The organism is Streptomyces sp. NPDC031132 (assembly GCF_055570595.1).
In genome coordinates, this window is sequence record NZ_JBVIGX010000001.1 from 196749 (window position 1) to 302959 (window position 106211).

The window sequence follows — 106211 nt, forward strand, 5'->3', positions numbered from 1 at the left end:
CTGGTATGCCCACCCCCCCCTCGTGTGTGTGGGCCCCCCCCCCCCCCCCCACCCCCCCCCCCCCCCCCCCCCCCCCCCCCCCCCCCCCCCCCCCCCCCCCCCTCTTCCGTGCTGCTGCCAGGTCAGACCAGGCGGGCCACGCCGTCGGCCTTGGCCGCCGCGGCGACCGCGGCCGCGACGGCCTCGGCGACGCGCGCGTCGAACGGCGACGGGATCACGTAGTCGGCGGCGAGCTCGTCACCCACGACACCGGCGATGGCGTCGGCGGCGGCGATCTTCATGCCCTCGGTGATCCGGCTGGCGCGGACCTTCAGGGCACCCGCGAAGATGCCCGGGAACGCCAGCACGTTGTTGATCTGGTTCGGGAAGTCCGAGCGGCCCGTGGCCACGACCGCCGCGTACTTGTGCGCGACGTCCGGGTGGACCTCCGGGTTCGGGTTGGCCATGGCGAAGACGAAGGCGTCCTTCGCCATCGAGGCCACCGCCTCCTCCGGCACCGTGCCGCCGGAGACGCCGATGAACACGTCCGCGCCGTTCAGCGCCGCTTCCAGGGAGCCGGTCTGGCCGGTCTTGTTCGTCAGGCCCGCGATCTCCGCCTTGACGTCCGTCAGGTCGGAGCGGTCCGCGGAGACGACGCCCTTGCGGTCGGTGACGCAGACGTCGCCGATGCCCGCGTCCACGAGGATCTTGGCGATGGCGATGCCCGCCGCGCCCGCACCCGAGATCACGGCGCGCAGGTCGCCGAGCGTGCGCCCGGTCAGCTTCGCGGCGTTGCGCAGGGCGGCCAGCGTCACGATCGCCGTGCCGTGCTGGTCGTCGTGGAAGATCGGGATGTCCAGGGCTTCCTGGAGCCGGCGCTCGATCTCGAAGCAGCGGGGGGCGGAGATGTCCTCCAGGTTGACCCCGCCGAAGGACGGTGCGAGGCGGATGACCGTCTCGATGATCTCGTCCGTGTCCTTGGTGGCGAGCGCGATCGGCACCGCGTCCACACCACCGAACTGCTTGAACAGGATGGCCTTGCCCTCCATCACGGGGAGGGAGGCCTCGGGACCGATGTCACCGAGTCCGAGCACCGCCGTGCCGTCGGTGACGACGGCGACCACGTTGGACTTCCAGGTGTACTCGTTCACCAGCTCGGGCTGCTCCGCGATGGCGCTGCAGACCTTCGCCACGCCGGGCGTGTACGCGAGGGACAGGTCGTCCTTGTTCTGGACCGGCACCGTGGCCTGGATGGCCATCTTGCCGCCCCGGTGCAGCGCGAACACCGCGTCCGGGTTGTTGTCCGTCGCGCTGTCGCTGCGAGGATTGACGATCTCCGCTGCCACTTTCTTGGCCCCTTAAGTCTTTGAATCGTTGAGGGTGACCACACCTGGTTAAGGGGTGGGCGGGCACCGCGTCCGTACTCCGCATCGACGGTTGGCCCGTCTCCGCGAAGGGGAGGTTCGTACGCGCGGGCGCGCCGCACGCGCGCCCTGAGCCCCGGATGAGGGGTGTAAGGATCCGTTGTACCCGAAGAACGCTCACCCAGACGAGTCGATTCCGACTCGACGGTAGACCTCTTGTCCTGTTTTTGGCGAAAGGTCCAAACACCTCGGTCCAATGGGCGAGACGGACCGCAAATAGTCCGTCAAAAGGGCCAGGTCACAGCGGTTTCTGCGGCTCTGAAGCCCACATTCCGCAGTCCTGTTGGGTACCCCCACCCACCCGTTATCCGATTTTGACCTGACGAACTGCCTGAATGCGTCAGTCCGAATGGCAAGATGCCGTAATCACACGAGGTCGCGACACTCGAAGGTGCGTGCCCGACCGCTCTCGGATGCTCCACCAGCCAGCCGGAGGAACCAGCTCATGACCGCAAGCACCACCCGTCGTACGACCGCCGCCCGGTCCCGGATCGCCGCGGTCGGCGCGATCGCGGTCGCCGGCGCCCTGATCCTCACCGGCTGTGGTGACCAGACGGACAAGGCGTCCACCAGCCCGTCGGGTGCGGCGAACAGCAGCGCGCCGCTCTTCTCGAAGCTTCCGAAGAAGATCCAGGACGCCGGTGTCATCAAGGTCGGCACGGACGCGACCTACGCGCCGATGGAGTTCACCGAGGGCGGCAAGATCGTCGGCGTCGACCCCGACGTGGCGGCGGCCCTGGGCAAGCAGCTCGGCGTGCAGTTCAAGTTCGAGTCCGGCACCTTCGACACGCTGATCGGCAGCATGCAGACGGGCCGCAGCGACCTGGTCATGTCCTCGCTGACCGACACCAAGGCCCGTCAGGAGGGCCTGGACGACAAGGGCGCCAAGACCGGTGCCGGTGTCGACTTCGTCGACTACTTCTCCGCCTCGACCGGCATCCTGGTCAAGAAGGGCAACCCCCAGGGCATCAAGACCCTGGACGACCTGTGCGGCAAGACGGTCGCCGTGCAGCGCGGCACCACGTACGAGGAGTCCGCCAAGACCCAGGCCGAGAAGTGCAAGACGGACGGCAAGGGCGAGCTCAAGATCGAGTCCTTCCCGACCGATGCCGAGGCCCAGACCCGCGTGAAGGCCGGTGGCGCCGCCGCCGACCTGAACGACTCCCCGGTCGCCGCGTACATCGCGCAGACCGCCGGCGGTGGCAACGACTTCGAGGCCATCGCCAACCCGACCGACGCCGGCCTCTTCGGCATCGCGGTGGACAAGAAGAACACCGAGCTGCGCGACGCGCTCAAGGAAGCCCTCGACGCGGTCATCAAGGACGGCACCTACAAGGCCGCCCTGGACAAGTGGAACGCGGGCTCCGGCGCCGTGACCGAGGCCAAGATCAACGCCGGTTCCTGACCTCCGCGTACCACCGCAGCACACTGAAGGGCAGTCACTGTGACTGACAAGCTCGACAAGGTCCCGGACCCGGCGGACACCCCGCCGGCCGGGTCCGTCCCCCCCGAGGCGATCCGTGCCATCCCGGTCCGCCATTACGGTCGCTGGATCAGCGCCGTGGTCGTCATCGGCCTGGTCGTGGCGCTCGCCGTCGCGTTCTCGCAGGGCAACGTGCGCTGGGCGACCGTGCCGGAGAAGCTGTTCGACCCCACCATCCTCCGTGGTGTCGGCAACACGATCTGGATCAGCATCACCTCGATGGCCCTGGGTCTGGTGCTCGGTGTCCTCTTCGCGGTGATGCGGCTCTCGAAGAACCCGGTCACCAGCACCATCGCCTGGTTCTACATCTGGCTGTTCCGCGGCACCCCGGTGTACGTGCAGCTGCTCATCTGGTTCAACCTCGCCCTGATCTTCCCGATCCTGAACCTCGGGTTCTACAAGGACGAGATGACCCAGGTCATGACGCCCTTCCTGGCCGCCCTGCTGGGTCTCGGCCTCAACGAGGGCGCGTACATGGCGGAGATCGTCCGCGCCGGCATCCAGTCGGTCGACGAGGGCCAGACCGAGGCCTCGCACGCGCTCGGCATGACCCGTACGCAGACCATGCGCCGGGTCGTGCTGCCGCAGGCCATGCGGGTGATCGTGCCGCCGTCGGGCAACGAGTTCATCAACATGCTCAAGACCTCGTCGCTCGTCGTGGCCGTGCAGTACTTCGACCTGCTGCGCGCCGCCCAGGACATCGCCTCGACCTCGTTCGCGGTGATGGAGATGTTCTTCGTCGCCTCGATCTGGTACCTCGCCCTGACCTCGGTGTTCAGCGTCGGCCAGTACTACCTGGAGCGCCGCTACGCCCGCGGTGCCCTCCGCTCCCTGCCGCCCACGCCGTTGCAGAAGATCAAGGCGAAACTGTCCAGCTTCTCGAACCGCAAGGCGGTGGCCTGATGACGACTGCCATGGTGAAGGCCGAGGGCGTCCACAAGTCCTACGGCGCGGCGCACATCCTCAAGGGCATCGACCTCGAGGTCGCCCCGCGTGAGGTCTTCTGTCTGGTCGGCCCGTCCGGCTCCGGCAAGTCGACCTTCCTGCGGTGCATCAACCACCTGGAGCAGGTGAACGCCGGACGGCTGTACGTCGACGGGCACCTCGTGGGCTACCGCCAGAAGGGCGACAAGCTCTACGAGCTGAAGGACAGCGAGGTCGCGGCCCAGCGCCGGGACATCGGCATGGTCTTCCAGCGCTTCAACCTCTTCCCGCACATGACGGCCATAGAGAACGTCATGGAAGCCCCGGTCATGGTCAAGGGCGAGTCCAAGGCCGTGGCGCGCGAGCGCGCCGTACGCCTCCTCGACCGTGTGGGCCTCGGCGACAAGGGCGGGAACTACCCCACCCAGCTCTCCGGCGGCCAGCAGCAGCGCGTGGCGATCGCCCGCGCGCTGGCCATGGAGCCGAAGCTGATGCTCTTCGACGAGCCCACCTCGGCGCTCGACCCGGAGCTCGTCGGCGACGTCCTCGACGTCATGCGGGACCTGGCCGAGTCGGGCATGACCATGATCGTGGTGACCCACGAGATGGGCTTCGCCCGCGAGGTCGGCGACAACCTCGTCTTCATGGACGGCGGCGTCGTGGTCGAGTCCGGCCACCCGCGCGAGGTGCTGGGCAACCCGCAGCACGAGCGGACGAAGGCGTTCCTGTCCAAGGTGCTGTAGCGGCTCCTCATGCGCGAGAGGGGCGGTACGGGATTCCCGTACCGCCCCTCTCACGTGTCACGGCATGCCGCGGAAGTTCTCACTTTCCTACAAGCGCCCTACTTCAGTCCCAGGACCAGCCCGTCGGAGGGCGAGCGCCAGATCGTCCGGGCCTCCGCGAAACCCGCCTCGCGCAGGGTGCGGGCGTGCCAGGCGTCGTCGGGAGTGTCCCCGTCGGCGTGCTCGCCGTAGATCTCGAACCGGCGCTTCGTCGGCTCCGCGAGCACCGGGTCGGCGGCCGCGAGGGCCCACCAGTCGGCCCAGTCCACCGCGCCGGCCTCGCGGGCCCGGTCCATCCCGGCGTGCCGGTGGGCGCGCTCGGCGGCGTTGATCCGCGGGGTCGCCGGGTCGGGCATGTGGTCGGCGTTCATGAAGACCCCGCCCGGCCGCACCAGCGGGGCGAGCTGCCCGTAGAGCACCGCGAGTTCCGGGCTGTGCAGCCAGTGCAGCGCGGTGGCCGTGAGGACGGCGTCGTACGTGTCGTACGGGAGCGCCGAGGTCCAGGCGGGGTCCTTGAGGTCGGCGGTGACGAACGTGACGCGCCGGTCGCCGTCGAAGTGGCCCCGGGCGATGGTCAACAGGGCCGGGTCGAGATCGACGCCCGTAGTGGTGGATTCCGGGAACCGCTTGAGGACGCGGTCCGTAATACTTCCCGTACCGCACGCCAGATCGAGCACCCGGGGGGTGGGGCCCACGAGTGCCTCGACCATGTCCAGCATCACCCGGAACCGCTCCTCGCGGTCGGGCATGTACCACTCCTGCTGCCGGTCCCAGCTCTCCTGCCAGGCCTGCCAGTCGGTCGTGGTCTCCGCCATCGCTGACCCCTCCAGTCGTAATACCCTCGAATACGTCTCAGCTGTTACCCGAGACACTAATCCGCAGCCGTAAGGACTACAAGTGGAACTGGCCCATTACTCGGACTATGCCGTGCGCCTGGTCAACACCGAGGAGCCGGCCCGTAACAAGGATTCGCTCACCTCGGTGGATGCCGTCCGGGGCCTCTTCGGCACCGGGGTCCAGGCCGCCCGCCGGGTCACCGACGCCGACGTCACCCGATTCCGCAACGTCCGCGGCCGGCTGCGCGCCGTCTTCGAGGCCGCCGACGGCGGCGACCACGTCCTCGCGGTCGACCTGCTGAACTCCCTGCTCATGGAGTTCCCGGTCAGCCCGCAGGTCTCCGGCCACGAGTACCTCGACGACGAGGGCCGCCCGAACTGGCACATCCACCTCGCCGACCACCCCTCGAACGCCTCCGCCGGCTTCGCCGCGCTCGCGTCCTTCGGCCTGGCCTTCCACCTCACCGAGCACGGCCCCGACCGCCTCGGCCTGTGCCAGGCCGCGCCCTGCCGCAACGCCTACCTCGACACCTCCACCAACCGCTCCCGGCGCTACTGCTCCGACCGCTGCGCCACCCGGGCCAACGTCGCCGCCTACCGGGCCCGCAAACGGCTGGAAGCCGAGGCGTCCGGCCAGAGCGGCCGCAGCGCCGACACCGCCCAGGACAGCCGCGCCCTCAGCGAACTCTGATCCGCCGCCCGCGGCCGGAAGCGCAGCACCGCCGTCGCCAGCACCAGCTCCTCGGGCACCGTCCCGTAGTCGTTGCTGTCGCCGGTCTCGTTGTACGGGTTGTCGCCGAGCACCCACCAGCCGCCCGGGCGCCGCTCCACCGCCCGCTTGACCACCAGCAGGTCCTGCTGGAACGGGTGCCGCAGCACCACCACGTCACCCGGGCGCACGGCGGCCCCGTACCGGACCACCAGACGGTCGCCGTGCAGCAGCGTCGGCACCATCGAGGGCCCCGCCACCTCCAGCACCTCGAACGCCGCCCGCGAGCGCCTTCTCTCCACCGTGCCCGACCTCCTCGCCCGCTCTCGCCTCACTGCGCATGCTGCCGCACAGTCCCGTACGTTCGCTCACCGGTCCGCACGCCACCCTGGACTTTTGTCCTAAGCCCACGGGGCCGCTCGCGAAATCCCCTTCCCCACGGAGTAATCTCCCCTCTTGAGAAGACGATCACGAGGAGGACAAACTCCATGCTTTCCCGCCTCTTCGCCCCCAAGGCGAAGGTCTCCGCCCACTGCGATCTTCCGTGCGGCGTGTACGACCCTGCCCAGGCCCGCATCGAGGCCGAGTCCGTCAAGGCCGTACAGGAGAAGTACCAGGCCAACGAGGACGCCGACTTCCGCGCGCGCGCCATCACCATCAAGGAGCAGCGCGCCGAGCTCGCCAAGCACCACGTCTCGGTGCTGTGGAGCGACTACTTCAAGCCCCCGCACTTCGAGAAGTACCCGCAGCTGCACACCCTGGTCAACGACACCCTGAAGGCCCTCTCGGCCGCCAAGGCGTCGAACGACCCGGCGACCGGCCAGAAGGCCCTCGAGCTCATCGCCGAGATCGACCGCATCTTCTGGGAGACCAAGGCCGCCTGATCCGGGCCTGCTCTCCGGCACGAAGGGGCCCGACCGTCACCGGTCGGGCCCCTTCGCCGTGCGGGGACTGCTCGTGGACCACGCGTCCACTCGTGGGACTACTCCACTGGTGGGACTACTCGTCCTCGTCGTCCTCGTCGTCCAGCCGAGCCAGCCACGTGGCCAGGCGTTCCACCGGGACCTCGAAGTCCGGGTTCAGGTCGACGAAGGTGCGCAGCTGCTCGGCGAGCCACTCGAAGGTGACCTCCTCCTCGCCGCGCCGCTTCTCCAGCTCCTCGATGCCGCGATCGGTGAAGTACAAGTCGGGCTCCGTGCCGTGATGAAAGTGTGCAGGGGATGTTTCCCGCCAGGATAATCCGCATGCCCGGCGACACCTCCCGCCCTACCGGACCCGGCGCTAGCCTGGACTGCCAGACACCTGAGGGGGCAGGGGATGCAGGACGGGCGCACGGGCGGCACCGCGCGCGCCTACGAGCTCCTCGAACCCCTCGTCCAGGCGGCCACCGTGCGCGTCCACGCGGCCCCGGACGGGTATGCACCCCATGGGACCGGACCCACCTGGGGGAGTGGCTTCTTCGTCGCCCCGGGCTGGGTCCTGACGTGCGCGCACGTCGTCGGTGAAGGGGGTGCAGCGGTGCGTCTCGTGGGGCGTGAGCTCGGCATCACCTTCTCCTCCGGCACCGACGGCGCCACCGGTACCGTGACCGGCCGCGTCGAGTGCGTCCTGCCCGAGCGGCTCGAGGAGCGCCGCCCCGCCCGGCACGCCCTGTGGGACCTGCCCGACCTGGCGCTGGTCCGGGTCCTCGCACCGATCACGCACGCCTGCGTACGGCTCACCGACCGCGCCAGACCCCGCCTCGACGAGGTCGCGTACTTCGGCTGCACCGAGGACCTCGGCACCCCCGAGATCACCGGCCGCACCACCCGGCTGCGCGGCACCGCCGCCGGCGGCGCCGCCCTGCGCCTCGGCGCCGACGACGAGATCGAGCCCGGCATGTCCGGAGGTCCGGTCGTGGACCTGGCCCGCGGCGAGGTCGTCGGCGTGGTCAAGGCCCGCCGGCACACCGGGGGCGGCGGACTCGCCGTGTCCGTCGTGCAGTTACGCACCCTGCCGCTGGCCGCCACCGGCCAGGTCGGGCTCTACCGCCGCGTCATGCAGGCCCACGACCTCTACCACTACGACCAGCACCTGAGCGACCTGGGCAGCCGCCGCACCTGGACCGACGTGCATGACGAACTCCCGGCCCCCGGCGACCCGTACGAGGGCCGCAGACGACTCACCGCCGCCGAACGCACCACCCTGTGCGGGCTGCTCGCCGAACTGCCCCCGCCGCGCTCCTCGGAGGCCGTCCGCGCCCTGGTCGAGGCCGCCCGCGGCGAGGAACCGGACCCGGGCCTGCCGGCCCCGCTCAGCTGGCGCGACGGGCTCGGCATGCTGCACGACCCGCCGGGCGGCTCCGGCGAGGCCGCCGCGATGCTCCGCTACGCGACCGACGTCAGCGTGGCCGACCACCGCGAGCCGCCCTCCCCGGGCTCCGACGAGGAACTGTGGGACTGGGTACGGGCCACCGCCGAACGGCTGTGGCGGCCCCTGCGGCGGGAGCTGGGCGAGCGCCACGAACAGGGCCTGGCGCAGCGGGACGGGCACCGGCGCGCCCGGGCCGCCGGGCACGCGAACGGACACGCCCGCCCCGCCGACGGGCTGACCCGCGGGCCGTCGGTGCTGGTGGAGGCGTGGGCGCACGGCTGGGAGGACGTCTACGACTGGCGCGTCTCGGTACTGGCCGGGCCCGCCCACCCGGGGCGGCTGACCCCGGTGGACTCCGGCGTACGGGTCACCCGCGCGGGCCTCGCGGAGGCGCTGCGGGTCCCGCTCGCCGAGGCCTTCCGCCGATGCGACACCCACGAGGCGGCAGCCCTCCTCGAAGTCGCCGTGGCGCCCGAGCTGTTCGGCCTGCCCGTGGACACCTGGACGGTGGCGGGCCGGGTGCCGCTGGGCGTCCAGCGGCCGGTGGTGTTCCGCCACCCGGCCGGAAGCGGCGACACCCCGCCCGACGGCGAGGCCGTCCACCGCCGGGCCGACCGCTGGGCGCGCGTCCAGGCCGGGCCGCTGGCCGACGAGCGGGCCGACTGCGCGCGCGGACGCCCCCGGACCCCGGCGCCGGAATGGCTCGACGCCCTGCCGGACAACACCGTGCCCGTGCACTGCCGAGCCGCCGACGTGGAGCCCACCCGCGGCTCCCTCCACGCGGTCCACGACGCCGGATACGGGGTCGCCGTCACCCGGCGGCCCCCGGCCGATCCGGCGGCCGACTGCGCGCCGTTCCACCGCGGACTGCGCGAGGAGCTGACCGAGGCGGGGCGGGGAGCGCCGCTGCCGGTCCGGCTCCAGGCACTACGGGCCCGCGCGCACGGGGCCGACCCCGACGCGTACTGGGCGGACGGGATGGCCCTCGTATGGGACGACCCGGCCCGCGCGCTGCCCGAAGACGAGCCGCTGCAGGGCGACCTGTGACGGGCGGGAGGGGGAGGGAGCAGCCGTGAACGAGGAATGGCTCATCTACCGGGGGGTCGGTGAACCCCACGACGGGATCGAGGCCCTGCCCGATCCGCCGCCGTGGCGGGACTTCGACGGCGGCCCCGTCGGCGAGCCCGGGGGACTGGCGGACACGGCCGACGGGAACGTGGCGCGCCGGCTCGGGGCGCACCGGCAGGCCGCCGAGCTGCACCGGCCCGAGCCCGAGGAGCTGGAGGCCATCAACGCGGCCCTGTACCTGAGGCGGCCGCTGCTCGTGACCGGCTACCCCGGCACCGGGAAGTCCACCCTCGCCCACGCCGTCGCCCACGAGTTGAAACTCGGCCGGGTGCTGCGCTGGCCCGTGGTCTCGCGGACCGTCCTCCAGGAGGGCCTGTACCGCTACGACGCCATCGCCCGGCTCCAGGACGTCCAGATCGCCGCGAGCGGGGGCTTCCCCGGCGCCGCCCCCGGAACCGGCGCCGCCCCCGGAACCGGCGCCGCCCCCGGAACCGGCGCGGCCCCCGGAACCGGCGCCGGCACGCCGCCCGGCACCGGCAAGGCCCCCGGCATCGGAAAGTACATCCGGCTCGGACCGCTGGGGACGGCCCTGCTGCCCACCGAACGCCCCCGCGTGCTGCTCATCGACGAGCTCGACAAGAGCGACATCGACCTGCCCAACGACCTCCTGAACGTCCTGGAGGAGGGCGAGTTCGCCCTGCCCGAGCTGGAACGGGTCGCCGACACCGAGCCCGAGGTGCAGGTGCTCACCGACGACGGGGCGAAGGTCACCGTCCAGGGCGGCCGGGTGCGCTGCCGGGCCTTCCCCTTCATCATCCTGACCAGCAACGGCGAACGGGACTTCCCGGCCGCCCTGCTGCGCCGCTGCATCCAGCTCAAGCTCGGGCAGCCCGGCGAGAAACGGCTCGCCACCATGGTCCGCGCGCACCTCGGCGAGGAGGCCGCCCAGCTCGGGGCCGACCTGATCCGGGAGTTCCTCAGCCGCTCCCAGTCCGAACTCGTCGCCGCCGACCAGCTGCTGAACGCCATCTACCTCACGCACTACGCCGCCCCGCCCACCCGGGAGGACCTCGCCGACCTGCTCATCCAGCGCCTCGACCGCCCGAGGTGAGCGCCCGTGCCCCCCGACCGGCCGGCCGTCCCCGAGCAGCCTGCGGTGCCTGACCGCCCGTCCGTTCCCGGCGCCAAGGGCGGCCCCCTCGACCCCCTTCCCGGCTCCTGCGACCCGCCGCCCGTCCCCGCCGCCCTCCGCGACCTCGCCGGGCTGCTGCGCGCCGCCGGGCTCGATCCCACGGCCGAGGAGCTCGCCGACGCGCTGTGGCTGGCCGGGCGGATCGGCCCGCCCGGCCCCGCCGCCCCGGACCGGGACCGGACGGCCCCGCCCCGGCGGCCGCGGACCGCGGGCGATGCGCCGTCGCCCGAGGAGGAGCCCGTACGGGCCGAGCCCGAACCCGAGGACCCGGTCCGGCTCTACGCGTCCCGGGTCCTCGGGGCCGTCGCGGAGGAGGCGGCCGAGTTCCCGGCCGGCGCCGGAGTGCCCGTCCGGGTCCCCGGAGCGGCCGCGCTGCCCCGGATCCTGGAGATCCAGCGGGCCCTGCGCGCCCTCCAGCGGCACCGGCCGCCCGGCCCGCCCACCCGCCTGGTCCTCGACGAGCCGGCCACCGCCGAGGCCAGCGCCCGCGCCCTCGGGCTGGTCATCCCGGTGCTGCGGCCCGAGAGCCGGCGCGAGGCGACCGTACGGCTGGTGATGGACGCCTCGCCGTCGATGGCCGTGTGGCACGACATGTTCGAGGAGCTGCGGTCCGTCTGCGAGCGCCTCGGCGCCTTCCGGGACGTACAGGTGCACTACCTGCACCGGCTCGGCGACGGGCGGGCCGCCGTCGGACGCGGCCCCGGCCCCGGCACCCGCCTGCGCTCCGGGGACCAGCTGCGGGACCCGACCGGACGGGCCCTGACCATGGTCGTCTCCGACTGCGCCGGACCGCTCTGGCGCGAGGGCGAGGCCCAGCGGCTGCTGCACCGGTGGGCCGAGTGCACCCCCTGCGTCGTCGTCCAGCCGCTGCCGCAGCGGCTGTGGAGCCGCAGCTGGCTGCCGACCGAGCGGGGCGCCCTCACCCGCGCCGAGGGCGGCTCCGGGAAGCTGCGGTTCCGGCCCGACCGGCCGGCCCGCCAAGGGCGGCCCACCGGCGGGCTGACCGTTCCCGTCCTGCCGCCCAGCGCCACCGCGCTCGGCGCCTGGGCCCGCCTCGTCGCCGGGCTCGGCACCGGGCCCGTCCCCGCCGAGGTGGGCCGGGTGCTCGCCGACCACCCCGCGGCGCCCGTCCCGCCGCCGCGCGCCGTCCGCCCGCCGCGCGAGCTGGTGCGCCGCTTCCGTGCCTCCGCCTCGCCCCGCGCCGTACAGCTCGCGGTGTACCTGTCGGCGGCGCCGCTGACCCTGCCCGTGATGAGCCTGGTGCAGCGCACGATGCTGCCGGACTCCGAGCCCTCGGACCTGGCCGAGGTGCTGCTGAGCGGGCTGCTGCGGCGCGGCCGGTCCGCCGGGCAGTGGTACGAGTTCGTGCCCGGCGTCCAGGACGTCCTGCTCGGTCCGCTCGGCCGGGACGAGGCCGCGCTGGTGCTCAAGCACTGCTCGGAGTACGTGCTCGCGCACTTCGGGCGGGGCGTACGGAACTTCCCCGCCCTGGCCGTCTCCCAGCTCACCGGGGCCCCCGTGGTCGAGGAGGGCGGCGAGGAGCGGGTCCCCGCCGGGCGGCTCCCGCAGGCCTTCGCCGAGGTCTCGGCGCGCGTCGTACGGCGCTACCTGCCCGGGCCGCCCGCCGAGGGCCCGGCCGTCGTCGAGCCCGTCGCACCCCCGCCCGGGCGGGCCTGGGCGGTGCGCACGGCCCGCGACCGGCTCGCCGCCCAGGACCGTCAGGGGGGCGACGGCGGGCAGCGCGGGCTGTACGAGGCCCTCGCCGTACTGCGCAGGGCCGTCGCCGCACCCGCCGGGCCCGAGGACCCGCCGGGCGAGGCGGAGTACGAGCTGGCCGCCGTCCTGCTGCGGCTGTGGGCCGGGCAGCGGGACCCGGAACTGCTCGCGGAGGCCGAGCGGGCGGTCGCCGGGATCGGAACGCCGCCGGCCCGGGCGATGCTCGGCCGGATCCTGTACGAGCGGGCCCTGGCCGCCGAGCCGGACACGGAGCTGCTGGCCGCGGCGGAACGGGAGTTCGCGGCCGTCGGCGGCGACCCCGACCCGGACGTGGACCCGCGGCTGCGCCTCGACTGCGTGGTGCGGCGGGCGCAGACCCTGGTCCGCCTCGGCGAGCTCCGCGAGGACACGGGCGCGCTGCGCGAGGCGCGTTCCGCGCTGGAGGCGGTGACCGGCGGCCCGGCCACCGACCCGGCGGTGCGGCCGGCCCTCGGCCGGGTCCTGCTGGCCCTGCTGCCCCGCACCCCCGACCCGGCGGAGCGCACGGCCCTGGCCGGGCAGGCCGCCGAGCACCTGGCGGCCGGGCTGGCCACCGAGCTGTCGGGAGCGGGCGCCGCCCGCGTACGGGTGGAGCTGGCCACGGCCCTGCGGTACCTGCCCGGGCGGCTGGAGGAGGCCGCCGGGCAGCTGGAGGAGGCGCTGGCCGGGGCCACCGGCGACGCGGAGCTGCGGCTGGCGGGCCTGGTCTGCCTGGCGCGGGTGCACCGGGCCCGGTACGCGCGGGACGCGGACCCGGCGGCGCTGGAGGACGCGGCCGAGGCGTACGGCAGGGCCCGCCGGCTGATCCCGCGCGACGGGGAGGCCTACGGGGAGCTGCTGCCCGAGTGGGGCGACGTACTGCTGGACCGGGCGCGGGCCGCCGACGGGCGGCGGTTCACCTCGACGGCCGTACGGGTGCTGCGCGACAGCCGGGCGGCGGTCCCGCAGTCCGACCCCCGCTCCGCGCAGCGGCTGATCCGGCTCGCGGCGGGGCTGCGGCTGCGGCACGCGTACGAGGGCGACGTGGTGGACCTGCGGGAGGCGGAGTACCTGCTGGAGCTGGCCGTCCGGCAGAGCCGCAGCCCCCTGGAGCAGGCCGGCGCCTGGCGCGAGCACGGCGACGTGCAGCAGGAGATCCACGCACACACCCGGGCGCCGGACCGGCTCGACCGGGCGGCGGACTCCTACCGCCGGGCCTGGCGGTCCGCGCTGGCCGCCGACCGGGAGGAGCGGCGGGAGGTGGCGGTGGAACTCGCGGCGCGGGTGCAGGAGTTGCGGGGGGAGGTGCTGGAGCGCTTGGCGCGGCCTCGGGCTGCCCTCGATGCCTACCGCTCGGCGGTGGAGTTGTGGATCCGGCTCGGGGAGTCCGCCGTGGACCGGCGAGACGCCCTGCAGTCACGGGTCCGCACCCTGGAGGCGGGGCTGTGAGCCTTTGCGTGCGGCGCCGTTGCGCCGGCGGCCCCGGGCTGCACCAGGGCTTCCGGGGCTCCGCCCCGGGCCCCGCGCCTCGAACGCCGACGGGGCCGGAGGGTGCGGTGGGGCCGGGTCGGGGTTTCGGGGCCGGGGAAAGGGCAGTGGATCGTCGACATGCGACTCGACAGGGGGACGGGCAGCCCATGGTGACTCGGCAGCAGGAAGCGGAAACGGCGGGCACCGCCTGTTCCGGGCAGTTACCGGACCTCTCCGGGTTCGACCTGGCCGCACTGCGCGGGATCGACCATCCCGTGCTCGCCCGGGTCATCGAAGGCATGGTGCAGCGGGTCACCCACCCCGCCGAGATCCTCAACGCGTTCGACTCCGGAGTGGCCTGACGCGGCTCCCTCACGCACCGCATTCCCAAGGACACGCAGAGCAGCCACAGTTGTCCCGTTTCCGCCGTTAGCCGGTGCCGTCCGCCGGGCAGGGATGCACCGTCCGCGGCGCGGGAGGTACGAACGATGAGGCAGACCAACACGAGCGATGTCGTGCTGCCCTCCCATCGGATCCACGCGCCGTGGCCCTACGCCGCGCTCGACGTGCCGGCGCTGCGCGCCGCAGGCCACCGCCCGCACCCGATACGGCAGTTCGTGCTCAAGACCCGCAGCCGCTGCAACCTCGCCTGCACCTACTGCTACGTGTACGAGATGGCCGACCAGGGCTGGCGCGGCCAGCCGGCCGCGATGTCCCCGGCCACCACCGCCCGCGCCGCCGACCGCATCGCCGAGCACGCCGCCACCCACGACCTGGCCCGCGTCGACCTCGTCCTGCACGGCGGGGAACCCCTGCTCACCGCCCCCGCCGAACTGGCCGCCCCCGTCGACGCCGTACGCGCCGCCCTCGCCCGGACCTCCCCGCGGACCCTGGTCACAGCCACCGTCCAGACCAACGGCACCCTGCTCACCCGCAGCCGGCTCGCGGCGCTCGCCGCCGCCGGGATACGCATCGGCATCAGCCTCGACGGCGGTCTGCCCGCGCACAACGCGCGCCGCGTGGACCACGCCGGACGCCCCGGATTCGCCGCCGCCGCCCGGGGCCTGCGCCTCCTGGCCCGGCACCCCGAGAACTACGCCGGGGTGCTCTGCGTCGTCGACCTCGACCAAGACCCGGTGGAGACGTACGAGTCCCTGCTCGCCTTCGCCCCGCCGGTCGTCGGACTGCTGCTGCCGCTGGCCAACTGGAGCACCCCGCCACCCGGCCACCACCCGCCCGGCACCCCGTACGCCGACTGGCTCCTCGCCGTCTTCGAACGCTGGTGGCACGACGCGGTGCTGCGGACCCGGATCCGGATCTTCGAGGAGATCATCGCCCTGCTGCTCGGACTGCCCGCAGCCACCGAGACCCTCGGCCTCGCCCCCGCCACCACCGCCGTGATCGAGACCGACGGCGCCATCGAGCAGGCCGACTCGCTCAAATCCGCCTACGAGGGCGCCGCCGCCACCGGGATGACCCTGGAGCACCACAGCTTCGACGCGTTCCTCGACCACCCCGGGCTCGCCGCCCGCCAGCTCGGCCGGGAGGCGCTCGCCGACGGCTGCCGCTCCTGCGAGCTCGTCGAGGTCTGCGGCGGCGGCCACTACCCGCACCGCTACCGCGCCGGCGAGGGCTTCCGCCGGCCCACCGTGTACTGCGCCGATCTCCAGGTCGTCATCCGGCACATCGCCGCCGCCCTCCACCGGGCCGCGGCGGCCCCCCGGGCGGCCGCCTCATGACCGCCCCCCTGACCGGGTTCGCCGTCACCTCGGCCACCCTGAGCGCCCTCGCCTCCACCGAGCCCTCCGCCGAGGGCACCCGCCTGGTCCGAGACATCCGCCGCTCCAAGCGGCTCGTCCTGCTGCGCGGGGTGCTCGACGCCGCCCCCGGGGGACGGGCCGGGGAGGCCGCCGACCACTGGGCCCTGCTGGAGGAGGCCGAACGGCACGCCCCCGAGACGGTCCGCGACGTGCTGCACTACCCGGCCACCGGGGTGTGGGCCGAGGAGACCTTGCGCCGGCTGCACGCCCCGTACGGCCCCCCGGCCGACCTCGGCCACCTCGGGGCCCTCGCCGTCGCCGCGGCCCTGCGCTCCGGGATCGCCTTCAAGGCCACCCTGCGGCCCGTCCACGGCCGGCTCGTCCTGCCCACGCTCGGCCTGCTGCGCCCCGCCCGGCCCGGCCCGCTCGCCCTCACCGAAGGCTGCTGGGACCCCGACGACCCCGCCACCCTCGCCCTGCACACCCTGCCCGGCGGCCGCACCGCCCTCGACGACCTCGACCCCTACCGGGCCCCCGGCCCCGCCCACCCGGCGCCCGTGCGCCCCGCCCGCCGGCTCACCCCCAAGGGACACAAGCGCTGGGACACCCAGTGGTCCGGCGCACTCACCCTGCTCGACCGGTACGACACCGCCCGCGCCGAGGAGATCGGCCTGCTGCTGCGCTCCGTCGTCCCGCTCGGCGGCGGCTCCCGCTCCAGCGGCGCCACCCTCCCCGCGGCCGCCGGATCCGTGCTCGCCCGCACCCAGGCGCCGCCCGCGCTCGCCGCGACCCTCGTCCACGAGGTCCAGCACGGCAAGCTCACCGCCCTCGCCGACGTCCTGACCCTGCACACCGCCGACCGCACGCCCCGGCACTGGGCCCCCTGGCGCAGCGACCCCCGCCCGCTCGAGGGACTCCTGCACGGCGCGTACGCCCACCTGGCCCTGGCCGGGTACTGGCAGCGCGCCGCCCTCTACGGCGCCCGCGGCGCCTGGGCCCAGCACGCCCGGATCCGCGCCCAGGTCGCCGCCGTCCTGCCCACGCTCCACCGCCACCCGCAACTCACCACGGCCGGGCGGGAGTTCACCTCCGCCATGGCCGCAGCCGAACGGGCCATGGACGACCTGCCGCCGCCGGGGGACCAGCACGCCGTCGCCCGCCGCACCGTCGACCGGGAACGCCGCGCCTGGTGCGCCGAGCACCCCGAACTCGCCCCGTTCGCACAGGGGTGACGGACCGTCCGCTGCGCTACCGTTTCAACCCCGTCCACCGCCCGGATGCCAGGGAGACGGCCGCATGACCACCGGACTTCGGCAGGACCGAGACCGCGACGGAGCCGCGCAGCCGCAGCGCTTCGTCATCAGCTTCGCGGGGTTCAACCGGCCCTGGGCCGTGTGGATCGCCCACCGCCTGGAGGAGCACGGCCACCGGGTCGCCCTCGCCCGCTGGGACCCGCAGTCCAGCCCCGGCCTCGCCCCCGCCCTCGACGACCTGGCCCGCAGCGGCAGCCGGGTCCTGCTCATCCTCAGCGAGCGCTACTTCTCCGCAGGCACCCACACCGACGAGGAGTGGAACACCGCCCTGCGCACCGTCACCGACCACCACCCCGACCGGTTCGCGGCCGTCAGCCTCACCGACGCGCCGCTGCCCAGCGCCGTCGCCGTACTGGAGAAGACCGACCTGTGGGGGCTCGACGCGTACGAGGCGGAGTACCGGGTGCTGCGCCGGCTCGAGCTGCCCACCGACCGGATCGGCACCGAGACCGGCCGCCGCGGCCCCCGCTTCCCCAACGACCCGCCCGAGATCTGGGGCCGGGTCCCGCGCCGCAACCCGCGCTTCACCGGCCGCAACGACGTCATCGGCCGGCTGCGCGCCGCCCTCGCCGACGCCCCGCCCGGCGCCTCGACCGTCACCCTGCTGGGGCTGTCCGGGGTGGGCAAGACGCAGGTCGCCACCGAATACGCGTACCGCTTCGCCTCCGAGTACGACGTGGTGTGGTGGGTCCCCGCCGAGGACCGGCCCACCCTGCGCGAGCGGCTCGCCGACCTGGCCCCCGCGATGGGCCTGCCGCGCGGCGCCGGCAGCTACGGCGAGCAGATCCGGTCCGTCCTCGAGGCGCTGCGCCGCGGATCCCCGTACAGCCGCTGGCTGGTGGTCTTCGACGGCTGCGACAACCCCGACGACCTCACCGATCTGCTGCCCTCGGGCGCCGGCGACGTCATCATCACCTCCCGCAACCGCGAATGGGCCTCCCGGCACACCAGCCTCCTCGAAGTCCCGCTGTACGCCCGGCCCGAGTCCATCACCTTCATCCGCCGCCGGGCCCGCCGGCTCACCGGCGAGGAGGCCGACCAGCTCGCCGAGGCCCTGGAGGACTACCCCCTCGCCCTCGACCAGACCGCCGGCTGGCTCGCCGACTCCCCGCTGACCGTGGGCGACTACCTGGCCCTGCTCCAGCGCAGACTGGACTCCCGGGAGGCCGTCACCGTCTCCGACGACTACCCGCTGCCCTTCCCGACCGCCCTCGCGATACTGCTGAACAACGTCCGGGAGAACTTCCCCGACGCGCTCGCCCTGCTGCGGCTGTTCGTGTTCTTCGCCCCCGGGCCGGTGCCGCTGCGGCTGCTGCGCGAGTTCCCCGCCGACGACGTGCCCGAGCAGCTCGCCGGGCTGATCAACGACCAGATCCGGTGGAACGCCGCCCTCAACAAGCTCGTCCAGTTCTCCGTGGTCCGCCTCGAGTACTCCGACCTGTCCGTGGAGGAGGGCGGCGGCGGGCTGGAGACCGTACAGCTGCACCGCATGGTGCACGGGATCGTCCGCGAGAACCTCTCCGAGGACGAGGCCGAACCGCTCTCCCGCGCCGTCCGGCAGGTCCTCGCGGGCGCCGACCCGGGCCGGCCCTCCGACTCCCGGCTGTGGCCCCGCTACGCCGAGCTGATCCCGCACCTGGAGACCGCCGGCGTGCTGACCAGCAGCAACCCGCGGATCCAGACCTTCCTGCTGCACTGCCTGCGCTACCTGATCCTCGCCGGGGAGTACCGCACCTGCCTGCGGCTCGCCGAGCAGACCGACGCGGTGTGGCGCACGATGCTCGGCGACGACCACGACCAGGTCCGCGAGCTCAGCTACCACTACGGCGGCGCCCTGCGGATGCTCGGGCACTTCAAGCGCGCCGAGACCCTCGCCAAGTCGGTCGCCGACCGGCTGCTGGCCGAGCGGGGCGACCGGGACCTGGAGACCCTGCGCGCGACGAGCACGTACGCCGGGGTGCTGCTCAGCACGGCCAAGTTCGAGCGTGCCCGCGAGCTCCTGGAGCACGCCTTCGCGCGCTACCGCGAGCTGCTCGGCGAAGACGACTCCACGACGTTGAACGCCGAGAACAACGTCGCCGTCGCGCTGCGGCTGCTGGGCCGCTACCAGGAGGCGTACGACGCCGACCTCGACACCCTGCGGCGGCGCGAACGGGTACTGCGCGTACGGCACATCGCGACGCTCTCCTCCGGCATCGGCTGCGCGATGGGACTGCGGCTGATGGGCCGCTACCGCGAGGCCCTCGCCCGGCAGGAACAGGGCCTCAAACTCAACTCCCAGGTGCTGGGCCCCAACCACCCCCAGACCCTGCGCGCCGAGCACAACCTCGGCATGTGCCTGCGCCGCTCCGGGGACATCCCCGGCGCCGGGGCGCGCCTGCGCAGCGTCCTGGAGCGCTCGACCCGAGTCTTCGGCGCGGAATTCCCCTGGACGCTGATGGTCGCCTCGGACTACGCGACGTACCTGCGGGAGTACGGGGACATCGGCGAGGCCCGCCGGATCTCGGAGGAGGTCGTCCGGGGCTACCAGACGCAGCTGGGGCTCGCCCACCCGTACAGCATCGGCACGGTCGGCAACCTCGGGCTGGTGCTGCGCGCGCAGGGCGAACGGGTCGAGGCGCTGAGCCTGGCGGAGCAGGCCCTGGTCGGCATGCGCGGCGCGGTCGGGGACCGCCACCCGTGGACCCTGGGCTGCGCCCTGAACGCCACCGGCCACCGCAACATCACGGGCCGGCTCGCGGATGCCCTGGACCTGAGCCGGGAGACCCTGCGGGGCTGCGAGCAGGTCCTGGGCCCGGACCACCCGATGACCCTGAGCGCCCAGATCGCCCTGGCGGCGGACCTCCGCTCCGTCCGCGAGGACGCGGAGGCCCAGAAGCACGAGGACGCGGGCCTCAAGGCCCTGACCCGCACCCTGGGCCCCCAACACGTCCACACGGTCTCGGCCCGCCAGCAGAACCGCCCGTACTGGGACTTCGAGCCTCAGCCGTAGGGGTGGGGGTGGGGGTGGGGTCGGGAGCCGACTGAGCGGAATCAGGGAGGGTTTGGGGGTTTCCCGTCAGTCCCATAGTCCTTCCGGTGCGGGCCGCCCCGTCAAGGGCGCTCCCTGCGGTCGCGTCGCTACGCGATGGCCTGCGGCCACCCTTGACCGACCGTCCCACCCCGGAAAGACAAGGACTGTCGGGAAGCCCCCAAAAGAACGGTCACCTGGGACAGATCGACATGCGGGCCCGTCAGCGATGCAGGGCCCCGGTCCGGGGTGTCCGGATCCCCCCACGGGGCCCATGAGCAGACCTGTTCCGTGTCGGGGCCCGGTCTACCCGCACCAGACAGCGGCCAGACCATGGTCGGGGGCCGGGGCGCGTCAGATCGCTACGCGCTCCTCATTTCTCGGCGTCCGACGGCCGCCCTCGGCCGGACACAGACGTCCACGATCGCCAGTGGCCGGTTTGCCCCGATTTGGCGACGGGTTGGAGGCTGTGGGGCGTCTTGATGGAGTGAGAGGTTGAAAAATCCGGCACCAGACTCCGTCAGCCCGTCTGCACGCCGAAAAGAGCCCCTGTCGCCCGACACACGGCCACAGACGGCGGTCGGGCGCCGTCGTGGAGAAGCGCGTAGCGATCGTGGGCGGTCTATGCCCAGCCCTGGACGGCCGTCGGACGCCTGATCGAGGAGCGCGTAGCGATCTGATGCGTCTGCCCTCTCCCGGTGTGCTTCTCGCCGCTGTCTGGTGCGGGTGGACCGGGCCCCGACACGGAACAGGTCTGCTCATGGGCCCCGTGGGGGGATCCGGACACCCGGGGACCGGGGCCCTGCATCACTGATGGCCCGGGCCCGAAGCAGGAAGCAAGGTGACCGTTCTTTTGGGGGCTTCCCGACAGTCCTCGTCTTTCCGGGGTGGGACGGTCGGTCAAGGGTGGCCGCAGGCCATCGCGTAGCGACGCGACGAAGGAGCGCCCTTGACGGGGCGGCCCGCACCGGAAGGACTATGGGACTGGCGGGAAACCCCCAAACCCTCCCTGATCCCGCTCAGTTGGACGCCGCCCCGAAGCCCCCGACCCGCCCCGCCGGCCCCGGCCGACGGAACCCCGCTCCTCGGCCCCCCCCCACAGCCGGAAGGCCCGGCCCCCGAGAGGGGCCGGGCCTTCCGTTGGTACAGCTGGTACGGCGAGGCTTAGGCCTCGAAGACCTCGTTCAGCAGCAGCTGCTGCTCCGCCTGGTGGCGCTTCGCCGAGCCCACCGCGGGGGAGGAGCCGTGCGGGCGCGAGATGCGGCGCAGGCGCTCGCCGGCCGGGACCTCCGCGCCGACGGCCAGGTCGAGGTGGTCGATCAGGTTCAGCGCGATGAACGGCCACGCACCCTGGTTCGCCGGCTCCTCCTGGGCCCAGATGTACTTCGCCGCGTTCGGGAACTTGGCGATCTCCGCCTGGAGCTCGGCGCCGGCCAGGGGGTACAGCCGCTCGATGCGGATGATCGCCGTGTCGGTGATGCCGCGCTTCTCCCGCTCGGCCTCCAGGTCGTAGTAGACCTTGCCCGCGCAGAAGACGACCTTGCGGACCGCGGCCGGGTCCACGGTCGAGTCACCGATGACCGGACGGAACGAGCCGCTCGTGAACTCCTCCGCCTTCGACGCCGCCGCCTTCAGACGCAGCATCGACTTCGGGGTGAAGACGATGAGCGGCTTGTGGTGCGGGTTGTGGACCTGCCAGCGCAGCAGGTGGAAGTAGTTCGACGGCAGGGTCGGCATCGCGACCGTCATGTTGTCCTGCGCGCACATTTGGAGGAAGCGCTCAGGACGCGCGGACGAGTGGTCCGGGCCCTGGCCCTCGTAGCCGTGCGGCAGCAGCAGCGTGACGCCGGAGGTCTGGCCCCACTTCTGCTCGGCCGAGGAGATGAACTCGTCGACGACGGTCTGCGCGCCGTTGACGAAGTCACCGAACTGGGCCTCCCAGAGGACCAGCGCGTCCGGACGGGCCAGCGAGTAGCCGTACTCGAAGCCCATGGCCGCGTACTCGGAGAGCAGCGAGTCGTAGACGTTGTAGCGGGCCTGGTCGTCCGAGAGGTACTGGAGCGGGGTGTAGTCCTCGCCCGTCTCCCGGTCGATGAGGACCGCGTGGCGCTGGCCGAACGTGCCGCGGCGGGAGTCCTGGCCCGACAGGCGGACCGGGGTGCCCTCCATCAGCAGCGAGCCGAAGGCCAGGGTCTCGCCCATGCCCCAGTCGATCGTGCCCTCGTCGATCATCGCCGCGCGGCGCTGCAGCTGCGGCAGCAGACGCGGGTGCACGGTGACGTGGTCCGGGACGTTGACCTGGGACTCGGCGATCCGCTTCACCACGTCCTGCGAGATCGCGGTGTTCACCGGGACCGGGAACTCCTGCGCGGTCTGCGCGGGCGTCACCGGGGCGCCGGCGGCGGGAGACGTGGCGGCCTCGCGGACCTCCGCGAAGACCTTCTCCAGCTGGCCCTGGAAGTCCTGGAGCGCCTGCTCCGCCTCTTCCAGCGTGATGTCGCCGCGACCGATGAGGGACTCGGTGTACAGCTTGCGCACCGAGCGCTTCTTGTCGATCAGGTCGTACATCAGCGGCTGCGTGAACGCCGGGTTGTCCGACTCGTTGTGACCGCGGCGGCGGTAGCAGATGAGGTCGATGACGACGTCCTTGTTGAACGCCTGGCGGAACTCGAAGGCGAGCCGCGCGATGCGGACCACGGCCTCCGGGTCGTCACCGTTCACGTGGAAGATCGGCGCCTCGATCATGCGGGCCACGTCGGTCGCGTACATCGAGGAACGCGAGGACTCCGGGGCGGCGGTGAAGCCGACCTGGTTGTTGATCACGACGTGGACGGTGCCGCCGGTGCGGTAGCCGCGCAGCTGCGACATGTTCAGCGTCTCGGCGACGACGCCCTGGCCGGCGAAGGCCGCGTCACCGTGCAGGGCGACGGGCAGGACGGTGAAGTCCGTGCCGCCCTTGTTGATGACGTCCTGCTTGGCGCGGACCACGCCCTCCAGGACCGGGTCCACCGCCTCCAGGTGCGAGGGGTTGGCGACGAGCGAGACCTTGATCTGCTCCCCGTCCAGGCCCGTGAAGGTTCCCTCGGCGCCCAGGTGGTACTTGACATCGCCGGAGCCGTGCATGGACTTCGGGTCGAGGTTGCCCTCGAACTCGCGGAAGATCTGCGCGTACGACTTGCCGACGATGTTGGCGAGCACGTTCAGGCGGCCGCGGTGGGCCATGCCGATCGCGACCTCGTCGAGGCGGGCCTCGGCGGCCGAGTCGATGACGGCGTCGAGCAGCGGGATGACGGACTCGCCGCCCTCCAGGGAGAAGCGCTTCTGGCCGACGTACTTCGTCTGCAGGAAGGTCTCGAAGGCCTCCGCCGCGTTCAGGCGGCGCAGGATGCGCAGCTGCTCCTCGCGCTCCGGCTTGGAGTGCGGGCGCTCGATGCGGTCCTGGATCCAGCGGCGCTGCTTCGGGTCCTGGATGTGCATGAACTCGACGCCGGTGGTGCGGCAGTACGAGTCGCGCAGCACGCCGAGGATGTCGCGGAGCTTCATCATCGACTTGCCGGAGAAGCCGCCGACCGCGAACTCGCGCTCCAGGTCCCACAGGGTGAGGCCGTGCTCGGTGATGTCGAGGTCGGGGTGCTTGCGCTGCTTGTACTCCAGCGGGTCGGTGTCGGCCATGACGTGGCCGCGGACCCGGTAGGAGTGGATCAGCTCGAAGACGCGGGCGGCCTTCGTGACGTCGTCGTCGTGCGAGGCGTCGATGTCGCGGTTCCAGCGGACCGGCTCGTACGGGATGCGCAGCGCCTCGAAGACGTCGTCGTAGAAGCCGCTCTCGCCGAGCAGCAGGTTCGAGACGATGCGCAGGAACTCGCCGGAGGCCGCGCCCTGGATGACCCGGTGGTCGTAGGTCGAGGTCAGGGTCATGACCTTGGAGATGCCCAGCTTGTTCAGGGTGTCCTGCGAGGTGCCCTGGAACTCGGCGGGGTAGTCCATGGAGCCGACGCCCATGATGACCGACTGTCCGGGCATCAGGCGGGGCACGGAGTGGACGGTGCCCAGGCCGCCGGGGTTGGTCAGCGAGACGGTGACGCCGGTGAAGTCGTCCATCGTCAGCTTGCCCACGCGGGCGCGGCGGACGATGTCCTCGTAGGCCATCCAGAACTCGAAGAAGTTGAGGGTCTCGGCCTTCTTGATGCCGGCGACGACGAGCTGGCGGTCGCCGTTCGGCTTCACCAGGTCGATCGCGAGGCCGAAGTTCACGTGCTCCGGCTTGACCAGGGTGGGCTTGCCGTCCTTCTCCGCGAAGGAGTAGTTCATCGACGGCATGGCCTTGATGGCCTGCACCATCGCGTAGCCGATGAGGTGGGTGAAGGAGATCTTCCCGCCCCGGGCGCGCTTCAGGTGGTTGTTGATGACGATGCGGTTGTCGAACAGCAGCTTCACCGGGACGGCGCGGACGGACGTGGCCGTCGGGACGTCGAGGGAGGCGTTCATGTTCTTGGCGACCGCGGCGGCCGGGCCGCGGAGCGTCACCAGCTCGGGGCCCGCAGGGGCCTCGGCGGCGGGCGCGGCAGCGGGCGCGGGCTTCTGGGCGGCGACGGGGGCGGCGGCGGCCGGAGCCGGGGCCTGAGGGGCGGCGGCGGCCGGTGCGGCGGCCTGGGCCTGGGAGGTGACAGTCACAGCAGGGGCACCAGAGGGGGTGGCAGGAGCAGGGGCAGGAGCTGACACAGGCGTGGGCGCGGCGGCAGGAGAGGGCGCGGCGGCGCTCGCCGCCCCCGTGGCGGCGGCGTCGGAGACCTGCGGGGCGACGGCAGGGGCGGCCTGTGCGGAGGCGCCGTCCGTCGTCGGGGACTTCTTGGGCTCGTCCGGCTTCACCGGAGACGCAGTGCCCCCCGGCTTGTAGTCGGCGAAGAAGTCCCACCAGGCCCGATCGACCGAGTTCGGGTCCTGGAGGTACTGCTGATAGATCTCGTCGACGAGCCACTCATTGGCGCCGAAGCCTGAGGCAGGGGTCTTCCCGCCCTCTGCTTCGGTCGTGGTGCTCGAGTTACTGGGGGACTGTGGCGACACGGCGGCAACCGCCCTCTTCCGCTTCACAAGGTATGGACAGCGGGAATAAAGGCTACGCCTCCCTGGCCGCTGGATGCAGACCGGGCGGGACTTACGTCATGTAGGTCACATCGAACGGCGGGTTTCGCCGCCCTGAATGGCGGGAAACCAGCCTGGTTCGGGTAGGGGGCACCGTGGTTGCGGCCCCCATGGCTTCGCACCCCTGACGGACCCCGGGCACGTGTGGCCGAGATCATGTCCTACCCACTCGAACCCTACGTCAATGTGACGCCTGCGAGCTGCCCGGAAGCGTGACGAGGATCCGGCAGCCGCGTGACGATTCGGCCACCCCGATGTGCCCTCCGTGCAGGCCGACGGCCCAGCGGGCGATGGCCAGGCCCAGTCCGGTACCGCCGTCGCCGCCGTTCGCGCTGCCCCGGTTGAACCGCTCGAAGACCCGGTGCCGCTCCGCCTCGGGGATGCCGGGGCCTTCGTCCCGTACCTCCAGCGCGAGACTGCCGGGTGCGTCGCCGGCCCGGGCACGGACGGTGACCCGGCCGTGCGGCGGGCTGTGCTTGACCGCGTTGTCGATCAGGTTCGCCACCACCTGGTGCAGGCGCTCGGCGTCCGCGTACGCCGTGAGCTCGGGCGGGAACACGTCCAGGTGCAGGTGCACGTCGTTGCGGGTGTGCCCGCCGGAGCCGGAGAGCAGGCCCGGCCGGCCGGCGGCCGCGAGGCCCGATTCCTTCAGGACCCCCGACAGGTACGGCCACACCTCGAAGCGGCGGGCCTTCAGCGGGACCACCCCGTTGTCCACCCGGGACAGGTCCAGCAGGGTCTCCACGAGCCGGCCGAGGCGCTCGGTCTGCTTCAGCATCGTCCGCATGGTCTCCGGATCGGCCTCGGAGACCCCGTCCACCACGTTCTCCAGCACCGCCCGCAGCGCCGCGATCGGCGTGCGCAGCTCGTGCGAGACGTTGGCGACCAGCTCCTTGCGGTGCCGGTCGACGGCCTCGAGGTCGTCCGCCATCAGGTTGATCGTGGACGCCAGGTCGCCCAGCTCGTCGCGGCGCCCCGCCCCGCGCACCCGGCGCGTGTAGTCCCCGTGGGATATCGCCCGGGCCACCCGGGTCATGTCGTCGAGCGGCGCCGTCAGGCTGTGCGCCACGAACTGCGTGATCAGCATCGAGGCGATCACCGAGAACACCGTGATGAACCGCAGCTCGGTGTCCGTGCGCAGGGCCACCATCAGCAGCCCCGTCGTGATGAAGACCGAGACCACGACGAGCGTGCCCAGCTTGGTCTTGATCGAGAACGGGGAGAACGGCCTCAGCCCTCCCGCCGGGCGCCCGCCGCTCATGTCTGGGCCGGTGTCTCCAGGGCGTACCCGACGCCGTGGACCGTACGGATCCGCTCCGCCCCGATCTTGCGGCGCAGGGCCTTGATGTGGCTGTCGACCGTACGGGTCCCGGACGCGTCGGCCCAGTCCCACACCTCGGCGAGCAGCTGCTCCCGGGAGAGCACCGCCCGCGGGGTGCCGGCCAGGCACACCAGCAGGTCGAACTCGGTCGGCGTCAGGTGCACGTCCTCGGCCTGCACCCGGACCCGGCGCTGCGCGTGGTCGATCTCCAGATCGCCCAGGCGCAGGGTGGCCCCGCGCGGGGCGGTGGCGGCCAGGGTGGCCCGCTCCACGCGCCGCAGCAGGACGTGGACCCGCGCCGCGAGCTCGCGCATCGAGAACGGCTTCGTCATGTAGTCGTCCGCGCCGACCCCGAGCCCGACCAGCATGTCGGTCTCGTCGTCGCGCGCGGTGAGCATCAGCACCGGCACCGGCCGCTGCGCCTGAACCCGGCGGCAGACCTCGAGGCCGTCGAAGCCGGGCAGCATCACGTCGAGTACCAGCAGCTCGGGCTGCCAGCTCTCGGCCGCGGCGACGGCGGCCGGACCGTCGAAGGCGGCCTGCACCTGGAAGCCCTCGGCGCGCAGCCGGGCAGCGATGGCGTCGGCGATCGTGCGATCGTCCTCGACCACGAGCACGCGCCGCTGAGCGCCTGGGGTGGCCGCGGCGCCGCTGTGGGTGGTGTGTGTCTGTTCCATTTCCCGCCCCTGAAGATCCGCGTGGTAGGGGTGCAGCGTAGAGGAGCCACCGGCCTGCGGCTATGCGGGGTTCAGACAGGGAAAGCAGCGGAAGTAACGGTTCCGATTATGGCGGGAATGGGGATATGGGCGGTGATGCCGGGTGGCCGTCCCCCCACGGCACGGCCACCCGGTGCGCGGTGATCGTCGGCCACCGCGCGCTTTTGTCGACCCCCTACAGAGCCAGCCCGTGTCCGTGCTCGAACACGGGGTCGAGGGTGTCGTTCGGCACATCGGGCCGCGAGGCCTCCACCGCCGCCATCGACCGCGGCAGCTCGAAGGGGAGCCGCCCCTCGGGCACGGCCCGGCCGAACGCCACGTCCAGCAGCGCGGCGTCCTCGGCGCCGTAGTCCGCGATCAGCGCCGCCGCCCGCTCGGCGATCTCCGGGATGACGGCCGCCCGCTCCAGGTTGATGCAGACCAGCGTCGGTACGGCGTCCAGGAGCGCGAGGATCCGGGACAGCTCCGGCTCGGCGAACGCCAGCGAGCCCGAGTGGAAGTACGACTCGAAGATGTTCTCCCTCGGCTCGTACGGGGTGCGCAGCCGCAGCACGGCCAGATCCGCCGCGTCCGGGTCGGACACCACCTCGCCGTACCCCGCAGCGACGGCCTCGTCCACGCCCTGCACGTACAGCTTCGGCCGCACGGAGACCGGCAGCAGCCCGCCGGGGTTGGTCAGCACCGTGAGCGAGCGGCGCTGGGCCGCCGCCCCCGCCGCCGCGAAATCGGCCCGGCCCACGGTCTCCGGCGCCGCGTCGGGGTCCACGTACGGGTTCTCGAACAGACCCAGCACGAACTTCTCCCGCAGCAGCCGGGCCACCGACACGTCGATCCGGGACTCCGCGATCCGGCCCGAGCGCACCAGGTCCACGATCACCTCCGGGCACTGCTCCCCGCCGAACTGGTCGGCCCCGGCGTCCAGTGCACGGGCCGCCCGCTCGGCGACCGTCAGGTGCTCCAGGCCCCAGGCCCGTGCCGGGTGGACCTGGCCGAAGATCGACGCGTCGTTGAGCAGTCCCCAGTCGGTGCAGACGATCCCCTCGAAGCCCAGCTCCTCCCGGAGCAGACCCGTGACCACGCCCTTGTTGAAGCCGAAGCCGACCTCCTCCCAGTCCGTGCCGATCGGCTGGCCGTAATACGGCATCATCTGCGCGCAGCCCGCCGCGACGGCCGCCCGGAACGGCTCCAGGTGGTGCTCGCGCATCCCGCCCGGGTAGACCTGCTCCTTGCCGTGCGCGAAGTGCGGGTCCTCGCCGTCCTTCTGGGGGCCGCCGCCCGGGAAGTGCTTGACCATCGCCGAGACCGACTCCGGGCCGAGCTCCGGGCCCTGGAGTCCGCGGACGTACGCCTGCACCAGCTCGCCGGTCAGTTGCGCGTCCGAGCCGAACGTGCCCGTCTGGCGGGCCCAGCGCGGCTCGGTCGCCAGGTCGATCTGCGGGTGCAGGGCGACCCGGAAGCCGACGGCCAGGTACTCGCGGCGGACGGTGTCCGCGAAGCGGAAGACCAGCTCCGGGTCGCCGATCGCGGCCAGGCCCAGCGCCTCCGGCCAGGCGGAGAACGCGCCGGCGTTGAAGGAGGCGCCGACGTTGTCGGTGAAGGCGTGCCGCGGGTCGGTCGAGAGCGTGACCGGGATGCCGAGCCGGGTGGCGGCCGCCATCTCCTGCACCGCGTTCTGCCACTGCGCCATCTCGCGGGCGCCGTACGTGCCGAGCAGGTTGAAGTGGCTGACGAAGCGGCCCCCCACCAGCTCGGGCGTGGTGAACGGGAGCATCGAGCCGTCGGTCTCGGTGACCGGGGTGCCGTCCGGATTCATCATCAGCATGGAGTGGAAGAGCTGGCCGGCCTTCTCCTCCAGCGTCATCCGGGAGAGCAGGTCCGCCACGCGCAGGTCCACCGGGAGAGCGGCGTCCTTGTACGGGGGGATGGCGTCGGGCGTGGCGTTCATCGGCGTACGGCTCCTGGGTGCGGTCCGGCGGAGGGTGCTCACCGTAAGCGCGAAAACCGTGTACACACTAGGTTTTGGAAAAGTGACCTGAATCACGCGCTCGCGAGGCCGGAAACGGCAGCGCCTAGGGTGGGCTGCATGGCACAGGACAAGGAGCGGACCGCCCCGAAGGCCGCCGGCCGCGGGACCTACGCGGTGGGCGACGCCCGCCGCGCGAAGATCCTCGACACCGCGGTGGAGCACTTCGCGCAGTGGGGCTTCCACGCCTCCTCGCTCGCCCGCATCGCCAACGACTGCGGGATCACCCAGGGCGGGCTGCTGCACCACTTCCACAGCAAGGAGGACCTGCTCCTGTCGGTGCTGGCACAGAGCGAGCAGCACGACGTGGAGCGCCTGTTCAGCGGGCCGGAGTCGTCCGTCGCCGCGTACTACGCCACCGTCGTCGCCCTGGCCGCGGACAACGCCCGCCGACCCGGGCTCGTACGGATGTACAACACGCTGGTCGGCGAGTCCGGCAACCCCGGCCACCCCGCGCACGAGTACTTCACGCAGCGCTACGCCCGGGTGCTCGCCCACAACGTCCGGCTGCTGGAGGCGGGCGTCGCGCGGGGTGAGCTCCGGCCCGGCACCGACTGCGAGGCCGTGGCCCGCGAGACCCTCGCCGTCATGGACGGCCTGCAGATCCAGTGGGTCCTGGCCCCCGAGGCCGTGGACATGCCGGCCCGGCTGCACGGATACCTCGACCGGCAGCTGCGCGGGATCTCGACGTCGGGAACGGGCCTGCCGGCAGCCGTCCCACCGGGCTAGGGGGTGTCGTCTAAGTAGCGTCGTCCGCCCGTGAGGGCGGGGCCGGCGGGGTCTGGTGCGTGTGATCGCAAGGCGGAGGAGGGAGGCGACGCTCGCGTCGTCGACCGACGACAACGCGGCGAGCGCGCGTGCCGGGCCCCGCCGGCCAGACGGGACTTCGACGACACCCCCTAGGGCTGCTCGGTCATCGGAAGTGATGGTGTGCTCGTGTGCCCGGCGGCACCTGCGGAGCCGGCGGGTCATCGGGGATCGGCCGGAGCGGAGGACAACCCTGGCGGTGTCCCTTGCGGCAGTCCTGCCCCTGAGGGTCGTCACCGGCGGGGCAGGTGAAATCCGGAGCAGCTGCCACCGCGGCCTTGGCCGCAGGCGGTGAGGGTGAGGCCTGGGCGGTGAATCCCCCCACGGCGAGGACCTGGGACAACGCGAGCGCGGCCAGAACGGAGGCCGTGCGCGCAACCACATGCGAACGTCTGCGACACATGGGCCGCGACCTTTCTCGCGGGGCGTCCCGGCGGACCTCTGCTGCCGTGGTCGCTCTTCCTTCAGTCAACGGCGGGGCCCGGGCAAAGTCAAAGCACTCGGGGCCGGATCACCCCGCCTCGAACGGGGGCAGCTGGTCCAGCACGCCCTGCAGGCCCGGCGTCAGCGACCCCTGCTCGGCGGCCACCTCGTAGGCGCCGTGCACGAAGGCGTAGGAGAACCCGTCGAAGATCGTCGCCCCGCCCTTCGGGACCCGGGGCAGGTGCGCGAAGTCCGCCTGCCGGAGCGCGGCGCGCAGCTTCTCGAGCCGGTCCGCCGACAGCTTCCCGGTGCCGGCCGGCCGGGCCTGCCCGTCCAGGCGGGTCCACGACCCGTCGCCCTTGACCAGCAGACTGCTCGTCCTCCCGGCGAACCCACCGCTCCGCGTGACCGAGACCAGACGCTCCAACGCCGAGGACGGAGCGGGGGGAACGGGCACGGACGAGGCCGTCGGCGTGCTCGGCGGCTTCTGCCCCGGAGGCTCGGCGCTCCCGCTCGCACCGGGTTCCGGAGACGGCTGCGCCGAAGCGGACGCAGCACCGCTGCTGCCCGCGCCACGGGACGAGAGACTCGCAGCCGGCTTGTCGTCCGACCCGCCACCCCCCGAACCGCACCCGCTCAGGGCCACCGCACTCAGCAGCACCGCTGCCACCGCTCGTAACGCGCGCACACCCCACCTCCGCAGGTTTTCGCACCGACCCCGAGTATGGAGTCGGCACCACCCCTACAGATAGCACCAGGAGGACGTCATCCGCCGCATCGCCGCCTGGCGCTGGCTGCCGCCGCTGCTCGCCGTCCTCCTCGGCCTCTGGGGCCTGGAGCGGGCCGGCGCGGGTGGCCGCGGCAGCATGTGGCGCGACGAGTCCGTCACCTGGCAGGTCGCGCACCGGCCGCTCGGCGGGATCGGGGAGCTCCTCGGGCAGGTAGACGCCGTGCACGGGCTCTACTACCTGCTGATGCACGCCGTGTTCCAGGTCTGGGACGGCGGCGGGCCGGCGACCGGCGGCCTGTGGGCGCTGCGCCTGCCCTCCGTCGCCGCCACCGCCCTCGCGGCCGCCGGGGTGGCCGCCGTCGCCCACCGCCTCGCGGGGGAGCGGGCCGCAGTGTTCTCGGGCGTGGCCTACGCCGTGCTGCCGCCGGTGCAGATGTACGCCCAGGAGGGCCGCTCGTACGCGCTCGTCGCGGCGGCCGTGGTCTGGGCGACGCACCTGATGCTGCGCGAGCGGTGGGTCGCCTACGCCGTGGTCCTGCTGATCGGCTGCTGGCTGCACGAGTTCGCCGTCCTGGCCCTGCTCGCGCACGGGGTCAGCGCCTGGCGCTCGCGCGGCTGGCGGTGGAGCGCCGCGGCGGTGGTGGTCCTGCTGCTGCCACTGGCCGTGGTGAGCGCCCGCCAGGCGGAGCAGCAGCTGGGCTGGCTCGGGCGGCCGAGCGGGCAGGACTGGGCGGCGTTCGGGGTCGTTGCGGTCGCGGTGCTGCTGCTCGCGCGGGGTCCGGCGGTGCCGCGGGAGCTGGTCCGTGTCGCGCTGCCGCTGGCCCTCCTCCCACCCGGGCTGCTCATGACGGTCTCCCTCGTCCACCCCTGGTACGTCGACCGGTACGTGCTCTACGCGCTGGCCGGGCTCGCCCTGCTCGCGGGGTCGCGGCTGGCGGCGGCGCGGGGGTGGTGGCCGTGGCTGCTGGTGGCGGCCCTGCTGGTGCCGTTCGGGTGGTGGTCGGTGTGGCTGCGGACCCCGGAGAGCCGCAAGGACGACGTGCTCGCGGTGGCGGCCGCGGTCCGGGAACGGGCCCGGCCGGGGGACGCGGTGCTGTTCATGCCGTCGCGGCGGCGCGAGTGGCTGCTGTCCTCGCCCCAGCTGTACGGGAGCCTGCACGACCTGGCCCTGGCCCGCACCCCGGCGGCTTCGCACAGCCTCCAGGGCGCGGAGCTCCCGACCGAGGAGATCTGGACCCGCCTGGTGGACGCCCCGCGGGTGGTGGCCCTGCTGGATCCCGCGGACCAGCCGCCGGACCCGTACCCCCGCGAGGCGGTCAAACGCCAGACGCTGGCCTCGCACTTCGACCTCTGCTCGACGGACGAGGTCCGGGGCGCCCGGATCGCGGTCTACGCGCAGCCGGGGCGCTGCCCGTAAGGGGACGCTTTTCCGTATTCGCCGACCCGGGGTGGCTGCACGGGTCTACCGTCTTTGCTGACCCTGAGCGGTGCCGCATCCGGTTGAGTGGGGAAGCTGCATGTCGAAGACGGCGAAGAACAAGGCCACGGCCGGCGGAGCGACCCGCCTGGTCTCCCACCTGGCGCGGGCATTGAGGCAGAGGGCGGGGCTGACCCAGACCGAACTGGGGCACAGGACGGGTTACACCGGCTCGGCGATCAGCGCGATGGAGACCTGCGCGCAGCCTCCGAGCGACGAGATGCTGGTCAAGCTGGAGGAGGAGATCGGGGAAGGGCTCGGTGTCTTCGAGCTGGCGAGGGAGTGCGTCCGCCTGGAGAAGTTCCCGCTGCACTTTCAGGACTTCGCTGTGCTGGAGCGGGAAGCCCTGGCGCTGTACTTGTTCGAGACCCAAGCGATCTACGGCCTGTTCCAGACAGAGGCATACGCACGCGCGCTGATGGCGGGCGGGTTCCCGGTGCTCTCGGACCAGCGAGTTGAGGAACTGGTCGAGGCTCGGATGGGGCGTAAGGCGGTCTTCGACCGGGAGCCGGTTGCGTTCATCGAGCTCATCTTGGACGAGTCTGCGCTGCGTCGGGACATCGGAAGCAAAGACGTCATGCGCGATCAGTACCGGCATCTGGCCGAACTGGCCCGGCGTCGCAACGTCAACGTGCAGGTGCTCCCCCTCGACTGCGGACTCGGCGGAGAACACTCAGGCATGCGTGGCGGGATGTATCTCGTCGAAACTCCTCGGCATGACCGGCTGGTCTATATGGAGATGCAGGACGAGAGTCTGACGATCAGCGACCAGACCAAGGTAAGTACCTACTCCCAACGGTATGCGAAGATCCGCGCACAGGCCCTTGGCCCACGTGAATCACTGGGCTTCATCGAGCAGTTGGCAGGAGAGAAGCAATGAGCGGCGCCCCGCAGTGGTTCAAATCCAGCTACAGCAACGACAGCGGCGGTCAGTGCATCGAGGTGGCCTACGACTGGCACAAGTCGAGCTATAGCAATGACAGCGGCGGCGCCTGCGTCGAGGTCGCCACCTGCGCCCACGCCGTCCACGTCCGGGACTCGAAGGACCTCGCCGTCCCCTCCCTGGCCGTGGCCCCCACCGCCTGGGCGGATTTCACGGCCTGGGCCGCGCGCTAGCCGCGCAGATCCTGCATGTGGAACACCTTGTCGTAGCGGCGGTCCCCGACGGCGACGAAGTCGCGCAGGCGCCCGTACTCGGTGAAGCCCAGTGAGCGGTAGAGCCCCAGGGCGTTGGTGTTGTCGCCCCGGGCGTCCAGGGTGAGGACCTCGATGCCCGCGGACCGGGCGTCCTCGATCAACGCGGCGGTCAGCGCCCGGCCGACGCCGCGCCCGTGGGCCGCGGCGTCCACCGCGAGCTTCTCCAGATCGGCGTGCGGGCGGTGCGTGGGCCGGGCGTAGCGCAGCCAGTAGCCCAGTCCGACGAGGCGGTCGCCCAGGTAGGCGACGCGCAGGGCCGCATCCCCGGACCGGGCAGCCTCCAGCACGTGGTCGAGCAGCTGCGCGACCTCGTCCGCGGAGGGCGGGTCGACCCAGCCGAGCGCGGCGCCGCCGGCGACCAGGTCCGCCAGGATCCGGTGGACCGGCTCCGGGTCGGGGGTCCACTCGCGGACGTCCAGGACAGTGATCGTTTCCGGCTCCATGGCCGCACCCTAGACGGATGCGGCGGTCCCCTACACGCCGGTGAGCGCCAGCACCCGGCGGACGGCCTCGGCCACCGGCACTCCGACCTCGCCGACCAGCAGGGCGACGCCGGAGATGCGCCCCAGCGCCCTGCGGAACGCCCCGCGCTCCACGTCGTCCTCGGTGAGGGTGTCCAGGGATTCGTCCAGGTCCGCGCGGTCGCCTTCCGGGACGCGCCCCCGCAGGACCTCGACCAGGCTGATCAGCTCCTGGAGGGCCGCCTGCGGGTTCTGCGGCGCATTGTTCTGCGTGCCGATCTTGCCGATGTTGTTCGTCCCGTAGACCCGGATGTCGTCGCCGATCCGCCCGATCCGGAAGTCCTCGTTGCCGGTCAATTGCCCACCTTCCCCGTGTTGTTCCTGCCGAACACGTTGATGCTGTCGCCGATCTGTCCGATGTAGTTGTTGACCTGCTGGTGGAAGCTGGCCTGTGGGTCGTCGATCGCTTCCATGATCATGCGGACGAGGTCGTGGACGAGCGCCAGGTCGTTGGTGACGAGTGCGGTGTTCGGCGTACCGGCGGTCTCGATCACCAGCGCGTAGTACGTCTTCGCCAGGATGACGCCGCCCAATTGCGCCACGAGGAGGCCGAGCAGCACGAGCGCGCCGAGCGCCGCCGCGTCCGAGTACCCGTTCGGGAGCACGACGAGGGCGACGACCGCCACGATGATCACGGTCACGACGGATTTCACGAAGCGTGCGATCGCCTGTCCGCGCGCGGGGTCGACCTTGACCGTGGTCGCCCGGGCGATGTTGTTCAGCGGATACGCCTCCGCGCCGATCCAGAGGACTCTTCGGCTGACGGTGACATCGGTTACGACACTCCTGGCCATACGGCTCCCCCCAAGCCTTGATGTAGGGCACAGGATCCCTGTCAACTCCCTTTCCGGCAAGCCGCTTTGCAAGAGCGAGCGGCCCTCGTAGGAGGATGTGCGTGACGGGGCCGCTTCGTCTTCGGGCCCGCGAACGCACTCGGAGGTGCCGTATGACCACGTCCCGCCCTGCCGACGCCGCTGCTGCCGACGCCGCCCTGCCCGGACCGCTGGTCGGAACCGACTGGCTGGCTGCCCGGCTGGGCGAGCCGGGGCTCGTCGTGTTCGACGCTTCCGTCGGCGCCCACCGCGGCGCGGACCGGCGGATCCCGGGCGCGCGGCCCTTCGACCTCGACGGCAACCTGTCCGACCACGACGCCCCGGCCCCGCACACCATGCCGTCCGCCGCCGCGTTCGAGGAGGCGATACGCGCGCTCGGCGTCGACGACACCGACGCCGTCGTCGTCTATGACGGCGCCGGCATCTACTCCAGCGCCCGGGCCTGGTGGATGCTGCGCGCCATGGGCTTCGACCGGGTCGCCGTCCTGGACGGCGGGCTGCCTGCGTGGACCGCCGCCGGGCTGCCCGTCGAGGCGTGCGGCCCGGCGTACGAGGGCCCGCGCGGCTCCTTCACGGCCCGGCCGCGGGCGGGGCTGCTGGTGGACGCCGATGCGGTCGGGGCGGCCCTCGCCGATCCGGCGGCGGTCGTCCTGGACGCCCGTACGCGCGAACGCTTCACCGCCGCCGCCCCGGAACCGCGGGCGGGGCTGCGCGGGGGCCACATGCCGGGGGCGGTGAACCTGCCGTTCGGGGACCTCCAGCGCGACGGCGGCCTGATGCGGCCCGCCGGGGAACTCCGCGAGGCCTTCACCGCGTTGACCGGAGACCGGGAGCGGCTGTACTTCAGCTGCGGTTCGGGAGTGACGGCGTGCGTCCTGGCCCTGGGAGCCACGCTGGCCGGCTACTCCTCCCTGGCGGTGTACGACGGCTCGTGGACGGACTGGGCCATGCGCCCGGAGCGGCCTGCGGTGACGGGCCGGCGGGGGCAGTTCTTCAAAGCCGCGGAGGACCGTTTCACAGGACCCGCGACGGGCGACGAGCGGTTCCTGCTCACGGACGTCCTGGGGGCGCAGCGCGCGACGCTGGAGCTGAAGTGCACCGGTCTGGAGTCGGAGCCCATGGCTTTGCGGTCCGTGGAGCCGTCCACGCTCTCGCTGCTCGGCCTGGTCCGCCACCTCGCGGACATGGAGCGCCGGTGGTTCCGTCAGGTCCTGGCCGGGCAGGAGGTGCCGGCCCTGTTCTCGTCGGAAGCGGACCCGGACGGCGACTTCGACGGTGCGGTGTCCGGCCCGGGGGCCGTCGCTGCGGCGTGGGAGGCCTGGCGGGAGGAGGTGGCGTTCGCGGAGTCGTTCACGGACGCCGCGCCCGACCTGGACGTGGAGGCCGAGGACGCGTGGCGCGGGAAGGTGTCGCTGCGCTGGGTGCTGATCCACATGATCGAGGAGTACGCCCGCCACAACGGCCACGCGGACCTGCTGCGCGAGCGGATCGACGGAGCGATCGGCATCTGAGTCCGGCCGAGGGGGGGCTACCCCCACCCCGGGGCCGGGTACGGCCCCCATCGGCAGCGGCCCGGCGACGCACCAGAGTGGTGCGCATGCCTTCCCACATCACGTCACTCCGCTTCAGCCGGACGGTGGTTGTCGCCCTCGCCGCCGGACTGCTGCTCTACGGCTGCACCTTCGAGGACACCGAGCAGAAGACGGCGACCGCCGACGCGACGGTCGCCGAGGCCGTCACGGCGGTCGAGGTGAAGGACGCCCGGCGCGGCTCCATCGAGGTGACCCCCGGCACCGGCCCGGGGGTCACCATCCACCGGACGGTCCACTACCGGGGTGACGAGGCGCCGGATCCGGCCCACCACCTCTCGGCGGGCTCCCTCACCCTCACGAACAACTGCCCTGACACCTGCTACGTCGACTACCGCCTCGAGGTCCCGGCCTCGGCGACGGTCCGGCTGGAGAGCAGCAGCGGCCGCATCACGGTGGCCGGGGTGGCCGCGGCGGACCTCTCGTCCTCCTCCGGCGACGTCACGGCGGACCGCATCACCGGCCCCCTGAAGGTCCGTACCTCGTCGGGCGCGGTCACCGCCACCGCCCTGACCGGCCCGACCGCGGAACTCCACGCCTCCTCGGGCGACGCCCGCCTGGCCTTCGCGAAGCCCCCGACGTCGGTGACGGCGAAGACCAGCTCGGGCGACGTCACGCTGACCGTCCCGCAGGCCCCGTACGAGATCACGACCGCCACCACGTCGGGCGAGCAGGACACCCTCCCCACCAACCCGAAGGCCCCGTCCCACCTCTCGGTCCACACCACCTCGGGCGACATCCGCATCACCCCCGCGGGCTGAGCCGTTCGGTGCCGCCGACGGTGCGGGCAGACACCGTCGGAATGCGTGTTCGCCCGGGGCGAACGGGGGTTGGGGAACATCGGGGGGCGCACATGCATTGAGTCGGCATAGCTCAACTTCACTGCCGGAGGGAAGATCATGGCTTCGACGTCCGTAACGCTCACCCTGCCCGTACTGCCGCTCGACGACGAGGTCGTGCTGCCTGGGATGGTCGTTCCGCTGGACCTGTCCGACGCCGAGGTGCGGGGGGCCGTCGAGGCCGCCCAGGCGGCGGTCCGGAGCGGGAAGCCCCGGGTGCTGCTCGTTCCGCGGGTCGACGGGAAGTACGCCGGCACCGGTGTGCTCGGGACCGTCGAGCAGGTGGGGCGGCTCTCCGACGGGGATCCCGGAGCGCTCATCCGCGGTGTCGGCCGCGTCAAGATCGGGGCCGGGACCACCGGGCCCGGGGCGGCGCTCTGGGTCGAGGGCGAGAGCGTCGACGAAAGACTGGCCGATCCGCTGCCCGGGTCCGTCACCGAGCTCGTCAAGGAGTACAAGGCGCTCGCCACCAGCTGGCTCAAGAAGCGCGGGGCCTGGCAGGTCGTGGACCGGGTCCAGCAGATCGAGGGCGTTTCGGCCCTCGCCGACAATTCCGGCTACTCGCCCTTCCTGACCGTCGCTCAGAAGGTCGAGCTGCTCGAGACCGCCGACCCCGTGGCACGTCTCAAGCTGGCCATCACCTGGCTCCGCGACCACCTCGCCGAGCAGGACGTCGCCGAGTCCATCGCCAAGGACGTCCAGGACGGCGTCGAGAAGCAGCAGCGTGAGTTCCTGCTGCGCCGCCAGCTGGAAGCCGTACGCAAGGAACTGCGCGAACTCAACGGCGAGAAGGACGGCGAGGAGTCCGACGACTACCGCACTCGCGTCGAGGGCGCCGACCTCCCCGAGAAGGTACGGGAGGCCGCGCTCAAGGAGGTCGACAAGCTGGAGCGGTCCAGCGACCAGTCCCCGGAAGGCTCCTGGATCCGCACCTGGCTCGACACCGTGCTGGAACTGCCCTGGAACGAGCGCACCGAGGACGAGTACGACATCCGCGGGGCCCGGGCCGTCCTCGACGCCGAACACGCCGGGCTGAGCGACGTGAAGGACCGCATCACCGAGTACCTCGCCGTGCGCAAGCGGCGTTCCGAGCGCGGCATGGGCGTCATCGGCGGCCGCCGCGGCGGGGCCGTGCTGGCGCTCGTCGGGCCGCCCGGCGTCGGCAAGACCTCCCTCGGGGAGTCCGTCGCGCACGCCATGGGGCGCAAGTTCGTCCGCGTGGCCCTCGGCGGCGTCCGCGACGAGGCCGAGATCCGCGGCCACCGGCGTACGTACGTCGGCGCGCTGCCCGGCCGGATCGTACGGGCCATCAAGGAAGCCGGGTCCATGAACCCCGTCGTCCTGCTCGACGAGATCGACAAGGTCGGGTCCGACTTCCGGGGCGACCCCGCGGCCGCCCTGCTGGAGGTCCTCGACCCCGCGCAGAACCACACCTTCCGGGACCACTACCTGGAGGTCGAGCTGGACCTGAGCGACGTCGTCTTCCTGGCCACCGCCAACGTCCTGGAAGCCATCCCCGAGGCGCTCGCCGACCGCATGGAGCTCGTCCGTCTCGACGGCTACACCGAGGACGAGAAGGTCGTCATCGCCCGCGACCACCTGCTGCCCCGCCAGCTGGAGCGGGCCGGCCTCGGCGCCGAGGAAGTCGTCCTGGAGGAGGACGCGCTGCGCAAGCTGGCCGGCGAGTACACCCGCGAGGCCGGCGTCCGCACCCTGGAGCGGTCCATCGCGCGGCTGCTGCGCAAGGTGGCCTCCCAGCACGAGCTGGGGGAGCGGGAGTTGCCGCTGAGCATCGGTGCCGACGACCTGCGGGCGCTCATCGGGCGCCCGCACCACGTCCCGGAGTCCGCGCAGGACCCCGCCGAGCGGCGCACCGCCGTCCCCGGCGTGGCCACCGGGCTCGCGGTGACCGGGGCGGGCGGCGACGTCCTGTTCGTCGAGGCCTCGCTGGCCGACCCCGAGACCGGGGCCGCCGGACTCACCCTGACGGGGCAGCTCGGCGACGTGATGAAGGAGTCCGCGCAGATCGCGCTCAGCTTCCTGCGCTCGCACGGCGCGGAGCTCGAGCTCCCGGTCGCCGACCTGAAGGACCGGGGCGTACACATCCACTTCCCGGCCGGCGCGGTGCCGAAGGACGGGCCGAGCGCGGGCATCACGATGACGACGGCGCTGGCCTCGCTGCTGTCGGGTCGGCAGGTCCGGACCGACGTCGCCATGACCGGCGAGGTCTCGCTGACCGGGCGGGTCCTGCCCATCGGCGGGGTCAAGCAGAAGCTGCTCGCCGCGCACCGGGCGGGTCTGACCACCGTGATCATCCCGAAGCGGAACGAGGCCGACCTGGACGACGTGCCGTCCGAGGTGCTGGAGGGGCTGGACGTGCACCCGGTGACGGACGTGCGCCAGGTCCTGGAACTCGCGCTCAGCCAGGCGGAGGCCGTGGTCACCGCGGCCGCCTGATCCCCGCCCCGCGCACGCGTGTACGGCCCGGGACCCCTCCCCCAGACTCCGTCCGGGGGGACCCCCAGGCGGGGTCCCGGGCCGTCGCCGTATCCGCTGCGAAATACTGGTGCCTCAGGACACCACCGATGGGAGCGGACGTGCACGGTAGTGAAGACCAGGAGTTCCTTGCGCTGGAGCGGGAGCTGTCCGTCTTCCTCCGGCGTGCCAGGGCCTCCTCCGGGGAGATGGCGCGTGCCCTGCACCCCGAGCTGGAGCCCGCCGCGTACGGGCTGCTCGTCCGGCTGGAGGCCGCGGGCCGCCAGCGGGCCACCGAGCTCGCCGCGTACTTCGGGGTCGGCAAGGCCACCATGAGCCGGCAGCTGCGGGCGCTGGAAGTGCTGGGGCTGGTTGCCCGCGAGCCGGACCCGGCCGACGGCCGGGCCTTCCTGGTCGGGCTGACGGACGAGGGGCGGGAGCGGTTCCTGCGGGTGCGGGGCGCTCGGCGCGAGCAGTACATGCGGAAGCTCGCCGACTGGGACCGGGGTGAAGTGGCCGAATTGGCGAGGCTCCTCAACCAGTTGAACCAGGGCGAGGAGTAGCCTCCGGCCGGGGCGCCCGATGGGCCGGAACGGGCGGGTCCTTGCTACAACTCCGCGTACGCCGCCGAGGCGTCGTCGTGGCGTTTGCCGCGGGCGAGGGGTCGGGTCGGGTCGGATTCCAGGGTGCGGACCCGGGCGATCAGGCCCTGCGCGCCCTCCTTCCGGAGCACCGCCAGGCACTGCGCCCAGTCGCCCTCCCCGAACGTGTCCGTCCAGCGGCTCGCCCCGTCCGTGAGCGCGGCCAGCGCCCGCACCCGCTCGCGCGGGGTCCGGCCCGTCACCGCGCGGGCGGCAACCGCCGGGTCCGCGGCCGCCGTGAAGAACCCGCCCTCCGCATTGCGCAGCGCGTCCGCCGAAGCCTGCGTGCGCAGCAGCTCGCGCGGGATCCGGTCCAGCCGGTCGTCGAGCACCGGCGTCACCTCGCCCCCCGGCGCCTCGAGGAGCAGTACGGAATCCGAGAGCACGAGGTGCTCCACGGACGCCTCGTCCCAGCGCGCCATCACCACCGTCGCCTGCGGGGTCCGCACGTGAGAAAGGTCACAGGTGTCGCGGTGCGCGTCGGCGGTCTCGCGGATGGCCGTCGCCAGGATCCGGGCCAGCGGCATGTCCTGCCGCGATCCGGACAGTTCGGTCAATCGGCCCCCGAGCCGGGCCGCGAACCAGGGCACGCCGTGCGTACACCCCACCTCGCCGCCCGGCGGGGTGACCCCGTCCAGGGCGACCAGGACTCCGCCGCCCGCAGCGGGTATCGCCGCCGATAGCCAGTCCTCGTTGGGGCGTTCCGGGTGGCCGGGGGCCGAGGCGAGGTCGATGCGCATGCGGACATTCTGCCCGTCCCGCATGTGCCTGCCGGCTGCGATGCGCCGAAAAGTCCGTACCAATGCAGAGTGGGCGGGAATGCCGCCGCCCGGCCGTCCTGCGGGGCGCTCCACGGCCCCCGGGCGGGATGTGGGCGGGCATATTGCCAAAGCCTCCATCGATCTTTCAACCACCCGCCCGTGACGGCCCTCTGACGGCGCCCCGCCGAGTTGGTTGCCAACTCATCCGTGATGTTCACTCGTTCGAGTGGCCGGGTGGGCGATGTCAGGCTCTCTCCCCAACACGCTGCAAAGGTCTGAGGCGGTACGAGGGGGCAGGGGGCGTTTACTTGTTGACCGGCCGTTACCTCGGCCACACGAGTAGACGAGCACGAGCACACGTACAGGATTGCGAGCACCGGTGCAGAAGAAGCGGTCTCGGAAGAACGGCACCGCCACCGACGGACCCGCCCCCGCAGGACGTCGCGTCCGCGTGCGCAGCAGGCTCGTCATCGGCGTCGCCGTCGCCGGCCTCACCGTCCTCGCGGCCGGCACACCAGCCGTGGTCTCCGCGACGCGGGAGCTGAACGACTCCCAGCAGCTGGTCACGCTCGCCGAGCAGACCCAGCACACCCTCACCCTCGCGCACCTCCTCGCCGACGAGCGCGACGCCGTCGTCGAGTACGTGGCCAAGGGCCGCCCCGGCGCACAGGCGAAGGGCCCCGTCCAAGAGCGCACCGCGCTCACCGACCGACAGCTCGCCGAGGTCCGGAACGAGGCCGACGAGCCCCTCGCCCTCGCCCTCGGCCGCGTCCAGGCCGTCCGCACCGAGGCCGTCGACGGCAAGGGCAGCGCCCTCGCCGCCCACCAGGCGTACGCGGGCGTCATCGCGGAACTGCTCGCCCCCGGCGACCGGCTCGCCGAGCTGACCCCGCCGCGGGCCGGCGCCGCCCTCGCCACCACGCGCCCGCTGGCCCCCCTCGGCCAGGCCGTGGAACAGGCCTCGGCCACCCGTGGACTGCTGCTCGCCGCACTGGCCGTCCCCCGCGGCGAGCAGGTCCCCAACTCCGCGGTCGTGGACGAACTGACCACCGCCGCCCAGCGGACCCGCGTACGGGAGCAGGCCGCCCTCGACGACTTCACCCGGGTCGCGCGGCCCGACGTGCGCCAGACCCTCGCCGCCACCGTCACCGGCCCCGAGGTCAAGACGGCCGACGACTACCTCAAGCGGCTCACCGAGCGGCCCACGCTGTCCTCCGCCGACCGCAAGCTCGACGGGGCCACCGTCGCCCCCGCGCTCACCGCCCGCATCGACCGCATGCGGTCCGTGGAGTCCACCCTCGCCGGGCAGCGGGCCACCGCCCTCGCCACCCTGCGCGACGACGACGTGACCCGGCTGGAGATGCTGGTCGCCGTCCTCGGCCTGCTGTTCCTGGTCGCCGTCGGCTTCTCGACGGCCGTGGCCCGCTCGCTGACCCGGCCGCTGTCCGTCCTGCGCCGCGGCGCGGCCCGGCTGGCGACCCCGGAGGGCTCGGTGGAGCCGGTCCGCTTCACCGGCCGCAACGACGAGTTCGCCGAGGTCGTACGCCACCTCAACGCGGTCCGCGACCAGACGGTCTCCCTGCACACCCGGATCGCCGGCCTCGACGCCGACGCGCGCCGGCTCATCGGCCGCAACGAGGCGCTGAGCTCGGGCCGGGAGGGACTGGAGGCGGAGCTGACGCAGCTGCGGGCCGGCCTCGAAGAGCACCGCCGCATCATGTCGACGACATCGGTCTCACTGTCCCTGCGCACCCTGGGGCTGGTCGAGCGCCAGCTCGCGGTCATCGAGGAGCTGGAGTCCAAGGAACAGGACCCGGACCGGCTGGCGACCCTCTTCAAGATGGACCACCTGGCGACGGTCATGCGCCGCCACAACGAGAACCTGCTGGTCCTGGCCGGACAGGAGCACGGCCACGGCGCCGGGGCCCCGGTCCCGCTGGTGGACGTCATGCGGGCCGCGGTCAGCGAGATCGAGCGCTACGAGCGCGTCGAGCTGGCGGCGCTGCCCCCGTTCACCCAGGTCGCGGGGCACGCGGCCGACGACATCTCGCACGTGCTCGCCGAGCTGCTGGAGAACGCGACGACGTTCTCGCCGCCGGAGGCCAAGGTGCGGGTCTCCGGGTGGCTGCTCGACTCGGGTGACGTGGTGCTGTCCGTCGTGGACGAGGGCATCGGCGTCACCGGCGACCGGCTGGAGGCGCTGAACGCCCGGCTGGCCACGCCCGAGGCGTACGACGAGGAGCCCGAAGCGGAACACGGCCTGGGCCTCGGCCTGTACGTGGCGGGGCGCCTCGCGGCCCGGCACGGGGTCACCGCGGAGCTGCGCGCGGGGCGGCACGGCGGCACGGAGGCCCTGGTGGTCGTCCCGGCGTCGCTGCTCCCGGCCACCCCGCCGAGCTCGCCGGTGCACACCTTCGCCACGCCGGGCGTGCCGGAGCTGCGGCTGCCGGGCGTGATCGCCGAGGCGAACGAGAACACCATCCCGCCCCGCCGGGTGCCTCCGGCGGTGGAACGGGACGCGGAGCCCCAGGCCGAGGCCGCCCCCGCCCCCGAGCCCTTCCGGGACCCGGGCCCGGAGGCGGACGCGGAGCTGCTGCGCAGCATGGAGTGGGACACCACCGACCCGACCGCCCCGGAGGAGCCCCTGGGCTCGGACCTCGGGCCGGATCTCGCCGGGGGGCCGGAGCCCGACGCGGATGCGGATGCGCTGTTCGCCGCGGCCGCGGCCGCCGCCGAGGCGACGGTCCCGGACGCGGAGCCGGTCCCGGACCCGGGTTCCGGCGTGGCCGCCGGAGAAGCCGCCGAGGTGTCGGGCGCGGACCTGGCACCGGACTTCGGGCCGGATCTGGCCGGGGGGCTCGAGCCCGACGCGGAGGTGCACGGCCTGGCCGCGGACGGTGGGCTGCCGCCCGCCGACCAGGTGTTCACGGTCCAGGCGCAGGCGCCGGAGGCGGAGCCTGCCTCGGGCGGCCACGCCTTCGCGGGCCCGGAGGGCGTCCTGCCTCCCGCCGACCAGGTGTTCACCGCCGCGAGCGGATCGGCGCCCGCCGACGAGCTGCTGGCGCGGGTGGTGCCGGCGGAGCCGGAGCCCGAGCTGCCGGGCGCCGAGCAGGTGTTCACCGTGGCCGGCGCAGCTGCAGAGGTCCCGGTCGAGCGGGATCCCGGCGACGAGCTCCTCGCGCGGGTCGTCCCCGACGCGGGACCGGAGGCCTTCGCCGGGTCCGACCCCGACCCGGCGTCCGCCGACCAGCTGCCCGATGCCGGACCGCGGGCCGACGTACCGGAACAAGGACTGCCGCTCCCCGGGCAGACCGCCGACGCCGTCGCCCCCGACGGCCCGGCGGAGCCCCACCGGCACGCACCCGACGAGGCCGACTGGGTCCCCCGTCAGGGGAGCCACCCCGACGCGGGACCGGAGGCCGTCACCGACAAGGGGCTGCCCAAGCGGACCCCGCGCACGGTGGCCGCACGTCGCCCCGAGGCCGCACGGCCGTCCGAGCCGGCGCGCCGCGTCGACGCGGAGGAGCTGCGCCGCCGCCTCGGCGGCTTCTACCAGGGGACGCGGGACGGACGGCGCGTCGTGGCCGCCGAGCTCGCACAGGACACCGACCAGGGGGACACCGCACAGGAGGCACGCACATGACCGCGCCCAGTACGTACGGACTGAGCACCCAGGCCCGCAACCTGCAGTGGCTGCTGACCGACCTGGTCGAGGAGGTGCCCGGCGTCAACTCCGTCGCCGTCGTGTCCTCGGACGGGCTCCTGCTGCTGTCCTCCGACCCCGGAGGAGCCGCCGGCGAGAGCCCCGCGCGCACCAAGGGCCCGCGCGGCGCCTCCGCCGACCTGGCCACCATCGTCTCCGGCCTCGGCAGCCTCACCACCGGCGCCGCCGAGCTCATGGACGGCGGCGGGGTCAAGCAGACGATGGTGGCGATGGAGCACGGCTCCGTCTTCGTGATGGCCATCAGCGACGGCTCGCTCCTCGGCGTGCACGCCACGCCCGACTGCGACATGAGCGTGGTGGCCTACCACATGGCCCTGTTCGTCGGCCGCGCCGGACACGTCCTGACCCCCGAAGTCCGCAGCGAGCTGCGCCAGTCGATGGAGAAGACCCCGTGAGGAGTACGGCCTCGGCGTCGGCGTCCGCGTCCGACCGGCTGCCGATACGCGGAGCCGACCGCCGGCCCGCCCGCGTCCGCCCGTACTCCCTGACGGGCGGCCGCACCCGCTTCACGCAGGTCCTGCACGTGGAGACGTTCGTCGCCGCCCTCGACACCCGGGCGTCGCAGCCGCAGATACCCGACGGCCGCGGACAGGACGACCGCATGGCCGACGGCCGCATACCCGACGACCGCATGCCCGAGATGCCGGCCATCGTCGAGGTCTGCCGCCGCATGCGCACCATCGCCGAGATATCCGCGCTGCTGAAGCTGCCGCTCGGCGTGGTCCGCGTCCTGGTCAGCGACCTCGCCGATCAGGGACGGATACGCGTCTACGGGACGGGGCACGGCCCCGGGCGCCCCGAGCGCGCGCTGCTGGAAAGGGTGCTCAGTGGTCTTCGCAGTCTCTGAGCCGGTCACCTCGGTGGACGACGAGCCCGTCCAGCCCTGGCAGTACGACCGCTCCCGCGCCCCCGTCGCCGTCAAGGTGCTGGTCGCGGGCGGCTTCGGCGTCGGCAAGACCACCTTCGTGTCGTCCGTCTCCGAGATCGCCCCGCTGCGCACCGAGGCGGTGATGACGCAGGCCAGCCTCCCGACGGACGACCTGTCGGCCACGCCGGACAAGAGCACCACCACCGTCGCGATGGACTTCGGCCGCATCACCCTCGCCGAGGACCTCGTGCTGTACGTGTACGGGACCCCGGGCCAGGAGCGGTTCTGGTTCATGTGGGACGACCTGGTGCGCGGCGCCATCGGCGGGATCGTGCTGGCCGACACGCGCCGGCTGCGCGACTGCTTCCCGGCCCTCGACTACTTCGAGAGCTGCGGGCTGCCGTACGCCGTCGCCGTCAACCACTTCGAGGGCTCGCACGCGTACGAGCCGGAGGACGTGCGCGAGGCGCTGACCATCCCGCCGCACGTGCCGGTCGTGATCATGGATGCGCGGCGCCGGGACACGGTCGTCGCCTCCCTGCTGACGCTGGTGGGCCACGCGCTGGACGCCACCCCCGAATAGCTCCGTAGCTCCGTAGCCGCCCGGCTCCGTAGGACCGCCGAACCGCCGAACCGCTCACCCGAATCGAGAACGTGAGATGCGCAAGATACTCGTCGTGGGGGCCGGCCAGTCCGGTCTCCAGCTCGCCCTCGGCCTCCAGGCCAAGGGGTACGAGATCACCCTCATGTCCAACCGGACGGCGGACGAGATCCGCACCGGGCGGATCATGTCCACGCAGGTCATGTTCGACACCGCGCTCCAGCACGAGCGCGACCTCGGGCTGAACTTCTGGGAGCGGCAGGCCCCGCGCATCGAGGGCATCGGCGTCTCGGTGGCCGGCCCCGACGGCACCCGCCCCGTCGACTGGCTCGGCCGCCTCAAGGGGTACGCGCAGTCCGTGGACCAGCGCCTGAAGATGGCCGGCTGGCTCGACGTCTTCGTGCAGCGCGGCGGACAGCTGGTGATCCACGGCGCGTCCGTCGCCGACCTGGACTACTTCTCCCGTACGTACGACCTGGTGCTGGTCGCCGCGGGCAAGGGCGAGCTGGTGTCGATGTTCGGGCGGGACGCGGCACGCTCCCCGTACGACGCGCCGCAGCGCGCGCTGGCCGTCTCGTACGTGCACGGGCTCGAGCCGCGCGCCGAGCACCCGGAGACGGAGGCGGTGCGCTGCAACCTGGTGCCGGGGGTGGGCGAGCTGTTCGTGATGCCCGCGCTGACCACGTCGGGGCGGGCGGACATCCTGTTCTGGGAGGGGCTCCCGGGCGGTCCGCTGGACGTGTTCCGCGGGGTGAACGACCCGGCGGAGCACCTCGCGCTCACGCTGGAGCTGATGGAGAAGTTCACGCCCTGGGAGTACGCGCGGGCGAGGAAGGCGGAACTGACGGACGCGGGCGGCACGCTGGCCGGCCGGTACGCGCCCGTCGTCCGCAAGCCGGTCGGGCGGCTGCCCGGCGGCGGGCTGGTGCTGGGCGTCGCGGACGTGGTCGTCGCGAACGACCCGATCACCGGCCAGGGTTCGAACTCGGCGTCGAAGTGCGCGGCCTCGTACCTGTCGTCGATCCTGATGCACGGGGACAAGCCGTTCGACGAGGCGTGGATGAAGGCGACGTTCGACAAGTTCTGGTTCACGACGGGCAAGCCGGTCACCCAGTGGACGAACGCGATGCTGGGCGTCCCGCCGGAGCACGTACTGAACCTGATCGGCGCGGCCGGGCAGCTGCAGCCGGTGGCGGACCGTTTCGCCAACGGCTTCGACAACCCGGCCGACTTCGACGCGTACTTCTACGACCCGCAGGACGCGGCGGACTACGTGGCGGAGGTCGCGTCGTCGGCGCCGGCATCGTCGGCGTCGTCGGCCGGCGCCGCTTCGGCGGAGTAACCGCTGTCGTCGCCGCCCGAGGCCTCGGGGATCGGCGGCGGGGTGAATTCGGCGAGCGGGTCCCCTTCGGGATCGGGCCGTACGGCTCCGAGCAGCGGATTGGCCGCGATGGGGGAGACCTTGACCTTCGCGCCGGGCCGCGGGGCCTGGATCACCTTCCCGTCGCCGACGTACAGGGCCACGTGGGTGGCGGTGGGGAAGTAGACCACCAGATCGCCGGGGCGCAGCTCGTCCAGGGGCACCTTGGGGAGCTGCGCCCACTGCTCCTGGCTGGTCCGGGGGATGGACCGGCCGGCGTGCGCCCAGGCCTGTGAGGTGAGCCCGGAGCAGTCGAAGGACCCCGGCCCCTCGGCGCCCCAGACGTAGGGTTTGCCGATCTGCTCGGTGGCGTAGGTCAGGGCGGCGCCGCCGGCGGCCGTGGGCGTACGGGGAGTGGTGGCGAGTCGGCCGGAGCCCAGCAGCTGCCGCTGCGCGGTGGCGGTGTCGGCGGCCTCGCGGGCACCGAGCTGGGTGAGCTGCTCGGGGCTGAGCGAGGCGAGCATCCGCTCGACCTGCTTGAGCTTGAGGTCGACCTGTTGCTTGTGCTGCTTGCGCTGTGCGTTCAGGGACTGCTGGGCGTCGAGGGACTTGCGGGCGGCGGTGGCGAGCACGTCGGCCCGGTGCTCGCCGCGGGTGAGGCGGGCCAGCACCCCCGCCCGGCGGGCGCCCTCACGGGCGGCGAGCCGGCGCTGGTCCTGGGCGGCCTGGGGGTCCCCGGTGAGCAGCATCCGGGCGTACGGGGAGAACCCGCGGGCCCCCTGGTACTGCGCCCGGGCCATCCGCCCGGCGGCGGCCTTCTCCGCCCCGAGGGCGGTACGGGCCTTCCCGAGCGCGGCACTGAGCCGCCGCTCCTCGTCCTGCCCGGCCTTGAGGGCGACTTCGGTGGCGTTGTACGCCTCGGCGGCCTCTTCGGCCTGCCGGTAAAGCCCCCGCAACTGCGCCAGCAACCCCCCGACCCCCACCGCCGCGGGGGCACCTGCGGCGCCTGGGGCGGCGGCGCCGGCTGCGCCGGTGGCCCGCGGTGCGGGGACGTCTGCGGCGCCGGGGCTCGTGGTGTCGCCGGGCTCTGCCGAGCCGCCGACCCGGGGGGCGGTGGCGCCTGCGGCGCCGGGGCTCGTGGTGTCGCCGGGCTCTGCCGAGCCGGCGGCCTGGGAGGCGGTGGCGTCCGCCGCGCCGGGGGCCTGCGGAGCGGCGCTGCCTGTGGCGCCGGGGCGCGTCGGGGCGGTGGCGCCGCGGGCGCCGGTGGTCTGCGAGGCGGGACCATCCGAGGAGCCGAGGCTCCGCGGGGCGGCGGCGCCCGGACCCTGCCGGTCGGAGCCGCCTCCGGAGCCGGTGGCCCGGAGGCCGGCGGTGCCTCCCGCGCCGGGAGTCCGCCGGGCGGTGGCGCCGCCGGCGCCGGGGGACGGCTGAGGCGTGGCGCCTGCGGCGCCGGCACCCTGGCGGGCGGTGGCATCCCCCGCACCGGCGGCCGGCGGGGTGATCGCGTCCGGCGCGCCCAGTCCCTGCGGGGCGGTGCGGCCCCTGAACCCCGGGTTCTGCCGGGCGGCGGCAACCGCCGAGCCGGGGTCGCGCCGGGTGGCGATGCCGGGAGTCTGCCGGGGGCCGGCGTGGGCCGCGCGAGCGGTGTGGCGGGTGGCGGCGTCCGCTCCACCGGGAGTCTGCCGGGCGGTGACGGGGGCCGAGGGGGTGCCGAGTGCGGGCTTGGCGTGGGTGGCGGGAAACGGCCCGGCCGTGACGACCACGGCGGCGATGCAGACGGCGCGGAGCAGGCGGCGTGACATGTGGATCACCTCCAGGCGGCCGATGCTGCCACGCCCGGTATGACAAATCCCCCACCCGGGACGGCCAGTTCCCCACTCTCACCCCTCCGGCCCAGCACCCGCCGCGATCGCCGAAGGGCTGGACACGGTCCCCGTGCCGCTGCGGACCCGCGCCGGCGGGAGCGCCGGGCCAGGGGCGGCCGGCCGGGTCCGACCTTGCACCCCGTCAGGGGTGGAGGAGGCGGGTCTTCGCCTCCTTGAACTCCTGCGGGGTCAGGAGGCCCTCCCGGGCCAGCTTCGCCAACTCCGCCAACTCGGCGGCCAGCCCACCGAGCGGGAGCCCCGGCTCCGTCCCCGGGCCACCGGCCACGGCCCCCGGCTCCGCCCCAGGTTCCGTGGCCGGGCCGCCGGGCAGGGCGCCCGGCTCCGCCTCCGGGCCCCCGGGCAGGGTGCCCGGCTCAGCCCCAGGTTCCGCCCCCCGGCCGCCGGGCAGGGTGGCGGGCTCGGCCCCTGGTTCGGAGCCCGGCTCCCCCCGACCCGCCCCCGCCTCGCCGCCGGCCGGCAGTGGCCCCGCCGCTCGGGTGAGGAGGCCGCGGAGCAGCGGGTGGCCCGAGGGGCGGCGGGCCGGTTCCACTCGTACCCCGATCGGGCGGATGAACATCAGGCCGCCCCCGTCCGCTCCGGCGGGATCCGGACCGAGCCCACGATCCGCCCGCCCGCCGCCCGTACGGCGATCGCCGCGTCCTCGGCCCACACGTGCTCCACCACCAGCAGCAGCGCGCAGCTGCCCCGCTCCAGCAGCTCCGCCGCCTCCTGGACGTCCTCCGCCCCGATCAGCTGCGCGGCCTCACGGTGCCTCAGCAGCCCCTGGAGCTCCATGAACTCGTCGAACTCCGCCGCCAGCACCTCACCCGCAGCCGTTCTCGAGACCACGAGCCCGTCGATGAGCCGGACCACCCCCGCCTTGCGCAGCCCCATCACGGCCTCGACCGCAGGCACCCGCAGCTGCTCCTCCGGGAAGGCCAGGACGATGAATTCCACTGGTCCCATGTGCCGCGGCTCCCGTTCGTGCCCTCGTGACCGTTCTGACGGCGCTCTGACGGCCTTCTGATGACTCTTCTGACGGCTCTTCTGACGACTCTTCGGCACTCTATGACATAAGCGGACATACCATCCGTCCACTTGCTACGTTTCCCGTATGACCGCTCTGACGGCAGAGGTGGCGGAGCCCGCCCCGCCCCCACCCCCCGACGGCTCCGCCTCCAAACGCAGGGGCGTCGAGCTGACGCTCCTCGCCGGGGCCGTCCTCATCTCCGTCCTCGGCCACCACTACGTCGGCCTCGCCACCACCGGCCGCACCCCCCGGCCCGCCGGCCACTACGCCGCCGGCCTCGCCGCCGCCGCCCTGATCGCGCACCTCGCCGTCCGCTTCCGGGCCCCGTACGCCGACCCGCTCGTGCTCCCCATCGCCGTCCTGCTCAACGGCCTCGGCCTCGTCCTCATCCAGCGCCTCGACGTCGCCACCCCCGCCCACCTCACCGCCGGGGACCAACTGCGCTGGTCCGCCCTGGGCGTGGCCCTCTTCGTCCTCGTGGTGGTCCTGCTGCGCGACCACCGCGTGCTCCAGAAGTACGCCTACCTCTCCGTGGCCGCCGCCCTCGCGCTGATGCTCGTCCCCGTGTTCTTCCCGGCCGTCAACGGCGCCCACATCTGGATCCGCTTCGCCGGACTCTCCTTCCAGCCCGGCGAGTTCGCCAAGATCCTGCTCGCCGTCTTCTTCGCCGCCTACCTCGCCGCGAACCGCACCGCGCTCGCCCTCACCGGCCGCCGGCTCTTCTGGAAGCTGCGCCTCCTGCCCGGCCGGGTCCTCGGCCCGATCCTCGCGATCTGGCTGCTCAGCGTCGGTGTCCTCGTCCTCGAACGCGACCTCGGGACCTCGCTGCTGTTCTTCGGGCTCTTCGTCGTCATGCTGTTCACCGCCACCGGGCGGATCGGCTGGATCGCGATCGGGTTGCTGCTGGCCGCCCTGGGCGCGTACGCCGTCGGCACGCTGGAGCCGCACGTGCACAGCCGGGTCGAGGACTGGGTGAATCCTTTCGCCTCCATCGAGCGCGGTGAAGGGCCCGGCCAGCTCGCCCAGTCCCTCTTCGCCTTCGGCGCGGGCGGACTCCTCGGCTCCGGACTCGGCCACGGCCAGTCCTTCCTCATCGGCTTCGCCGCCAAGTCAGACTTCATCCTCGCCACCGCCGGGGAGGAACTCGGCCTCGTCGGCCTGACCGCGATCCTGCTCCTCTACGGGCTCCTCGTGGACCGCGGATTCCGTGCCGGGCTCGCCCTGCGCGACCCCTTCGGGCGCCTCCTCGCCACCGGCCTCGCCTCGATCGTGGCGCTCCAGGTGTTCGTGATCGCCGGGGGAGTCACGGGGCTGATCCCGCTCACCGGCATGGCGATGCCCTTCCTCGCCCAGGGCGGCTCCTCCGTCGTCACCAACTGGATCATCGTCGCGCTGCTCGTCCGGCTCGGCGACAGCGCCCGCCGGCCCCGCCCCGCCGGAGCGGAAGCCGCACAGGCCCGGGCGGGGGCCGCCGAGTGATCCGGTACATCCGCTGGTGCGGGTACTTCTGCGCGCTGCTGCTCGTCGCCCTGCTCGTCAACGTGGCCCGGGTGCAGGTCTGGGAGGCCGCCGCGTACGGCGCGAACCCGGCCAACAAGCGTCCCGCCATCGAGCGCTACGCCCAGCCCCGCGGGGACATCCTGGTCGACGGCCGGCCCGTCACCGGCTCCCGGGACAGCGGCCAGCTGCTGCGCTACGAGCGGACGTACGCGAACGGCCCGCTGTACGCGCCGGTCACCGGGTTCTCCTCGCAGACGTACGGGACCAGCCTGCTCGAGCGCGCCGAGGACGCGATCCTCTCGGGCACCGACCCGGGGCTCTCGGCCTTCCCTCTCTGGTACGACCTCGCCCGCGGCCGGCCCGCCGGCGGGAACGCGGCGACCACCGTCCGGGCCGGCCTGCAGCGGGCCGCGTACACCGGGCTGGCGGGCCGGCGCGGCGCGGTGGCCGCGCTCGACCCCGCCACCGGGGAGATCCTCGCGCTGGTCAGCAGCCCCTCGTACGATCCGGCGGTGCTCTCCGGCACGGGCGCGGCCGTCAAGGCGGCCTGGGCGCGGCTGAACGCGGACCCCGCGCGGCCGATGCTGAACCGGGCGCTGCGCGAGACGTACCCGCCGGGCTCCACCTTCAAGATCGTGACGGCGGCCGCGGCCCTGGACGCGGGCGTGGTCGCCGACGTGGACGCGCCCACGCAGACCCCCGACCCCTACCCACTGCCGGGTACGAGCACCCTGCTGCCGAACGCGGGCACCGGCTGCCGGGACGCCTCGATGGCGGAGGCGGTGCAATGGTCCTGCAACACGGTGATGGCGAAGATCGGGGTCCAGGTCGGGCTGCGCAGGATGGTGGACGCGGCCCGCCGGTTCGGGTTCGACGACGACGGGCTGCGGGTGCCGGCCTGGGTGTCGCGGTCGAACTTCGACACCGACATGAGCCCGGACCAGCTGGCGCTGTCGTCCATCGGGCAGTTCAACACGACGGCGACGCCGCTGCAGATGGCGAGGGTGGCGGCGGCGGTGGCGAACGGCGGCGAGCTCAAGTCCCCCTACCTCGTGGACCGGACCACCCAGGACGACGGGGTCCAGGTCCGGCGCGGGCAGCAGCGCAGCCTGGGCCGGGCGATGAACCCGGCGACGGCCCTGCGCCTGCAGGAGCTGATGGTGCAGGTGGTGGAGAACGGCACCGGCCACAACGCTGCGATCCCGGGCGCGGTGGTCGGCGGCAAGACCGGCACCGCCCAGCACGGCGTCGGCAACGCGGGGACCCCGTACGCCTGGTTCATCGGCTGGGCCAAGGCCGAGGACGCGCCGCTGCCGGGGGTCGCGGTCGCCGTGGTGGTCGAGGACGCGGAGGCGCACCGCGGGGACATCAGCGGCAACGGCGCGGCGGCGCCGATCGCCCGCGCGGTGATGGAGGCCGCGCTCGCCGCGCCGTGACCTGCCCCTACTCCGCGCCCTCCGCGATGGCCGCCTCGACCTCCGCCACCCGCTCCGCCTCCTCCGCCGCGAACCGTTCGCGGTCCAGGGCCTCGGCGATCTCCTCGTCCTGGCTCATCAGCAGGTCCAGGTTGGAGTTGCCCATCTCGAAGACGCCCATGTCCAGGTACGCCTTCTGCAGCCGCTCGCCCCACAGGCCGATGTCCTTCACGCACGGCACGATCCGGCTGAACAGCAGCTTCCGGAACAGGTGCAGGAACTCCGACTGCTCGCTGAACTGCTCGGCCTCCTTGCGCGGGATGCCGAAGTTCTCCAGCACCTCCACCCCGCGCAGCCGGTCCCGCATCAGGTGGCAGCCCTCGATCACGAACTCCTCGCGCTCACGCAGCTCGGCGTCCGTCAACTGCTTGTAGTAGTCGCGCAGCGCCATCCGCCCGAACGCCACGTGCCGGGCCTCGTCCTGCATGACGTACGCCAGGATCTGCTTCGGCAGCGGCTGGTCGGTCGTGTCGCGGATCATCCCGAACGCGGCCAGCGCCAGCCCCTCGATGAGCACCTGCATGCCCAGGTACGGCATGTCCCAGCGGGAGTCGCGCAGGGTGTCGCCGAGCAGCCCCTGGAGGCTGTCGTTGATCGGGTAGAGCATCCCGACCTTCTCGTGCAGGAAGCGGCCGAAGATCTCGGCGTGCCGGGCCTCGTCCATCGTCTGGGTCGCGGAGTAGAACTTCGCGTCCAGGTCCGGCACCGACTCCACGATCCGCGCCGCGCACACCATCGCGCCCTGCTCGCCGTGCAGGAACTGGCTGAAGTTCCAGGCGGTGTAGTGCCGGCGCAGCTCGCCCTTGTCCTTCTCGGTGAGTCTCGACCAGTGCCGGGTGCCGTAGAGGGTCAGCGCCTCGTCCGGGGTGCCGAGCGGGTTGTACGGGTCCACCTCCAGCTCCCAGTCGATGCGCTTGGCGCCGTCCCACTGCTTGTCCTTGCCCTTCTGGTACAGGGCCAGGAGCCGTTCGCGGCCGTCGGCGTACTCCCAGCTGAAGCGGGCTGCGCCAGAGGCCGGAACCTGCCAGACGTCCGCGCCCGGGTCCTTGGTGTAGAGCTCGTGCGTCGACACTGACGCCCCCTCGGCTCGTGTACTTCCGTACAGGACTGGATGGTTGGCAGCGTCACACGTTGGTAGACGCGGGGTCAACAAGTCGTGCGCAGGGGATTGACGGTCTTGCTGACAAGCAGTCTCATAAGTGATGACCGCCGGTAACCCGATGAGCGAGGTATCCGAAGCCATGACGACCGTGACCGATCGAGGCGCGCTGCAGGACGCGCTCGGCCTCCTCAAGGACCGCGAAGAGATCGCCGCACGACTGCTCGAATCCTCGGCCAAGCACTCCTTCGACCCCGACAAGGAACTCGACTGGGACGCACCGCCCATCGACGGCACGTACTACTGGCCGCCCGAGCTGCTCTCCCTCTACGACACCCCGCTGTGGAAGAAGATGGGCGAGGAGCAGCGCATCGACCTCTCCCGCCACGAGGCGGCGGCGCTCGGCTCGCTCGGCATCTGGTTCGAGATCATCCTGATGCAGCTGATGGTCCGGCACATCTACGACAAGTCCCTGACCAGCAACCACGTCCGCTACGCGCTCACCGAGATAGCCGACGAGTGCCGCCACTCGATGATGTTCGCCCGCATGATCCAGAAGGCCGGCGCTCCCGCCTACCCGGTCTCCCGCCTCAACCACAACCTCGCCCGCATCCTCAAGACGGTCTCCACGACCCCGGGTTCCTTCGCCTGCACCCTGCTCGGCGAGGAGATCCTCGACTGGATGCAGCGCCTCACCTTCCCCGACGAGCGCATCCAGCCCCTCGTACGCGGCGTCACCCGCATCCACGTCATCGAGGAGGCCCGGCACGTCCGCTACGCCCGCGAGGAACTGCGCCGCCAGATGCTGACCGCCCCGCGCTGGGAACAGGAACTCACCCGCATCAGCTGCGGCGAGGCGGCCCGCGTCTTCTCCCTGGCCTTCGTCAACCCCCAGGTCTACGAGAACATCGGCCTCGATCGGCGCGAAGCCGTCGCCCAGGTCCGGGCGAGCGGCCACCGCCGCGAGGTCATGCAGACGGGCGCCAAGCGCCTCACGGACTTCCTCGACGACATCGGCGTGCTGCGCGGGGTCGGCCGCAGGCTGTGGAAGAGCTCCGGACTCCTCGCCTGAACCGGCTGTTCCGGGGCTACCCTGCGGGCATGACGACCGTACGCGCGTACCGCAGGCTGAGCGTCGAGGAGCGGCGGGCCCAGCTCCTCGACGCCGCCTTGTCGCTGTTCGCGCACCGGGCCCCGGAGGAGGTCTCGCTCGACGACGTCGCCGAGGCGGCGGGCGTCTCACGGCCCTTGGTCTACCGCTACTTCCCGGGCGGCAAGCAGCAGCTGTACGAGGCCGCCCTGCGCTCGGCGGCGGACCTGCTGGAGCAGTGCTTCGCCGAACCGCAGGTCGGTCCCCTGACCCAGCGCCTCTCCCGGGCGCTGGACCGCTACCTGGCCTTCGTGGACGAGCACGACGCGGGCTTCTCGGCCCTCCTCCAGGGCGGCAGCGTCGTCGAGACCTCCCGTACGACGGCGACGGTGGACGGCATCCGCCGGGCGGCGGCGCAGCAGATCCTCTACCACCTGGCGGTCCCGGCCCCCGGCCCGCGGCTGCGGATGATGGTCCGCACCTGGATCACCGCGGTCGAGGCGGCCTCCCTGATCTGGATCGACGAGGGAAAGCAGCCGGACGTCTCGTCCCTGCGCGACTGGCTGGTGGACCAGTTCATAGCCCTGCTGACGGCGACGGCGGCCACCGACCCGGAGACCGCCGCCGCGGCGCGGGCCGCGCTGGCCCTCGAATCGGCGGACGGCCCGGTCGGGGTTCTGGCCCGGCGCGTGATCCCTGTGGTCTCCGAGGCCGCCCACCTGCTGTGACACTGGTGGGGTGAGAAGCGAACCCACCCCCTTCGAGGGCGGCCCGATGGACGGCCGGGTCCTCCCGATCCTCGTCGGCCCGACCGGCCACCCGCCGAAGTGGTACGAGATCCCGGTCCCGTCGGCCGACGGCGGCCCTGCGACGGTCCTGCTGTACGAGCGGGTCCCGTCGGGCTACACCAAGCGGCTGCACCTCCAGAAGGGCTGGAAGTACACCTACGCCCCGTCCGGCCAGAAGCCCAAGATCCGCTGGCCCTGGAGCAAGCCGACCCCGCCGCCGGCCTGATCGGCAAGACGCCCCCTAGGGGGTTTCCAGGTCCACGGGCGGCGCCGGCACCGGGTCCGGGGGCTCCGGGAGGGTCGGATTTGCCCGTTTTAGGGGGCGGTCTTGCGAGGATCCCGGCGGATCAGCCCTCGGTGCGCCCGCGGCGCAGCATGGCGAAGCCGAGCCCGGCGGCGCCCACGGCCGCGATACCGCCGCCCGCGGCGAGCAGCAGCACGCCGTCACCCGGCCCGTCGGCCAGCGTGTCCAGGGTCCCGGAGGCGACCGAGCGGGCGGTCGAAGCCGAGGCCTGGACGACCTGCCCGTCCCGGATCCCGGTCTTGTACCCGTCGGCGACGGGCGTACCGCTGTCGGCGCCGGTCCCGCCCGTGCCGCCGACCCAGGAGGACAGCCGGCCGTCGGGCTGGAGCGCGACGTGCAGCGGGCCGGAGCCGCCGAAGCCCGCGGCGCCGTCACCGCTGGTCAGGGTGGCAGCCTTGGCGCCGTCGGCCGCCAGGATGTCGGCCTGGAAGCCGCCCTTGGCGATGCGGTAGACGTTCGCCTTGGACACGCCGTCCGCGAGGGCGAGGCTCTTGACCAGGGTCCGGGGCGCCCCCGCGGAGCGCGCGGCCGAAACCGCGGGCACCCCTTCGGCGAGGGCGGCCGCGGCGGGCAGCCCGAGGAGGGTTCCGGCGCAGACGGTCACTGCGGCGGCTCGTACGAGAGTGCGGCGGTTGACGGTGCTCACGGGAAATCCTTAGGTCCGGTCCAGGTCCGACCAACCTAGGAGCCCGCTGTGTCAGTACGGCGATGAGCATGTAACAGGAACCCGGCAGACTCCCGCAGGTGCTGTTACATGACCGAGAACTCCACCGGGGGATTGCCGCGAGGCGCCCGGGCTGCTCCCATGTACGGCGGGGGGTGAGGTCCATGCGGGGACTCAAGGTGCTGCCGAGCGGCCGCCCCGGCCGCGGCCGGCTCTACGTCAACCTGCCCGACGGCCAGGCGGTGGCCTGGTACGACCGGCAGACCAACCGGATCAGCGTGCTCGCCGACCAGCACCGCGAGGCGGTCGTGTCGGCGTTGCGCCCGTACCTGGCCGGCCCGTACACGGTCGGCCCGCCGCCGGTGCCCTCGCCCGCGGACCTGCGCAGACTCTCCCTCCCGCCGGATGAGGACCTGGCCCCGAACCGCCCCGGCGAAGCCCTGCTGGGCGAACTGGAACACGGCTCGGCGGGCAGCCGGGCCCGGCACCGGCTCCGCCAGGACCTGACGGCCCAGCAGCGCATGGGCGACCTCCTGGACTCCCTCGATCCGGACGACTGGCGGGTCGTGCACAGCGTGCCGCTCCCGGGGCTGGGCCGCATCGACCACCTGCTCATAGGTCCGGCGGGGATCTTCTGCATCCGTACGCTCCCCGGGCGCCGGCAGCGCGCGGCCGTCGGCGACCTGCTGCTGACGGTGGGCCGCGCCGAGCCGCGCCCGGACCCGCGCTGGATCCGCCGTGCCGCCGCCGCGGCCACCCGGGCCCTGGCGGCGCCGGTTCTCCCGGCGCTGGCACTGGTCGACGCCTCCCGCATCGAGGTGGCCCCGACGGTCCGCGACATCCGCATCCTCGAACCGGCGACGACCGCGGCGCACCTCGCCGCGGCCCCGACCACCCTCAAACCCCCGGACATCGAAGCCCTCTTCACCCAGGCCCGCGACGCCCGCACCTGGCTCCCCGCGCTCGCACACCGGCCCCGGTCGCGGTCGTTCACGACCCGTAGGCGCCAGGCACCGGGCGCCCCTTAGGCACGCAGCGCGCGCGGGCCCTCGCCCTGCCGGCGGCGCAGCAGCGCCCGCAGGGCGCCGGGGCTCTCGTACCCGACCCGGCGGGCGACCGCCGCCTGCGGCAGCCCTGTGGTGCGCAGCAGGTGCTCGGCCTGCTCCACCCGCAGGTCCTGCACCAGCCGGATCGGCGTGCAGCCGAGCGTACGGGCGACCGTGCGCTGGAGGGTGCGCTCGCTGACCCCCAGATCGCGGGCCGCGTCGGCGACAGACAACGGCTCCGCGATACGGGCCCGTACCCAGCTCTCGAACGCGGCCACGAGCGGGTCGTACGCGGCGAGCGCGCTGGGGATGGCGTACGCGGCCTGCGAGGCCCGGTCGTCGACCACGAGGTAGTGCCGTACGAGGTCGGCGAGGGCAGGGCTGCGCATCCCGACGATCGCCAGCGCGAGGTCGAGGTGGCCGAAGGCGGCGCCGGCGGTGGTGATCCCGTCCGAGGTGGTGACCATCCGGGTCTCGTCCACGGTGACCTTGCGGTAGCGGTCCCGGAAGACCGGGGCGAGCCACCAGCTGGTGGTGGCGCGCCGGCCGTCGAGCACGCCGGATTCGGCCAGCAGGAACGTGCCGGTGCACGAGGTGGCGAGCGGAGTCCGCCGTTCGCGGGCCTCGACGAGCAGCCGGCGCGCGGTGCGGTGCCCCGCGGATGCCACGGTCTCCACCAGGGCCTCGGGCCGGCGCTCCATGAGGGCGGGCACGACGAGCAGGTCGGCGTCCTCGGCGGTACGGGCGGGCTCCGTGTCGATGCGGTGGCCGAGGCCGGTGCGGACCGTGCTCCGGATGCCGACGGTACGGATGTCGAAGGCGGGCGGCGGGGCACCGGGCAGCCGGCCGCGCAGGGCATTGGCCGTGTGCAGGACGTCGAGGACGGCCGAGACGCCGGAGTCGAACGCCCCGTCGAGGACCAGGACGGCGGTTTTCACCGTTCCACGCTAGCGGACGGGTGTCGCAATCGGTGTGCCAAGCGCCGGATCCGACACTCCCGCTGCGGGCCCGGCGCGCCTAGGGTCGGATCATGACCACGCCCCAGACCTCGTACGCGACGGCCACGGCCGCCGCCACCGGCACCGCCCCCGTCGGCGACCGCTCCCGCACCCACACCTGGCACTCCCGGCCCGAACTCACCCCCGAGATCCTGAACATGAGCGGCCTGGAGATCCTCCAGGCCTGCCTCGAGGGCACCCTTCCCGAGGCCTCGATCATGAGCACCCTGGGCTTCCGGCTGACGCAGGTCGAGGAGGGCTCCGTCGTCTTCGAGGGGGATCCGGGCGACCACCTCCTCAACCCGATGGGCACGGTGCACGGCGGCTTCCTCGCCACGCTCCTCGACTCGGCGCTCGGCTCGGCCGTGATGAGCCGCCTCCCGGCGGCGACCACGTACACGACCGTGCAGCTGGGCGTGCACATGATCCGCCCGGTGCTGGCGCAGACGCCCACGCTGCGGTGCGAAGGGACCGCCCTGCACGTGGGGCGGACCACCGCCACGGCCGAAGCGCGGGTGGTCGGCGCCGAGGACGGCAAGCTGTACGCACACGGCACGACCACCTGCGTGATCCTGCGGCCGTAGGGGCTTCGCCCCCCTCGCCCCTCGCCCCCCCGGCCCCCGCCCCCTCAGGCCGAAGCCCGCTTGCGCGGGGACGCCTTCTTCGCCGCCGCGGCCGTCTTCTTCGCCGAAGCCGCCTTCGACGTGGACTTGGCGGTGGACTTGGTGGCCGTCGACTTGGCCGTCGACTTGGCCGTCGTGGACTTGGCCGAGGCCGACTTGGAGGTCGACTTGGTCGACGCCGTCTTCTTCGCTCCGGAGGCCGCCGTCTTCTTCGTCGCGGCCGTCGACTTCTTCCCGCCCACCGCCTTCGGCGCGGAGGCGGCCGTCTTCCGGCTCCCACCGCTTCGCCGGATCGGCGTGACCTCCGCGGCCTCGGGCCCGGTCTCCCCCCGGGACTCCTTCGCCGCCCGCACGCTCTTCTCCAGCGCCGCCATCAGGTCGATGACCTTCCCGGCCGGCTCCACCTCCGCCTCCGTCGGCGGCTCGAACGCCCCCTCCGACTTGGCGGAGATCATCGCCTCCACAGCCTCCCGGTACTCGTCCGTCAGCGAGGACATCTCCACCTCACCCAACGTCGCCATCAGGGCGTCCGCCAGGTCCAGCTCGGCCTCCCGCACCGAGACCTTGCCCTCCGGAGCCACCCCCTCAGGCGCCCGGATCTCGTCCGGCCAGAGCAGCCCGTGCATCGCGATCACATCGTCGACGACCCGCAGCATGCCCAGCCGCTCCCGCCCCCGCAGCGCGTACTTGGCGACCGCGACCCGCCGGCTCCGCTTCAGCGCCTCCCGCAGCAGCGTGTACGGCTTCGCAGCCGTGGGCCCGTTCGCCGCGAGGTAGTACGCCGCGTCCATCTGCAGCGGATCGATCTCGTCCGCCGGCACGAACGACACGATCTCGATCGTCTTCGCCGTCGCGATCGGCAGCTGCGCCAAGTCCTCGTCCGTGATCGGGATGATCGACCCGTCCGCCTCCTCGTACCCCTTGCCGATCTCGGCCGTCGCCACCTCCTCCCCGTCCAGCTCGCACACCTTGCGGTAGCGGATGCGCCCGCCGTCGCTCAGGTGAATCTGGCGAAAGGAGATCGAGTGGCTCTCGGTGGCGTTCACCAGCTTGATCGGAATGCTGACCAAGCCGAAGGAGATCGCCCCGTTCCAGATGGATCGCACGGTTCCTCCCGTTTCGTGGCAATCTCATCGTATGACGCCGATCACCATGGTGGAGGGGCGTCGCATCCCGCTCTCCAACCTCGACAAGGTCCTGTACCCCGAGACCGGTTTCACCAAGGGCGAGGTGCTGCACTACTACGCCACCGTCGCGGGTTCGCTGCTGGCCCACATCCACAACCGGCCGGTGTCGTTCCTGCGCTATCCCGACGGCCCGGACGGCCAGCTCTTCTTCACGAAGAATCCGCCGCCCGGCACACCCGCCTGGGTGAAATCCACCCCGGTGCCCCGCTCGGAGGACCTCTCCGCCGTACAGGTGGTCATCGCGGACCTGCCCTCCCTCATGTGGGCCGCCAACCTCGTCGTCGAGTTCCACACCCCCCAGTGGCCGGCGGGCAGCCCGGCCGTCGCCGACCGGCTGATCATCGACCTCGACCCCGGCGCGCCCGCCACCGTCGTCGAGTGCTGCTTCGTCGCCCTCTGGCTGCGCGAGCGCCTCGCCGCCGACGGCCTGTACGCGTACGCCAAGACCTCCGGTTCCAAGGGCCTGCACCTGGCCGTCCCCCTGGAGCCGACCCCGTCCGACCTCGTGTCGGCGTACGCGAAGGGCCTCGCCCAGGAGGCCGAACGCGAGCTCCCCGACCTCGTCCTGCACCGCATGGCCAAGGCCCTGCGCCCCGGCAAGGTCTTCGTCGACCACAGCCAGAACGCCGCCGCCAAGACCACCGCCGCCCCCTACACGCTGCGGGCGCGGGCCCGGCAGACCGTCTCCGCCCCCGTTTCCTGGGAGGAGGTCGCGGCCTGCCGCACCCCCTCCGACCTCGTGTTCCTCGCCGACGACATCCCGCCCCGGCTCGAGCGCGACGGAGACCTGTTCGGGCCGCTGACCGACCCCGAGCGGGCCCACCGGCTGCCGAAGAAGGCCCGGCCGTGATCCGCGTCGCCCTCGCCGCCACCGTCCGGACCCTGCCGCGCGGGGCGGGCCTGGCGTACGAGCCGAAGTTCGACGGCCACCGCCTCGTGGTGGTGCGCACCGCAGAGGACGTGGTGCTGCAGGCGCGCTCCGGCCGCATCGTGACCGCCGCCTTCCCCGATCTGGCCGCCGCAGCCCAGCAGTTGCCCGCCGGAACGGTCCTCGACGGAGAGGTGGTGGTCTGGCACGCGGGCCGTACGGACTTCGCCCTCGTCCAGCGGCGTGCTGCGGCCACCGCCGCGCGGGCCGCCGTACTCGCCCAGAGCCTGCCGGCCTCGTACGCGGCGTTCGACGTGCTGGAACTGGCCGGGCTGGACCTGCGCGGACGCACGTACGAGCGGCGCCGCGCGCTCCTGGTCGACCTGCTGCTCCCGCTGGGCCCGCCGCTGCAGCCGGTCCCGATGACGACCGACCCGGAACTGGCCGCCACCTGGTACGAGACCCTGCCCGCCAGCGGGATCGAGGGCCTGGTCGTCAAACGGCTCGACCAGACGTACCCGGCGGGCCGGCGCGGCTGGCAGAAGCTCCGGCACACGGAGGTGCGGGACGCGGCGGTGGTCGGCTACACCGGCACCCCGCGCCGCCCCCTCGCGCTGGTCCTGGTGCTGCCGGTCGGGGACGAGACCCCGCTGGTGTCGAGCCCGCTGACGGCCTCGCTGCGCGCGGACGTGGCGGCGGCGCTGGCCTCGCGCGAAGCCCCGCCCGCCGGGGCCGCCCGGGCGGCGGGCCCGCAGGGCGGAGCCACGGTCACCGCGATCGGACTCGGCGAGATCCCGTTCCGCCCGCTCGACCCGCCGCTGACGGCGGAGGTCCGGCACCCCTCGACCGCCCGGCACCCGCCGCCGGAGGTGCTCCGGCTGCGGACGGACCTCTGACACCTCTGACCTGCGCCGCGGGTGGCGCAGGTCAGAGGGGGGCATGACGCGTCGGAGCAGGTCAGGCGTTCCCGCTCGGCTTGTACACCGGAGGCTCGCCGTGCGGGGGCTGTTGCGGCCCCGGGTACTGCGGCGGGTTCCGGTACCCCGCCTCCCGCTCCGCCCGGGCGTCTTCCTGATGGCTGTGCGTGGTGGAGCCGAAGTTCCCGTAGCCCTGCATCTCGTGCGGGCGCAGGCCGCCTTCGGGGATCTCCACGCTCTCGCGCTCCTCGCGGACCTCGTGGACCGCGCCGCCGTCCGGCAGGTGGGGCTGGCTCTCGGCGGTCGGCGGCGGGGGCTCCTTGGCCCGGACCCGCTGGCCCAGCTTGAAGGCGCCGAGCAGGAAGCCGACCACGACGATCCCGACGAGCAGGAACCACGCGATGTGGGTCAGCGTCTGGTCCAGACTCAGGGTCATTTCCATACGTACTATTTTCCCGCATTGGTGCCGGTTTCACCCGAAAGCCGGGAAGATCCTCCGATCCGCGTACCGTGCGACTACCGTGCCGGATCAGGGGCAGGCGTAGTGGCGGCCGCCCCGAGAGGTGCCCGGAAGGAGCCCGAAATGCCCCGCGGATCTTCACCCAAGCGAGAACGCCAGTACGAGCACATCAAGGAGAGCGCCGAGGAGCGCGGCGTACCCGAGAAGCGGGCCGAGGAGATCGCCGCCCGGACCGTCAACAAGGAACGGGCCCGGGCCGGCGAGTCCGAGACCGCGAGCAAGCTGTCGCTGGAGGACATGTCCTCCGGCCGGCGCGGCGGCCTGCACTCCCACTCGGGCGCGCAGGGGCCGACGTACGAACAGCTCTACGCGGAGGCCAGGCGCCGCAACATCCGCGGCCGCTCCGACATGAACAAGACGCAGCTCAAGCGCGCCCTCGGCACCTGAGACCCGGCCGTGCCCCGGGGCGGTCCGGCGGTCCGGTCCCCAGCGCAGCTCCCCTAGCGCAGCGGCCCGTCGGAATCCCGCAGCGCCCGGACCTCGTGGCCCCCGAGCACGGCCAGGATCTCCGCGCAGATGGCCAGCGCCGTCTCCGCGGGTGTCCGGGCCCCCAGGTCCAGCCCGATCGGCCCGTGCACCCGCGCCACGTCGGCCTCGGACACACCTGAGGCGATCAGTCCCTCGCGCCGCCGCGCGGTGGTCCTGCGGGACCCGAGGGCGCCGACGTACGGGATGCCGAGCGCGAGCGCGCTGCGTACCGTCGGCACGTCGAACTCCGGGTCGTGGCTCAGCATCACCAGGCAGGCGGCGTCCCGGCGCGCGGCCAGCAGCTTCTCCGCCTCCGCGACCGAGCCGACGAGCCCGGCGCCCCACCCGAGCAGCAGGGCCTGCGCCTCGATGATCTCGGCGAGCTCGCCGCCCCCGCCGATGACGACGTACGGCGCGGACGGGTACGCCTCCACGAACACCAGCCCGTGCTCCCCGTACAACGCGTCCCGGCCCGGCCGGCGCGTGGCCAGCAGCTCGCCGGCCCGCCGCTCGGCGTCGTTGGAGGGCGCGTCGACGGCTCGTACGACCTCGCTCACGGCCTGCCCGGCCTGCTCGTCGAGCCGGGTCACGAGGGCCACGCCGACCCCCTCCCCGAGCAGCTCCCACCACTCGGCGGGCACGGCCGTCAGCGGCTGCAACAGGATCTCGGCCCGCCCGCCACAGGTCAGCTTCGCGTCGACCGCGTCGTCGGCCCCCACCGAGACGTCGCACACCCGGGCGGTGGCCCCGGCGGCCATGGCTCCGGCCTCCGCCACCAGCTCGGCGTCGAAGACCCCGCGGTACAGGGCCCCGACGCACTCGCCCCGCGCATCGACGAGCAGCGCCCCGGCGGGATCCCGCGGCCCGAACCCCTGCTCGGCCACCGGCCGGGCCAGGAACCCGGACCGCCCCTCGGCCACCCACCGCCGCGCCGTCTCCACCAGCTCACGCATCGCGCTGCCCCATCCTCGTCGTCAGAGCCCGCCCCAAAGCACCAGGTCAGCGGCGCAATGCGGCCTCACGGCCAACCTACGCACGCAGCCCACCCCTACCCATCCCTCAAAACCCACAGACCCGGACCCACCTCCCTCGTACAGACCACCGGACCGGCCACCGGACCGGCACCGGACCGGCACCGGACCGCGGGCCGCCGGGCCCCGACTTGCACGCGGGCGCCGGGAGGCGTTGTTTCGAAGTACGGCAGAGAACGTTGGGGATGACCCGGAATGCTCTTCACAGACCGCGACGACGCAGGACGGCGACTCGGCACGGCGCTGCGGACGTACGCGGCGGACGCGCCCGTCGTCCTGGGGCTGCCCCGGGGCGGGGTCCCGGTGGCCTTCCACGTGGCGCACGCCCTCGGCGCCCCCCTCGACGTGATCGTCGTCCGCAAGCTCGGGGTGCCGTACCAGCCCGAGTTGGCGTTCGGCGCCATCGGGGAAGGCGGCGTACGCGTGATCAGCGACGACATCGTCCGCCGCGGCCGGCTCAGCCCGCAGGACATCGCCGCCGTCGAGCAGGCGGAGCAGTCGGAGCTCACCCGCCGGGCCGCCCGCTACCGCGCGGGGCGGCCGCAGCAGGACCTCCACGGCCGGACGGTGATCGTGGTGGACGACGGCATCGCGACCGGCGCCACTGCGGCGGCCGCCTGCCAGGTCGTACGGGCACAGGGCGCGACCCGGGTCGTCATGGCGGCCCCGGTGGCACCGCCTGACGCGCTGGCGCGGGTGGCCGCGGTGGCCGACGAGGTGGTCTGCCTCTCCACGCCGCCGGGCTTCTCCGCGGTCGGCCAGTGGTACCGGGACTTCTCCCAGACCCCGGACGAGGAGGTCGTCTCCCTCCTCACCCAGGCCGTCCGGCAACCACCCGCCACGACGGAGGACGTCTCGGTCTCCGCGGCAGGGCTGAGCCTCCCCGGCGACCTCACCCTCCCCCCGGCGGCGAAGGCGGTGGTCGTCTTCGCGCACGGCTCGGGCAGCAGCCGCCACAGCCCCCGCAACCGCCAGGTGGCCACGAGCCTGAACCGGGCCGGCCTGGGCACCCTGCTGTTCGACCTGCTCACCCCGGCCGAGGGGGCGGACCGAGCCAACGTCTTCGACATCGAGACCCTGGCCGCCCGCCTCGCCGAGGCCACCGCCTGGCTCGGAACCCGCACCTCGGCCCCGGTGGCCTACTTCGGCGCGAGCACGGGCGCAGCAGCCGCCCTTGCCGCGGCGGCGTCCCCGGATTCACCCGTCTACGCGGTGGTCTCCCGCGGCGGCCGCCCGGACCTGGCGGGCCGTCACCTCGGTGCGGTCCGGGCCCCGACCCTCCTCGTGGTCGGCTCGGAGGACTCCCTGGTCCTCACCCTCAACCGTGAGGCGCAGGCCCGGCTCCGCTGCGAAAGCCGCCTGGAAATCGTCGAGGGTGCCACCCACCTCTTCGAGGAGCCGGGAGCCCTTCACCAGGTCTCGGTCCTCGCCGAGCAGTGGTTCACCACCCACCGGCCGACAACTCCCATGCGCTGATGACGGCCCGGCATTTCGCCCCGGGGCAGGCGGAATTCTCCTATCGGGCTGCCGCGTTATTTCCACGCCCGATTCCCTAAAGGCCCAACCGGCCCGAATGAAATGCATTGAGGCCGGGCGAGTGATCCTCGCCGGGACATGCGGCGGGGTGTGATCGATTGCTCGCCGAGAGTCAACAATGGCTTCGTCCGTAGCCACAGGCGAGGTGCCGCGCATTCACATGGAGCGCACAGAGAAGCGCGCTCGGGCGTGACCCCTCCAAGCTCGTGAGGAAGATTCTCTTGAGTCATCGAACGACCCGAACTTCGCGCCTGAAGACCGCCACGATGGTTGGGGCCGGCGTGCTCGCCGTCGCGCTCAACGTCGTCCCGACCACGACGGCCATCGCCGACGCGATCCACCGGTCCGGCACCAACGACAGCTCCGTGGCACTGCCCGGCCCGGCAGGCGTCGTCGCAGGCGGCGACCACGGCGGCAACCGTGGCCCGCAGGGCCCGCAGGGCAAGCAGGGCCGGCCGGGCCACCCGGGCCGGCCGGGTGTCCAGGGCCCGCAGGGCTTCCAGGGCCCCCAGGGCTTCCAGGGTGTGCCGGGCACGGGCAGCCAGGGTCCCCAGGGCTTCCAGGGCAACCAGGGCTTCCAGGGGAACCAGGGCTTCCAGGGCACCCCGGGTGAGACGGGCGCGGTGACCACGTACGTCCGCTTCGCCATCGGTGCCCAAGGCACGGCGACCGCCACGTGCGACAACGGCGACCTCGCCACCGGCGGCGGATTCCAGTCCGACAGCGGCAACGTGCGCTTCAACGGCCCCGTCGGCAGCCCTCCCAACGCGTGGACGGCCGCAATCACGGCCAATCAGCCGGTCACCGCTTTCGTGGTGTGCGTCGACCAGCCGTAGCTCCCTGTGAGCGGCGGTCCACACCGGCCGTCCGCTTTTCCGGAGACGGAACGACGGTGCCCCGGGGCCTCGGCCCCGGGGCACCGTCGTTTTTCAGTGGCGCACGGCTAGACCAGCAGCAGCCCGCCGCACCGCGCGGCGCCTTCCTTCATCGCGATGAGGTTGGCGACGACGTACGAGATGTCGTTCTTGGAGTGCCATTCGGACGGGAAGTACGTGACCAGCCGCGAAGACTGGAACCGGGCCTCGATGCTGGGCACGAAGGTGCGGTACTGGTCGTCCGTGTAGTACCAGAACGAGTTCTCGTTGTAGTACGCCACGTGGGTCGGGTCCTGGTAGGCGCCGCGGCCGTCCGAGCTGGGCGTCATGGTGAGGAGCATCCCGCCGGGTGCCAGCAGCCGGTACATCTCGTTGATCAGCGGCACCTTCGCGGGCACGTGCTCGAGGAAGTCCACCGCCCGCATCAGGCCGACGGACCCGTCGGGCAGGTCCAGCTTCCCGGGCAGCGTCGCGACGATGTCGACGCCCTTCCCCGGGTACTGGTCGACGCCGAGGTAGCCGGGGGGCTTGCGGTGGGCCGCGCCGAGGTCCAGTGCGAGCAGTCCGCGCCGATGGGTCCAGGCGAGGGCGTTCGCCTCGATGTACTTGTCGTACAGGACGACCGTCTCGCGCTGGATGTGCGCGTTGATCTCCGGGTCGCTCTGGGTGTTCGCGGGGTGGACCCGCTGGAGGTACAGGCAGCGGTTGACGTGGTGGAAGTCGCCGATGTGGAACAGGCGGCACATCAGGTCCTGGTCGTCCAGGACCGTGCGCGCGGCGTCGTATCCGCCGGCCTGCTCGTAGGCGTCCTTGCGGAAGGCCCGCACGTGGTTGGGGGCGTACCAGATGTAGGCGACGTTGTGCGGGGTCGGCGCCATGGAGACGATCTGCAGGAGCTTGCGGCCGTCGACGTCCACCTCCTCGTACTGCCAGCCGCAGGCCTCGTCCCACCGCGAGTCGTCCCGGCCCCCGTCCTCGGTGATCTGCGCCGTGTTGCTGTAGACGAAGACGGCTTCCGGGTTTTCGTCGAACGCCGTGGCGAGCTCCGCCAGACACGACTTCGCCAGCAGGTCGTCGTGGTCGAGTTCCACGAGGATCTCGCCGCGGGCCAGTTCGCAGGCCCTGCGCTTCGCGGCGCCGACGCCCTGGAGCTCGTCCGCGATCTCCACGCGGACCCTTTCGTCGGGCTGCTCCGGCCGCCAGCGGGCGCCGTTGTTGAGCAGGACGATCCACTCCCAGTCCGGACAGGTCTGCGCCTGCAGGGTCGCCAGGCATTCGTCGAGGAAACGGGGCCGGTGGCTGGGGGTGAAAACGGAGAACCTCGGGGTCGCGGTCGACGTCATCTGGTGCTCCCTGCTGGGGTCGATGTCGGTGAGGGGCTTGCGAATTCCCGGAACTGCTCCGGTACTTGGGAGCGGAGTGAGGGATCGGCCGCGACGGCCCGGCGGAACGCGCCGCCGGCCTCGTCGGAACGGCCCTGGTCCGCCAGGATGTGTCCGAGTTGCAGATGGGCCGTGGCCGCCTTCGGATCGGCGGCGACGGCGCGCTTCAGGAGTCCGGCGGCCCGGTCGGGCTCGGTCGGCTTCAGCAGGATCGCCTCGTTGAAGAGGGCCGACGTGAACGACGGATCGATCTTCAGGGCCTTGTCGTAGGACGCGAGGGCGTCGGCCCTCTTGCCGTCCTGCTGCGCGATGACCCCCAGGTTGTACCAGGCGAGCTTGTTGCGGGGATCCAGCTCCACCACGCGCCGGAAGGTACGGGCCGCCCCTTCGGAGTCGCGCTGGCTCTCCTGCACAAGGGCGCCCTGTAGCAGTGCATTTGCCTCTTGGGCCTTCAGGTTCACCGACGGGCTCTTGGATTCCGGGGCGGCTGTCGAATGGGACTGAACCGCCCAGACGGCCACCCCTGCGGAAACCGCAGCCACGCCGGCGATTCCGGCCCACCATCGCCTTCGTTTCACTCTGTCACATCTCGTGGAATCGGGAGGGACGGAGATGCGGGCACCAACCCCCGACAGCGCCGAAGGTCGAACCCCCATCATTTCCGCCGACGTTACGAGCCCGCCCGGGTGATGCCGCCGTGTGGCAGGCAATTGGGATGCAAGACCACTCGAATGTACGCATGAAAGGACGGGCTCGGCGAAATGCATTCCGCGAATTGTCTTCTGCGATAAGGCGGTTGGGCCCATCACTCGCCGACTGGGCGGCCACGCAGGGGTCAACGCACCGCACCGGCCCCACGGAAGCCCCGCCGACCGCGCACCGGACGGAGCCCGCGACCCACGGCGCAGGGCGCGCCCGCAGGACGGCAGACGCAAAAAGACCCCGTTCTCAGCGTTGCCGCTGATGGCGGGGTCTTCGGGCACTTCCTGCGAAGTGCCCCCGGCAGGATTCGAACCTGCGCACACGGCTCCGGAGGCCGTTGCTCTATCCCCTGAGCTACGGGGGCGTGTCGTTCGCGTTGCGGCGACGGGTTGAACACTACCAGCTTCCCCGGGGTGATCAGAAACGAGTTCCGGGGGAGGGGGAGGCGGGTCGCCCGGAGGGGGTGGAAGTGGCAAAAACCCGGACGCGGGGGCTTAGGCGGACCTACTCTCGAGTTGTGCCAGGCGCCTCGGGTCGGGTGCTTGTTGTCGACGACAACAAGGTCATCCGGCAGCTGATCAAGGTCAATCTCGAGCTGGAGGGCTTCGAGGTAGTGACCGCGAACGATGGTGCCGAGTGTCTGGACGTCGTGCACCGCGTGTGCCCCGACGTGATCACCCTGGATGTGGTCATGCCCCGGCTGGACGGGTTCGGGACGGCCGCTCAGCTGCGCGCCGATCCGCGGACGCGGCACGTGCCCGTCGCCATCGTGAGCGCCTGTACGCAGTACGAGGTGGAGGCCGGGATCGAGGCCGGGGTGGATGCGTTCCTCGCCAAGCCCTTCGAGCCCGCCGAGCTCGTGCGGGTCGTACGCCGGCTCATCGAGCGCAAGGACCGGCGCGAGCGGAAGGGAGCCCCCGCGGGGCGGGGGAGGGGGTAGCGGCGGTCGGCTGTTCACATGGCGAAACCCTTCGCAGGATGGATGGGCTTCTCGCCTAGGCTGGTCCCGTGACCCCCGCCGACCTCTCCCGTACCGTCGTACGCGCCGTGCGCTGCGCCGTCGAGGAGGGGGAGCTGCCCGCCGAGGCGGGCGTGCCCGAGCGGGTCGTCGTCGAGCGGACCCGGCCCGGTGGAGTGGGCGACTACGCCACCCCCGCCGCCTTCCAGGTCGCCAAGACGGCCGGACGCCCGCCCCGGGACGTGGCGGACGTACTGGCCCGCCGACTCGGGGCGGAGCCGGGCATCGAGCACGTCGAGGTCACCGGAGCCGGGTTCCTCAACTTCGTGCTGCCGCCCCCCTCCGCCCCCTCCGTCGTCCGGGACGCCATCGTCCGCGACCTCGTGATCCGGGACGTACGGGGCGGGGCCATGTTCGCCGCCGCCGACGAGACCCCCCTCGCCGACGAGACCGGGACCGGGCTGCGCGAGCGCGTCGTACGGCGCAGCGTCCTGCGGCTCGTGTGCGCCCAGGGCGGCGCCGGGTGCGACCGGCCCGAGGACCGGCCCGAGGACCGGCCCGCGGACCTGCCCGTCGCACCCCTGGCCAAGCGGGACGGCGACGTCGTCGCCCGCTACGGCCGCGACGCCGCCGACTGGGCGATGCTCGCCGTGCCCGCCCGGGAGACCCCGGCCTTCTCCGACACCTTGCTCGTACAGGGCGAGGCCAGCGAGTTCTTCCGCGTCCGGTACGCCCACGCGCGGAGCCGGGCCCTCGTACGGAACGCCGATCAGCTGGGCTTCCACCCGGAGCCGGGCGACGTCGACGCGCCCGCCCTGCTGCGCCTCCTCGCCGACCACGACCTCGTCCTGGAGGCCGCCGCGCACCACCGCGCGCCCGAGCGGCTCACCCGGCACCTCGTCGAGCTGGCCGACGAGCTGCTCGATTTCCAGTACTGCGTCCTGCCCGAGGGGGACGAGAAACCCTCGGCCGCCCACCGTGCCCGGCTGGCTCTTGCCGAAGCCGCCGGGACGGTGCTGGCCGGTGGCCTGGCCCTGCTCGGCATAGACGCACCTGACTGCCTGTGATCTGCGAAGAGAGAGACCGATGAGCCGTTCCGCGCACCCCGCCGGGCCCCGCCACGCCGACGTCCTGCCCGAGGGGCACTACTCCCCGCCGCCCGCCGACCTCAACGCGCTCGACGAGAAGGTCTGGGCCCGGACCGTGGGACGGAACCCCGACGGTGTCGTGACCGTGGGCGGCGTCCCCGTCACCACCCTCGCCCAGGAGTTCGGGACGCCCGCCTACTTCCTCGACGAGGAGGACTTCCGGGCCCGGTGCCGGGCCTGGGCGCACGCCTTCGGGCCGGACGCCGACGTCTTCTACGCCGGGAAGGCGTTCCTCTCCAAGGCCGTCGTGAAGTGGCTGCGGGAAGAGGGGCTGAACCTCGACGTGTGTTCCGGCGGGGAGCTGGCCACCGCACTCGCCGCCGGGATGCCCGCCGAGCGGATCGCCTTCCACGGCAACAACAAGTCCGTCGCGGAGATCACCCGGGCCGTCGAGGCCGGGGTCGGTCGCATCGTGCTCGACTCCTTCCAGGAGATCGCTCGAGTCGCGCACATCGCCCGCGAGCTCGGCGTACGCCAGCCCGTCCAGATCCGCGTGACCGTCGGCGTCGAGGCGCACACGCACGAGTTCATCGCGACCGCGCACGAGGACCAGAAGTTCGGCATCGCCGTCGCCGACGGTTCCGCGGCGGAGGCCGTCCGGCGCGCGCTCGGGCACGCCAGCCTCGAACTGCTCGGCGTCCACTCCCACATCGGCTCGCAGATCTTCGACATGGCCGGCTTCGAGGTGTCCGCGAAGCGGGTGGTCCGGCTGCTGGCCGCCGTACGCGACGAGCACGGCGTCGAGCTGCCCGAGATCGACCTCGGCGGCGGCCTCGGCATCGCGTACACCTCCTCCGACGACCCGCGCGAGCCCCAGGAGATCGCCAAGGCCCTGCACGAGATCGTCGCCCGCGAATGCGAGTCCGCCGGGCTGCGCGCGCCCCGCATCTCCGTCGAGCCCGGCCGGGCCATCGTCGGGCCCACCGCGTTCACGCTGTACGAGGTGGGCACCGTCAAGCCGCTCGAGGGGCTGCGCACGTACGTCTCCGTCGACGGCGGCATGTCCGACAACATCCGCACCGCCCTCTACGACGCCGAGTACTCCGTCACCCTCGTCTCCCGCGTCTCCGACGCCGAGCCCATGCTCGTCCGCGTCGTCGGCAAGCACTGCGAGAGCGGTGACATCGTGGTGAAGGACGCCTTCCTGCCGGCCGACCTGGCCCCGGGGGACCTCCTCGCCGTACCCGCCACCGGGGCGTACTGCCGCTCCATGGCCAGCAACTACAACCACGCGCTGCGGCCGCCCGTCGTGGCCGTGCGCGACGGTGAGGCCCGAGTGATCGTCCGGCGCGAGACGGAGGAAGATCTCCTGCGTCTCGACCTCGGATGAACCGGTTGTTTCTGGGGGAAGGCCCCATACCCCCAAAATAGGTGTCTCACTCAATGGACCGAGGATGGAAAGTGCTGTCCATTGAGTGAGACTGGTTGAGACCCGGCGCGCAACCCGCGCACCGGGTGGTGATGGAAGATCGAAAGGCGTAGGTCGAATGATGCGTACGCGTCCGCTGAAGGTGGCGCTGCTGGGCTGTGGAGTGGTCGGCTCAGAGGTGGCGCGCATCATGACGACGCACGCCGACGACCTCACGCAGAGGATCGGCGCGCCCGTCGAGCTCGCCGGCGTGGCCGTGCGCCGTCCCTCCAAGGTGCGCGAGGGCATCGACCCCGCGCTGGTCACCACCGATGCGACCGCCCTCCTCAAACGCGGCGACATCGACGTCGCCATCGAGGTCATCGGCGGCATCGAGCCCGCCCGCACCCTCATCACCACCGCCTTCGAGCACGGCATCTCCGTCGTCTCGGCGAACAAGGCGCTGCTCGCCCAGGACGGCGCGGCCCTGCACGCCGCGGCCGAGCAGCACGGGCTGGACCTGTACTACGAGGCCGCCGTCGCCGGCGCCATCCCGCTGGTCCGCCCGATGCGCGAGTCCCTCGCCGGCGACAAGATCAACCGGGTGATGGGCATCGTCAACGGCACGACGAACTTCATCCTCGACAAGATGGACTCCACGGGCGCCGGGTACCAGGAGGCGCTCGACGAGGCCACCGCCCTCGGGTACGCCGAGGCCGACCCGACCGCCGACGTCGAGGGCTACGACGCCGCCGCCAAGGCCGCGATCCTGGCCGGCATCGCCTTCCACACCCGGGTCCGCCTCGACGACGTCTACCGCGAGGGCATGACCGAGGTCAGCGCCGCGGACTTCGCCTCCGCCAAGCGCATGGGCTGCACCATCAAGCTCCTCGCGATCCTGGAGCGCGCCGCGGACGGGCAGTCCGTCACCGCTCGAGTGCATCCGGCGATGATTCCGCTCAGCCACCCGCTGGCCTCCGTGCGCGAGGCGTACAACGCGGTCTTCGTCGAGGCGGAGGCCGCCGGGCGGCTCATGTTCTACGGGCCCGGCGCGGGCGGTTCGCCGACCGCCTCGGCGGTCCTGGGCGACCTCGTCGCCGTCTGCCGCAACAAGCTCGCCGAGGCAACGGGGCCCGGCGAGTCGGCCTACACCCAGCTGCCGGTCAGCCCCATGGGCGACGTCGTCACGCGGTACCACATCAGCCTCGATGTGGCCGACAAGCCGGGCGTCCTCGCCCAGGTGGCGACGACGTTCGCGGAGCACGGTGTCTCGATCGACACCGTCCGCCAGCAGGGAAAGGACGGCGAGGCCTCCCTCGTCGTCGTCACCCACCGCGCACCCGACGCCGCCCTCTCCGGGACCGTCGAGGCGCTGCGGAAGCTGGACACCGTCCGCGGTGTCGCCAGCATCATGCGTGTTGAAGGGGAGTAAGGACCCATGAGCAGCAATCGCACCCACCAGTGGCGCGGCATCATCGAGGAGTACCGGGACCGCCTGCCGGTGACGGACGCGACTCCCGTGGTCACGCTCCGCGAGGGCGGCACTCCCCTCGTCCCCGCGCAGGTGCTCTCCGAGCGCACCGGCTGCGAGGTGCACCTGAAGGTCGAGGGCGCGAACCCCACCGGGTCCTTCAAGGACCGCGGCATGACCATGGCCATCACCAAGGCCAAGGAGGACGGCGCCAAGGCCGTCATCTGCGCCTCCACGGGCAACACCTCGGCCTCCGCCGCCGCGTACGCGGTGCGGGCCGGGATGGTCTCGGCCGTCCTCGTGCCCCGCGGCAAGATCGCGCTCGGCAAGATGGGCCAGGCCCTCGTGCACGGCGCCAAGATCCTCCAGGTGGACGGCAACTTCGACGACTGCCTGGACCTGGCCCGCGCGCTGTCCGACAACTACCCGGTCGCGCTGGTCAATTCCGTCAACCCGGTGCGCATCGAGGGCCAGAAGACCGCCGCGTTCGAGATCGTCGACGCGCTCGGCGACGCCCCCGACATCCACGTGCTGCCCGTCGGCAACGCCGGCAACATCACCGCGTACTGGAAGGGCTTCAAGGAGTACAAGGCCGACGGCCTGGCCTCCCGTACGCCCCGCGTGTGGGGTTTCCAGGCTTCCGGTTCCGCGCCCATCGTGCGCGGCGAGGTCGTCAAGGAGCCGCACACCATCGCGACCGCGATCCGCATCGGCAACCCGGCCTCGTGGGACTACGCGCTCGCCGCGCGCGACGAGTCGGGCGGCTTCATCGACGAGGTGACGGACCGCCAGATCCTGGCCGCCTACCGCCTGTTGGCCGCGCAGGAGGGCGTCTTCGTCGAGCCCGCCTCGGCCGCGTCCGTCGCCGGCCTGCTCAAGGCCGCGGAGCTCGGCCTGGTCGACCCCGGCCAGAAGATCGTATGCACCGTCACCGGAAACGGACTCAAGGACCCCGACTGGGCGGTCGCCGGCGCCCCGCAGCCGGTCACCGTCCCGGTCGACGCCGAAGCCGCGGCCGTCCGCCTCGGCCTGGTCTGACCCGGTCCGACCACCCCGTGGCAACACCCTGAGTCGCCGGGTTCCGGAAAGCCTCCGGAACCCGGCAACTCAGGCCGTACGGCACAAAAGTCAACGGCATCCAGCGGAATCCACCGGAAGACACCGACACGCATCGTGCGCCTCCTGTGCGCCCTATGTCGCGAGAGAACCTTCCTTCGATACGCTGTACTTACATCCGCCACCGCGCATATGACCGTGGTGCTGCCCAGAGGGCCTTCGGGTGTCGTACGTTCTCCAGTACATTCGCAGCGAGCCAGCGAAGATCTCGTCTCGCACAGTCACAAGGAGTGTCATCGGACGATGGCCGGTCCAGCGTTCCGCGCCGCCGCCGTACGGGTGCGCGTCCCCGCCAGCAGTGCCAACCTCGGCCCGGGCTTCGACGCCCTCGGCCTGGCCCTGGGGCTCTACGACGACGTAGTCGTCCGGGTGGCCGACTCCGGCCTGAACATCGACATCGCGGGCGAGGGCTCCGACACCCTCCCGCGGGACGAGAGCCACCTGCTCGTACGCTCCATGCGCACCGCCTTCGACCTGCTTGGCGGGCAGCCGCGCGGCCTCGAGGTCGTCTGCGCCAACCGCATCCCGCACGGCCGCGGCCTCGGGTCCTCCTCGGCCGCCATCTGCGCCGGCATCGTCGCCGCCCGCGCCGTGACCATAGGCGGAGAGGCCAAGCTCGACGACGCGGCCCTGCTCGAACTCGCCACCGAGATCGAGGGCCACCCCGACAACGTCGCCGCCTGTCTCCTCGGCGGCTTCACCCTCGCCTGGATGGACGGCGGCAGCGCCAAGGCGATCCGTATGGAGCCTGCCGATTCCATCGTTCCGGTGGTCTTCGTCCCCTCCAAGCCGGTCCTGACGGAGACCGCGCGCGGCCTGCTGCCGCGCAACGTCCCGCACGTGGACGCGGCCGTGAACGCAGGTCGTGCAGCCCTGCTCGTCGAAGCCCTGACCAGGCGTCCCGAGTTGCTGCTGCCGGCCACCGAAGACCGGCTCCACCAGGAGTACCGGTCCCCGGCGATGCCCGAGAGCGTGGCACTCGTCAACCGGCTGCGGGCGGACGGCATCCCCGCGGTCATCTCCGGCGCGGGCCCCACGGTCCTCGCGCTGGTCGACAACGGCGCGGCCGACAAGGTCGCGCAGCTCGCGGGCGAGGGATGGGCGGCGAACCGGCTCGCCCTCGACGCCGCGGGCGCGAGCGTACTTCCGCTGGGCACCCAGGGCGGCTAGGCCGTATGGGCATACCCGCCAGGGGCGGGCGGTCAGGGCAGGCCGCCCGCGCGGAAGGCGCGATTGCCGGTGATTGAGAGGGGGAATATCTGTTGGATCCGGTAGTGTTACTCTCAAGTGTGCAGCCGAAGCCGCCATGGCTCGGTGCTCAGTGTCCCCATCCGGGACCACCTTTCTTCCGGGAGCCTCCCCGACTGCTTTGATCGCTTCCAGCAGTTTCGAGCACGCTCCGGAATCGGCGTGACATTCCCACGCTTCCAGCTCGGGGGCTTCTCGCCGGAACCACCCATGCACGTTTCTCTCCGCCGTATCTCTATCGGCGGACCACCGCCCCGGCCGCGGTCCACGACCCACCAAGTCATGGCCCGTTGTCGGACAGCACAACCGGTCGCCGAGCCAGACAGGCCGACGTCCGCTCCAGGGAAGGACCCTTCGTGAGCGACACCACCGATCTGATGGGCGCTGCCGACACCAATGTCGACACCAGTGCCCCCGCCGCGGGCGCCGCGGCGACCACTGCCGGACGGCGGCGCCGCTCCGGCACCGGCCTCGAGGGCATGGTCCTGGCCGAGCTGCAGCAGGTCGCGTCGGGCCTCGGTATCAGGGGCACCGCGCGGATGCGCAAGAGCCAGCTGATCGAGGTCATCAAGGAGGCGCAGGCGGGCAGTGGTGCCCCCAAGGCCGCGGCTCCCGCCGCCGACGCCGCCGAGGCCAAGCCGAAGCGCCGCGCCACCAGCAAGGCCCGCACGGGTGAGGCCGCCGCCGAGGCGCCCGCCGAGAAGCCTGCCGCGCAGGCGCAGATCGAGATCCCGGGCCAGCCGGCCTCCGACGACGCCCCGGCCGGCGAGCGCCGCCGCCGTCGGGCCACGGCCCCCTCCGGCAGCCCGGAGGCCACGGCCCCCGCCGCCGTGCAGGTCGAGGCGAAGACCGAGACCGCCACCACCACCGCGACCGCGCCGGCCGAGGTCAAGGCCGAGGCCGCGACCGCCGTCTCCGCGCCCGCCCAGGAGGGCGAGGGCCGTGGCCGGCGCGAGCGCCGCGACCGCGGGGACCGTGCCGAGCGCGGCGACCGCCAGCGCGACCGCCGTGACCGCGGTGCCAAGGCCGACGAGCCGGGCCAGGGCGCCCAGGGCCAGGGCGCCCAGGGCCAGGGTCAGGGCGGCCAGGGCGGCGGCCGTGCGGACCGCCAGGACCGCCAGCAGCAGGGCGGCGGCCGTCAGGACCGCCAGCAGCAGGGCCGTCAGGACCGTCAGGGTCCCCAGGACAACGGTCCGCAGGACGACTTCGACGACGAGGGCGGCCGTCGCGGCCGTCGCGGCCGCTACCGCGACCGCCGTGGCCGTCGTGGCCGCGACGAGTTCGCGCCGAACGAGCCGCAGGTCGCCGACGACGACGTCCTGATCCCCGTCGCGGGCATCCTGGACATCCTCGACAACTACGCGTTCATCCGGACCTCGGGCTACCTGCCCGGCCCCAACGACGTGTACGTCTCCCTCGCCCAGGTCCGCAAGGCGGGTCTGCGCAAGGGCGACCACACCACCGGTGCCGTGCGCCAGCCCAAGGACGGCGAGCGCCGCGAGAAGTTCAACGCCCTCGTGCGCCTGGACTCGGTGAACGGCATGGCGCCCGAATCCGGCCGCGGCCGACCGGAGTTCCAGAAGCTGACCCCGCTGTACCCCCAGGACCGGCTCCGTCTGGAGACCGACCCGGGCGTGCTGACGACCCGCATCATCGACCTCGTGTCGCCGATCGGCAAGGGCCAGCGAGGCCTGATCGTGGCCCCGCCGAAGACCGGCAAGACCATGATCATGCAGGCGATCGCCAACGCGATCACCACGAACAACCCCGAGTGCCACCTGATGGTCGTCTTGGTCGACGAGCGTCCGGAAGAGGTCACCGACATGCAGCGGTCGGTCAAGGGCGAGGTCATCTCCTCGACCTTCGACCGCCCGGCCGAGGACCACACCACCGTCGCCGAGCTGGCCATCGAGCGCGCCAAGCGCCTCGTCGAGCTGGGTCACGACGTGGTCGTCCTGCTGGACTCCATCACCCGTCTGGGCCGCGCGTACAACCTCGCGGCGCCCGCCTCCGGCCGCATCCTGTCCGGTGGTGTCGACTCGACCGCGCTGTACCCGCCGAAGCGCTTCTTCGGTGCCGCGCGCAACATCGAGGACGGCGGCTCGCTGACGATCCTGGCCACCGCGCTGGTCGACACCGGCTCGCGCATGGACGAGGTGATCTTCGAGGAGTTCAAGGGCACCGGCAACATGGAGCTCAAGCTCGACCGGAAGCTCGCCGACAAGCGCATCTTCCCGGCCGTCGACGTCGACCCGTCGGGCACCCGCAAGGAGGAGATCCTCCTCAACAGCGAGGAGCTCGCCATCGTCTGGAAGCTGCGCCGGGTGCTGCACGCGCTCGACTCGCAGCAGGCCATCGAGCTCCTGCTCGACAAGATGAAGCAGACGAAGTCGAACGCCGAGTTCCTGATGCAGATCGCCAAGACGACCCCGTCGGGCAAGAACGACGACTGACCGTCGCCGCACCGCATCACCGAGGCCGCCCCCACCGCACACGCGGTGGGGGCGGCCCCGTGTTTTCAGCCTGTTTTCGGGTGTTTTCCCGGTTTTCCGCAGGTGCGAGCTTCGCCACACTCGCGGTTTTCGTGAACCTCGCGGGCGCGGCATGCGTCCCCCCGGGAAACCGCAGGTGGGCGCGGCGCCACGCCGCGCGCCTCCCGCCCAGCCCACCGCAGGGCACCTGGTACGGGACCCGCGCAGGCCGTGGAACCCTGGAGGGCATTCGGCCGTCTGTGTCAGCGGGCAGTGCAGGGAGGCCACTGGGCCGGACATCCGGCCGGGAACGCATTCAGGACTGAGGAGAGCATGAGCGAGGACAGCAGGGGCAGCGGCCGGCGTGCCGCGGGCCGGCGCCGACGGAAACCCTCGAAGGGGCGCAAGGCCCTCGTCATCGCCGCGTGGAGCGCCGCCGGCGTGGTCCTCCTGGGCGGGGCGGGGCTCGGCTGGTTCTACTTCCACCTGAACGGGAACCTGAAGACGGTCGACATCGACCAGGCGCTCGGCACCGACCGCCCGCAGAACGTGGACAACGGCTCGATGGACATCCTCGTCCTCGGCTCCGACTCCCGCGGCGGGGCGAATTCCGAGTACGGCCGGGACGACGGCGGCTCGGCCCGCTCCGACACGGCGATGATCGTCCACCTCTACGAGGGCCACAAGCAGGCCACCGTCGTCTCGATCCCGCGCGACACCATGGTCAACCGGCCGGCGTGCACGCTGGGCAACGGCAAGACCGACCGCGGCAGCTCGCGCTCGCAGTTCAACGAGTCGTTCACCATCGGCGGGGCCGCGTGCGCGGTCAAGACCGTCGAGAAGATGTCGGGGATCCGCATGGACCACTACATCGAGGTCGACTTCACGGGCTTCAAGAAGATCATCGACAACCTCGGCGGCGTCCAGCTCACCACCACCAAGCCCATCAAGGACGGCTCGAGCCACCTCGACCTCCCGGCCGGCCCCAACAAGCTGAACGGCGAGCAGGCCCTGGGCCTCGTACGGACCCGCAAGAGCGTCGGCGACGGCAGCGACCTGGGCCGAATACAACTCCAGCAGGCGTTCATGAAGGCCCTGATCAAGCAGGTCAGGGGCATCGGCATCTTCGACAACCCCAAGCGCCTGCTCGACCTCGCCGACACCGGCACGAAGGCGCTCACCACCGACAAGTCGCTCGGCGACGTGAAGTCCCTCATGGGCTTCGCCCAGAGCCTCCAGGGCATCGACGCCCAGAACATGAAGATGATCACCCTGCCCGTGGGCCCGGACGCCCGGGACGCCGACCGGGTCGCCCCGCTGACCAAGGAGTGCCAGCTGGTCTGGAGCGCGCTCCTGGCCGACCAGCCGGTCCCCGCCGAGGCCACCGCCAACTCGATGGGCGACAAGGGAACGGCCGGCGCGATCGTCCAGCAGCCGTAAAAAGCCTGCTCAGGGGCGTTCTGCAACAACCCGGAATAGATGCCGCTCCCGCCCCGTTGAGGGATGCGTCCTCAGAATTTTGACAGGCAGCCCGGTCCTGGCAGACTGGTCTGTCGGCCCCGGTTCACGCAGTGCGCAATTCGGCTCCTGCGACCCGGCGCCCTCCCGAATCTAGGAGACACCTTGAAGCGCGATGTTCACCCCGAGTACGTCGAGACCCAGGTCAGCTGCACCTGTGGCGCGTCGTTCACCACCCGTAGCACCCTGACCGAGGGCACCATCCGTGCCGAGGTCTGCTCCGAGTGCCACCCGTTCTACACGGGCAAGCAGAAGATCCTCGACACCGGTGGCCGTGTCGCCCGCTTCGAGGCCCGCTTCGGCAAGGCTGCCGGCTCGAAGTAGCGAGCCCCCGGCGCCGGACCCCGGCTGCACCCTGTCCACACGGGGGCAGCCGGACCGGCGCCTTTGTCGTCCCGCAGCCCTTTTTCGTACTTTTCACCCCAGGAGCCCCCGATGTTCGAGGCGGTCGAGGAACTGGTCGGCGAGCACGCCGACCTTGAGAAGAAGCTCGCCGACCCTTCGGTCCACTCGGATCAGGCCAACGCGCGCAAGCTCAACAAGCGCTATGCGGAGCTGACCCCGATCGTCGCGACCTTCCGCGCCTGGAAGCAGTCCGCCGAGGACATCGAGACGGCGAAGGAGTTCGCGGCCGACGACCCCGACTTCGTGGCCGAGGTGAAGGAACTGAGCGCGCAGCGCGAGGAGCTCACCGAGAAGCTCCGCCTGCTGCTCGTCCCGCGCGACCCCAGCGACGACAAGGACGTGCTCCTGGAGATCAAGGCGGGCGCGGGCGGCGACGAGTCCGCCCTGTTCGCCGGCGACCTGCTGCGCATGTACCTGCGCTACGCCGAGCGCGTGGGCTGGAAGACCGAGATCATCGACTCCACCGAGTCCGAGCTCGGCGGCTACAAGGACGTCCAGGTCTCCGTCCGCACCAAGGGCGGCAACGGTGCCACCGAGCCCGGCCAGGGCGTGTGGGCCCGCATGAAGTACGAGGGCGGTGTGCACCGCGTCCAGCGCGTTCCGGCCACCGAGTCGCAGGGCCGCATCCACACCTCCGCCGCCGGCGTGCTCGTCACCCCGGAGGCCGAAGAGGTCGAGGTCGAGATCAACCCGAACGACCTCCGCATCGACGTGTACCGCTCGTCGGGCCCCGGCGGCCAGTCCGTCAACACCACCGACTCGGCCGTGCGCATCACGCACGTCCCGACCGGTGTGGTCGCCTCCTGCCAGAACGAGAAGAGCCAGCTCCAGAACAAGGAGCAGGCGATGCGCATCCTGCGGTCGCGCCTGCTGGCCGCGGCCCAGGAAGCGGCCGAGCAGGAGGCCTCCGACGTGCGCCGCAGCCAGGTGCGCTCGGTGGACCGCTCCGAGAAGATCCGTACGTACAACTTCCCGGAAAACCGGATCTCGGACCACCGGACCGGCTTCAAGGCGTACAACTTGGACCAGGTGCTCGACGGCGACCTCGATTCGATGATCCAGGCCTGCGTCGACGCGGACTCGGCCGCCAAGCTGGCTTCCGCCCGCTGATCCCCGCCTGACCTGCTCGACCCGCCGATACCGGCACCCGCTCCACCCCCGTACGACAGCAGCCCGGAGGACCAGCGTGAACTTGCTGCTTGCCGAGGTGGCCCAGGCCACCCAGCGGCTGGCCGCCGCCGGCGTGCCCTCACCGCGCTTCGACGCGGAGGAGCTCGCGGCCTTCGTGCACGGCGTCAAGCGGGGGGAACTGCACCACGTCAAGGACGCGGACTTCGACGCCCGCTACTGGGAGGCCGTCGCCCGCCGCGAGGCGCGCGAGCCGCTCCAGCACATCACCGGCCGCGCGTTCTTCCGGTACCTGGAGCTCCAGGTCGGGCCCGGGGTCTTCGTGCCCCGGCCCGAGACCGAGTCGGTCGTGGACTGGGCCATACACGCCGTCCGGGCCATGGACGTGGTCGAGCCGATGATCGTGGACCTGTGCACCGGCTCCGGCGCCATCGCGCTGGCCATGGCGCAGGAGGTGCCGCGCTCGCGCGTGCACGCGGTCGAGCTGTCCGAGGACGCCCTGCGGTGGACGCGCAAGAACGCCGAGGGCTCCCGGGTCACCGTCCACCAGGGCGACGCGCTGAGCGCGCTGCCCGAGCTGGACGGCCAGGTCGACCTGGTGATCTCGAACCCGCCGTACATCCCGCTCACCGAGTGGGAGTACGTGGCTCCCGAGGCCCGCGACCACGACCCGGAGATGGCCCTCTTCTCCGGCGAGGACGGCCTCGACACCATCCGCGGCATCGAGCGCACCGCGCACCGGCTCCTGCGGCCCGGCGGCATCGTCGTCGTCGAGCACGCCGACACCCAGGGCGGCCAGGTTCCGTGGATCTTCGCGGAGGAGCTCGGCTGGGCCGACGCCGCCGACCATCCCGACCTGAACAACCGCCCGCGCTTCGCCACCGCCCGCAAGGCCCTGCCGTGACGGGCGCGACCCACCCCTCCACCCCCCTGCTGCACGAGGAGTCCCGCTGATGGCCCGGCGATACGACTGCAACGACGCGACGGACCGCAAGACGGGTCTGCGTGAAGCCGCATCCGCCGTGCGCCGCGGCGAGCTCGTCGTGCTGCCCACCGACACCCTGTACGGGATCGGCGCGGACGCCTTCAGCGCGGAGGCCGTCGGCGACCTGCTCGCCGCCAAGGGGCGCGGCCGCAACATGCCGACCCCCGTGCTCATCGGCTCCCCGAACACCCTGCACGGCCTCGTCACGGACTTCTCCGAGCAGGCCTGGGAGCTCGTCGACGCCTTCTGGCCGGGCGCGCTGACGCTGGTCGCCAAGCACCAGCCGTCGCTCGCCTGGGACCTGGGGGAGACCCGCGGCACCGTGGCCGTCCGCATGCCGCTGCACCCCGTCGCCATCGAGCTGCTCACCGAGGTCGGCCCGATGGCCGTGTCCTCGGCGAACCTTTCCGGGCACCCGGCGCCGGAGGACTGCGACGCGGCGCGCGAGATGCTGGGCGACTCCGTGTCCGTGTACCTGGACGGCGGTCCCACGCCCGGCATCCAGCCCTCGTCGATCGTCGACGTCACCGGGAAGGTTCCCGTCCTGCTGCGCGAGGGGGCGCTGACCGCCGAGCAGCTGCGGGAGGTCGTACCCGACCTCGAGGTGGCCCCGTGAGCCCTCAGGGGCGTGGCATAGCAAGCGGGCACACCCCCGGCGGCAGCCACGGCTGGGGGGATTCCCACCCGGCGGCGGCCGGAGGGGACACCTTCCGCATCCTCCACGTCAGCACCGGCAACGTGTGCCGCTCGCCCATCACCGAGCGGCTGACCCGGCATGCGCTGGCGCACCGGCTGGGGGGCATCCCGGCGAGCGACCTGATCGTGGAGAGCGCGGGGACCTGGGGCCACGAGGGTGCCCCGATGGAGGCGAACGCGGCGGCCGTGCTCGCGGACTTCGGTGCGGACGCCTCCGGTTTCACCGGGCGGGAGCTGCTCGACGAGCACGTCATACGCGCCGACCTGGTGCTGACCGCCACCCGCGACCACCGGGCGCAGGTCATCTCGATGGGGCACTCGGCGGGGCTGCGCACGTTCACGCTGAAGGAGTTCACGCGGCTGGTGCGGGCCATAGATCCGGCCACGCTGCCGCCGCTGGACGACGGCGTCGCCGAGCGCGCCCGTGCGCTGGTACGGGCCGCGGCCGCGCTGCGCGGGTGGCTGCTGGCGCCGTCGCCCGACGCGGACGAGGTGTACGACCCGTACGGGGCGCCGATCACCTTCTTCCGTTCGATCGGCGACGAGATCAACCAGGCGCTCGACCCGGTGGTCACGGCCCTGACGGGCGTCACGACCCGGCGCTGACGGGCATCTCCGCAGGGCGGGATCGGGGCCCCGGGCCTAGAGTGGGCCTATCCGGGACCGGCCACTGGGAGTCGCCATGAGCGTCATCACCCCGCCCACGGACCTGCTGCGGCAGCAGGATCCGCAGATGGCCGACGTGCTCGCAGGGGAGGCGCAGCGCCAGGCCGCCACCCTCCAGCTGAGCGCCGCCGAGAACTTCACCTCGCCCGCCGTGCTCGCAGCGCTCGGATCGGCGCTCGCCAACAAGTACGCCGAGGGATATCCGGGCCATCGATACCACGGCGGCTGCGAGTACGCAGACCTCGCCGAAGGGCTGGCCGTCGAGCGGGCCCGCGCGCTGTTCGGCGTCGAGCACGCCAACGTGCAGCCGCATTCCGGTTCCGCCGCCGTGCTGGCCGCGTACGCCGCGCTGCTGCGGCCCGGGGACACCGTGCTGGCGATGGGGCTCCCGTACGGGGGGCACCTCACGCACGGTTCGCCCGCCAACTTCTCCGGACGCTGGTTCGACTTCGTCGGGTACGGGGTCGACGCCGAGAGCGGCCTCATCGACTACCGGCAGGTGCAGCAGCTGGCGCGGACGCACCGCCCCAAGGCGATCGTCTGCGGGTCGATCTCCTACTCCCGGCACCCGGAGTACTCGGTGTTCCGGGAGATCGCCGACGAGGTCGGGGCGCACCTCATCGCGGACGCCGCCCATCCGATCGGGCTCGTCGCCGGCGGGGCCGCGCCCAGCCCCGTCCCGTACGCCGACATCGTCTGCGCGACGACCCACAAGGTGCTGCGCGGTCCGCGCGGCGGGATGATCCTGTGCGGCGCCGAGTTCGCCGAGCGGATCGACCGGGCGGTGTTCCCCTTCACCCAGGGCGGCGCCCAGATGCACACCATCGCCGCCAAGGCGGTGGCCTTCGGCGAGGCCGCGGCGCCCGCGTTCACCACGTACGCCCACCGGGTGGTGGCCAACGCCCGGGCGCTGGCCGAAGGGCTCGCGGCCAACGGCTTCGCGGTGACGACGGGCGGCACCGACACCCATCTGATCACCGCCGACCCGGCGCCGCTCGGCGTCGACGGTCCGACCGCCCGCGGCCGGCTCGCCGCCGCCGGGATCGTGCTGGACACCTGCGCCCTCCCGTACGGGGACCAGCGCGGGATCCGGCTCGGCACGGCGGCCGTCACCACGCAGGGCATGCGGGAGCCCGAGATGGCCCGGATCGCCGCGCTGTTCACCGCCGCACTGCGCGCGGAAGGGGCGAACACCCGCGCGGAAGTGGCCGAGCTGACGCGCGGATTTCCCCCGTACGGGCCGTAATACGGACAAGCGGGGCGTACCGCAACCGCGGTACCGCCCCCTCGCGTCCTCGGTGAGGGGTACATCGCAGCTAATGTGTGGGGCTGAGATGGCCGGCGATACATCTGGGGCAGCCCGTGCGTGAATATCTGCTGACGCTTTGCGTCACGGTCGCGGTGACCTACCTGCTCACCGGGCCCGTGCGGAAGTTCGCGATCGCGGCCGGTGCGATGCCGGAGATCCGCGCCCGCGACGTGCACCGCGAGCCCACTCCGCGGCTCGGCGGCATCGCCATGTTCGGCGGACTGTGCGCAGGGCTGCTGGTCGCCGACCACCTGCGCAACCTCAACGGCGTCTTCGAGCTGTCGAACGAACCGCGGGCGCTGCTCTCCGGAGCGGCCCTGATCTGGCTGATCGGCGTGCTCGACGACAAGTTCGAGATCGACGCCCTGATCAAGCTCGGCGCGCAGATGATCGCCGCCGGTGTGATGGTCATGCAGGGTCTGACGATGCTCTGGATCCCGGTCCCCGGCATCGGGACGGTCGCGCTGACCCAGTGGCAGGGCAACCTGCTCACCGTGGCCCTCGTCGTGATCACGATCAACGCGGTGAACTTCGTGGACGGCCTCGACGGCCTGGCCGCCGGCATGGTCTGCATCGCCGCCGCGGCGTTCTTCCTGTACTCGTACCGGATCTGGTTCGGCTACGGGATCGAGGCGGCCGCGCCCGCGACGCTGTTCGCCGCGATCCTGATGGGCATGTGCCTGGGCTTCCTGCCGCACAACATGCATCCGGCCCGGATCTTCATGGGCGACTCCGGATCGATGCTGATCGGCCTGGTGCTCGCCGCCGCCGCGATCTCCATCACCGGGCAGGTGGACCCGGACACCATGGCCCTGTTCGCCGGCGGTGAGCGCAACGCGACGCACGCAATGCTCCCGGTCTTCATTCCGCTTCTGCTCCCGCTGACGATCATCGCCATCCCGATGGCGGACCTGATCCTGGCCATCGTGCGGCGTACGTGGAAGGGCCAGTCGCCTTTCGCGGCCGACCGCGGGCACCTGCACCACCGACTGCTGGAACTCGGGCATTCGCACAGCCGCGCGGTGCTGATCATGTATTTCTGGTCAGGATTGATCGCCTTCGGGGCGGTGGCCTATTCGGTGCATTCCGCCTCGATGTGGATCGTGCTGGCCATCGTCGCGCTGAGCGCGGTGGGCCTGGTCCTGCTGCTCCTGCCGCGCTTCACCCCGCGCGCCCCGCGGTGGGCCGAGGGTCTGGTCCCGCCGCGCTACCGGCACGCGGAGCGCGCCGCCGAGGCGGCCGCACAGGACACCTCGGGCCGCGAGCCGGAGTCCGTCGGGCCGGTCAGGGTCGGCGTCTCGGGCGTCAACGGAGCGACCGCGGTAGGCCCCCGTTCGCGCTTCCCCGACCGGCGTAAGGCGGAGTCGACGCGCTGACGGCCGCGGCACATGTCCGACATGGGCGGCCTTTACCACACACATCCACGGCTTGTCGCGCACACACGGGCGGGTTAGCTCTCATGTGTGACAGTCAGCACACTCCGCAGGTAAAGCTCTCATCAAATAGTTTGTGATACCGTTCACTAAACCCGGCGACAGAGCCGAAGGACCGTAGTGCGACGGTCCATTGGCCCGAGGCGCGACCTCGGCCCGGGCTTACGCTCGTCCCGTACGAGTCCGTACGAGTCCGTGCCCCCACCACCACGCGGAGCAACCCGCCATGCGGTCTGATGACGTCCGATCCCTCCTGCATGCCGCTGTACCCACAGCTGCCGCCGGCGCTCTCGCCGCCGTCATCAGCGCCGTGGTGGCAGGCGGCAAGGGGGCTCTCGGCGCCGTCATTGCCACGCTGGTCGTGATGCTGTTCATGGGCATCGGATTCGTCGTTCTGCAACGCACCGCGAAATCGTTGCCGCACTTGTTCCAGGCCATGGGGCTGATGCTCTACACGGCCCAGATCCTGCTGCTCTTCGTCTTTCTCGCCGTGTTCAAGAACACGACGCTGTTCCACCCCAAGACCTTTGCGATCACGCTCGTCGCCACCACCCTCGTGTGGATCGGCGCACAGACGCGTGCTCATATGAAGGCCAAGATCCTCTACGTCGAACCGGACTCGACCAAGGGCGACAAGCCCGAAAATCCGGGGCCGAAGTCGTGAGGGGTAGGGCCGGAATAAGGGCGCGTTCGAGATGCTGCTATCGTCCGGTGCCAACTGCGGCATTGCGGGCGCGGGCATCTGAGCTGACGCCTGTTCCATCGCGAGGCTCGATGCCTGATCGCCGCCCCCACACCCGTAACACCAGTCCAGTGCCGAACAGCGGCTGTGCGCCGCGCCGACACAACGAGGTTGCCGTACCTATGCGCCACGCTGAAGGAGCCCGCGGTGAGTGCTGACCTGACGCAGGTGCTCGCTTTCGAGACCGACTGTCACATCTTCGACGGATGTGGCTTCCCCGGCCCGGGCCTGCACTCGTTCCTCTTCGAGCCGCTGTGGGGCGAAGCCGGCACCACCAGTGCGTACTTCAACAAGCCGATGCTGCTGGCCCTCCTGGGCTCGGTGATCATCGTCGCCTTCTTCTGGGCCGCGTTCCGGAAGCCGAAGGTCGTACCGGGCAAGCTCCAGATGGTCGCCGAGGCCGGCTACGACTTCGTGCGCCGCGGCATCGTGTACGAGACGCTGGGCAAGAAGGAGGGCGAGAAGTACGTCCCCTTCATGGTGTCGCTGTTCTTCTTCGTCTGGGTCCTGAACGTCTGGTCGATCGTCCCCGTGGCCCAGTTCCCGGTGACCGCGATCATCGCGTACCCGGCGGCGCTCGCAGCGATCGTCTACTTCATCTGGATGTCGGTGACGTTCAAGCGTCACGGCTTCGTCGGCGGACTCAAGAACCTGACGGGCTACGACAAGTCGCTCGGCGGCGTCCTGCCCCTGGTCATGGTCATCGAGTTCTTCTCGAACGTCCTGGTGCGCCCGTTCACCCACGCGGTCCGACTGTTCGCGAACATGTTCGCCGGTCACACCCTGCTGCTGCTGTTCACCATCGCCAGCTGGTACCTGCTGAACGGCATCGGGATCGCCTACGCGGGCGTCTCTTTCATCATGGTCATCGTGATGACGGCGTTCGAGCTCTTCATCCAGGCTGTCCAGGCCTACGTCTTCGTCCTCCTGGCCTGCAGCTTCATCCAGGGCGCACTCGCCGAGCACCACTGAGTCCGGTCCTCCCCCAAACCCCCTGTCGTCCGGTGGCCAACCCCCACCGGTCCGTGAAAGAGAAGGAAGAACTGGCATGTCCCAGATCCTCGCTGCCGCCGATGGCGTCACCGGCTCCCTCAGCTCCGTTGGTTACGGTCTCGCGGCCATCGGCCCGGGTGTCGGCGTCGGCATCATCTTCGGTAACGGCACGCAGGCTCTCGCCCGTCAGCCCGAGGCTGCCGGTCTGATCCGCGCCAACCAGATCCTCGGCTTCGCCTTCTGTGAGGCGCTCGCCCTCATCGGTCTGGTCATGCCGTTCGTCTACAGCTGACGAACCGCGACCACTAGTCCGATTAGACGAAAGGCACTGATGTGAACCTCCTGGTTCTCGCGGCCGAGACGGAAAACCCGCTCGTTCCGCCGATCCCCGAGCTCGTCATCGGTCTGATCGCCTTCGTCATCGTCTTCGGTTTCCTCGCGAAGAAGCTCCTCCCGAACATCAACAAGGTTCTGGACGAGCGCCGCGAGCAGATCGAGGGCGGTATCGAGAAGGCTGAGGCCGCTCAGACCGAGGCCCAGAGCGTGCTGGAGCAGTACAAGGCCCAGCTCGCCGAAGCCCGGCACGAGGCCGCGCGCCTGCGCCAGGAAGCGCTGGAGCAGGGCACTGCGCTCAAGGAAGAACTGCGCGCAGAGGGCCAGCGGCAGCGTGAGGAGATCATCGCTGCCGGCCACGCCCAGATCGCGGCCGACCGCAAGGCTGCCTCGCATGCACTGCGTCAGGACGTGGGCAAGCTCGCCACCGACCTGGCCGGAAAGCTCGTCGGCGAGTCCCTCGAGGACGCCGCCCGCCAGAGCCGCACGATCGACCGCTTCCTCAGCGAGCTCGAGGAGAAGGCCGAGGCGGCCCGATGAACGGAGCGAGCCGCGAGGCGCTGGCCTCCGCGCGCGAGCGTCTCGACGCGCTGACGGACAACACGTCCGTCGACGCGGCGAAGCTCGCCGGTGAGCTGGCTGCCGTCACCGCGCTGCTCGACCGTGAGGTCTCGCTGCGTCGGGTCATCACGGACCCGGCGCAGTCCGGCGAGGCCAAGGCCGAGCTGGTGCGTCGACTGCTGGGCACCCAGGTCGGCGGGGAAACCCTCGACCTGGTGTCGGGCATGGCCCGGTCCCGCTGGTCGCAGTCCCGCGACCTGGTCGACTCGCTGGAGGCCCTGGCGGCCACCGCCGACCTCACGGCCGCCCAGCAGGGCGGCGCGCTCGACAACGTCGAGGACGAGATCTTCCGCTTCGGCCGGATCGTCGCCTCGAACACCGAGCTGCGTGCGGCGCTGACCGACCGTGCGGCCACCGCCTCCGCCAAGAGCGAGCTGCTGCGCAGCCTGCTCGGCGGCAAGGCGAACGCCGTCACCGAGCGCCTGGTCGCCCGTCTTGTCACGCACCCGCGTGGACGTAGCCTGGAAGCGGGACTCGAGTCCCTTTCCAAGCTCGCCGCCGAGCGCCGTGACCGCATGGTCGCCACCGTGACCAGCGCGGTTCCGCTCAGCGACGTGCAGAAGCAGCGTCTCGGCGCGGTGCTGGCCAAGCTGTACGGCCGCCAGATGCACCTGAACCTCGACGTGGACCCCGAGGTCCTCGGCGGGATCACGGTGCGAGTCGGCGACGAGGTCATCGACGGCACCATCGCGGACCGCCTCGCAGAGGCGACCCGTCGCATGGCCGGCTGACCCCAGCCACCAATAGAACAAAAGCATTCCTAGCGGCCCGGTTGGGCCGTGCAGAACTTGCAGAAGATTCCTGGGGGTCGCCCCCAGACCCCTAAGAAGCTTCAGGCCCAACAAGGAGAGCAGGGAACCCAGATGGCGGAGCTCACGATCCGGCCGGAGGAGATCCGGGACGCACTGGAGAACTTTGTCCAGTCGTACCAGCCGGACGCGGCCTCGCGCGAGGAGGTCGGAACGGTCAGCGTTGCCGGCGACGGCATCGCGAAGGTGGAGGGCCTGCCCTCCGCCATGGCGAACGAGCTGCTGAAGTTCGAGGACGGCACCCTCGGTCTCGCCCTCAACCTCGACGAGCGCGAGATCGGTGCGGTCGTCCTCGGCGAGTTCAGCGGTATCGAGGAGGGCCAGTCGGTGCAGCGCACCGGCGAGGTGCTCTCCGTCGGCGTCGGCGAGGGCTACCTCGGCCGCGTCGTCGACCCGCTCGGCAACCCGATCGACGGTCTCGGCGAGATCGCGACCGAAGGCCGTCGCGCCCTCGAGCTGCAGGCCCCGGGCGTCATGGTCCGCAAGTCGGTGCACGAGCCCATGCAGACCGGCTACAAGGCCATCGACGCGATGGTGCCCGTCGGCCGCGGCCAGCGTCAGCTGATCATCGGTGACCGTCAGACCGGCAAGACCGCTCTGGCCGTCGACACGATCATCAACCAGCGCGACAACTGGCGCTCCGGCGACGTGAACAAGCAGGTCCGCTGCATCTACGTCGCCATCGGCCAGAAGGGCTCGACCATCGCGTCCGTTCGCGGCGCCCTGGAAGACGCCGGCGCGCTCGAGTACACGACGATCGTCGCCGCCCCGGCGTCCGACCCGGCCGGCTTCAAGTACCTGGCGCCGTACACCGGTTCTGCCATCGGCCAGCACTGGATGTACGCCGGCAAGCACGTCCTGATCATCTTCGACGACCTGTCGAAGCAGGCCGACGCCTACCGCGCCGTGTCGCTGCTGCTGCGCCGCCCGCCGGGCCGTGAGGCCTACCCGGGTGACGTCTTCTACCTGCACTCCCGTCTGCTGGAGCGCTGCGCGAAGCTCTCCGACGACATGGGCGCCGGTTCGATGACCGGTCTGCCGATCGTCGAGACCAAGGCGAACGACGTGTCGGCGTTCATCCCGACCAACGTCATCTCCATCACCGACGGCCAGTGCTTCCTGGAGTCCGACCTGTTCAACGCGGGCCAGCGCCCGGCGCTGAACGTCGGCATCTCGGTCTCCCGCGTCGGTGGCTCGGCCCAGCACAAGGCCATGAAGCAGGTTTCCGGCCGTCTGCGTCTGGACCTCGCCCAGTACCGCGAGCTCGAGGCGTTCGCCGCCTTCGGTTCCGACCTGGACGCCGCTTCGAAGGCCTCGCTGGAGCGCGGCAAGCGCCTCGTCGAGCTGCTGAAGCAGGGCCAGTACCAGCCGATGCCCGTCGAGGAGCAGGTCGTCTCCGTCTGGGCCGGCACCACCGGCAAGATGGACGACGTCCCGGTGAACGACATCCGTCGCTTCGAGTCGGAGCTGCTGGAGCACCTGCGCCGCGAGCGCAAGGACCTCCTCACCTCCATCGCCGACGGCGGCAAGATGTCGGACGACACCCTGACGTCGATCGCCGACGCCATCGCCGGCTTCAAGCAGCAGTTCGAGACCTCGGACGGCAAGCTCCTGGGCGAGGACGCGCCGGCCGTCAACGTCTCCAAGTGACGACGGAAGGGACCTGACTCATGGGAGCGCAGCTCCGGGTCTACAAGCGTCGCATCCGTGCCGTCACGGCGACCAAGAAGATCACCAAGGCGATGGAAATGATCGCCGCCTCGCGCATCGTCAAGGCGCAGCGCAAGGTGGCGGCATCGATGCCGTACGCGACCGAGCTCACCCGTGCGGTGACCGCGGTGGCGACCGGTTCGAACACCAAGCACGCCCTGACCACCGAGGTCGAGGCGCCGGTGCGCGCCGCGGTCCTGCTCATCACGAGCGACCGCGGTCTGGCCGGCGGCTACTCCTCCAACGCCATCAAGCAGGCGGAGCGGCTCACCGAGCGGCTGCGCGGCGAGGGCAAGGAGGTCGACACGTACATCGTCGGCCGTAAGGGTCTGGCCTACTTCGGCTTCCGCGAGCGCAAGGTCGCGGATTCGTGGACCGGCTTCACGGACAGCCCGGCCTACGCCGACGCCAAGCGCGTCGCGGCGCCGCTGATCGAGGCCATCCAGACGGAAACGGCCGAGGGTGGCGTCGACGAGCTGCACATCGTCTACACGGAATTCGTGTCGATGATGACGCAGACCGCGGTCGACGGCCGGATGCTGCCGCTCAGCTTCGACAAGCCCGAAGAAGAGTCCGGCGCGAAGGCCGAAATCCTTCCGCTGTTCGACTTCGAGCCGTCGGCGGAGGACGTCCTCGACGCCCTGCTGCCGCGCTACGTCGAGAGCCGTATCTACAACGCACTGCTGCAGTCGGCCGCTTCCGAGCACGCCGCCCGCCGCCGCGCGATGAAGTCGGCGACCGACAACGCCGGGGATCTCATCAAGAGCCTCTCCCGGCTTGCCAACGCGGCCCGCCAGGCCGAAATCACCCAGGAAATCAGCGAGATCGTCGGTGGCGCCAGCGCCATGGCCGACGCGACCGCGGGGAGTGACAAGTAATGACGACCTCTGTTGAGACGGCCGCCGCCACGGGCCGCGTCGCCCGGGTCATCGGCCCGGTCGTCGACGTGGAGTTCCCCGTCGACGCGATGCCCGACATCTACAACGCGCTGAAGGTCCAGGTCGCCGACCCGGCCGAGAACGGTGCGCTCAAGACGCTGACCCTCGAGGTCGCCCAGCACCTGGGTGACGGCGTGGTCCGCACGATCTCCATGCAGCCCACCGACGGTCTGGTCCGCCAGGCCCCGGTGACCGACACGGGCGAGGGCATCACCGTCCCCGTCGGTGACTTCACCAAGGGCAAGGTCTTCAACACCCTGGGTGAGGTGCTCAACTACCCCGAGGCGAACGCCGAGGTCACCGAGCGCTGGCCCATCCACCGCAAGGCGCCCCGCTTCGACGAGCTCGAGTCGAAGACCGAGATGTTCGAGACCGGCGTCAAGGTCATCGACCTTCTCACCCCGTACGTCAAGGGTGGAAAGATCGGTCTGTTCGGTGGTGCCGGTGTCGGCAAGACCGTTCTGATCCAGGAAATGATCTACCGCGTCGCCAACAACCACGACGGTGTGTCGGTGTTCGCGGGCGTCGGTGAGCGTACCCGTGAGGGCAACGACCTCATCGAGGAAATGGCCGACTCCGGCGTCATCGACAAGACGGCGCTCGTCTTCGGCCAGATGGACGAGCCCCCGGGCACCCGTCTGCGCGTCGCCCTGGCCGGTCTGACCATGGCGGAGTACTTCCGCGATGTGCAGAAGCAGGACGTGCTCTTCTTCATCGACAACATCTTCCGTTACACCCAGGCCGGTTCGGAGGTGTCGACCCTTCTGGGCCGCATGCCGTCCGCCGTGGGTTACCAGCCGAACCTGGCTGACGAGATGGGTCTGCTGCAGGAGCGCATCACCTCGACCCGCGGTCACTCGATCACCTCGATGCAGGCGATCTACGTCCCCGCGGACGACCTGACCGACCCGGCGCCGGCCACCACGTTCGCCCACCTCGACGCGACGACGGTTCTCTCCCGTCCGATCTCCGAGAAGGGCATCTACCCGGCCGTGGACCCGCTGGACTCGACGTCCCGCATCCTCGACCCGCGGTACATCGCGGCGGACCACTACGCCACGGCGATGCGCGTCAAGGGGATCCTGCAGAAGTACAAGGACCTCCAGGACATCATCGCGATCCTCGGCATCGACGAGCTGGGCGAGGAGGACAAGCTCGTTGTCCACCGTGCCCGTCGCGTCGAGCGCTTCCTGTCGCAGAACACCCACGTGGCGAAGCAGTTCACCGGCGTGGACGGTTCGGACGTTCCGCTCGACGAGTCGATCACCGCGTTCAACGCGATCTGCGACGGTGACTACGACCACTTCCCCGAGCAGGCGTTCTTCCTGTGCGGTGGCATCGAGGACCTGAAGGCCAACGCCAAGGAGCTGGGCGTCTCCTGAAGCCGCGCTCCTCGCGAGCACAGCTGATCGACGGAGAGGGGCGGGTGTGTCCCGTCCCTCTCCCCACGCCCATTAGAATTTGACCCAACACCCGGCTGACCCGCCGGGTGGTGACCCGAGGAGCCACCTTGGCTGCTGAGCTGCACGTCGAGCTGGTCGCGGCGGACCGCAATGTCTGGTCCGGCGAGGCCACCCTTGTTGTCGCCCGCACCACGTCCGGCGACATCGGCGTCATGCCCGGTCACCAGCCGCTTCTCGGTGTGCTGGAATCGGGCCCGGTGACCATCCGCACCAGCGAGGGCAACACTGTCGTCGCCGCGGTGCACGGCGGATTCATCTCGTTCGCGGACAACAAGCTGTCCCTGCTGGCCGAGATCGCCGAGCTCGCTGACGAGATTGACGTCCAGCGGGCGGAGCGGGCACTGGAACGCGCGAAGTCGGAGGCCGATGCGGCCGCCGAGCGTCGCGCCGATGTCCGGCTGCGCGCGGTAACGGGGCACTGAGCCCCGTTCCGAAGAGTGTGCGACCTCAGCCGCGGTCCGTGCTGGAATTTTCCAGACCGGGTCGCGGCTGAGGCGATGTACGTCCGTTTTTCGTTGGTGCGGGATTCGATGAGCGAGGAGGTCGGTGAAGATGCTCCTCGCTCTGCTTGTGAGCGGCCTGGTCGTAGCCCTGGTGGTGATCGGGCTGTTTGTCTTCGGACTGCGCCGCAGACTCATCCAGCGTTCCGGCGGCACCTTCGACTGCAGCCTGCGCTGGGGCGTGTCCGAGGAACCCGACATCTCCGGCAAGGGCTGGGTGTACGGGGTCGCCCGCTACAGCGGTGACCGCATCGAGTGGTTCCGCGTCTTCTCGTACTCCCCGCGGCCGCGCCGGCTGCTGGAGCGCTCCTCCATCGAGGTGGTCGCCCGCCGCGCCCCCGAGGGCGAGGAGGAGCTGGCGCTGCTGTCCGACGCCGTCGTGCTCGGCTGTGTCCACCGCGGGACCCGCCTGGAGCTGGCGATGAGCGAGGACGCGCTGACCGGTTTCCTGGCCTGGCTGGAGGCGGCGCCTCCGGGGCAGAGGGTGAACGTCGCCTGACACGGGCCGTACGACGTGGAGAAGCCGGGGGGACAGGGGGCGGACCCCGTCCCCCCGGCTTCGTCGTTCACCGGGCCAGTGTGTGGGGGTTACTGGAGACCGGTGTGGACCGCGCTCGCGAGCTCGCCGTTCGCCGTGTCGCCGCTGAACTCCCAGTAGAAGGCGCCCCTGAGGCCCTGCTGCTTGGTCCAGCTCATCTTCCCGGCGATGGTGGCGGGGGTGTCGTAGCTCCACCAGTTGCTGCCGCACTTGGCGTACGCCGTGCCGGCGACGGTCCCGGTGGCCGGGCAGCTGCCCTTGAGCACCTTGTAGTCCTCGATGCCCTGCTCGTACGTGCCCTGCGCGGGCCCGGTGGCGGCGCCGCCGGGGGCGGCCTGCGTGACGCCGGTCCAGCCGCGGCCGTAGAAGCCGATGCCGAGGTTGAGCTTCGAGCCGGCGATGCCCTTGCCCTTGAGCTTGGTGATGGCGGCCTCGGAGTTGAAGCCGGCGATCGGGATGCCGGCGTACGAGGTGAGCGGGGAGTGCGGGGCGGTCGGGCCCTGGGCGTCCCACGCGCCGAAGAAGTCGTACGTCATGACGTTGTAGAAGTCGACGTACGGGGAGGCGCCCGCGTAGTCGGCGAGGTCGAGCTTGCCGCCGTTGGAGCCGTCCGCGGAGATCGCGGCGGTCACCAGGTTGCTGCTGCCGAACTTGGTGCGCAGCGCGGACAGTACGTTCTTCAGGGAGGCGGCGCCGCTGGTGTCGCAGGACAGGCCGCAGGCGTTCGGGTACTCCCAGTCGATGTCGATGCCGTCGAAGACGTCCGCCCAGCGCGGGTCCTCGACCAGGCTGTAGCAGGAGTCGGCGAAGGCGGCCGGGTTCGCCGCGGCCTGGCCGAAGCCGCCGGACCAGGTCCAGCCGCCGAAGGACCACAGCACCTTGACGTTCGGGTACTTCGCCTTGAGCTTGCGCAGCTGGTTGAAGTTGCCGCGCAGCGGCTGGTCCCAGTTGTCGGCGACTCCGTCGACGCTCTGGTCGGCGGTGTAGGCCTTGTCGTAGTCGGCGTAGGCGTCACCGATGGTGCACTTGCCGCCCTGGACGTTGCCGAACGCGTAGTTGATGTGGGTGATCTTCGCGGCGGAGCCGGAGGTGTCCAGGTTCTTCACGTGGTAGTTGCGCCCGTAGACGCCCCACTCGGTGAAGTAGCCGAGCTTGACCTTGCCGCCCGGGTCCGGGGGATTGGTGCCGCCGGTCGTGGTGACCGAGACGGAGCCGGAGGCCGGGCCCGTCTGGTCGGCGGTGTCGCGGGCGACGACGCTGTACGTGTACGTCGTGCCCTTGGTCAGGCCGGAGTCGGCGTAGCTCGTGCCCGTGACGGTGGCGACCTTGGCGCCGCCGCGGTAGACGTCGTAGTTCTTGACGCCCTTGTCGTCGGTGGCCGCGGACCAGCCGATGGTCAGGGAGGTGTTGGTGACCCCGCTCGCGGTGGGGGTCCCGGGGGCCGACGGCGGGCTGTCGGTGGGGTTCGAGCCGCCGTCGCATGAGCCGCCGTTGACCTTGCAGCCGCTGGGGGCCCCGGAGCCGGCGCCGTTGAAGCCGAAGCTGATCGTGGCACCGGGGGCGAGGGTGCCGTTCCAGCCGACGTTCTTGCCGGTCCAGTGGGTGCCGGAGCTGGTGACGGTGGCGTCCCAGGCGGAGGTGACCGTCGTGCCGGAGGGGTAGTCCCACTCCACGGTCCAGCTGGTGAGGGCGGTGGTGCCGGTGTTCTTCACCGTCCACTTGCCCTCGAAGCCGGTGCCCCAGTCGGAGACCTTCGTGTACGTGGCCGTCGCGGAGGCGGCGGCCTGGGCGGGGCCGGCCAGGGCCACGAGGCCGGCGATCGGCAGGGCGAAGGCCGCCACGGTCGCGGCGAGCCTTCTGAAGAGACGGATGCGGGGTGGGGGTGCTGTGCTCAAGGGTGCTCCTCCGTAGGTCCGTCGTGGCCGTGGGGCCGACTACGACATGGGGATGGGACCTGCGCCGCCCGTGAGCACGCTTGTCATGGCACGCTCACCACAGTTGCCGCGAGCGTAGAAAGGTCTGGACCAACCGTCAAGAGGTCCAGACCTTCCCTCCAGGAGTCCGCTAGAGGCCCAACTCCTGGGCCAGTACGGCCGCCTGGACCCGGCTGCGCAGCTCGAGCTTCCCCAGCAGCCTGCTGACGTGCGTCTTCACCGTCGCCTCCGCCATCTCCAGCCGCAGCGCGATCTCCGCGTTCGACAGCCCCTCGCCCAGAGCGCCGAACACCTCCCGCTCCCGCCGCGTCAGCGAGGCCACCGCCGCGGCCGTCTCCGGAGCCACAGGGGCCTTCACGGGCCGCGGAGCCGCGAACTCGGCGATCAGTCGCCTGGTCACCGCCGGGGCGATCAGACCCTCCCCGCGCGCGACGGTCCGTACCGCGTCGATCAGCTCCGCCGCGTCCGCGTTCTTCAGCAGGAAGCCCGCGGCCCCCGCGCGCAGGGCGCCGAACACGTACTCGTCGAGGTCGAAGGTGGTCAGCACCAAGACATCGGCCAGCCCCTCCGCGACCACCTGGCGGGTCGCCGACACCCCGTCGAGCCGCGGCATCTGCACGTCCATGAGGACGAGATCCGGCCGCAGCTCGCGCGCCAGGCGCACCGCCTCCTCCCCGTCCGCCGCCTCGCCCGCGACCTCGATGTCACCCGCACTGCGCAGGATCAGCACCAGGCCGGCCCGTACCGCGCTCTGGTCCTCGGCCACCACGACCCGGATGCTCATTCCGCCACCGCCTTCTCGTCCGCGGGCAGATCCGCCCGCACCAGCCACACCGATCCGTCCCGGCCCGCCGTGAACTCCCCGCCCAGCAGTTCCGTCCGCTCCCGCATGCCGATCAGCCCGGCTCCCGAGCCCGGGGCGCGGGGGCCCGGGCGGTCCCCGTACGGGGAGTCCACCCGTACGGTCAGCAGCCCCCCGGCCGCGCCGTCGCGGCTCACGCGGACCCGGACCGTGCCCGGCGCGGCGTGCTTGAGGGCGTTCGTCAGGGACTCCTGGACGATCCGGTACGCCGCCAGCTCCACGGGGGCCGGCAGCGGCTCCCCGGGCGGCCGGTCGTCGAGGAGTACGAAGTCCAGCCCGCTCGCGGCGCCGTTGACACGGGCCTGCCCCAGCAGGGCGTCGAGCCCGTCGAGGGAGGGCGTGGCGGTCGCCTCCTGCTCCGCGCCCGCGTCCCGCAGCAGCCCGATCAACCGGCGCATTTCGGCCAGCCCCTGCACGCTGTTCTCCCGGATCACCCCGAGGGCCTCCCGGCTCGTCGCGGGGGAGTCGATGGAGAGCGCGGCGGTGGAGTGGATGGCGATGGCGGACAGGTGGTTGGCCACCATGTCGTGCAGCTCTCGGGCCATCCGGGCGCGCTCGGCGACGACGGCCTGGCTGCGGTCCATTTCGGCCAGCAGCGCGGTCTGCTCGGCGCGCAGCCGGGCGGCCTCGGCGGCCTCGCGGTGGTTGCGCAGGGTGGCGCCGGTCAGGGCCGGGCCGAAGCACACGATGCCGGTGATCACGCCGATCATCAGGGACTGCGGGGTGCGCAGCCAGGCCACGGAGGCGATGGTGACGGTGATGGTGACCAGGCCGGTCGAGATGGGGAGCCGCCGGGCCATGGCGGGTTTGCCGTAGACGACGGCCGCGTACATCAGGTCCGTGAAGATCAGGACGGTGCCGAGGTTGCCCACGGTGAACTGGTCGGCGATCACTCCGAGGGTGCCGACGGCCAGGGTGACGTTGGGCGCGGTGCGGCGCAGCAGCTCCATCGTGCCGAGCGCGAGGAGCGGGACGAGGGCCGCCCAGTCGGGGAAGAAGTGCCGGTTGCTCGTGCTGTAGACGCCGAGCGACCAGAGCAGCAGGCCCGCCAGCACGCTGAGCACCGCGAGGAGGACGTCGTCGCGGTGGGGGCGGAAGGTCTTGGCGGGCGCCGCGGTGGTGATGGTCGGGATCACGGTCCTATCCAACAGGGTGGGGGAGCGCCGGGCGTCGCCGCCGGGGCGGAGGCCGGGCGGCGTGGCAGTACGCCGAAGGATGCAGTCACGGTTCGTCACCGGCGACGACGAAGGGGCGCGGATCGGACGGGAGCCTGGATGCAGTGCTCGTCGAAACGCGAACGGAAGGGAGAATCCGGTGCTCGTCGCACTGATCATCGCCTGCGAGATCGCCTTCTGGGTGCTGCTCGCCGGCGGACTGGCGCTGCGCTACCTCGCGAAGATGCCGAGGCTGGGGGCGGCGGTCCTGCTGTGCGAGCCGCTGCTGGAGCTGGTGCTGCTGGTGGTCACCACCCTGGACCTGAAGAACGGCGGCGAGCCGAGCTGGACGCACGGCCTGGCCGCGCTGTACATCGGCTACACCGTCGGCTACGGCCACTACACGGTGAAGTGGCTCGACCGGCACGCGGCGTACCGCTTCGGCGGCGGGCCGAAGCCGCCCGGCCCGAAGTACGGCAGGGCCAGGGCGGTCCACGAGTGGAAGCTGTGGACCCGCACCCTGGCCGGCGCGGCCGTCGCGCTCGGGCTGCTGCAGGCCGCGATCTGGTACGTGGGCGACGCGGCCGACACCGGCAGCCTGCAGTCGTGGCAGTTCGCCGCCCTGCGGGTGCTCGGCATCCAGGCCGTGATCGCCGCCACGTACACGCTGTGGCCGCGCAAGGCCCCCGCGGCGGAGCCGCACGAGGAGCCGGCCGAGGTCGAGCGCTAGCGCTCGCCGCCCGGGACCCAGAGGACGTCCCCGACCTCCTTGTTGGCCGTACGGGCCAGAATGAAGAGGAGGTCGGAGAGGCGGTTCAGGTAGGTCGCGGTCAGCGGGTTCATCACCTCGCCGTGCACCTCCAGCGCCGCCCAGGTGGAGCGCTCGGCGCGGCGGACCACCGTGCAGGCCTGGTGCAGGAGGGCCGCGCCGGGGGTGCCGCCGGGGAGGATGAAGCTGCGGAGCTTCTCCAGCTGCTCGTTGAAGTGGTCGCAGTCCGCCTCGAGCTTGTCGATGTAGAACTGCTCGACGCGCAGCGGCGGGTACTCGGGGTTCTCGACGACCGGGGTGCACAGGTCGGCGCCGACGTCGAACAGGTCGTTCTGTACTCGTACCAGGACCTTCACGACATCCGCCGGCAGGCCGCCGAGGGCGATCGCCGTGCCGATGGCCGCGTTGGCCTCGTTGGCGTCGGCGTAGGCGGAGATCCGCAGGTCCGTCTTGGCCGTACGGCTCATGTCGCCGAGGGCGGTCGTGCCCTTGTCGCCGGTCCGGGTGTAGATGCGCGTGAGGTTCACCATGCAGTCAGCGTAATGAGCCGCGGCGCGGTGTGCGGCTCCGCCCCGGCCGTCTGCGCGACTGCGGGCGATCGGGGCGCGGTTGGCGGGAGCGGGCGGCTCGGCCGGACCGGTGTGATGTCCGTCAGTTGAGACGTGACGCGTGTTACTTCGCGGTCACACGACCCCGCGCGAGCGCTAGTCTCCGCCGGAGAGGCTACGAAGCTGGGCCGAATTGAAGAACGTGGGGTGTGCAGTGGCTGGGAAGCTCGCCGTCATCGGTGCCGGACTGATGGGTTCCGGAATTGCTCAGGTCTCCGCTCAGGCGGGGTGGGACGTCGTACTGCGTGATGTCACCGATGCCGCGCTGACCCGCGGTACCGACGGGATCAAGGCCTCGTACGACAAGTTCGTCTCCAAGGGCAAGATGACGGCCGAGGACGCCGAGGCCGCGCTCGCCCGCATCAAGACGACCACCGACCTCGACGCCGTCGCCGACGTCGACATCGTCGTCGAGGCCGTCTTCGAGAAGCTCGAGGTCAAGCACGAGATCTTCCGCACGCTCGACAAGCTCGTACGGGACGACGCGATCCTCGCGTCCAACACCTCCGCCATCCCGATCACCAAGATCGCGGCCGTGACGGAGCGTCCGGAGCGGGTCGTCGGCGCGCACTTCTTCTCGCCCGTCCCGATGATGCAGCTCTGTGAGCTCGTCCGCGGCTACAAGACGAGCGACGAGGCCCTCGCGACCACCCGGGCGTTCGCCGAGTCCGTCGGCAAGACCTGCATCGTCGTCAACCGCGACGTCGCCGGCTTCGTGACGACCCGTCTGATCTCCGCCCTGATCGTGGAAGCCGCGAAGCTGTACGAATCGGGCGTGGCCTCCGCCGAGGACATCGACATCGCCTGCAAGCTGGGCTTCGGCCACGCCATGGGGCCGCTCGCCACCGCCGACCTCACGGGTGTCGACATCCTGCTGCACGCCACCAGCAACATCTACACCGAGTCCCAGGACGAGAAGTTCGCCCCGCCGGAGCTGATGCGCCGCATGGTGGACGCCGGTGACATCGGCCGCAAGAGCGGGCAGGGCTTCTACAAGCACTGAGCCGCCGAGCCGTCGGGCGCCGAGTTCTTGGGCGCCTGTTCGAATATCTGCACCCGCACGGGTGAATTAGGTATCGGTTCGCTCACGGTCGGCAACTTCCCTGCCCGTACGGCAGTCAGTTGCAGTGAGAGTTGCCGACCACGGACCAGTCGGATCCCTACGTACCCAGGACTGCCGGGAGCGCATATGCACATCAGGGGCGACCACGCCGAACTCGCTGTCGGGGGCCGCCTCGACGTGCGCAGCGCGGCGGACGCCCGTACGGCCCTGCACACCGCCCTCGACGACGGCCACGGCGATCTCGTGCTCGACCTCACCGGGCTCGACTCCTGGGACGCGACCGGGCTCGGCGTGATCATGGGAGCCCACCGGAGGGCCGGCCGGACCGGCCGCCGCCTCGTCCTGCGCGGAGTGCCGCCGCAGATGCAGAGGCTCCTCGTCGCCACCCGCCTGCACCGCATCCTCGCGATCGAGGGCGGCCTGGAAGCGGAATCCCTCCCGCGGGTCTGACGCGGTCCCTCGCTCACGCTTCCTGCGGAAACGTAACGGTCCGGTGGTGAAGGCACCCCTGCGGTTCCCCGCACGACCGGGCACCGTCTAGGGTTCGGGCGGAAACCGGACCCGTAGCGACAGCGGAATGTGCGAAGGCCGGACGGTACGACACGACGGCGACGGCGCAGGGCGCGATCGGGGGACCAGGTCATGGACCGCACACAGGGGCAGGCCGAACCGGTGGAGCAGCCCGCGACGGCGCCCGTGCCTCCCGCGACGGCACCCGTGCCTCCCGCGGCGGCGTCCGCGGCAGCCGGACCGGCGGCCTCCGCCTCTGCTCCCGTCCCCGTCGCGCGGATCGTCACGCTCACCGCCGGGGACTTCACGCTGACCGTGAACCCCGTCGACGGCAGCGAGATCGAGCCGCGCCGCCCCGGCACCGGCGGCGCCGCCCCCGCCAAGCGCGACGCCGCCGACCGCAGTGCCCGGGACGCCGCCGCACGGCCGCCCGTCCTGCCCGGCCCCGCCGCCCCGGCCCCGCCGCTGCTCGCGCGCGACGAGGAACGGGAGCGGCTCGTACGGCTGCTGGGCCGCGGCCGCTCCGTACGGCTGACCGGACCCGCAGGATCCGGCCGCAGCGCCCTGCTCGACGCGGTCGCCGCCAAGTGCACGGGCCTGGCGCCCGACGGGGTCGTACGGCTCAGCGGGTACGGGCACCAGCAGCCCGGCGAGCTGCTGCATGCGCTGTACGCCGCCGTGTACGAGGCCTCCGCCGAGCGGCCCGAGCGGACCCAACTCCTGGCCCGCGTACGGGACATCGGCGCCATCGTGCTCCTCGACGACCTGGAGATGGGCGGCACCGCCCTCGACGAGCTGCTGCGGGCCACGCCCGAGTGCGCGTACCTGCTGGCCGCCACCCCCGACACCCGCGCCCCCTCCGACGACTCGCACCTGGAGGAGGTCTTCCTCGGCGGCCTCGGCCGGGCCGACTGCGTGGAGCTGCTCGAGGCGGGCATAGGACGGCCGCTGACCGAGGAGGAGACCGCCTGGGCGAGCGACCTGCGGTTCGCGTCCGAGGGGCTGCCGCTGCGCTTCGTCCAGGCCGCGGCACTGCTGCGCCAGCGCGACGAGCGCAACCTGTCCTCCGCCGAGGACGACGACGACGAGCCCGGCGTATTCGAGGAGCGGCCGCGCGACGCCGCGTTCGTGGCGCTGCCGACGCTGGCCGAGGGCGCGGCACCCGCCGAGCTGCTGGCCTCCCGGGTCAGCGAGTCGGCGCGGGCGGCGCTGCGGATCGCCTGCGCGCTGGGCGGGGAGATGCCGCACCACGCCCACCTGCCGGCGCTCGTGGGGGACACCCACGCCGACGCGGCGGTCGCCGAACTGCTGGGCTGCGGACTGCTCACCGCGGTCGGCACGCGCTACCGGCTGGCCGCCGGGGTCGCGCGGCAGCTGGAGGAGGCCGGGTTCGCGGACACCGCGGCCGAGGAGGCCCGTACGGCCGCCCGCCACTACGCATGGTGGACCGGACACGCCTCGGTCACCCCGGAGCGGGTCGCGTCGGAGGCCGAAGCCGTGGTGGCGGCGCTGGCCGGCGCCGATGTGGTGGCCGCCGTACTGCTGGCCCGCACCGCGGCCCCGGCGTTCGCGGCCTCGCGGCACTGGGAGGCGTGGGAGCGGGTGCTGCGCTCCGGGGCCGAGGCCGCGCGCAAGGCGGGAGAGGTCGCGGAGCAGGCGTACTTCCACCACGAGCTCGGCGTGCTCGCGCTGTGCGAGGGGCGGTTGGACCGGGCGCGGGCCGAGCTGGAGGCGTCGATAGGCCTGAAGGGTGCGCTCGCCGACAAGCGGGGCACGGTGTCCGGGCGGCGGGCGCTCGCGCTGGTCACGGACCGCGAGAAGGCGGGCGTGGAGGTGTCGCCGCCGCTGCGGCTGGAGCCGCCGGCAACGGCGTCCGAGGCGGTGACGACGGCGGTGCCGGCGGTGTCGAAGACGGGGCCGGCTGCTCCTGTGGCTCCTGTGGCTCCTGCGGTTGCGATGACTGCGGTGGCACCCGTCGTACCGGTGATCGGGCGGGCGGCGCCGACGACGCTGTCGGAGGTGTTCGAGGAGGCCTTCCCCCTCGACCCGAAGCCGACGGTGGCCGCGCCGGTCCGGCCGGCGCCCGTGCGGGCTGCACAGCCGCGCCGGAAGCCGGTGCTGCTGGCGGCGGCGGGAGCGCTGACGGTGGTGGTGCTGGGCACGGTGGTGAGCCTGGCGATGACGGGCTCGGACCCCGAGACCCCGGCGGGCGGGGTCGGCCCGGCGGTGTCCTCGACGCCGACGGCGGGGACGACGGGCGGTGCGGGCGTGCCGGGGACGAGCGGGAACGATCCTGCACCGGATCCGGGGACGACGGCACCCGACGCCTCGGAGCCGGCCGCCCCGGAACCGGGCCTCAGCCCGGACCCGAACCAGTCGTCGCGCACCCCGTCGCGCAAGCCGTCGTCGACGCAGCCGTCGCGCACGCCGTCTTCGACGGGTCCGACGGGCACGTCCTCGAACCCGGCGCCGACCCAGTCGGTGCCGACGACACCTCCGGTGTCGACCCCGACTCCGACGCCCACGCCCACGAGCACGATCCCGGCCAACCCGTCCTCGACGGGCTAGGGGGTGTCCGCATAGTCGTGCCGGGGGGGGGGGGGGGGGGGGGGGGGGGGGGGGCGAAAAAAAGAGGGGGGGGGGGGGGGGGGGGGGCCTCCCTCCCCCCCCCCACCCACACCACAAGACGAGGGGATGGTAAGGTGTATGCCA

At 72.1% G+C, this 106211-nt stretch carries 94 protein-coding genes, 1 tRNA gene and 1 pseudogene; 67 read left to right on the forward strand and 29 right to left on the reverse strand.

The features are described from left to right. Positions 1-122: 122 nt before the first annotated feature. Positions 123-1325 (reverse strand): NAD(P)-dependent malic enzyme, encoded by a 1203-nt coding sequence (locus tag ACZ49B_RS00930; protein WP_030291341.1) that lies wholly within the window; start codon positions 1323-1325, stop codon positions 123-125. A gap of 523 nt (positions 1326-1848) precedes the next feature. Between ACZ49B_RS00930 and ACZ49B_RS00935 the strand changes: the two genes are divergently transcribed. Genes ACZ49B_RS00935 through ACZ49B_RS00945 form a run of 3 tightly spaced genes read left to right on the forward strand, consistent with a single transcriptional unit; the run spans position 1849 to position 4553 of the window. Beyond that, positions 1849-2808 (forward strand): ABC transporter substrate-binding protein, encoded by a 960-nt coding sequence (locus tag ACZ49B_RS00935; protein WP_468299167.1) that lies wholly within the window; start codon positions 1849-1851, stop codon positions 2806-2808. Positions 2809-2847: 39 nt separating this feature from the next. Next, positions 2848-3789 (forward strand): amino acid ABC transporter permease, encoded by a 942-nt coding sequence (locus tag ACZ49B_RS00940; protein ID WP_468299169.1) that lies wholly within the window; start codon positions 2848-2850, stop codon positions 3787-3789. Further along, positions 3789-4553 (forward strand): amino acid ABC transporter ATP-binding protein, encoded by a 765-nt coding sequence (locus tag ACZ49B_RS00945; protein ID WP_468299171.1) that lies wholly within the window; start codon positions 3789-3791, stop codon positions 4551-4553. The genes ACZ49B_RS00940 and ACZ49B_RS00945 overlap by 1 nt, the downstream gene beginning before the upstream one ends. Positions 4554-4651: 98 nt before the next feature. Here the strand turns inward: ACZ49B_RS00945 and ACZ49B_RS00950 are convergent, their stop codons facing one another. Further along, positions 4652-5407, reverse strand: a complete 756-nt coding sequence (locus ACZ49B_RS00950; protein WP_468299173.1) for a class I SAM-dependent methyltransferase — start codon at positions 5405-5407, stop codon at positions 4652-4654. 82 nt (positions 5408-5489) lie between these two features. On the opposite strand from ACZ49B_RS00950, the gene ACZ49B_RS00955 reads away from it, so the two are divergent. After that, positions 5490-6119: a CGNR zinc finger domain-containing protein gene (locus tag ACZ49B_RS00955; RefSeq protein WP_468299175.1), complete on the forward strand. Its 630-nt coding sequence runs from the start codon at positions 5490-5492 to the stop codon at positions 6117-6119. On the opposite strand, the gene sodX is transcribed toward ACZ49B_RS00955, so the two are convergent. Beyond that, positions 6023-6382 (reverse strand): nickel-type superoxide dismutase maturation protease, encoded by a 360-nt coding sequence (gene sodX / locus ACZ49B_RS00960; protein ID WP_468299837.1) that lies wholly within the window; start codon positions 6380-6382, stop codon positions 6023-6025. The two genes, ACZ49B_RS00955 and sodX, sit on opposite strands and share 97 nt — an antisense overlap. A 243-nt stretch (positions 6383-6625) precedes the next feature. On the opposite strand from sodX, the gene sodN reads away from it, so the two are divergent. Further along, on the forward strand, positions 6626-7021 hold the full coding sequence (gene sodN / locus ACZ49B_RS00965; protein ID WP_008741558.1) for a superoxide dismutase, Ni: 396 nt from the start codon (positions 6626-6628) through the stop codon (positions 7019-7021). Positions 7022-7136: 115 nt separating this feature from the next. Here the strand turns inward: sodN and ACZ49B_RS00970 are convergent, their stop codons facing one another. Continuing rightward, on the reverse strand, positions 7137-7322 hold the full coding sequence (locus ACZ49B_RS00970; RefSeq protein ID WP_010061466.1) for a DUF6104 family protein: 186 nt from the start codon (positions 7320-7322) through the stop codon (positions 7137-7139). Between the two features lie 132 nt (positions 7323-7454). Between ACZ49B_RS00970 and ACZ49B_RS00975 the strand changes: the two genes are divergently transcribed. From ACZ49B_RS00975 to fxsT, 7 genes are all read left to right on the forward strand, one after another. Beyond that, on the forward strand, positions 7455-9536 hold the full coding sequence (locus ACZ49B_RS00975; protein WP_468299177.1) for a VMAP-C domain-containing protein: 2082 nt from the start codon (positions 7455-7457) through the stop codon (positions 9534-9536). 25 nt (positions 9537-9561) lie between these two features. Further along, on the forward strand, positions 9562-10668 hold the full coding sequence (locus tag ACZ49B_RS00980) for an AAA family ATPase (protein ID WP_468299179.1): 1107 nt from the start codon (positions 9562-9564) through the stop codon (positions 10666-10668). Positions 10669-10713: 45 nt separating this feature from the next. Further along, entirely contained in the window at positions 10714-13932 is a 3219-nt protein-coding gene (locus ACZ49B_RS00985; protein ID WP_468299181.1) for an SAV_2336 N-terminal domain-related protein, read from the forward strand. A 188-nt stretch (positions 13933-14120) separates the two neighbouring features. After that, positions 14121-14315, forward strand: a complete 195-nt coding sequence (gene fxsA, locus ACZ49B_RS00990) for an FxSxx-COOH cyclophane-containing RiPP peptide (RefSeq protein WP_030291354.1) — start codon at positions 14121-14123, stop codon at positions 14313-14315. Between the two features lie 126 nt (positions 14316-14441). Beyond that, positions 14442-15692: an FxsB family cyclophane-forming radical SAM/SPASM peptide maturase gene (locus ACZ49B_RS00995; protein ID WP_468299184.1), complete on the forward strand. Its 1251-nt coding sequence runs from the start codon at positions 14442-14444 to the stop codon at positions 15690-15692. Next, positions 15689-16945, forward strand: coding sequence for an HEXXH motif domain-containing protein (locus tag ACZ49B_RS01000; protein ID WP_468299186.1), 1257 nt, complete (start codon positions 15689-15691; stop codon positions 16943-16945). Before ACZ49B_RS00995 ends, ACZ49B_RS01000 begins: the two co-directional genes overlap by 4 nt. A 64-nt stretch (positions 16946-17009) precedes the next feature. Beyond that, on the forward strand, positions 17010-20018 hold the full coding sequence (gene fxsT, locus ACZ49B_RS01005) for an FxSxx-COOH system tetratricopeptide repeat protein (RefSeq protein ID WP_468299188.1): 3009 nt from the start codon (positions 17010-17012) through the stop codon (positions 20016-20018). Between the two features lie 1182 nt (positions 20019-21200). On the opposite strand, the gene ACZ49B_RS01010 is transcribed toward fxsT, so the two are convergent. The 4 genes from ACZ49B_RS01010 to ACZ49B_RS01025 all read right to left on the reverse strand — a co-directional run bounded on the left by ACZ49B_RS01010 (position 21201) and on the right by ACZ49B_RS01025 (position 29160). Then, positions 21201-25100, reverse strand: coding sequence for a multifunctional oxoglutarate decarboxylase/oxoglutarate dehydrogenase thiamine pyrophosphate-binding subunit/dihydrolipoyllysine-residue succinyltransferase subunit (locus tag ACZ49B_RS01010; RefSeq protein WP_468299190.1), 3900 nt, complete (start codon positions 25098-25100; stop codon positions 21201-21203). Between the two features lie 259 nt (positions 25101-25359). After that, a complete protein-coding gene (locus ACZ49B_RS01015) occupies positions 25360-26439 on the reverse strand; it encodes a HAMP domain-containing sensor histidine kinase (RefSeq protein WP_468299192.1) in 1080 nt (359 codons plus the stop codon). After that, positions 26436-27176 (reverse strand): response regulator transcription factor, encoded by a 741-nt coding sequence (locus ACZ49B_RS01020; protein ID WP_266625543.1) that lies wholly within the window; start codon positions 27174-27176, stop codon positions 26436-26438. Before ACZ49B_RS01020 ends, ACZ49B_RS01015 begins: the two co-directional genes overlap by 4 nt. Positions 27177-27390: 214 nt before the next feature. Further along, positions 27391-29160 (reverse strand): glycoside hydrolase family 3 protein, encoded by a 1770-nt coding sequence (locus ACZ49B_RS01025; protein WP_468299195.1) that lies wholly within the window; start codon positions 29158-29160, stop codon positions 27391-27393. Between the two features lie 138 nt (positions 29161-29298). Here ACZ49B_RS01025 and ACZ49B_RS01030 point away from each other — a divergent pair, with 138 nt between their 5' ends. Then, positions 29299-29967 (forward strand): TetR/AcrR family transcriptional regulator, encoded by a 669-nt coding sequence (locus tag ACZ49B_RS01030; protein WP_468299197.1) that lies wholly within the window; start codon positions 29299-29301, stop codon positions 29965-29967. 589 nt (positions 29968-30556) lie between these two features. Here the strand turns inward: ACZ49B_RS01030 and ACZ49B_RS01035 are convergent. Continuing rightward, the gene (locus tag ACZ49B_RS01035) at positions 30557-30925 is read right to left on the reverse strand and encodes a hypothetical protein (RefSeq protein ID WP_468299199.1); all 369 of its coding nucleotides are present in this window, start codon (positions 30923-30925) and stop codon (positions 30557-30559) included. Between the two features lie 409 nt (positions 30926-31334). Between ACZ49B_RS01035 and ACZ49B_RS01040 the strand changes: the two genes are divergently transcribed. From ACZ49B_RS01040 to ACZ49B_RS01050, 3 genes are all read left to right on the forward strand, one after another. Beyond that, the gene (locus tag ACZ49B_RS01040; RefSeq protein ID WP_468299201.1) at positions 31335-32615 is read left to right on the forward strand and encodes a glycosyltransferase family 39 protein; all 1281 of its coding nucleotides are present in this window, start codon (positions 31335-31337) and stop codon (positions 32613-32615) included. A gap of 100 nt (positions 32616-32715) precedes the next feature. Further along, a complete protein-coding gene (locus ACZ49B_RS01045; RefSeq protein ID WP_468299203.1) occupies positions 32716-33555 on the forward strand; it encodes a helix-turn-helix domain-containing protein in 840 nt (279 codons plus the stop codon). Then, complete coding sequence (locus ACZ49B_RS01050) at positions 33552-33791, forward strand: DUF397 domain-containing protein (protein WP_468299205.1); 240 nt, start codon at positions 33552-33554, stop codon at positions 33789-33791. The genes ACZ49B_RS01045 and ACZ49B_RS01050 overlap by 4 nt, the downstream gene beginning before the upstream one ends. Here the strand turns inward: ACZ49B_RS01050 and ACZ49B_RS01055 are convergent. The 3 genes from ACZ49B_RS01055 to ACZ49B_RS01065 are packed head-to-tail and all read right to left on the reverse strand — an operon-like array spanning position 33788 to position 35187. After that, entirely contained in the window at positions 33788-34315 is a 528-nt protein-coding gene (locus ACZ49B_RS01055; RefSeq protein ID WP_468299207.1) for a GNAT family N-acetyltransferase, read from the reverse strand. The two genes, ACZ49B_RS01050 and ACZ49B_RS01055, sit on opposite strands and share 4 nt — an antisense overlap. 30 nt (positions 34316-34345) lie before the next feature. Then, positions 34346-34690: a hypothetical protein gene (locus tag ACZ49B_RS01060; protein ID WP_468299209.1), complete on the reverse strand. Its 345-nt coding sequence runs from the start codon at positions 34688-34690 to the stop codon at positions 34346-34348. After that, entirely contained in the window at positions 34687-35187 is a 501-nt protein-coding gene (locus tag ACZ49B_RS01065) for a DUF6232 family protein (protein ID WP_468299211.1), read from the reverse strand. The genes ACZ49B_RS01060 and ACZ49B_RS01065 overlap by 4 nt, the downstream gene beginning before the upstream one ends. A 152-nt stretch (positions 35188-35339) precedes the next feature. Here ACZ49B_RS01065 and ACZ49B_RS01070 point away from each other — a divergent pair. From ACZ49B_RS01070 to ACZ49B_RS01090, 5 genes and pseudogenes are all read left to right on the forward strand, one after another. Continuing rightward, a pseudogene (locus ACZ49B_RS01070) lies at positions 35340-36203 on the forward strand (sulfurtransferase); the annotation flags it as partial. Further along, the gene (locus ACZ49B_RS01075; protein ID WP_468299839.1) at positions 36195-36737 is read left to right on the forward strand and encodes a DinB family protein; all 543 of its coding nucleotides are present in this window, start codon (positions 36195-36197) and stop codon (positions 36735-36737) included. The pseudogene ACZ49B_RS01070 and the gene ACZ49B_RS01075, both read left to right, overlap by 9 nt. 86 nt (positions 36738-36823) lie before the next feature. Then, positions 36824-37576 (forward strand): DUF4097 family beta strand repeat-containing protein, encoded by a 753-nt coding sequence (locus ACZ49B_RS01080; RefSeq protein WP_468299213.1) that lies wholly within the window; start codon positions 36824-36826, stop codon positions 37574-37576. Between the two features lie 138 nt (positions 37577-37714). Further along, positions 37715-40111, forward strand: a complete 2397-nt coding sequence (lon, locus tag ACZ49B_RS01085) for an endopeptidase La (RefSeq protein WP_468299215.1) — start codon at positions 37715-37717, stop codon at positions 40109-40111. A gap of 128 nt (positions 40112-40239) precedes the next feature. Further along, entirely contained in the window at positions 40240-40692 is a 453-nt protein-coding gene (locus ACZ49B_RS01090) for a MarR family winged helix-turn-helix transcriptional regulator (protein WP_468299217.1), read from the forward strand. Between the two features lie 44 nt (positions 40693-40736). Here the strand turns inward: ACZ49B_RS01090 and ACZ49B_RS01095 are convergent, their stop codons facing one another. Next, on the reverse strand, positions 40737-41510 hold the full coding sequence (locus ACZ49B_RS01095; protein ID WP_468299219.1) for a protein phosphatase 2C domain-containing protein: 774 nt from the start codon (positions 41508-41510) through the stop codon (positions 40737-40739). Between the two features lie 472 nt (positions 41511-41982). On the opposite strand from ACZ49B_RS01095, the gene ACZ49B_RS01100 reads away from it, so the two are divergent. From ACZ49B_RS01100 to ACZ49B_RS01120, 5 genes are all read left to right on the forward strand, one after another. Then, positions 41983-45174 (forward strand): sensor histidine kinase, encoded by a 3192-nt coding sequence (locus tag ACZ49B_RS01100; protein ID WP_468299221.1) that lies wholly within the window; start codon positions 41983-41985, stop codon positions 45172-45174. Further along, positions 45171-45650 (forward strand): roadblock/LC7 domain-containing protein, encoded by a 480-nt coding sequence (locus ACZ49B_RS01105; protein WP_468299223.1) that lies wholly within the window; start codon positions 45171-45173, stop codon positions 45648-45650. The genes ACZ49B_RS01100 and ACZ49B_RS01105 overlap by 4 nt, the downstream gene beginning before the upstream one ends. Next, positions 45647-46102, forward strand: coding sequence for a DUF742 domain-containing protein (locus ACZ49B_RS01110; RefSeq protein ID WP_468299225.1), 456 nt, complete (start codon positions 45647-45649; stop codon positions 46100-46102). The genes ACZ49B_RS01105 and ACZ49B_RS01110 overlap by 4 nt, the downstream gene beginning before the upstream one ends. Beyond that, complete coding sequence (locus ACZ49B_RS01115) at positions 46083-46706, forward strand: GTP-binding protein (RefSeq protein WP_468299227.1); 624 nt, start codon at positions 46083-46085, stop codon at positions 46704-46706. Before ACZ49B_RS01110 ends, ACZ49B_RS01115 begins: the two co-directional genes overlap by 20 nt. Before the next feature lie 76 nt (positions 46707-46782). Continuing rightward, positions 46783-48066 (forward strand): styrene monooxygenase/indole monooxygenase family protein, encoded by a 1284-nt coding sequence (locus ACZ49B_RS01120; protein WP_468299229.1) that lies wholly within the window; start codon positions 46783-46785, stop codon positions 48064-48066. On the opposite strand, the gene ACZ49B_RS01125 is transcribed toward ACZ49B_RS01120, so the two are convergent. From ACZ49B_RS01125 to ACZ49B_RS01135, 3 genes are all read right to left on the reverse strand, one after another. Next, positions 47994-49886, reverse strand: a complete 1893-nt coding sequence (locus tag ACZ49B_RS01125) for a C40 family peptidase (protein WP_468299231.1) — start codon at positions 49884-49886, stop codon at positions 47994-47996. The genes ACZ49B_RS01120 and ACZ49B_RS01125 overlap by 73 nt on opposite strands. Positions 49887-50091: 205 nt before the next feature. Further along, complete coding sequence (locus tag ACZ49B_RS01130; protein WP_468299233.1) at positions 50092-50526, reverse strand: hypothetical protein; 435 nt, start codon at positions 50524-50526, stop codon at positions 50092-50094. Continuing rightward, positions 50526-50915: a DUF6325 family protein gene (locus ACZ49B_RS01135; protein WP_468299235.1), complete on the reverse strand. Its 390-nt coding sequence runs from the start codon at positions 50913-50915 to the stop codon at positions 50526-50528. The genes ACZ49B_RS01130 and ACZ49B_RS01135 overlap by 1 nt, the downstream gene beginning before the upstream one ends. A gap of 148 nt (positions 50916-51063) precedes the next feature. Between ACZ49B_RS01135 and ACZ49B_RS01140 the strand changes: the two genes are divergently transcribed. Both ACZ49B_RS01140 and ACZ49B_RS01145 read left to right on the forward strand, forming a co-directional pair. Continuing rightward, positions 51064-52458 (forward strand): FtsW/RodA/SpoVE family cell cycle protein, encoded by a 1395-nt coding sequence (locus tag ACZ49B_RS01140; RefSeq protein WP_468299237.1) that lies wholly within the window; start codon positions 51064-51066, stop codon positions 52456-52458. After that, on the forward strand, positions 52455-53915 hold the full coding sequence (locus ACZ49B_RS01145) for a penicillin-binding transpeptidase domain-containing protein (protein WP_468299239.1): 1461 nt from the start codon (positions 52455-52457) through the stop codon (positions 53913-53915). The genes ACZ49B_RS01140 and ACZ49B_RS01145 overlap by 4 nt, the downstream gene beginning before the upstream one ends. A gap of 7 nt (positions 53916-53922) precedes the next feature. Here ACZ49B_RS01145 and ACZ49B_RS01150 read toward each other — a convergent pair whose 3' ends face one another. Then, positions 53923-55026 (reverse strand): ferritin-like domain-containing protein, encoded by a 1104-nt coding sequence (locus tag ACZ49B_RS01150; RefSeq protein WP_468299242.1) that lies wholly within the window; start codon positions 55024-55026, stop codon positions 53923-53925. Positions 55027-55195: 169 nt separating this feature from the next. On the opposite strand from ACZ49B_RS01150, the gene ACZ49B_RS01155 reads away from it, so the two are divergent. The 3 genes from ACZ49B_RS01155 to ACZ49B_RS01165 are packed head-to-tail and all read left to right on the forward strand — an operon-like array spanning position 55196 to position 57157. Further along, entirely contained in the window at positions 55196-56125 is a 930-nt protein-coding gene (locus ACZ49B_RS01155; RefSeq protein WP_266663781.1) for an AurF N-oxygenase family protein, read from the forward strand. Between the two features lie 29 nt (positions 56126-56154). Then, positions 56155-56871: a TetR/AcrR family transcriptional regulator gene (locus ACZ49B_RS01160; protein ID WP_468299245.1), complete on the forward strand. Its 717-nt coding sequence runs from the start codon at positions 56155-56157 to the stop codon at positions 56869-56871. A gap of 10 nt (positions 56872-56881) precedes the next feature. Continuing rightward, on the forward strand, positions 56882-57157 hold the full coding sequence (locus ACZ49B_RS01165) for a hypothetical protein (protein ID WP_468299247.1): 276 nt from the start codon (positions 56882-56884) through the stop codon (positions 57155-57157). Positions 57158-57278: 121 nt separating this feature from the next. On the opposite strand, the gene ACZ49B_RS01170 is transcribed toward ACZ49B_RS01165, so the two are convergent. Further along, a complete protein-coding gene (locus ACZ49B_RS01170) occupies positions 57279-57881 on the reverse strand; it encodes a hypothetical protein (protein ID WP_468299249.1) in 603 nt (200 codons plus the stop codon). 182 nt (positions 57882-58063) lie between these two features. Here ACZ49B_RS01170 and ACZ49B_RS01175 point away from each other — a divergent pair, with 182 nt between their 5' ends. Beyond that, positions 58064-58927 (forward strand): nuclease-related domain-containing protein, encoded by an 864-nt coding sequence (locus ACZ49B_RS01175; protein ID WP_468299251.1) that lies wholly within the window; start codon positions 58064-58066, stop codon positions 58925-58927. Here the strand turns inward: ACZ49B_RS01175 and ACZ49B_RS01180 are convergent. Further along, positions 58924-59883 carry a GlxA family transcriptional regulator gene (locus tag ACZ49B_RS01180; RefSeq protein WP_468299254.1) on the reverse strand — a complete coding sequence of 320 codons (960 nt, stop codon included), beginning with the start codon at positions 59881-59883 and terminating at the stop codon, positions 58924-58926. The genes ACZ49B_RS01175 and ACZ49B_RS01180 overlap by 4 nt on opposite strands. 92 nt (positions 59884-59975) lie before the next feature. Between ACZ49B_RS01180 and ACZ49B_RS01185 the strand changes: the two genes are divergently transcribed. Further along, complete coding sequence (locus ACZ49B_RS01185) at positions 59976-60527, forward strand: PaaI family thioesterase (RefSeq protein ID WP_468299256.1); 552 nt, start codon at positions 59976-59978, stop codon at positions 60525-60527. 44 nt (positions 60528-60571) lie between these two features. Here ACZ49B_RS01185 and ku read toward each other — a convergent pair whose 3' ends face one another. Further along, positions 60572-61672, reverse strand: coding sequence for a non-homologous end joining protein Ku (gene ku, locus ACZ49B_RS01190; RefSeq protein ID WP_468299258.1), 1101 nt, complete (start codon positions 61670-61672; stop codon positions 60572-60574). A 31-nt stretch (positions 61673-61703) separates the two neighbouring features. Here ku and ligD point away from each other — a divergent pair, with 31 nt between their 5' ends. Together ligD and ACZ49B_RS01200 are read left to right on the forward strand one after the other, a co-directional pair. Next, entirely contained in the window at positions 61704-62603 is a 900-nt protein-coding gene (ligD, locus tag ACZ49B_RS01195) for a non-homologous end-joining DNA ligase (protein WP_468299260.1), read from the forward strand. Further along, positions 62603-63517: an ATP-dependent DNA ligase gene (locus ACZ49B_RS01200; protein WP_468299841.1), complete on the forward strand. Its 915-nt coding sequence runs from the start codon at positions 62603-62605 to the stop codon at positions 63515-63517. The genes ligD and ACZ49B_RS01200 overlap by 1 nt, the downstream gene beginning before the upstream one ends. A 61-nt stretch (positions 63518-63578) precedes the next feature. Here the strand turns inward: ACZ49B_RS01200 and ACZ49B_RS01205 are convergent, their stop codons facing one another. Further along, complete coding sequence (locus ACZ49B_RS01205) at positions 63579-63980, reverse strand: DUF6479 family protein (RefSeq protein ID WP_468299262.1); 402 nt, start codon at positions 63978-63980, stop codon at positions 63579-63581. Between the two features lie 141 nt (positions 63981-64121). Between ACZ49B_RS01205 and ACZ49B_RS01210 the strand changes: the two genes are divergently transcribed. Continuing rightward, on the forward strand, positions 64122-64445 hold the full coding sequence (locus tag ACZ49B_RS01210; RefSeq protein WP_468299264.1) for a plasmid stabilization protein: 324 nt from the start codon (positions 64122-64124) through the stop codon (positions 64443-64445). Positions 64446-64498: 53 nt separating this feature from the next. On the opposite strand, the gene ACZ49B_RS01215 is transcribed toward ACZ49B_RS01210, so the two are convergent. Then, entirely contained in the window at positions 64499-65479 is a 981-nt protein-coding gene (locus ACZ49B_RS01215) for an XdhC family protein (protein WP_468299266.1), read from the reverse strand. A gap of 273 nt (positions 65480-65752) precedes the next feature. Between ACZ49B_RS01215 and ACZ49B_RS01220 the strand changes: the two genes are divergently transcribed. Both ACZ49B_RS01220 and ACZ49B_RS01225 read left to right on the forward strand, forming a co-directional pair. Then, complete coding sequence (locus ACZ49B_RS01220; protein WP_468299268.1) at positions 65753-67033, forward strand: alpha/beta family hydrolase; 1281 nt, start codon at positions 65753-65755, stop codon at positions 67031-67033. A 326-nt stretch (positions 67034-67359) separates the two neighbouring features. Further along, the gene (locus ACZ49B_RS01225) at positions 67360-67929 is read left to right on the forward strand and encodes a hypothetical protein (protein WP_468299270.1); all 570 of its coding nucleotides are present in this window, start codon (positions 67360-67362) and stop codon (positions 67927-67929) included. A 107-nt stretch (positions 67930-68036) separates the two neighbouring features. On the opposite strand, the gene ACZ49B_RS01230 is transcribed toward ACZ49B_RS01225, so the two are convergent. The 3 genes from ACZ49B_RS01230 to ACZ49B_RS01240 form a co-directional block, all read right to left on the reverse strand. Beyond that, positions 68037-69311 (reverse strand): glycosyltransferase, encoded by a 1275-nt coding sequence (locus tag ACZ49B_RS01230; RefSeq protein WP_468299272.1) that lies wholly within the window; start codon positions 69309-69311, stop codon positions 68037-68039. Then, complete coding sequence (locus tag ACZ49B_RS01235) at positions 69308-70156, reverse strand: tetratricopeptide repeat protein (RefSeq protein WP_468299274.1); 849 nt, start codon at positions 70154-70156, stop codon at positions 69308-69310. Before ACZ49B_RS01235 ends, ACZ49B_RS01230 begins: the two co-directional genes overlap by 4 nt. 188 nt (positions 70157-70344) lie before the next feature. Beyond that, a tRNA-Arg gene (locus tag ACZ49B_RS01240) sits at positions 70345-70416 on the reverse strand. Positions 70417-70515: 99 nt separating this feature from the next. Here ACZ49B_RS01240 and ACZ49B_RS01245 point away from each other — a divergent pair. The 25 genes from ACZ49B_RS01245 (at position 70516) to ACZ49B_RS01365 (ending at position 96560) form a co-directional block, all read left to right on the forward strand. Next, complete coding sequence (locus tag ACZ49B_RS01245) at positions 70516-70992, forward strand: response regulator (protein ID WP_468299843.1); 477 nt, start codon at positions 70516-70518, stop codon at positions 70990-70992. A 68-nt stretch (positions 70993-71060) separates the two neighbouring features. Beyond that, a complete protein-coding gene (gene nrtL / locus ACZ49B_RS01250; RefSeq protein WP_468299276.1) occupies positions 71061-72077 on the forward strand; it encodes an ArgS-related anticodon-binding protein NrtL in 1017 nt (338 codons plus the stop codon). Positions 72078-72096: 19 nt separating this feature from the next. Next, positions 72097-73488, forward strand: coding sequence for a diaminopimelate decarboxylase (gene lysA, locus ACZ49B_RS01255; protein WP_468299278.1), 1392 nt, complete (start codon positions 72097-72099; stop codon positions 73486-73488). 160 nt (positions 73489-73648) lie between these two features. Beyond that, positions 73649-74938: a homoserine dehydrogenase gene (locus tag ACZ49B_RS01260; protein ID WP_468299845.1), complete on the forward strand. Its 1290-nt coding sequence runs from the start codon at positions 73649-73651 to the stop codon at positions 74936-74938. 6 nt (positions 74939-74944) lie between these two features. Continuing rightward, positions 74945-76015 carry a threonine synthase gene (gene thrC / locus ACZ49B_RS01265; protein ID WP_365922300.1) on the forward strand — a complete coding sequence of 357 codons (1071 nt, stop codon included), beginning with the start codon at positions 74945-74947 and terminating at the stop codon, positions 76013-76015. 321 nt (positions 76016-76336) lie between these two features. Continuing rightward, positions 76337-77263 (forward strand): homoserine kinase, encoded by a 927-nt coding sequence (gene thrB, locus ACZ49B_RS01270; RefSeq protein WP_468299281.1) that lies wholly within the window; start codon positions 76337-76339, stop codon positions 77261-77263. Positions 77264-77697: 434 nt separating this feature from the next. Then, entirely contained in the window at positions 77698-79794 is a 2097-nt protein-coding gene (gene rho / locus ACZ49B_RS01275) for a transcription termination factor Rho (protein WP_468299283.1), read from the forward strand. 351 nt (positions 79795-80145) lie between these two features. After that, entirely contained in the window at positions 80146-81252 is a 1107-nt protein-coding gene (locus ACZ49B_RS01280; RefSeq protein WP_468299285.1) for an LCP family protein, read from the forward strand. A 183-nt stretch (positions 81253-81435) separates the two neighbouring features. Then, positions 81436-81654: a 50S ribosomal protein L31 gene (rpmE, locus tag ACZ49B_RS01285; protein ID WP_030153765.1), complete on the forward strand. Its 219-nt coding sequence runs from the start codon at positions 81436-81438 to the stop codon at positions 81652-81654. Between the two features lie 111 nt (positions 81655-81765). Next, positions 81766-82845 carry a peptide chain release factor 1 gene (gene prfA, locus ACZ49B_RS01290; RefSeq protein ID WP_468299287.1) on the forward strand — a complete coding sequence of 360 codons (1080 nt, stop codon included), beginning with the start codon at positions 81766-81768 and terminating at the stop codon, positions 82843-82845. A gap of 76 nt (positions 82846-82921) precedes the next feature. After that, positions 82922-83767 carry a peptide chain release factor N(5)-glutamine methyltransferase gene (gene prmC, locus ACZ49B_RS01295; protein WP_365165823.1) on the forward strand — a complete coding sequence of 282 codons (846 nt, stop codon included), beginning with the start codon at positions 82922-82924 and terminating at the stop codon, positions 83765-83767. Between the two features lie 49 nt (positions 83768-83816). Beyond that, positions 83817-84464: an L-threonylcarbamoyladenylate synthase gene (locus tag ACZ49B_RS01300; protein ID WP_008738155.1), complete on the forward strand. Its 648-nt coding sequence runs from the start codon at positions 83817-83819 to the stop codon at positions 84462-84464. Continuing rightward, a complete protein-coding gene (locus tag ACZ49B_RS01305; protein ID WP_468299290.1) occupies positions 84461-85150 on the forward strand; it encodes an arsenate reductase/protein-tyrosine-phosphatase family protein in 690 nt (229 codons plus the stop codon). Before ACZ49B_RS01300 ends, ACZ49B_RS01305 begins: the two co-directional genes overlap by 4 nt. Positions 85151-85226: 76 nt before the next feature. Beyond that, entirely contained in the window at positions 85227-86456 is a 1230-nt protein-coding gene (locus ACZ49B_RS01310; protein WP_468299292.1) for a serine hydroxymethyltransferase, read from the forward strand. A gap of 116 nt (positions 86457-86572) precedes the next feature. Then, complete coding sequence (locus tag ACZ49B_RS01315) at positions 86573-87895, forward strand: MraY family glycosyltransferase (RefSeq protein ID WP_468299294.1); 1323 nt, start codon at positions 86573-86575, stop codon at positions 87893-87895. A 283-nt stretch (positions 87896-88178) separates the two neighbouring features. Beyond that, complete coding sequence (locus tag ACZ49B_RS01320; RefSeq protein WP_468299296.1) at positions 88179-88616, forward strand: hypothetical protein; 438 nt, start codon at positions 88179-88181, stop codon at positions 88614-88616. Between the two features lie 225 nt (positions 88617-88841). Further along, the gene (gene atpB / locus ACZ49B_RS01325; RefSeq protein ID WP_133896869.1) at positions 88842-89666 is read left to right on the forward strand and encodes a F0F1 ATP synthase subunit A; all 825 of its coding nucleotides are present in this window, start codon (positions 88842-88844) and stop codon (positions 89664-89666) included. Between the two features lie 76 nt (positions 89667-89742). Continuing rightward, positions 89743-89979 carry an ATP synthase subunit c family protein gene (locus tag ACZ49B_RS01330; protein ID WP_030153776.1) on the forward strand — a complete coding sequence of 79 codons (237 nt, stop codon included), beginning with the start codon at positions 89743-89745 and terminating at the stop codon, positions 89977-89979. Positions 89980-90020: 41 nt separating this feature from the next. Beyond that, positions 90021-90560 carry a F0F1 ATP synthase subunit B gene (locus ACZ49B_RS01335; RefSeq protein ID WP_468299299.1) on the forward strand — a complete coding sequence of 180 codons (540 nt, stop codon included), beginning with the start codon at positions 90021-90023 and terminating at the stop codon, positions 90558-90560. Continuing rightward, complete coding sequence (locus tag ACZ49B_RS01340) at positions 90557-91372, forward strand: F0F1 ATP synthase subunit delta (RefSeq protein ID WP_468299301.1); 816 nt, start codon at positions 90557-90559, stop codon at positions 91370-91372. Before ACZ49B_RS01335 ends, ACZ49B_RS01340 begins: the two co-directional genes overlap by 4 nt. Before the next feature lie 132 nt (positions 91373-91504). Then, entirely contained in the window at positions 91505-93100 is a 1596-nt protein-coding gene (atpA, locus tag ACZ49B_RS01345) for a F0F1 ATP synthase subunit alpha (RefSeq protein WP_468299303.1), read from the forward strand. Between the two features lie 20 nt (positions 93101-93120). Further along, a complete protein-coding gene (locus tag ACZ49B_RS01350; protein WP_468299305.1) occupies positions 93121-94038 on the forward strand; it encodes a F0F1 ATP synthase subunit gamma in 918 nt (305 codons plus the stop codon). Then, on the forward strand, positions 94038-95480 hold the full coding sequence (gene atpD, locus ACZ49B_RS01355; RefSeq protein ID WP_468299307.1) for a F0F1 ATP synthase subunit beta: 1443 nt from the start codon (positions 94038-94040) through the stop codon (positions 95478-95480). The genes ACZ49B_RS01350 and atpD overlap by 1 nt, the downstream gene beginning before the upstream one ends. Positions 95481-95608: 128 nt before the next feature. Continuing rightward, entirely contained in the window at positions 95609-95983 is a 375-nt protein-coding gene (locus ACZ49B_RS01360; RefSeq protein WP_008738187.1) for a F0F1 ATP synthase subunit epsilon, read from the forward strand. A 130-nt stretch (positions 95984-96113) separates the two neighbouring features. Beyond that, entirely contained in the window at positions 96114-96560 is a 447-nt protein-coding gene (locus ACZ49B_RS01365; RefSeq protein WP_030295266.1) for a DUF2550 domain-containing protein, read from the forward strand. An 89-nt stretch (positions 96561-96649) separates the two neighbouring features. Here ACZ49B_RS01365 and ACZ49B_RS01370 read toward each other — a convergent pair whose 3' ends face one another. The 3 genes from ACZ49B_RS01370 to ACZ49B_RS01380 form a co-directional block, all read right to left on the reverse strand. Continuing rightward, positions 96650-98494: a glycosyl hydrolase family 18 protein gene (locus tag ACZ49B_RS01370; RefSeq protein WP_468299310.1), complete on the reverse strand. Its 1845-nt coding sequence runs from the start codon at positions 98492-98494 to the stop codon at positions 96650-96652. Between the two features lie 169 nt (positions 98495-98663). Beyond that, on the reverse strand, positions 98664-99317 hold the full coding sequence (locus tag ACZ49B_RS01375) for a response regulator (RefSeq protein ID WP_468299312.1): 654 nt from the start codon (positions 99315-99317) through the stop codon (positions 98664-98666). Next, positions 99314-100543 carry a sensor histidine kinase gene (locus ACZ49B_RS01380; protein ID WP_468299314.1) on the reverse strand — a complete coding sequence of 410 codons (1230 nt, stop codon included), beginning with the start codon at positions 100541-100543 and terminating at the stop codon, positions 99314-99316. The genes ACZ49B_RS01375 and ACZ49B_RS01380 overlap by 4 nt, the downstream gene beginning before the upstream one ends. Before the next feature lie 166 nt (positions 100544-100709). Here ACZ49B_RS01380 and ACZ49B_RS01385 point away from each other — a divergent pair, with 166 nt between their 5' ends. Next, a complete protein-coding gene (locus ACZ49B_RS01385) occupies positions 100710-101279 on the forward strand; it encodes a hypothetical protein (protein ID WP_468299316.1) in 570 nt (189 codons plus the stop codon). On the opposite strand, the gene ACZ49B_RS01390 is transcribed toward ACZ49B_RS01385, so the two are convergent. Then, positions 101276-101848, reverse strand: coding sequence for a cob(I)yrinic acid a,c-diamide adenosyltransferase (locus ACZ49B_RS01390; RefSeq protein WP_468299318.1), 573 nt, complete (start codon positions 101846-101848; stop codon positions 101276-101278). The two genes, ACZ49B_RS01385 and ACZ49B_RS01390, sit on opposite strands and share 4 nt — an antisense overlap. A gap of 232 nt (positions 101849-102080) precedes the next feature. Here ACZ49B_RS01390 and ACZ49B_RS01395 point away from each other — a divergent pair, with 232 nt between their 5' ends. The 3 genes from ACZ49B_RS01395 to ACZ49B_RS01405 all read left to right on the forward strand — a co-directional run bounded on the left by ACZ49B_RS01395 (position 102081) and on the right by ACZ49B_RS01405 (position 106067). Next, positions 102081-102929 carry a 3-hydroxyacyl-CoA dehydrogenase family protein gene (locus ACZ49B_RS01395; RefSeq protein WP_468299320.1) on the forward strand — a complete coding sequence of 283 codons (849 nt, stop codon included), beginning with the start codon at positions 102081-102083 and terminating at the stop codon, positions 102927-102929. A gap of 186 nt (positions 102930-103115) precedes the next feature. Further along, positions 103116-103439 (forward strand): STAS domain-containing protein, encoded by a 324-nt coding sequence (locus ACZ49B_RS01400; RefSeq protein ID WP_030153791.1) that lies wholly within the window; start codon positions 103116-103118, stop codon positions 103437-103439. 192 nt (positions 103440-103631) lie between these two features. Further along, entirely contained in the window at positions 103632-106067 is a 2436-nt protein-coding gene (locus ACZ49B_RS01405; RefSeq protein WP_468299322.1) for an ATP-binding protein, read from the forward strand. Positions 106068-106211 lie beyond the last annotated feature (144 nt).

Bases quoted from the DNA above. Each gene is read 5' to 3' on its own strand.
- ACZ49B_RS00935 (WP_468299167.1), top strand. From the start codon at position 1,849: ATGACCGCAAGCACCACCCGTCGTACGACCGCCGCCCGGTCCCGGATC.
- ACZ49B_RS00945 (WP_468299171.1), top strand. From the start codon at position 3,789: ATGACGACTGCCATGGTGAAGGCCGAGGGCGTCCACAAGTCCTACGGC.
- ACZ49B_RS00950 (WP_468299173.1), bottom strand. From the start codon at position 5,407: ATGGCGGAGACCACGACCGACTGGCAGGCCTGGCAGGAGAGCTGGGAC.
- sodX (WP_468299837.1), bottom strand. From the start codon at position 6,382: ATGGTGCCGACGCTGCTGCACGGCGACCGTCTGGTGGTCCGGTACGGG.
- sodN (WP_008741558.1), top strand. From the start codon at position 6,626: ATGCTTTCCCGCCTCTTCGCCCCCAAGGCGAAGGTCTCCGCCCACTGC.
- ACZ49B_RS00975 (WP_468299177.1), top strand. From the start codon at position 7,455: ATGCAGGACGGGCGCACGGGCGGCACCGCGCGCGCCTACGAGCTCCTC.
- fxsA (WP_030291354.1), top strand. From the start codon at position 14,121: ATGGTGACTCGGCAGCAGGAAGCGGAAACGGCGGGCACCGCCTGTTCC.
- ACZ49B_RS00995 (WP_468299184.1), top strand. From the start codon at position 14,442: ATGAGGCAGACCAACACGAGCGATGTCGTGCTGCCCTCCCATCGGATC.
- ACZ49B_RS01000 (WP_468299186.1), top strand. From the start codon at position 15,689: ATGACCGCCCCCCTGACCGGGTTCGCCGTCACCTCGGCCACCCTGAGC.
- fxsT (WP_468299188.1), top strand. From the start codon at position 17,010: ATGACCACCGGACTTCGGCAGGACCGAGACCGCGACGGAGCCGCGCAG.
- ACZ49B_RS01015 (WP_468299192.1), bottom strand. From the start codon at position 26,439: ATGAGCGGCGGGCGCCCGGCGGGAGGGCTGAGGCCGTTCTCCCCGTTC.
- ACZ49B_RS01020 (WP_266625543.1), bottom strand. From the start codon at position 27,176: ATGGAACAGACACACACCACCCACAGCGGCGCCGCGGCCACCCCAGGC.
- ACZ49B_RS01025 (WP_468299195.1), bottom strand. From the start codon at position 29,160: ATGAACGCCACGCCCGACGCCATCCCCCCGTACAAGGACGCCGCTCTC.
- ACZ49B_RS01030 (WP_468299197.1), top strand. From the start codon at position 29,299: ATGGCACAGGACAAGGAGCGGACCGCCCCGAAGGCCGCCGGCCGCGGG.
- ACZ49B_RS01040 (WP_468299201.1), top strand. From the start codon at position 31,335: ATGTGGCGCGACGAGTCCGTCACCTGGCAGGTCGCGCACCGGCCGCTC.
- ACZ49B_RS01045 (WP_468299203.1), top strand. From the start codon at position 32,716: ATGTCGAAGACGGCGAAGAACAAGGCCACGGCCGGCGGAGCGACCCGC.
- ACZ49B_RS01050 (WP_468299205.1), top strand. From the start codon at position 33,552: ATGAGCGGCGCCCCGCAGTGGTTCAAATCCAGCTACAGCAACGACAGC.
- ACZ49B_RS01055 (WP_468299207.1), bottom strand. From the start codon at position 34,315: ATGGAGCCGGAAACGATCACTGTCCTGGACGTCCGCGAGTGGACCCCC.
- ACZ49B_RS01065 (WP_468299211.1), bottom strand. From the start codon at position 35,187: ATGGCCAGGAGTGTCGTAACCGATGTCACCGTCAGCCGAAGAGTCCTC.
- ACZ49B_RS01080 (WP_468299213.1), top strand. From the start codon at position 36,824: ATGCCTTCCCACATCACGTCACTCCGCTTCAGCCGGACGGTGGTTGTC.
- lon (WP_468299215.1), top strand. From the start codon at position 37,715: ATGGCTTCGACGTCCGTAACGCTCACCCTGCCCGTACTGCCGCTCGAC.
- ACZ49B_RS01090 (WP_468299217.1), top strand. From the start codon at position 40,240: ATGGGAGCGGACGTGCACGGTAGTGAAGACCAGGAGTTCCTTGCGCTG.
- ACZ49B_RS01095 (WP_468299219.1), bottom strand. From the start codon at position 41,510: ATGCGCATCGACCTCGCCTCGGCCCCCGGCCACCCGGAACGCCCCAAC.
- ACZ49B_RS01105 (WP_468299223.1), top strand. From the start codon at position 45,171: ATGACCGCGCCCAGTACGTACGGACTGAGCACCCAGGCCCGCAACCTG.
- ACZ49B_RS01120 (WP_468299229.1), top strand. From the start codon at position 46,783: ATGCGCAAGATACTCGTCGTGGGGGCCGGCCAGTCCGGTCTCCAGCTC.
- ACZ49B_RS01125 (WP_468299231.1), bottom strand. From the start codon at position 49,886: ATGTCACGCCGCCTGCTCCGCGCCGTCTGCATCGCCGCCGTGGTCGTC.
- ACZ49B_RS01130 (WP_468299233.1), bottom strand. From the start codon at position 50,526: ATGTTCATCCGCCCGATCGGGGTACGAGTGGAACCGGCCCGCCGCCCC.
- ACZ49B_RS01135 (WP_468299235.1), bottom strand. From the start codon at position 50,915: ATGGGACCAGTGGAATTCATCGTCCTGGCCTTCCCGGAGGAGCAGCTG.
- ACZ49B_RS01140 (WP_468299237.1), top strand. From the start codon at position 51,064: ATGACCGCTCTGACGGCAGAGGTGGCGGAGCCCGCCCCGCCCCCACCC.
- ACZ49B_RS01155 (WP_266663781.1), top strand. From the start codon at position 55,196: ATGACGACCGTGACCGATCGAGGCGCGCTGCAGGACGCGCTCGGCCTC.
- ACZ49B_RS01160 (WP_468299245.1), top strand. From the start codon at position 56,155: ATGACGACCGTACGCGCGTACCGCAGGCTGAGCGTCGAGGAGCGGCGG.
- ACZ49B_RS01175 (WP_468299251.1), top strand. From the start codon at position 58,064: ATGCGGGGACTCAAGGTGCTGCCGAGCGGCCGCCCCGGCCGCGGCCGG.
- ACZ49B_RS01185 (WP_468299256.1), top strand. From the start codon at position 59,976: ATGACCACGCCCCAGACCTCGTACGCGACGGCCACGGCCGCCGCCACC.
- ligD (WP_468299260.1), top strand. From the start codon at position 61,704: ATGACGCCGATCACCATGGTGGAGGGGCGTCGCATCCCGCTCTCCAAC.
- ACZ49B_RS01205 (WP_468299262.1), bottom strand. From the start codon at position 63,980: ATGGAAATGACCCTGAGTCTGGACCAGACGCTGACCCACATCGCGTGG.
- ACZ49B_RS01210 (WP_468299264.1), top strand. From the start codon at position 64,122: ATGCCCCGCGGATCTTCACCCAAGCGAGAACGCCAGTACGAGCACATC.
- ACZ49B_RS01215 (WP_468299266.1), bottom strand. From the start codon at position 65,479: ATGCGTGAGCTGGTGGAGACGGCGCGGCGGTGGGTGGCCGAGGGGCGG.
- ACZ49B_RS01220 (WP_468299268.1), top strand. From the start codon at position 65,753: ATGCTCTTCACAGACCGCGACGACGCAGGACGGCGACTCGGCACGGCG.
- ACZ49B_RS01225 (WP_468299270.1), top strand. From the start codon at position 67,360: ATGGTTGGGGCCGGCGTGCTCGCCGTCGCGCTCAACGTCGTCCCGACC.
- ACZ49B_RS01230 (WP_468299272.1), bottom strand. From the start codon at position 69,311: ATGACGTCGACCGCGACCCCGAGGTTCTCCGTTTTCACCCCCAGCCAC.
- ACZ49B_RS01235 (WP_468299274.1), bottom strand. From the start codon at position 70,156: ATGGGCCCAACCGCCTTATCGCAGAAGACAATTCGCGGAATGCATTTC.
- lysA (WP_468299278.1), top strand. From the start codon at position 72,097: ATGAGCCGTTCCGCGCACCCCGCCGGGCCCCGCCACGCCGACGTCCTG.
- ACZ49B_RS01260 (WP_468299845.1), top strand. From the start codon at position 73,649: ATGCGTACGCGTCCGCTGAAGGTGGCGCTGCTGGGCTGTGGAGTGGTC.
- thrC (WP_365922300.1), top strand. From the start codon at position 74,945: ATGAGCAGCAATCGCACCCACCAGTGGCGCGGCATCATCGAGGAGTAC.
- thrB (WP_468299281.1), top strand. From the start codon at position 76,337: ATGGCCGGTCCAGCGTTCCGCGCCGCCGCCGTACGGGTGCGCGTCCCC.
- ACZ49B_RS01280 (WP_468299285.1), top strand. From the start codon at position 80,146: ATGAGCGAGGACAGCAGGGGCAGCGGCCGGCGTGCCGCGGGCCGGCGC.
- prfA (WP_468299287.1), top strand. From the start codon at position 81,766: ATGTTCGAGGCGGTCGAGGAACTGGTCGGCGAGCACGCCGACCTTGAG.
- ACZ49B_RS01300 (WP_008738155.1), top strand. From the start codon at position 83,817: ATGGCCCGGCGATACGACTGCAACGACGCGACGGACCGCAAGACGGGT.
- ACZ49B_RS01310 (WP_468299292.1), top strand. From the start codon at position 85,227: ATGAGCGTCATCACCCCGCCCACGGACCTGCTGCGGCAGCAGGATCCG.
- ACZ49B_RS01320 (WP_468299296.1), top strand. From the start codon at position 88,179: ATGCGGTCTGATGACGTCCGATCCCTCCTGCATGCCGCTGTACCCACA.
- ACZ49B_RS01330 (WP_030153776.1), top strand. From the start codon at position 89,743: ATGTCCCAGATCCTCGCTGCCGCCGATGGCGTCACCGGCTCCCTCAGC.
- ACZ49B_RS01340 (WP_468299301.1), top strand. From the start codon at position 90,557: ATGAACGGAGCGAGCCGCGAGGCGCTGGCCTCCGCGCGCGAGCGTCTC.
- atpA (WP_468299303.1), top strand. From the start codon at position 91,505: ATGGCGGAGCTCACGATCCGGCCGGAGGAGATCCGGGACGCACTGGAG.
- ACZ49B_RS01350 (WP_468299305.1), top strand. From the start codon at position 93,121: ATGGGAGCGCAGCTCCGGGTCTACAAGCGTCGCATCCGTGCCGTCACG.
- atpD (WP_468299307.1), top strand. From the start codon at position 94,038: ATGACGACCTCTGTTGAGACGGCCGCCGCCACGGGCCGCGTCGCCCGG.
- ACZ49B_RS01365 (WP_030295266.1), top strand. From the start codon at position 96,114: ATGCTCCTCGCTCTGCTTGTGAGCGGCCTGGTCGTAGCCCTGGTGGTG.
- ACZ49B_RS01375 (WP_468299312.1), bottom strand. From the start codon at position 99,317: ATGAGCATCCGGGTCGTGGTGGCCGAGGACCAGAGCGCGGTACGGGCC.
- ACZ49B_RS01390 (WP_468299318.1), bottom strand. From the start codon at position 101,848: ATGGTGAACCTCACGCGCATCTACACCCGGACCGGCGACAAGGGCACG.
- ACZ49B_RS01400 (WP_030153791.1), top strand. From the start codon at position 103,116: ATGCACATCAGGGGCGACCACGCCGAACTCGCTGTCGGGGGCCGCCTC.
- ACZ49B_RS01405 (WP_468299322.1), top strand. From the start codon at position 103,632: ATGGACCGCACACAGGGGCAGGCCGAACCGGTGGAGCAGCCCGCGACG.